Genomic DNA, 93,508 nt, shown 5'->3' on the forward strand with positions numbered 1-93,508 from the left:
GGGGCATATCCATTGCGACTCAGAGATTCTAGTTTTTGCCTCTGTTCGGTATTCAGTAACACTTTATCTCTACGACCTTTCCCCATTAGCTTACCCCATTTTGTACCAACTTTATTGCACTATTTTAGCCTTGCCATGCCACTACGATTCTAAAATCTCGCTACATATCAATCTCCGCGTTCCTGCGTCATCAGCAGCGATCTTTTCATCATCTGAATCATTGAATGGGAAAATAAGAGGAAGCAATGCTCACCTCGAACTTGCTGGACTATTTGCCCAAAACAGATAAACAGCGAATTTCCCACTCTCATATTTATGACTTCTACCGTTTCTTCTAAAACTCGGAAGTTACCAACCCAAGCGATAGGGGCGAAGATTTTTCACTCTTGTAATATCATCAGCCTATTTTTGATGCTTACCAGTGGGCTACAAATTTATAATGCCAACCCAGTTTTTGGTGGACGTGCAGGTTTACACATTCCTCCCATATTTACATTAGGAGGTTGGCTTGCAGGAGGAAGACACTGGCATTTTGCAGCAATGTGGCTATTCTCGCTGAATCTATTGTGGTATGGAATTTATATTTTAGTCACTCGACGTTGGCGACATCGGTTTGTAGGTGCTAATGACATTAAAGCATTGCAAAAAAGCCAAAATTCCAAGCGTTTAATTTATGCTTGGCATCGCATTCTCTATACATCCATTATTCCTATTTTGCTGCTGGCTTTGCTGACAGGCATAGGTATGTATAAACCTGCTCAATTTCCCTGGATTGTAGATATGTTTGGCAGTTGGCAAGCACTGCGAATTGTTCACTTTGCCTCAATACCAATGGTTATTGTATTTGTAATAATTCACTCTACTTTAGGGCGCAAAGCTGGAGGTTCTGAACTAACAGAATCAATGTTTTGGTAGATAAATATGGAAATTGGGGATAAAGAATTCAACATTACTAACTCCTGTACAGACGCGATTAATCGCGTCTCTAACTAAATATGGATTTCATCCACGTGCATCAACATAATAAATTACAACGTCGGCAATTTATCAAAGTTGCTGGCTTGTCTGGTATAAGTTTTCTTTTAGGTGGCTGTGGTACGCCAGCATTTGAAGATTTAGTAGGAAAACTTTCTGAACCACTAAATCAGAAGTTTGAGAACTTAATTTTTAATTCTCAAAAGCCTGTGTCAGAATTTTCACTCAGTGAAATTGAACCAAAAGCATTGATAGTTAATACCTTTAGAGATACTCCCATTATTGACACAGAAAAATATCGTTTAATTGTGGATGGTGAGGTTAACAATCCGTTGAGCTTGAGTATGGCAGAAATTCAAGCTTTGCCTCAAACTTCTATGATTATACGCCATGTTTGTGTGGAAGGTTGGGCTGCGATCGTGCAATGGGGTGGTATCCGTCTGCGAGAAATTGTTGCTCTTGCTCAACCTAAAGCTAATGTTCAGTATGCTTATTTTAAATCAGCAGATGGCTACTACGAAAGTTGGGATCTAGCTTCAGTTTTACATCCCCAAACTTTGTTAGCTTATCAGAAAAATGGTCAACCTTTGCCAGTTGATAATGGCGCACCTTTGCGTTTAGCTTCACCTATTAAACTTGGCTATAAGCAGAGTAAGTGGGTGACTAAAATTTCTCTTGTGAGTTATTTACCTCCTTTTAAAGGATATTGGGAAGATCGAGGCTATGAATGGTTTGCAGGACTTTAGAAAGTTAGAAATAGAGACACAACGCGCTGGCTCATTAATCGCGTCTGTCTAAGCTTTTAATACTTGTGTTAATCCTTTATTTAATTTAAAAAAGATGACTTTTTTTGATAAGTTACAGAATAATATATTGCAAAATGACACCTTACTTTTTGTAGGACTCGATCCGAATCAAGAGATGATGCCTGCTCGCTATGAATCTGAAGATGTCATTACTGGCTTATGGAATTGGTTGCAATTCATTATTACTGAAACAGCCGATTTTGTCTGTGCTTATAAACCAACACTGGGCTTTTATGAAGCATTGGGTGTTCCAGGGTTAGAACTACTGCACAAAACTTTAGCAGCTGTACCCAAACATATCCCAATTATTTTAGATGCTAAACACAGTGACTTAAACACAAGTACAATTTTTGCTCGTACTGTGTTTACGCAATGGCAAGTCGATGCAATTACTCTTAGTCCCTACACCGGACAAGACCATGTAGTACCGTTTTTAATTTATCCTGATAAAGCGGTGTTTATTTTGTGTTGTACTTCTAATCCAGGAGCAGAAACTTTACAGCGCTATCCTACAAATGAATCTCCTCTTTATTTGCAAGTAGTAAAGGAATCAAAAACCTGGGGAACTCCAGAACAATTGGGGTTAGAAGTTGGGACTACAAATCCTGAGCTTTTGGCTCTTATTCGGGCTGTCGCTCCTGAAAGAGTTATTATGGCACGTAGCATCTGGGCGCAGGACAGTAAATTGAATCAAATATTAGAAGCAGGTTTGAATACTAATGGTGATGGTTTGCTGATTCCAGTGCCGCTAGAGATGTTAACCACCTCAAAGTTATCTGAAGAAATTCAGTCTTTAAGGTCAGAAATTAATCAAGTAAGAACTGAAATTATTCGTGATGCTTCTACCTGTTCTGTGTGGTTGCCTGATGTTTGCTTTTTAAATCAGCACCCTCACCATGATTTAATTTTGCAACTTTATGATGTTGGTTGCATTATGTTTGGTGACTTTGTCCAAGCATCAGGAGCCGTTTTTCCCTATTACATCGACTTACGTAAAATTATTTCTAATCCCCAAGTTTTTAATCAAGTCCTCAGTGCTTATGAGGAAATTTTGAAAAACCTACATTTTGATAGATTAGCAGGTATTCCTTACGGTTCTTTACCAACTGCTACCGGTTTGGCTTTACGTCTTCAATGTCCGATGATTTTCCCTCGTAAAGAGGTAAAAGCACACGGAACTCGCAGGGTAATTGAGGGTAATTTCATTCCAGGTGAAACGGTGGCGGTAGTTGATGATATTCTAATTAGCGGTAAAAGTGTGATGGAAGGAGCGGAAAAAATAAAATCAGCGGGATTAAATGTTAACGATATTGTGGTATTGATTGACCACGAAGAAGGCGTACAAGATAGGTTAATAGAAAATGGCTATCGAGGTCACGCAGTTTTCACTATTTCGGAAATCACAAATACTCTGTATCAAGCAGGACGAATCAATGAAGAGCAATTTTTAGCTTTTGCAGAAGGTTAGAAGAGAATATTTAATTGGGTAGATTTACCTTAAAGGTAGCCTATAAGAACAAAATTTTTATGGGTAAGTTTTGTATATGTAATTCCTTTGTTTTTGAATTCAGCAATCTTAAAGATGGTTTTTTGTATTAATTATGAAGATTTCACTCGAACAATTACTGAAATGGTTAATTGTCACATTGATATTTCCTTTAGTTTTTCTCAATGGTTGGTTAGTATTTCGCTTTTTTCAATATTTTCAACCGTTAGTAACAATTTTTGTCTTAGCAACTTTGCTAGCATTTATATTAAACTATCCTGTTTCGCTTCTTGAAAAACGAGGAGTTCGACGGAAATATGGGGTAGCATTAGTTTTTATTTTGGCTTTAGTGATTTTCGTTATTTTAGGAATTACGTTATTTCCTATTGTTTTAGAACAATTTCATGAAGTGGCTAATTTACTTCCTCAATGGATTGATTCTAGCCAAGAAGAACTACAAAGTTTTAATAATTTAGTTATTCACCGAAATTTAAAAATTAATTTGGGTGAAATATTAACACGAATAACTGATAAATTACCCGAAGAATTAGAGTATTTATCAGATAAGCTTTTAAGTATTATTATAGATACAATTGATAGTATTTCAGAAGCAATAATTACAGTAGTGTTAACTTTTTACCTGTTGTTAGATGGGCCAAGGCTTTGGGAAGTTATATTTAAAAAATTGCCTTTAAGTTTTACTAAACAGGTAAGCCAGTCTATTCAGCAAAACTTTCAAAATTACTTGATTGGTCAGGGAACTTTGGCTTTGTTAATGGGAGTTTCACAAACATTACTATTTTTAATTTTTCAAGTTCAGTTTGGGTTACTTTTTGGTTTTAGTATTGGAATTTTGAGTTTAATTCCCTTTGGTGATGTTGCAGGTCTAATTTTAATAACTTTAATAATAGCGTCACATAATTTTTGGCTAGCTGTAAAAGTGTTGGCGGTAGCTGTGATTATAGACCAGTTAATCGATCAAGCGATCGCACCTCGTCTTTTGGGTAGTTTGACAGGACTTAGACCATTATGGGTAATAGTTTCTTTGCTGGTAGGAACCTATATCAGCGGGGTGTTAGGATTGGTGATTGCTGTACCTTTAGCTGGTTTTATCAAGGATGCAGTAACTGGTTTTTCTGCTTCCGATTATTCTGAGGATGCTGTTGAGGGTAAAGAAGTACCAGAGATGTTAACGAATGAGTCAACGTCTGGATAACGAACCGCCCTTCGCGCAGCGTCTTGCAGAGAAAACGCAGAGAACGTCAAGAAGAGAAAGAAAGAATTTTAGGAATTATCACGCAGTTTGTGAACATTTGCTTCCCAATTTGCCCCATCAAAGGGCACAATCTCAAAATTTGCGATCGCATCTCCATCTAAACACCGCACATTCACATCAATACAGTCGGGATGGCTGCGGGGAATATAAAAAGGATGCATCCCGCAAGTGCGACAAAATTTATGCTGGGCAATTCCTGTGTTAAATCTGTAGGTTGTTAAATCATCTTCACCTTGCAGCAAAGTGAATTGCGATCGCGACACAATTAAATGTAAAAAACCCTTTTTTCTACAAATTGAACAGTTGCAATCATCAGCTTTGTACTTGCTAACTGCCACTCGAAAGCGCACTGCACCACAATGACATTCGCCTTCGTAAGTGACTTGTTTATTAATATTTTCGGTCATATTAATTTACTAGAAAAAGGAAGTATGGAAGATAATTTTAGTATGAAATTTGTTTTCTAGTAAATATGTAAAATATCTATTTAAATAGAATCAACGTGGCTCAAGTTTAGATACGCGTTCTTCTAATTTGTTGACTTGTTGTTTCAATTCAACCACTAAGGTTGCTAGCCGATCAAACATTCTATCTCTCTCTGATGGCGATAAGTTCCGTCTGGAACTAGCTGATGGGGGGGTGAGTGTTGTTCTTGGAGATGGAGACTGACGATTACCAAGTTGAGACTCTATCTGGTTTAACCGCGACTCTACACGATTCAAGTCTGCTTCTAGATTATTGATGCGAGATTCTACTTGCTGTGATGAGGCTTTGTTTGATAATACTCCCATCCAAATAATCATTACTAAAATCCCAGCAAACAATATTCTCCGAAACATTTTTTTACTCCTTTAGGGAGATAAGAAGAATTTATTGTTTTCTTCATACTCCCTGTCTCCTTAGATACTGATACTACATTTATCGATCGGGTTTTAAGTTAGAAAATAGCTTCTGCCAATCGCTGGAGTTAATGCTATTTTCTCCCTCTTTCACCTCAAACGTGACGTTACACGCTATTTGTTGTTGTAGCGCTTGCACGCAAAGTTCTGCTACATCCTCACGGCTGATTTTTCCCCTAATATTATCACCTTGCTCAAATATTAATTCTTTGCGCCCTGGTTCTTCTGTTAAGGCACAAGGTCTAACAATTGTGTAGGGAATTCCGCTTTCTCTTAAACTATCTTCTCCCCTTAATTTCCAAGTTAAAATACCACCCAATTGGTCATTTAATCTAACTGCGGGTGGTTCTTCTTCTAAATTAATGCCTGGGCGACCAGGACGAGTTACTCCTGCAGAACTGACAAGGACAAACTGTGGAAAAGTTTTCCCACCATAAGCTTTGATTGATTCCACTTGTAAAGTAAAACCACCAGGAGAAAATTTCGGATTTAAATCGCCATCGTATTCAAACTTACTCAACATGAGTTGAAATGATGCAACTCTGCTAGAGTCAATTGGCGCGCCATCTTTAACAGTTTTCGCCCGAAATACAGGAGTTAAATCGGTAAAGGGGATGCAAACATCTATCCATGTATCGGCTATTGTGTCAAAAGAATAGCTGTAACCAACACCATCCCATGCTGTATCTGTCCGCAAGAAGAATTTGTAACGCTGACCGTCACCTTTGACGCGCAATTTTACACCTTCGTAACCAGATAAGTTGAAGGGTGGATTAAAATTTTTAGTTCTAACTGAAGCAAATCCGCCAGAGTTAGCAGTGGAAACATTACCAGCAAAAAAAGCTGCATTTTCTACTAACTGAATATTACTAGCACTCACGCCACCCATGACAACATCATCAACTGCACCCCAGATATGCTTTAATTCTGCTGATGGGTTTGTAAAGTCAAATATCAGTTTTTCATCTGCTTGGGGGAAATATTTGGCTACGGCTTGTACCAAGTTTTTGACACCTTGATATTCCACATTTTCTGGAGTGTCGCCGACAATTTCTGGTTGGTAAAATTTAACGCCTTGATAATATTTCGCTCTGTCTGCTGTGTCTCCTTCTACTGGTTGTACGCGCACTGCTGTGCAACAAACTACAGCTTGGATGTTAGCTAAAACTACAGAAGTTAAAGTTTCAGGTTTTGTGATATCAGCAACTACTAAGTCAACTTCATCACCGAGAATCGATCTGGCTTTGTCGATATCTCGTACAAGCGCCCGAACTTTGTAACCCCGTTCTAGCAGTCGCCGCACCACTCGTTTACCGACACCACCAGTCGCACCTGCTACTAGTATTACACCCACGTTTCTTCCTCCATTGGGTTGAGCTTGATTATCCTTGGGACTACCTTGGATTAACTGTTGTACCCAGTTAAGGAAAGGAATAACCTCGAAGTAGGTCAGAGTTTCGATAAATCTGCCCAAGTTCCATTGAGAACGATTTTTGTCAGTCACAATTGCGTCCCGATCGATCTGTTATACCTATCCCTATTGTATTGGGAATATAGGGTTTTTATCTTTGGTTATTTCTATTTCGCAAGGTTATATTTTCAAAGGTGTAAAAAACAGTAGGCAACGTTAGCAGAATTAAATTAAATTGTGTAAGTTCTTTATTATACCAACGCTTTTGAGACAATAAAATAGAACCGCAAATAAGAAAAACGGCAATTAATATAATATCTTGCCGACGGAAGCTTTGTGGACGTACCCAAGGTAAAGTACATAAAAGCAAAGCAATAACTATTAAAATAATACCTATCAAGTTGAGCGGATTATTAAACATATGATTTTGATTTTTAATTAAAAAGTTTTTAATTTTATTTATTTACTAATAGTTCGTAAACGAATAGTTTCAGCTAGCGAGAATATTCCTGCTCCTGCCAATAAAAATTGAGTTATTGGTATTTCTTGAGTTTGATAAGATTGAAATTCTTGAAATAACAGCAGAATACCACATAAACAAAAAATCACAGCAAAAATGGCATCGTAAGTTCGTCCTATATTGGGATACCAAGAACGTAGTAAAAATAAACCAGTGCCAAAAGCTGCTAGACCAACGCCCAGTAAAATAATCCAAGTTGCTGCTTTAAAGAAGAACAATCCTACCGCACCAATAAAAGGGATAAATCTCAGCACAGACAAAGTTTTGTTTAACAAAGCTGGTGATGGAATTGCAGATGATGTTCTGGGGTAGTCTGTAGCTTGAGAAGAGAATGTTGATGATAGCTGCTGGGATGTCACAGCAGGAACAAATGGCTGAGTTGGGGCGAAAGGACTTAGCAATTCTCTAAGATCCTGTAGTACTTCTGTGGCAGACTGATAGCGATCGCGATAGTGATAATGCACCATCTTTTGTATAACAGCCGCTAGTTTGGGGGAAACCTGCCCTTCGTTTTGCCAAATAATCTCGCCTGTTGCGGGATTTTCTGGTAATTGCGCTGGAAATAACCCCGTTAACGCTTGGATAGCAATTATTCCTACTGCATAAATATCGCTGTTATGACGTGGTTTACCTTGTGCCTGTTCTGCTGGCATGTAACCAGGAGTCCCAATAGCAACGGTAGCAGCTATTTCGCTGGCAGATGCAGCCATTGGCGTTTGTATTTGTTTAACTGCGCCAAAGTCAATTAAAACTAACTTGCCATCTTCTCGTCTAATTAAGTTGTCAGGTTTGATATCACGATGAATTACGCCGTAGCTATGAACAAATGTCAAAATTCCTAAAACATCTTGTAGCATCTGAATGACTTGGCTTTCATTCCAAAATTCATTAGGTCGCAATTCTCTACTGAGTGGATACCCGACAATCAACTCTTGCACCAAGTAAAATTCTTGATTTTGTTCAAAGTAAGCTAAAAGACGGGGAATTTGGTCATGGTTGCCCAACTGTTCGAGAATTTCTGCTTCACTATTAAATAAGCGTCTGGCAACTTGCAAGTAATAAGGGTCGGAATTCGCAGGTTTCAGCAGCTTGAGAACACACTGAGGATTACCCGGTCGGCGTGTGTCTTCTGCAATGTATGTTTCGCCAAATCCTCCAGCACTCAAAACTTGGATAACTTTATAACGCCCATCTAATAGCTTTCCTAGCATAGTGTAAGTGACGCAAGTGTTTTATACATACTTGTAAATTTTATCCCCTACTTACTGCCAAATTAAAATAATCGGCGATCGCACCGCCATTTTTCGCAAAAGCTAAATTCCCAATTTCCAAATGACTATGTCTGGCAACAAGAAGCAAAGCTTCTACGCACTTATGGTAATGGGTTTGATTTGGGCGATCGCTAGTTGAATATCAATCGAACTGAGAAATCTGGCAAAAAATTACAGTTCTCAAGGTAGACAAAGTTTATTTATAATTACGTTAACCTTGACCCACAGTTGTTTATCTCTTTAGCGACCCAAGAATGGATTTTACAATTTTGTTAGTATTATGGGTAGCTTTTACTTGTTGAGTTAAGAGTTGACCTCACTTACTATCCGCTATAATAATAAAACTCTAAAAATTTTAGAGATAAAACTTATCAGCAACTCTAGCCGTACAAAAGGAATACATCGGTGATGTAAAAGCTGTATAGCTTTTTGAGATGATATTACAAAAAGTATTAACTTATCTTTATCCCAGCAATTCTTTCATTTTTATTTTTTATTATAAATTTTGAACCATCAACTTCAATAACTTCATAATTTTCAGTTATAAATATAGAACGGATACTGACTATCATATCTGCAAGATATAGTTTAGATAATATGAGTAACTGGAAATTGAAAACTGATTTAGGAACATTTTTAAGAATTAAACATAATCTTCTGTCATTTACATGCCATACACCAGTAAATTTATTACCTACGATCAATTCGCTAGGTTTATATAAAAGGAATGTTTGAATTCTAGTTTGCTCATAAGTCATATCATCTTTAAATTCAATAGAATTTTTTTCCCAATTTGTATTAAAACGCCATTTTCCAAAAAGTAGAATTTCTATTTCTGTATCAGAAAGATTCATGTTATTCATTAATTTCTATTTTCCTGTTATCAGATAATATTTGATTAGCTCAGGGGAAAGTTTCATTACAAATTTTTGCACAAGTAAAAAATAAGTGCATCTGCCATACGAGCCAAGATCCGACCCGCCAAGCTCCCATTGATAAGGGTTCCGCAGATGAATTTGACGATATATCAAAAAAATCTTGGTCGTAGTGTAACCATTTGACTGGTAGGTGTCCCATTGGTGTTGTCGAAGATAATTTAAAAGTCAGTTGGTCGTAATTTAACCAGTTTCCCTCCTTACGCCAACCCAAGCGATCGCCAAGTCTTTTTTCTGTTTCATAATCTACTTGTCCACCTATTTCGTTCCAAATACTTTGCTGAACACTAAAGCCAAAATAACCATGACTGTATTGTTGCCAAAGTCGATCGATTTTATGAAAAGCTTGACAAGAAAAATTAAGAATATCTTCTTTGTAAACTTCATTCCAATAGCTCTTACCTATGACTTGTAGCATTAATTTAGCAGTTTCAATATCAGCTTCTTGCCACTTATACTGTGCAAGGAGATTTTGCAGTTTTCCATAATCAATAGTTATATCCCTTTCAAATTCTTGGGTAAATTCAATATGATTATTAAGTGCTTCTTCAAGCTCTGTTTTTTCACTAGAAATTTGAGCATGGCGAGGAATAACATCTAGTTCTACTATCCCTAGCACTTTTTTTTGAGCAACTAGTTGAGTAGACATATAATTAGATATTAAGCAAATCGCTTGATTTACAGTTATCTCATCTTTAGGTAAATTAAAATCATGAACTTGTCCGTCTAATAATTGTACTTGTAAAAAAGCATCTTGCAATCTATCTTTTTTTTCATAACTTGCAACTAATAAGTTGAGCAAATTCTGAGAAGCTGTATTGGTATCTTGTATAGTTAATAAATTTGATTGAGAATTTAAAGTACTACTTGCTAAATTTTGAATCTCTCCTACAGTTGCGTAAAAATCCGCATCTACTTTGACTACCTCATCTATTAAAGACTGAAACGGACTGAAGTAATCTTGCAGAGAGTTTTCCAGATTAATTGCTGTTTCAGCTATTTTTGCTATTTCTTGGCGAATTTTTGTAGCTCTGATTTGATATTCATAAATTTCTTGATACACCTCTATATCTTTAACTATTTGCTGAATAGCTTGCTTTTGATTTTTAGTATCTTCTGCTAAGTCTTTAATACCCTCACTCAGTAATTTTATCTTTTCTAATATTAAAAGATTGGTATTACTTAACAGTAAAATTGATTTTAAGTTTTCTTGTTTTTCCCATTTTAGTTTTTCAATGATTTGAGGATTATTGTAATTTTTTAACTCTAAGTTGTTTCTTTCTTCATTAATTTTTTTGATTTCAATATATTTTTGGTTAAACAGATTTTTCCAGTCATCTATAAATTTTAATAAAAAATCTTGATAACTATCTTTATAATTTTCTAAAAAGTCCAAAATTTGAGTATAATCTCTAATTAATAATTTTACCTCTACTAAAATTTCTCCTTGGCTAATTTCATGTTTTTGTTTGATGATGCCCCAAAAATAAGAATGATATTTAGTACCTTCTTTAATTAATTTTTGGCATTTTCTAATTTTTTTTTGAATTTTTTTTAATTTGGGATTTTTTAAAGTGGGAAATTTATAATTTTTTTCATAAATCTTAATAGATTCATAAGTAACTAGTTGTTTTTCCTTTCTAGCTAGCATCACTGATTCTAAAATATATAAGTAGCTGCTAAACTCTTACGCATTTCAACAGCTTGAGATTTTTATCATCGTATTAGGTGAAGTTATTCTTTTTGAAGCAGACAAAATTACCTTACCATAGCTGTTTTGCATAATTTCCATACCAACACTTTCTCTCTTGATTCAATAAGCTGCATTCCAATTTTTTCTAGCACCCGCTTTGAAGCTATATTGTCGGGATCGCATCCAGCAGTCACGCTTTGCACATTAGGTTGAGATAAAGCCCAATCTATCACAGCTTTCGTAGCTTCAGACGCATACCCCTGTTGTCGATATGAAGGAGCTACGTAATAGCCAATTTCCAAAGAACCAGTAGGTGAAAATGTACTATCTGGGATAACTTTAACCATAACGTAACCAATGAGTTTATTTTCGGCTTTATGAATAATTAAACTTCCCCATCCCCATTCACTTTGGAACGAATATTTGCACAGAATCTCTGCAATGGCTGGCAAGTTATGAATATACTCTTCTTCATACCAGTCGGGTAAAACTGTCACCCCTAAAAATGATGCTAATTCAGCATTTCCTATGATTGCTGCTTTTACAACTTCTAGCGTAAAAGGCACTAAGTATAATCGTGTAGTAACAAGATTTTCCATCCTATGGCATTCCTATTTGATTTACTAGATTGTTACTTAAGCTTTTTTGAAATTTTAAAAAGTACTAGCAGCCCTAATCTCTTATCCATTTCAAAACCTTCGGGTCTTTGTTGTAGCGGTAGGTCACATTATCCCTTGTAGTGATAGGTTTTTCTTGACTAGCCCTAGTTCTGATGGTGCTAAGAGAATAGTCTGTTAATGTTTTAAGTTCTTTATGAGAAAGTCCTACAATTGTGGCTGTAGCTGCTGATGTTTCTGAGTTTACTTGGAATTCATTTTTTGGGGAAATCTCTATTGTGATTTGCTCATTGTGTGATGGTTTATTGGTAATTCCTTTTTGCAATTGATAATCTTGTATAGAAACAAGTTGCCAACTAGATTCTTGTGAAAGTTCTAATACCCATTGATGATAATTAAATAAACTTTCTCTATGACCAACACTGATAAAAGTTGTTTTCGTTTCTTGTAACTGTTGATATAAATTACCTTCGTTGTTTAAATCTAAAGCACTCGTCGCTTCATCTAAAATAGTAAAACTAGGATGTGTAATTAATAGCCGTGCAAAAGCGAGGCGTTGTTGTTCTCCTAACGACAATATATTTTCCCAAGGAACTTCTTTATCAAAGCCATCTACACGGGTAAGCAAGTGTTGCAGCTTAACTTGTTGCAAAATGTGTTCGAGTTCGCGATCGCTCATTTTCCGGTTTGTATGCGGATAGAGTAACTGTTCGCGTAAAGTCCCTAAAATAATGTAAGGACGTTGGGGTAAGAATAAGACATTTTTTAGCGGAGGACGCACCAGACGACCAGTTCCCGCATTCCACAAACCTGCGATCGCTCTCAACAAAGAACTTTTACCCCTACCGCTAGGGCCAACAATCAATAACCCCTCGCCTGGCTGAACAGCAAGTGACAAATCTTCAACAATCACCTGCTCATAATCTGGCGTTTGTAAAGTGACATTCTCAAAGGCTAAACGTTTTTCTTCTAAGACTTTAATAGTATTTACATTTTCTGGCTGTTTACTAACAGATTCTAAAGCATCTGAAAACTGGGCTAAACGCTTCACATAACCAGAAAATCGCCCGGACAACCCAAATTGAGCTATTAACTCTCCCAGAGAATTAGAAAACATAAAGCAAGCAAAACTAACTTGGTTAATTTCGCCAAAATCAATTTTATCCTGAATAAATAAAGGAGTAAGGATGAACATTGAAAATACCCCAATCGCAGATTGATATGCTCTACCAAAAGCATCTTGTCCTCTCTCCCAATTTAGTCTGCGTTCAGCAGTTTTCAGAACATTATCAAATCGGCGATGAATGATATTTAATTCTTCCTTTTCTCCCTGAAAAAAAGCAATCGATTCAGCGTGATTGCGAACATGAGTTAAGCAATAAGTAAAGTCTGCTTTAAACGCTATTTCTTCTTGATTAATTTTAGTTAATGTTTGATTTAAGTAAACAGCTACTAAATTACCTATAATTAAATAAATAACTAAATATATTGCGATTTCTGCGGAAATTGTCGAGAGAATTATTATAGAACTTCCCATTTCCAGAACTTTTTCTAGGAAGGTAGTAGAAAAATTCAAAGCAGTGCTGGTAATAGGTTCTATTTCTTGAGCTAGGCGTTGGTCTGGATTATCTATATCATATTTAAAATTAACTCTATAATAGGCTTGATTACTCAAATATTTTTCTAAAATATGATTATTTAGCCATTTATACCAGTCAAGAGTAATTTTCTTTCTAATATATCTCAAAAAAGTTACTATCAGAACTGTAGCTACAACAATGAGACTAGAAAGCAATAAAGTACTCTGATATTTATCAAGGTCTCTTTCTTCAATAACAATATCGAGTACATAGCGATTCCAGTAGCTATTGGCAGCATTTATAACTACAAATCCAACTATTAATAATACTAAGAGAATAAGCATTCCCCATGAGCGAATCACATCTGAAAATGCTCTTCCTTCTGCTTTTGTTGGATACCAATAAGGTTGAGCAACTACTTTGACATCCTTCCAAAATTGAGTTAACGCTGAAAAAGGATTTGTTGTGGTTTGCTCGCGCACAGATGGAGTTTGCATATTCTAAAAATGTAGCCGTTATTACTTACACTAGAAATTTTGAAATGGCCTTTGAGAATTAAGTTAAACTCAGAGGCCATTTTTCCTTTTAAAGATTGAAGACTTTTAGCTCCTCATAAAAAAGGGGAGAATCAAATCGAATGCACTAGATCGATGGTTCCTCATCAACAATTTCGATTGTTTTCGGAGCAGGGCCTTCTTCAGGCTCAGTAATGACTACTGGGCTAATATGGTGTTTCAGTTTGAGTTTTAGGTCATCTGTAATGGGTAATTCTTTAATTTCTTTGAGAAGAAATCTCACAGATTCGGTTTTGCTACGTTCTGTATAGATGAGTTTGAGAACGTTTTCAATTCCATATCCCGTTATAGTTTCTCCTACAACGCCTACCAGTCCAAGCAGTCCTAAACCTCCTAAGAGACCCAAAGGCCCACCCAGCGATGAAAGCATAGTGACAACAGCCGCAACACTACCGCCTGATGTAGCCGTTGCAATCACGAAAAGTATGCCAGGAAGACCTAAACCAGCAATTTTTTTGACGAGTTCATCCATTGTACTTACCTAAAATCCTCATAAGGTGAAAACATGAGTAAGAAAGTGATTTTTAATTTCTTTTATAAAGAAAACAAAAATCTGATTTAGCCCAACAAAAGACTACACAATTCGTCTATTTGTTGGCTATTTTGAGCAATCATTCGATGGGCTACAGTTTGTAGCTGACGAGTATTTTGGAGTTTGATATTATCTATTGCTTCTAGTTCCTCATCTAAAAATATTTGAAACCGATAATAAGAACTTTTAGCTTCTTGATCGCTAGGTTCAAATAACCGTTCCAATTCTCCGGCTACAACTTCACTACCACCATCAAATACAATATTTAAAAGTGGTCTTCCCCATTGCAAGAGTCCCCAATTTTTAACTTCATTATAAGGATAGGCACTTGTTAACGAACCTGTACCTAAAGAAACTACTAAGATATCTTCTGTATTGAGGACTTTGTTTGCTGCTTTTTTATTACTAATTTGTGCTTCTATAATAGCTAAATGGGCTGGGTTATTAGCATAAACCCCACCATCAATTAAAGTATAGACCTTGGCGCTATTGTGAGAATCTACAACACGATGAGGAGCAAAATAAGTCGGAGTGGCGGTAGTTGCTAATGCTGCATCTAGTAGTGAAAAACCCCCACATAACTTGCGAAAATTCTTAGATTCTATCTGTTGTTTTTCTAGTTGGTTTGTAAAAAATATTGGAATTCGTTGCTCGATATCGTAACTAGTTACAAAAACTTCTTTGAGATTATTTTCTAGTGGAATGTTACCAAAATATTGCCTGAAAATTTCTTCTTTGCTTTCGGAAGGATATTTTGGTTGGAGAAATATGTCTTCTATTGGGCCAACTAGTCTTTCAAACAATGGCTCATAAAATATTTCTACCCCATACTCAAGAAATAGTTGTAGGAGATCCTCAGCAGTGTATTCAGCTAATGGCTCATTATCAGATAGCTCTGAACTTAATCGGGGTTTAGTGAGTCCAAGTGCCAAAATTCCGCCACTGGAAGTGCCGGCAATTAAATCAAACAAACTAAATATAGGCTTTTGTGTACGCCTTTCAATTTCTGCTAACAGAAGCGCTGGGATAATACCCCGAATACCGCCTCCATCAATGGCAAGTATTTTATATTTGGGTTTGGCTGTTGGCTCCATAGTTTTTTGTGATTTTTCCTGAGCTAATGTTTGTACTTCTGCTTGTTGAATATTGGTTGGAACTTCGTTTTGGCTAGTTTGGTCTATTTTGGGTTCTTCAACCTGTGGTAAGGGAACGATCGGGGATGAAATACTATCGGATTCTTCGCTGTTTGTTTCTATCTGTTGAACTTCCTTTAGTTGGCCTTCGTCGCCACTGACTACTGATACCGTTGCTGCTAATAAATTTGTGGTTAGTGTTGAGATATCCTCTTCGGGAGTAACTACTGTCTCAATTTGGATCTCGTCTTGAATATTTTCTTGATTGGATGATGGCTCTATAAACGGAACTATATTGGATGATTGTGTTGCAAATGGAATTTGTGCTAACTCCCAACTAGGATTACCACGGAAATTTCCTTGATAGGACTTTCCAGTTTTGTTTTTGACTGTTGTTCCTTGCCCGTCATCTAATTTCCAGTAAGCCACTAATCCTTCTTCATCCCCGACTATTAGCCCACAACGATGGGTCTGGATTTGTGTCTGAGTACAGGGATAATTCCAAATACTAATGTTAGCTAATTGTCCTTTGAAATAGACCTGTTTGTGTAAAGTTGCACCCAGAGTTATAGAACTTGTTGCTTTGTTTAAAGATAAACCTCTAAGAGAATCAGTGTATTTATTATCATCAAGATATACTGTTATTTGGCCACTATTAAAAACAATGGCAAAAAAGTGCCATTGTCCTATAGTTAATTCCCCTTGACCGAAGGTTTTGATACCCTTGCTAACACTTTCATCAATATAAACATCTAAGCTTCCTGTTTCACTGATACCGAATTCAAAATTATCGCTGTATCGTTCTGAAGAACGGGCGAAAAATACATTCCGCGTTCCGTAACTAGTGGCTTTATTTGTTAGTTGATAAGGATTTACCCATCCTGAAACTGTAAAAGCTGAACTCCCTTGAGCAAAAACACCGCCAATATCGTTTCTGCCAAAATCTATATAATCATCTACCCCATCAAATGTCAAAACTGTTTGTGTATCTGCTAGGTTTGTCACAAGGATTTAATCTCCAAAGTTAAATAATTTTTAATTTAAAATAAGCTATTAAAGATTAATAAAGTTAATATGACAATCCCACTACCTCTTTTCAAAGCGTAGGGGATATAGACGCGATCGCGGCTACTTTTCTCTACAGAATGCTATTGCAAAGGTGTTTTTCAACTGAGTACCTGTAGGGTGAACGATAAGAAAAATATACAATGCTCAATGCCCTAATTTTTATTATTCAGTAATACTTCCGCGATCGCCTGCGAAATAGGATAGTGTGGTGAATATATCTCCATCCAGAAAAACTCCCCGACTGGGTTAACTTCGAGGAATACGTGCTGACCATCGGGGGTGACAATAATATCAATCGCTCCGTAGTTTAAGCCAAACTCAGCCATGAGTTTGAGCAGCTTTTTCTCAATATCTTCTGGCAAGTTGTAGGGTTGCCAATTTTTAACTAAGGCTTTCCCTTCTTTGCGCCAGTCGTAAGTAGATCCTTCCAAGCTTTGGGAGTTTACTGCGGCAGTAAATACGCGGTGTCCGACAATCGTTGTCCGCAACTCCAGCGCCTTCGGCACGTTTTCTTGAAACGTCATCGGACAAAAACGCAGTCCTTCCATATTCTCCAGATCGTCAGCTGTAACTGGAGTGGTAAATACAACGTTTTCTCGCCCTTGGTCATCATAGATAGCAAAGGAAGAAAGCATCTTGGTGATTATCCCTTGCGGACAATCTTGAGCAAATTGCTTGACTGCTTCGGGATTGTTGGAAGTCAGAGTGCGTGGAGTTAAAAGTCCAACTTCTTTGGCAACTTTCAACTGTAGTTGCTTATTATTAGCCCGATCTACATTGGACATTTTATCGAAGTGGAATCCCTGGAGGCTGGCAATCATCCCCCTGACAGTGACGCGACATTCCTGAATTGACGCATCTCTGTATTGCTTGTCCATTGAGTCGGGGATTTTCTGCCCGTAGCGCATCCGCCGATACCAAACTGAAGACACCTCACTTAAATCGAGCTTTTGTTCGCCATCAGTAATAATTACTCGTTCAGTATCACCGCAGTAAATATCTAGTTTGACTTCGGTAGGATATCTGTCTGTGTCAAACCGAAATGCTTTTTCTCCTCTAGCCTCAATTTCTTTGATGACTAGAGGAATGCTTTCGTTATCGTTGCTAAAGGTAACTATTAATACGGTCATGATTAAATGTTGAGTGTTGAGTGAATTTAAGTAGCGACTGTCTTAAAAGTCAAGCGCTCGTTCACAAAAAACCGGGGCTGGGAGCATTGAAAGAACTAGAGAACACGGAAACGTTAAGGCGGAAGTTGCTACAGGCTACGCGAAACACGGAAACGTCAAGGCAGAAGCTGCTACAGGGAAGGCGGAAGTTGCTACAGGCTGCGCGAAACACGGAAACGTCAAGGCGGAAGCTGCTACAGGGAAAGCGGAAGTTGCTACAGGCTGCGCGAAACACGGAAACGTCAAGGCAGAAGCTGCTACAGGGAAGGCGGAAGTTGCTACAGGCTGCGCGAAACACGGAAACGTCAAGGCAGAAGCTGCTACAAGGAAGGCAGAAGTTGCTACAGCGAAATAAACAGTGTAAAGTACTATTTATTCTGGGAAAGAAGAGCATCTGCGATCGCATTTGCAATTGGCAAGTCTAAATCTTTCTCTAGCATTCCCCACTCTCCTGTGGGGTTGATTTCCAAAAAGACGTATTCGCCTGATGGTGTGAGGATAAAATCGAACGCTCCATAGGAAAGCCCAAATCTTCCAATAAAGGCTTGGAGACGACGAACTACTTCATCAGGAAGCTGGTGGTGTTGCCATGCACCAACATCAACACCGGGTTTACGCCAATCAACTTTGGCTGCTGCATACACATCTGCATTTAGCGCCCCTACAAAAACATTACCATTTACATACACCACCCGTAATTCCTGCTGCTTGGGAATTTGCTCTTGAAAAACCATTGGGCAATAGCGCAGTGACTCGGCATCTTGTAAATCTTCTTCCTTGACGGTGCTGGTATAAAGAAAGAATGAGGAGTTAGCTTCCATACTGCGGGAAAGAGTAGTTAAAAGCTTGCTCACCATTTTGCCGTTGACTTTCCTAAAAAACTCTCGTGCTGCTTCAGCTTTATTGGTGACAAGAGTCTGGGGAATAACAAAACCTACCTCAGACGCAATCCGCAGTTGACGCAGCTTGTTATTTGCATAATTTATCCGCTCTAAATCATCTATCCAACGAGCTTCCTTGAGGCTGTCCCAAAAACCATCTAAAGTTGCTTTTGATTCTCTAATGCAAGCTTCTCGGAACTTGGGAGCTAATTCTTGACTCAGTGTTGGTTCCCAAATGCGGCGCATCCACACAGCTTGCACTTGCTCTGTGCTGATAGAGTGGTTGTCATATTCTATAGTATGGTAGCTTTTAGTCTTGTCAAAATATGCTGTTAATTGTACTTCTAGGGGAAATTTGTCAGTATCTAGACGAAATGGTTGCGCCCCTTTTTTTGACAAGGCTTCTGCCACTCTATCTATTGTGAAGAAATCACCACTGTGGCTGATTAATAAAACAACATCACGAGACAGGTGCATAAAATATTTTCTTTTAGAATTTTAAGAGGTAGATTTTAAGGAATACCTCAAAAAGTTGTTCTCTTCTCTTCTCCAGATCCCCGACTTCTTTAAGAAGTCGGGGATCTTAGGGCGATCGCCTCCATGTTATGGGTGAGGTAATGTGAAAGCGATCGCGTTCCCAAGAGTAGCTAGCAGTTATCAAATAACTGCTAGCTACTCTCTTAATTTCCGATGAAGAACACTGTTACTTATTAATCTTCAAAATCGGAAGGATACTTGAGAGTGTAGACAGAAGGTTTATCTGACTGCTCAGCTACTTGCTCTTCCAAGAAACGAGCAAAGAATGGAACTGCTTCGACGTTTGCTGGTTTGACTGTGTTTGTAGACATGATATTATTCCTTGATATTGGTTGTTAACCAGGAATAGCAGTTATTAAATAACTGCTATTCCCTTACTTTCAGATGCAGAAGACCAGAATTACTTGTCTTCCAAATCTGAAGGATACTTGAAAGTCCAAGGAAAAGAAGGAGTTTCTGTTCCTTCAGTAGCTTGCTCTTCCAAGAAACGCGCAAAGAATGGTACCACTCCGACATCCACTTTTTTGATTGTGTTTGTAGACATGGTGTTTTTCTTGAAAAAAATTACTTTTGCATTTAAATATATATCAGTAATTAAATATGTATGCAAGGGAATTTAAGACAGTTAACAAGTAATTATTTGAAGAGATTTAAGACAGTTAAGACATTTAAGACAGTTAAGCGGACAGTTAAGACAGTTAAGCAAAAAATACTTAATAATTAGCAACATTTAGTAATTAATAGCAAACTATAGCAATCCTATTTGATTTGTGAAAATAAAGAATATCAAATCACCAATTTCTTGAAACTGTAAGTGTTTCCTTCCTACATAATTATGTTCGATAATTAAACTGGATTCCTTATATAGCAGTCTAAATCATGCTAAACAACAAAATGCCCAACTTTTTTAAAAAGTCGAGCATCTGAGAAAGCGCAATTTTTACAGTTATGTCTTGTACCGGACTTGGTTTGTATAGCTGTTATTTATAATCGCCAAGTCTAGGTGCAAAATGTAAGTACAAATTAAAACAAACAATTATTCTTTCACAGGCGATAGTTCAGCAGACTGAACAGACCGAAGCTGGTAGTTCTCAAAAGAAGCCTTTTGCTGGGAATCCTGCGCTTGAGATATGAGAGGCTGATAAACAACAAGTTCATAGTGGAGCCGATTACCTTCTAACTGATATTTTGTACTCAGTAGCCGATTTTCAACTCTAAATTGACTGTAGAGCTTGTCACCCAACCACCAAGCATCAATTAGAGTTCCATCCTTCTCATCAATCGCAAAGTGGTCAGCATTTTGATTTTTAGCAACTAACTCATAATTACGTACTCGCTTTTTTGCCCCTGTTCCGTAGGTGATTTGCCAAGCGTAGCGCATTGGATTTTGAGAGAGTGGTTTAATTCGGAGCGTCATTGGTACAGTTTGAGACTTGCCTTGTATAGTGCGATCGTACATGATGCCGCTCCACGTACCTTGCCAATTCTGAGGAAAGGAATTACTCGACAGCGCAGCAGTTGGTATGATACTGATGCTTACGAATATTAAAAAAGACATCAATATCCCAACGAGGAAACTGCGCTTTAGCATAAAAAACTATTCCATACTAATAAATACATCTTAGTATGCTCAAGATGTATTTATTAGTATAGAGTTATCTCTTAAGTTGGCGATCGCCGGGAGTATCCACTTTTAGAAGAAACACTGGGCGATTGGAAATCGCCGCTATATAAATTATGACTTTTCACGAGATTTGGATAGTCAAATAATCTTAGCCGTCATACGGTAAAACACAATTGTGAGACTAGACTTGACATTTAAACGTTTGGCAAAATTTGGTTTATATTAGTCTCTTACAAAGGGTGGCCGCTAAACTCTTACCCATTTCAACACCTTGGGAGCTTTATCATAGTGATAGGTAATGCCGTCCCTTGCTTAACCTTCGACTACAGCGCTGACGGCTGAAAGCGTTCCCGAAGGGTAGAGTAGCATTCCCAAAACCCTTGCGATTGCTTCACTTCACTTCATTGTGTACCCTGCGGGAAGGCCTTCCGCCAACGCAATGACATATTACAAGTAATTTAGCCGACATGATATCAGAGGTTTGGAGAGGGGTTTTCCAGATCCCGTGAAAAGTTGGGGGAGCGATCGCAGCAAAATAAATTATCCTGATAATTTATTTGTCAAAAAACCTAATTTTTACTCATATATCTCAGCATAGTTGCAAAACTCGGCAAATTGGCATTACAGCTTGCTCTGGTTTTAGTATCACATTAAAAGTAAAGTATTTTTAGTCGTTAGTACTTATATATGCAACTGAGGTTATTTGCTCACATATTAACAGGGGTCGCAACAGCTTCTGTGATTTCAGCTTTAGCTTTGGCAGTTGCCACTATTACAAGCAACCAGCCAAGTTATGCTCTAAGAAACAAATTTTTTTGCGACCAGGAAGGCGGTATACCTGTCACCAAGGTACGCACTTCAAGGGGAAATGAGACATTCATTCGTTGGATAGTTCAAGATTTTAAAAATTTTCCACCTGCAAAGCGCTGTCAGATTGTTTCTGCTAAGTTCCAACGCTATTACGATAACGGTTCGCTTTTAATCACTAGCAGAGATAATTTTAATAACTATCCAGTTTTGTGCATTGTCAATCGCAAAGGCGCACCTTGCACGTCACAAAATGTACTGGTCACCCTCAAACCAGGAACTGATACAGGAAGAGTTTTGCAGCAGATACTTGATTTTCGTCGTGGTGTTGGCAGTTCTGTTGTTAATTTGAGTGGATGTCAAACTTTCACCTACGACGAGCAAGGTGATTTATATCTTGACGTTAAGCAACTTGTAGACGCTACAGAGTGTGGTGAATCGACTTCTATTACTAACACTCCCAAAACAGAACCTGTAGAACCTAGCTTTTAGTTTGCAGTTCTTTGGGGAGTTTACTTGAAGATGAATCGGCAATGGCTAAGAAGCAAACTTGGATATACAGTGTGTTTGATGGTTTGTCTTGGTGGTATTTCGTTAGCGCTGCCGAGACAGCAAAGCAATTCTAGTGAATCTACCAAATTTTTGCGATCGTCAACTCCCCTTTCGGTCAAGCAATTGCAGCAATTGTCAAAGACAATTACTGTCAAAATATCTGTAAAAGAGTTACTAGGTTCAGGAACTTTGCTGCAACGAAAAGGACAAATTTATACAGTAATCACCAATGCTCATGTCCTGAGAGCAGCAAAACCTCCTTATCAAATTCAAACACCAGATGGGCGTGTCTATCAAGCTTCTGTATTGCAAGTTGCGGAATTTCAGAAGGACGATTTGGCTGTATTACAGTTTCGTAGCTCAGATGTAGTTTATTCAGTAGCTAATGTCAAAGATACATCTAGCTTGCAAGTTGGCGATGAGGTTTTTGTCGGTGGATTTACCTCTAATGTAACTGCTCAAAAACTGTCTGCCCAAACAGATAAAGACTTTATGTTTACCTCTGGTCGTATTTCCCTGCTGCTAGACAAAGCTTTAGACCAAGGCTACCAGATTGGATATACCAATGATGTCCGTAAAGGAATGAGTGGGGCACCATTGCTAAATAGACATGGTGAAGTGGTGGGTATAAATAGCTTACATAAAGACCCAATTTGGAATACACCAGAAGTTTATCAAGACGGTTCCCAGCCTGAGCAACGCTTACAGGAACTCATTACACGCTCTAGTATGGCTGTACCCATTAGGGAACTTCCAAATGAATAAATCATCACTGTTAAAGCAGAGGGGTAAAGGGGCGCAGGGGGCAGGGGAGCAGAGGGGCAGGGGGAGATTAAGGTGATATTAATGTTACAAAATCATTGGGAGAATCAATTATGAGGGTTGCTGATGGACTTGGGGCAGTATTATTTGGTGCAGCAATTGCGATTGTACAGCCGCAAGTCGCCACAGCGTTGACAGCTACACAAGTTAGTGCGATCGCTGAACAAATTACAGTCCGCATTGATGGAGCAAATACAGGTTCTGGAGTAATTATCGATCGCCAAGGCAATAATTACACTGTTATTACTTGCTGGCATGTAGTACAACTCCAAGGTAGCTACACAGTCTACACACCAGATGGTAAGCAATACACCATCAACCACAGCCAAGTGAAACGATTAGCAAATGTTGATTTAGCAGTATTTCAGTTTAGTAGTAACCAAAATTACCGTATTGCAGAAAAAGGAAACTCTGAACAAGTAAAATTGGGTACAACTGTTCATGTAGCAGGTTATCCTCAAGGAACATCAGACATAGATTTTCGTAGCGGCTCAATTTCTCGTCTGGTAACAAAACCAAAAGATGGTTATGCGTTTGTTTATGACGTGGGTGGTTTTCCAGGGATGAGTGGAGGAGCGATACTGGATGAACAAGGGAAATTAGTAGCAATTCATGGACGCGCTTCAACTTATCCAGACACGGGTGCTACTAATGTATTTGGAATTCCACTGAAAACTTATTTGAGTCTTGTGCCATCCATATTATCTACACAACCAATTGCCACCGCACCAACTCCCAAGCCACAAAATACGCCTATACAACCAATTGCCACTGCAACAACTCCCAAGCCACAGGATATCCCACTATCAGCACCACCTGTTAAAACTTCATTACCTGTAAATGTCAACAATGCCTCTGCTAAATTTGCTCTGCTACAAACGCTGACTGGGCATTCTGAAAAAGCCATAGGTTCTAACATCAAAGGACATGTGACATCAGTGGCATTTAGCCCAGATGGTAGAACTTTAGCTAGTGGTAGTTGGGACAAAACAATCAAAATATGGGATGTCGCCACAGGGGAAGAAATTCGTACTCTCCAAAGTAATTCTTATTGGGCTGAGTCAGTGGCATTTAGCCCAGATGGCAAAACCTTAGCTAGTGGCGGTGGTATCTTTGACAAAACTATCAAACTATGGAATTTAATCACAGGTCAAGAAATTCGTACCCTCAAAAGTAATCTTGATACTGTGACATCAGTAGCATTTAGCCCAGATGGCAAGAGTTTAGCCAGTCGTGGTGATTACTCAACAATCAAAATATGGGATGTCGCCACAGGCAAAGAAATTCGTACTCTCAAAGGTCATTCTGGTGTGCTTTGTTCAGTGGCTTTTAACCCAGACGGCAAAACATTAGCCAGTGGTAGCGGTGATGGCACTATCAAATTATGGAATGTCGCTACTGGAGAAGAAATTAGTACTCTCAAAAGTAATTCTTATGTTCAATCAATCGCCATTAGCTCAGATGGCAAAATTTTAGTTAGTGGTGGTGATTGGACTATCAAAATATGGGATCTTATTAATAAAGAGGAAATCCGTACTCTTAATAGTTATTATAAAGTTAATTCCGTTGCCATTAGTCCAGATGGGAAAATTTTAGCTAGTAGTAGCGGAGACAATACTATTAAAATATGGGATATTGCCACAGGACAAGAAATTAGTACCCTCAAAGGTCATTCTGATTTGGTTACGTCAGTGGTATTTAGCCCAGATGGCAAAACTTTAGCTAGTGGTAGTTGGGACGCGACTGTTAAAATTTGGCGGTTATCTGAGTAGTTATTTGATAGTGTGCAGTTCAAAGGTAATTTATATTAAGTGCAAGTTTAGAGAAAATTGGTATTAATTATTTCTCTATAATTTTAAATGACTGAATCATCGCTTCAGCAGTAGGTAAATACTGAGAATATTTTGCCGACTCTGCTGTAAACGTAATAAAGTAAGCTTTGCCATTTCTGACGGTTCCAACTTCTGTAACTTTGAGTTTGCATTCTCCTTCTTGGCGAGAATAAATTAATTTATAGGCATTAAAATCTGATAGTGTTGTTGATGGTTTAGAGTCATCAATAACTTGTTGATTTGGATTATTGTTTTTGATTTTTTGCACTACTAAATTTTTATATTCTTCTAAAGATAACATTTGCTGAGATAAGTCATTTACATTAATTGTTATTTCTAAGTTACAAGAATTCACTTGCTTTTGATTTTTCGGGATAAATTGAATGATCTCACCGCCAAAATCATCGCCTGGTTTTATTGATTGCCAGTTATCTGATGGATATTTGATTGTGATACCAGACTTAGGCTCTTCGTAATTTGAAAGAGTAGTTTTGGGATTAATAAATTGATATAAAATCCATAAAATTAGAAAAATTATAGGAATAATTACTACTACACCCATACCTAGCCACACTACACCCCCATCTAGCCACACTTTCCAAGGTGGAGATTTGGAGGATAGTGCTTTAACAGCCTGCAATGCTTTTGCTGCTGAAGGATAACGCTGGCGGTAGTCATAGCGCACCATTTTATCGATGATATTTGCTAGTTTAGGACTAACTTGAGTGCGATCGCGCCAAACAATTTCTCCTGTTTGAGGATTTGTCGGTAGTCCTCCGGGATAAGGATTGATTCCCGTTAATGCTTGAATAGCAATAATTCCGACTGCATAAATATCACTGTGGAAAGTAGGTTGACCTTTTGCTTGTTCGCCAGGTACATAACCAGGAGTACCAATACCAACAGTCAAAGCTGTCTTTCTAAGAGGATTTATCAGCTGAGTACTAACTTCTTTAACTGCACCAAAATCAATTAACACAATTTTGCCATCAGACCGACGGCGAATATTCGAGGGTTTAAGATCCCGATGGATTAAATTATCTTGATGAACAAAAGCTAAAACTTCTAAAATATCTTCTAAAAGTTTAATTACTGTACGTTCGCTCAGTTTTTCACCCGGAATTAATTCTTTAGTTAAGTCGTGACCTTCTATATATTCTTGTACGAGATAAAATTCTTTGTTTTCTTGAAAAAACGCCAGTAAGCGGGGTATTTGGTCATGATGTCCTAATCGTTCTAGATTTGCGGCTTCAGTGTCAAACAATCTTTTCCCAACTGCCAAAGTGTCTGGGTCGGTGGAAACTGATTTAAACTGTTTCACAATACATTGAGGATTCCCAGGTCGTCCGATGTCAATGGCTGTGGAAGTAATGCTAAATCCTCCTTTGCTAATGTGCGCCTGAATTTGGTAGCGTCCACCGAGAATTTGGCCTATCATCTCAGTCACCAATGTACCCTGCAATTTTTATATCATTTATCCTGGGGACTAAAGACTAAGCACTGGATACTCAGAAAGATATATAATTGCACTAACTACCTCTGCAAAAGTGCGATCGCTCTGACTATTATTCTTCACCCCAAGCACTCAAAAACTCTACCTGATTTTGCATATCCTCTGCTGACTTAGCTGCAATTAACCTTAAAAGACGGCGCATTTGTTCACCTATTGAATAATTCTGCTGTCCAAAAATCATACCAGCGTGGGACTCTCCCTCTTGCAGAAAAGTCGTGTGCAATCAATAAAAATCTCTAAGATTAAAGCTGTAGATTACACACTGATTTTCTCAGGCCCACTTCAATTGCTCTTCATCACTACGAGATAGCATTTTGGCTTATGCAACAGTTATCACATCTACACCACGGGCACGCAAAGCTTGTAATAGTCCATTACTCCTTGCATCCTCATCCAAATACAAACGAATAAGGCTCATTGTTGAATCTGAGTTTTGTTTGCATGTAATGCTGCTAACCGCTCATACTCAGCTTGTTCTTGTGCTAAATCAGCCTCAATTTCTTCTCGGTTTGCGTGATAGTAGGTCAGTGCTGCATAAACTTGTACTAGCGTTAGATGGGGTTTATCAACAGCAATCTCTTCTGCACTGTAACCTTGTTTGTACAAAGCTGCTATTCGGCGCACAGATGTAACTGTCCCTACAATAATTGGACGACCTCCATGCATAGGATCTCTTGTGATTAATGTACCGATATCAGTAATAGTTGGCAAAGCTTGTGCCCCACAATCTCTCGATCTTTATATAGTCTAGGCTAGCATTACTGTATGTAGCAGTACTCCCGTACTGTTTAGAAGTATAGCGATCGCCTACTTTCTCACCAATCAAGTAACATAGATTATGTCAGCGCTGGCTATCTAGCATTTAAAAAGCCATGTCAGAAACTATAGCTGCACCTGATGTAACCCTCCCCCCAACCCAAGCGGACGCTGGCAAGGTAGTTACAAAGGAGTTGACGCAACTTGGTTGCGTTGAGCAACTTTAACCGGAGAATTGTTACCAACCGCTGAGGAAAAAGAGCGACAAAAGGCAGATGAGGCTCAACAACAAGCACAGCAGGCTCAACAAAGGGCAGAACGTGCCGAGTCGCAGTTGCAGCAAACAGCAAAAAACTTACTTCAATCAGGGATGACAGTAGAACAGGTAGCTAATATAACAGGTTTGTCTAACTCGGAAATAGCGGCACTAGATATTTAGTATTAATACATAACGTTGTTAAAGATAGCGTTGCAATAAACCAATGACAATTTCTGGTATTTCTAGATGAGGTAACACTCCAGCATCTGCGATCGCATAAAATTTTTGAATCGCATCTATATTTAAGTTAGCCAAATGCCTCCCTAGTTTAATGCTAGTAAATTGTGCCTTCTCTCCCCAAAACACAACTGTGGGAATTGTCAGTTGTTGAATGTATAAACTTAAATCAAAGTAAAGGTCGCCTCGCAAAAACGCCAAGGCAGCAAACTTAGCATTCGGCTGTTGTGCAGAGGTTAAATAAGCCTCAACCATTTCTTCGGAAACTCGTTCTGGTTTGGCAAACAAAAAACTTTGCAAAAAGTTTCTCACTGCAAATTCATTTTCAGCACCTAGGGTATAAATTAAATTGTCCAACAAAGGTGTATTAATTACTGATAGTGGAAGTCTGCGTCCAGCACCTTGGCCAAAGTCATCAAACCCAGAGGGACAAACCAAAAATAGTTTTTGGAACAAGTCAGGTTGAGTAATAGCTAAGCGGATAGTAAAAGCAGCTGTTAAAGAAGAGGCGACTACCGTTACAGGTTGGCGACAAGTTTGGCTAATGAATTGGGCGATCGCGCTAAGATAATCACTAATTTGATAATCCCGCACTGGATGAGCTGACTCTCCCCAACCAATTAAATCCGGGGCTAAGATGCGGTGTGTAAAAGCAAAAGCCGAGTAAACTTTAGACCATTCATAAGCTGATGCTCCGCCACCAAAGTTGTGTAGGAACAGTAGCGGGGGTAAATCTTCAGTGTCAGTATCTAACCAAGGTGTAGTCGTCTGGGTATAGTAAACCATTTTCCCCAGAGATGTATTAATGACTTTATGCCCAAAGCCAGGAGGTTGAAACTGAAGCATAAATTTCACCCTTTTTTATCTCCTGTAATTTGAACGAGTCGATCGAGGTTATCGCCGCTAATGTGATAAGCTGCTCCAAAGCCAATAACAAAACGACCTTCACTAGGAGTTAGCTGAAAAATCCGAAAGTCAGCCAAGCCGTGTAAAACTCCAATAATTTCACCAAAACGTTCTTGAAATTGGTCAACAATTTGATTCCAAGTTGCAGTTTCACGCTCAATGAGAGTAGCTGTACAATCAAAACTCAAACGGCGACGAGCAAAGATTTGGTCAGCTTTAGCTTCATCCTCAATCAGTAAAACACTAACATGAGAATTGCTTTCAAGATTTTGGGTATGGGTGGAAAGACCACTGACATAAATGTAGATATTTTTGGAATCATCCATCACAAAAGGAGCGTAGCTAGCATTTGGTATTCCTTCCTGACTAATAGTGCTAATGATTACACTTTCTAATTCTTGAGGAAAACTTTCGTACTCAGTTTGAGCTTTTTCGAGTTGGCTCATAAATTTTTGTCTAATTAATAGTTTATTCCTAAGTATCCTAACGCTTGTCAGTTGTCAGTTGTCTCCTTTGTCCTCCTTGTCTCCCCATCCCCTTCTGCCTTCTTCCACTAGCAACTGTTCCGTTAAGTAGAAAGGTGCAAATAAACATAACTATGTAACGAAAAGTAAACTTAGCTCAAACCTTCTTTCCTTCTGCCTTGTCTCAACGATAAATATTCACACCGATCTACTTATCATGTAGCAATATGATGTTATTAGTTTTACTAATATTAAGATGGCTCGGTTTGGTCACGGATAAAATTTACGTTTACAGATACTTAGTTTTGCCTTATTATCAACAATAACTGGATAAAACCCTGATTTAGCGTTGAAATTGGCTGATTTTTACACAAAGCGATATCGCTTTAAAAGTCAGTTATACAGAGATATTGGCATTTTTTGGAGATGCCAATCGAGTTAAATAAAATATGTTGCGTCATTCCATATTTTATTTAATTAGTCAAGTTTGAAGTGCTGTTCCCCAACTATATCCTTCTACTCTCCTTTGAGAATTTACTCAATGGAGATGCATCTACTTTGTTTTAGGTGACGTTGATGAAACAACCAAGCAAACGCAGACGGGGTGTAATCCTTACCATAAAAGGCTGGGATAAATTTCAAGCCGCCAAAACTCAAGCAGAATTTGATGAGAATGCTGGAGATAGCTTTTCTTTAGAAGAACTGAGCGATAGCACCCGTTTAGCTCTCCACACTATATCGAGAATTTTGGCACGCTTGGAACCTGTAGATAAAAGTTCCTTGCAGTTTGCCTTCGCTGCCTTTGGGCTGGAGTTATCTCAAAGCGATTATACCAGGCCGACCTCGACCTTAGAGGAATTAAAAACTCGGCAAGCAAACCCACAGTATGATTGGGCAGAAGCACCGGATGTATCTGTGTTTTTTGGTCGCAGTGAAGAATTATTGCAGCTACAAGAGTGGATATTAGAAGAACGGTGTCGTTCAGTTGGACTCATAGGAATTGGTGGTATTGGCAAAAGCACTTTAGCGGTGAAGTTGGGACGGGAAATTCAAAGCGAATTTGAGGTCATAGTGTGGCGCAGCCTGCAAAATGCACCGCCAGTAGACGAGCAAATCACAAACATCCTGCAATCTTTGCTGTCGGGGTTACAAAAGGAGATAGCGATCCCCGAAAGCTTTGATGGCAAACTAGCAAAGCTAATGGAATGTTTGCAATTAAACCGATGTCTGCTGATTTTAGATAATGTTGAGACAATTCTCGCTGGTGGCCAAGCCGGGCAATGTCGTCCTGGTTACGAGGGGTATGGTCAATTACTCAAGCGCGTTGGCGAAGTACCCCATATTAGTTGCCTTTTGTTCACTTCTAGGGAAAAACCCAGAGAAATGATACCGTTAGAAGGAGACAGAACAGAAGTGCGATCGCTCCCATTAAAAGGATTAAATCCTACTGAGGGACAACAGCTATTTCAACAAAAAGGACAATTCACGGGTACAGAACAACAATGGCAAGTACTCATCGAGCATTATGCTGGAAATCCCTTAGCGCTCAAGATGGTAGCAGCTGGAACCCAAGAGCTTTTCGACGGTAGAATTGCCCCGGTTTTAGAGTATGTAGAACGCGGGATACTAATTTTTGAGGACATTGGCGACTTGTTAGAACGGCAGTTCTACCTTTTGTCACCAGTAGAAGCGGAAGTAATGTACTGGCTGGCAATTAATCGAGAGCCAGTATCCATCGCTGAGTTAGTTGGTGATATAGTGACATCTTATTCCCAGCGTCTCGTACCTTCAGCAATCAAATCTCTGTTGCAAAGGTCATTAATTGAAAAAAGCGGTGAGCATTTCTTTCTACAACCAGTGGTGATGGAATATACCACCCAGCGATTGCTTAAACAAGTGTGTCAACAATTAGTAGGGGAAAAGTCTGTCCGTTTAGGCTTATTCCAAACCCATGCTTTAATCAAAGCAACAAGCAAAGACTACATCAGGGAGACACAAAAGCAATTAATTGTCCAACCCTTGCTTGAGCAGTTGTTAATAGAGTTGGGCAGCCAACAAAAGCTGGTAATTTTGTTGCAGGATGTATTAGAGCAGCAAAGACATCAAGCTGCAATATTAACAGGGTATACCAGTGGCAATGTCATCAATTTGTTAAAGCATTTGCAAATAAATTTACAGGGATATGATTTCTCAAATTTGAGCATTAAGCAAGCGGATTTACAGGGTGTAAATTTAGCTAGAGTAAATTTTCAAAATACTACTTTTGATAAGTCTGTATTTGCTAAAAGCTTGAAGAATATTTATGCACTTGCCTTGAGTCCAGATGGAAAACTGTTGGCTACGGGCGGTCAGGATGGGCAAATTTATTTGTGGCAAATGGCGGATGGAAAAAACTTGTTGACATTTAAGGGACATGAGAATTGGGTTTGGACAGTTGCTTTTAGTCCAGATGGGCAAACCCTGGCAAGCGGTGGTCATGATAGGCTTGTCAAATTGTGGAATACACAAACGGGAGATTTCTTAAAAACTTTAGATCGACACACAGGTGTTGTTTACTCTGTCTGCTTTAGTCCGGATGGTCAAACTCTCGCAAGTTGTAGTCTAGACACTTCAATTCGGTTGTGGGATATCCGTCTAGGTAATTGCCTTAAAGTATTGCATGGTCATACTAGTGTGGTGTGGTCAGTCAGGTTTAATCCAGATGGTTCTATCCTGGCAAGTGGTAGTCAAGATTGCGATATTCGCTTGTGGGATGTCAGCGAAGGTAATTGTATAAAAAAATTGCCAGGTCATGATGGCAGGGTATTGTCGCTTTGCTTCAGTCCAGATGGTAAAACTCTTGCCAGTAGCAGTAGTGACCACTCTGTTCGGTTATGGGATGTGAGTAAAGGTACTTGCATCAAAACATTTCACGGTCATAAAAATTGGGTATGGTCAGTTTGCTTTAATTCTGTTGGTAATATCTTGGTTCATACCAGTCCAGATGGGGGAATTAAGCTTTGGGATGTGGAAACTCTTGAGTGCATTAAAACCCTGAAAGTAGATCGCCTTTATGAAGGGATGAACATCAGGGGTGTGACTGGGTTAACAGCAGCGCAGCGAGCTGCACTTTTGGCTTTGGGGGCGGTGGATGGTGTAAGGTAGGTTTTGTTGTGGGCGATCGCTTTTGGTAAAGTGTTAGATGCGATCGCTAATCAACTGTAAATCCCACATCTTCAAGCTCAAAAATTCTCGCAGCTTTTTTCTCGATTTTGCGTAGTTGACCTTAAATTATTTTCTGATTCCCAATCGTCTAATTGCTTGTTAAACTCTTTATCGTAACAGGCTTGTTGCCAGTTCTTAGCGGATGTGATTTGTTTTGGAGTGAGATTCTTAACTCCTTGGAAGTTAGCACCTTGGAGGTCAGCACCTTCAAGACTAGCGCCTTGAAGATTGGTAGCTATGTTTGTTGTTATGGTTCTCTCTGGCGTTATCTTGAATAGCGACAGTTTAGCTGGTTGGAGTTTAGCACTTTTAAGGTTAGCGTTTTGGAGTTTAGCACTTTTAAGGTTAGCTCCTTGAAGACCAGCGTTAGATAAGTCTGCTTTATTCAAGTAAGTTCCTTCTAATTCTATTAGTGGCAACGACGCATCTTTGAGTTTAACACCATTAATATTTGCACCCTTTAATGTTATGGTCGCTGGTTTCTTTACAACTCTATATTTAACTTTATCTTTAACATAAACTTTAATCTTACTTTTAATTAAATTAGACTCGTGCAAAAAACGTATAAGGTATCCCTTATATTCACTATCTAATCTACGTAAAGCTGTTTGTGTTTGACCTATTGCCATAGTTCTTGCATCTTCTGCTGTATCCGATAAATCTTTGGCAGTTTTAATACTTTGAAATACTTCCAATTGTTCTTTTGTCGATTTTGGTTTGCTCTTGAAAGTTTCTTTAATATTTTCTTGAATTTTTTCATTCCTTTTTTCTGCTTCCGTTTCATTCTCTGTTAAATCTTTTTCTAGACTGAGTGATGAAATACTATCTATATACTCTTTGAGTATAGTATGTTGATTATCTGTTTGTTGTGTCTTAAATTGAGAATCACTTATACGCCATCCAGCCCATGCAACGAGAATAGGAATAATGATTGCTCCTAGCGAAGCTGCACCTAACTCTATAGGTCTAAACCATTTTAATTCTTTTGATTCTAATGAATTCAATTCTGGATCTTTATTTTTAGGATTGGGTGTATCATTTGTCGGTTCTAGATTATTAAGTTGTGTTTTTTCTGCGGTATTTCCATCAATTTTTGTATTTAGAGTCTGAGATTGTGTCGCTTGTGCCTTGGTTCCGTTACTTGTTGTATTTCCGTTATTCACGCTCATGGCATTGTCTCCCTGATTTTTAGTCAACATTATTTTTAGGCTGGAAGCAAGTGTAAGTTTTAGAACAAACTTATTATTTTTATTTCAATTAATTTAGTCATAAAATAAAAATAATGAGATTATAAATGCACCAAGCCATACTAAAGTCGCATAACCTAAAAGTTTAGGAAGCAATATTGTTGCTTCTATATGTCTTTGGAAAAGAGAAGATGAATATGCAGAAAATGACTGATTATTCATCCTAGCAATTTGCGATCGCTCAATTCTTGGTTTACGATTCGCAGTGTGGTAGATGACTCGCATAAAGTTTGATTGGGAAAGTGCGATGTAGCTTTTACATATCCCAGTTTGCAGACTTTCACCTACTGACACCAGGCAACTTTAGCAAGTTATTTTCAACTTATTTTCAACTTAAGCGTTTCAGAGACAAACAAAAGCGATCGCCCACATTAACCTCATCACCAAAAGTGCGATCGCCCGTAGTAAAATAGCAGATGCGATCGTCTAGATCACCCTATTACCAGAAGTGCGATCGCCTTTACAAAAGTATGAACACCAAAGGTGCGTAGGCGTAGCCCATCGTAGACCTACATGTATGTACTTAAAAGCCTCGAAGCTTCTAACATCTGAAAATAGGCTTTTATACCACTGACAATATTCGTCCACAAATTTCACTGTTGGTGCGGCTGGACGAGGCTGTACCATGCTCTGTGTCTTAGTTCTAGCGTTTGTAAATTCTTATACTACCGCGAGAGTGACAAAACAAGGTTAATTGTCTTAAGTTTTACCAATTTTCTTGGTTTACTTACTGCTTTCTCTGTGTGCCAGTTTTGGGTGCGGAATGTGGGTTCTAATACAGCCCAAATACAATCGCTGTCCGCGATCGCTTTTTGAAAATAATTCATCCAATACAAATAACCGAATTCCTGAAACCTAACGCAAACGGTTCTTCGGATCTTGGGCAAGCATTTTATTTCATGAGAACAAAAAATCCTGAATTGCTGCTAAAACATCTGTTGGATATTCCTCATGCAGTCCTAAGGAACCAGGAATTATGACGCTTCTTATTCCTGGTAAAGCTGCTAAAGCGTCCATTTCTTCTCGTGATTTTAGTGGACTGGATTCCCCAATTACTATCATTAGGGGCACGGATAACGACTCCACAAGTGCTAGAAAATCAGATTGTTCGCGTACAGCATCGAGATTACCAGTCACAAAAGCAGCAGAAGCAAATCTCGCTCCTGGTTGTTGAGTTGTTTGCCACTTTTTCTCAATGAAACTGGGGGTAAGTTTAGCCACATCGGTAAAGACGTGACGACGGTACATAAAATCTAGGAAAGATGGCAGAGTGTTAAGTTTATAGAGGATTTGACCAACAATAGGCGATCGCACCAATCCTCTAACCATACCAGCTATCTGTTGATTTGCCCCCATTGTCGGCAAAGGGCCGCGCCAAGTAGGAGCTAATAGCACAATTCGAGAAAAAACAGCAGGCTGTTTCACCGCTAGTTGCAACACGTAACTAGCAGCATGACCAGCCGCAACCACAGTAATTGGCGTATTAAAGACAGCTTTGACAAAATCTTCTAAAAATCGCTGATATATTTCCGGTCGGTAATTTAAACTAGGGCGAGAAGATTCTCCAAATCCAGGCCAATCTACTGCTAAAACTTGAAAGTGGGGAGCTAATAATCTAGCAAGTTCGCCCATTTCCAAACGTGTCGAAACGCTACTGAAAGCTGGCAATAGCAATAGTGGTGAACCTTTGCCTAGGGTTTCATAGACGACGCGTAGGGCTTGGTTTTCCCAGTTCCAGAGATATTCTTGAACTACTCCGCCAAATCCCACAGCGTCATTAGTTGATAATAAATTGGTTGACATCACACTAAATTTTTAAAGTTAGCAGTTAGCAGTTATCAGCATCTCTGTTAAGGTGGTATCCTTGAACTTTGAATAAGAGTAAGAACTATTAAGATATTAATTTTTAAAGGGTTAGAGTTATGAATTCAAAACTTATAACTCACAACTCTTAACTTTTTAGTTTGGCAAGTCTAACTTACATTCCAACGCTTTTTTTTGCATGGTTTTAAAAATATTGTAAAATCCATTAGCGCGGGAAGGTGTTAGGCTGACATTTAAACCAGTGGCTTGAATAAAATCTGGGGTAAGTTGGACAATTTCTGTGGGAGTTAATCCATTCAACCCTTCAACCAAAAGTCCTACTAATCCTTTGGTTAATTGGGAATCAGAATCACCCTGAAACACAACCTTACCATCGTCCAGCACTGCTGTAACATAGACCTGAGAAACGCAGCCAGGAACTTTGTTTTCTGGTACTTTATCAGCTTCTGAGAAGTCATTGAGCTTCTGAGCATACCAGATCAGTTGTTCGTAGCGTCGCTTCGGATCGGCAGCGCGTTGAAAGCGCTGGACAATTTTAGCGAGAGCAGGTGGTAAAGAATCTAGAGTAGAAGACATAACAGAAGCTGCAAATAATCGGCATCACCTTGAGTGTAAATTATCTTTAGCGCGATCGCGCTTGCACTTCACCTTGATGTATGAGCTAGCCATAACAACTATTGTTAACTATATGCTGTTCTAGCTAGGGAATTTATGCGATCGCATAAATATGAGTCATGTTTTTTAATCAGTGCGATCGGAAAAACTCAATTATTCTGATTGCCAGGCTTGACAGCAACTATGGAGAAGATACCGCAGTATCTAGCAATACTAAATAGCTAAGACATGCGTTCGTCAAGAAAATTTTTTTGGTTTACTACTTACTATTTTAGCGATTTTAGCGATCGCAGCTTCCGGTGTCAGACATAAATCTCAACCCTTAATTTATGAAGCAACAGGACAATAGTTTTATTAAGTATTGAAAATAACTGTTAAATATTGATGCAAAAACAGGCTTTTTCTTGAATTGGCTTCAGGAATTCTCAGATTATGTTTTCAATCATTAATAAACTTCAGGAGCAAATCAGGTGTTGACTTCAACCTTACTCGCTGCTGCAACCACACCCCTGCAATGGAATCCCACAGTTGGGGTAATTATGATTCTCGCCAATATTATTGCCATTGCCTTTGGCAAATCTACGATTAAGTATCCCAACGCAGAACCAGCCCTACCATCACCGAATTTATTTGGTGGTTTTGGTCTGCCTGCACTATTGGCGACTACCGCCTTTGGTCACATCTTAGGAGTAGGTATTATCTTAGGGCTGCATAACTTGGGGAGAATTTAGGGCAAGAATGCTAAAGGCTAAAAGTTGAAGGTAAGAAAGCTTGTATAGTAAGCTTTTTAACTTTTTCGACTAGAGAGTTATTTCCGCGCCCGCTGTACTAGGTTGTTAGCGAAGTTAGCTGTTATTTGATTATTTTTTGTCTGATTTCATGAGCTAAAGAGTTAATTCTTTAGCTCTTTCATACTAAATATACAGTTGCAACAAATTCTGTCAACTATCTAAAGACTCAAGCATAGATAATAAAATCGGTGTAAAAAATAAAGGTTTGTGGTAAGCGCTTTAACGCTAAAGTGCTTACTAAGAGACAATTACAGGGTTTTACTTTTCTTTACATAGTTAGGTTTGTTCGCACCGACTTACTTATCAAAAATTAGTCTGTGGAAAAATTAGAGGGTATTAAGGTGTAGTGAGACTTTCAAAATACACTACTGCAACAAGGCAGTCCCAATGAAAAAATTTCACCCCTTTAGGGTTCGGCAGTCATGAAAATTGGTCTTTCCTTACACCCCTACATCCACTTTGGTAACGGCAATTCGGTCATTATTCAGTACTTTTCAAACATCCTCATTAATTAATTTCATTTGATATGCATAATCTCGCTTGTTTTTACTGTAATTAATACAGACACAGAACAGCACTAACTAATCTGAGCATGGAACTTCCTTGCTCAGATTTTCTTATGCATATAGATGACGCACAACAAAAGCATATCCCTCTTTTAAGGTCACCGCTCTTGCTAGGGGACATCCAATAATTAAATTACTCAATTCCTGTATCCAATACCAGTATTTAATTTCTTCTCTCCCTGCTCACCCAAGCGATTGATTATTTTTTATTTGGAAGTCCCTAGCTTGCTTCCCCGCAGAGGTACGAGACCGACTTTGCCGAACGAGTTCCCTCAAGGAGTACCCACAACGCCACTGGCTTGTACCGCTAAAGCGGAACCCGCAGGGTAGCAAGTGACATCCAAGACGGGGCGACCTCACCGCAGTGACTCCTCAGCAGTACGAGCGCTGCGGCTTTGCACTCGGCACTTTTCCCCTACCTCCTATATTCAACCCATGAGTTAAAATGGCTATATTTTAATTTGATGATATGAAAAGAATAGAAGTTGAACAAAGAACTATTTTAATTGGTTTAGCAGGTAGCCACGGCTATGGGTTAAATCGTCCTGAATCGGACTTTGATTTTCGGGGAGTGTTTATAGCACCCAAAAGATACTACTTGGGATTTGACCACATAGAACAAAAAGATACTGGTTGGGACGAACCTGGTATATTTCCTTTTCTCGATAGCAATAAAGACACGGTTATATACGAATTAAAAAAAATTTTACAATTATTGTCTGGTGCTAATCCCAATGTTTTAGAGTTGTTGTGGTTAAATAACTATCCTGTATTAACTTCACTAGGTCAACACTTAATTAGCCACAGAAAGTTATTCTTAAGTAAAAAAGTAAAGCATACTTACTCTGGTTATGCTTTTGCTCAAATTAAAAAAATGGAAACCCATCGCAAATGGTTGTTAAATCCGCCGCAAAAGAAGCCACTACCATCAGATTTTGGCATAGAAGATGAAGCCCCATTAATCAAAGATGAGCTAAACGCTTTTCTAGAGTATCTTTATAACTTAATTAGAGGACGAATTGAGTTTCTGGAAGAAGCTGAACAATTATATCAATTGCTGACGGCAGATATTGATTTTAAAGGAGTGCTGAAACAATATTCTTTGCCTGATGCAACTTTGGACTACACTCAAAAATTAACTAATAGCCGTAAGGATTTTATTCGACTGCTGCAAAAAAGTCAAAACTATCAAATAGCTTTGAGAGAATGGAAAGCTTATTTGTCATGGCAAGAGAATAGAAATCCGGTGAGGGCGGAAATGGAAAGAAAGTCTGGTTTTGACCTCAAGCATGGGATGCATTGCATTAGATTGCTACGCAGTGGACTAGAAATATTGCAAAAAGGGGAAGTAATTGTAGACAGGAGGATAGCTGGTGATGTCGAGGATTTAAGAGCTATCCTCAAAGGAGAGTATTCTTATGAACAGGTGATGAAGATGGCAGAAGATTTGGTTGCTCAAATGGAAATTTTTTATGAACAATCAAGCTTACCTTCTAAACCAGATTTAGAAGAAATTAATCGGTTGTGTATGGAACTGGTAGAAATGCAGGGGTGGTAAGTGAAAAAGTTAGGAGTAGAGACGCGATTAATCGCGTCTGTGCAAGGGTTAGGAGTTAATTAAAAACTCATAACTCCTAACTGTTAACTTTTTTAGAGAGTTTGAAGCAAATCAGCAAAGCCATAAAGGCTAATTAAAAGTAACAATAATGCTGTGAGTTGGGTGACTCGCGTTTGGGGTGAGGGTGCGATCGCTTCCCGTACTAAAATAGAAATGGATGCCCCGACGACAAGACTTAAGCCTAGTACTAAATAAGGTCTATCTGGTGAAATAGTCGCAATTGCCAACATTGCGATCGCTAGCATGAGCATTAGTAACTCTACAAACCGAGGTGGGTTGTATTGGCTAGCTAAAATAAAGCTGTTTAACCAAAAATTCCAAAATCTCATTGTCAATCATGAGTGCTGAGTGCTGAGTGCTGAGTTAGGAGGTAGCTTTTCATTCAAAACTCCTAACTCCTGTACAGACGCGTAGACGCTCGTAAGAGTATAATCGCGTCTTTTTGTAGAGACGCGATTAATCACGTCTCTACTCCTAACTCCTAACCCCTAACTTTTGACCTACACCGTTGTTCTGTGCAGCATCATCGTCTGATAATTCCACACCAAAGATACGGGCAAAAGCTTTTTCTACTTTGTAGCCGGAATCTATTGACTCTAAGGGGTCTTTCCGCAGTCTGTGACGCAGAGATAAAGTTATTACACGCCGAATATCATCAACTGTAACTTCAGTACGCCCTTCAAATGCTGTTAACGCTTTGGCGGCACGGTTAGTAACAATGTCACCCCGTAAACCATCTACATCTAGTTCTGAACAGACCTCAGAAATTTTTACTCGCAGATCGTAGTCACTTTTCACTTCGCTCAATAGCTGTTGAGCGCTAACTATTTTCTGTTGCAGCGCTTCTTGCTCTGATTTATATTTTTCCAGAAATACTGGGGGATTTTGGTCAAATTCTGCTCGTTGTTCGACGATTTGTACCCGCAAGGCTGGTTCTTTTACTGTGTGTATTTCTGCGTGCATCCCAAAGCGGTCTAATAGTTGAGGACGCAATTCGCCTTCTTCTGGGTTACCTGAACCGACAAGCACAAATCGGGCCGGGTGACGGATAGAAATACCTTCACGTTCTACAGTGTTCCATCCACTGGCTGCCGAGTCAAGTAACACGTCAACTAAGTGGTCATCCAGCAAGTTGACTTCATCCACGTAGAGAATGCCGCGGTTTGCCTTAGCCAGCAGTCCCGGTTCAAAAGCTTTTACACCCTCAGATAAAGCTTTTTCAATGTCAATAGTGCCGCAAACTCGGTCTTCTGTAGCTCCTAAGGGCAGGTCTACCATCTGGACTTTTTTATGATCTACAGGGATTTCTTCCCCTTGTTCCAACTTTTGGCGGACTTCATCGCTCATCAAATCGGGGTCGCTGGGGTCACTATTGAAAGGGTCATTGGCAACCACAGGGATTTCTGGCAATAGGTCAGCCAGTGCCCGAATAGTTGTGGATTTGCCGGTACCGCGATCGCCCATAATCATTACACCACCGATTTTGGGGTCAATCACGTTCAACAGCAGCGCCAGTTTCATTTCTTCCTGGCCCACAATTGCCGTAAATGGAAATACCACGCGACGCACACTTGACGTGGATTGAGCAGTTGGAGTCACTAAATTACCTTAATAATATTTTTCTTATTACAATTTTTTATTGTGCCACAGTTAGGGTGTGGGGGGATGAGGGGGGTGAGGGAGATGAGAGAGCAGCGGGAGCAGGGGAAGCAGGGGGGAGAGAAATTACAACTGACCACTGACAACTAACTCTTAACTCAGCACTGTCCTGGTGATAGCATATTGTAGTCGGCGCTCTGATCCCCGGTGTAGATGAACAAAGCATTGGATGAAACGCTTTCTATCAAAATTGCTGAAAGCATTAAAAGCAAGGCTAATCAGCCTTTTGAGAATGCTTACAGAGCAGCATTGGCGACTAAAGGGGCAATTTATGTCCAAGGGTTTTTAGCTGTTGCTGAGAAACCATACCAACCCATTGAACACGGTTGGATTGAACTAGGCAATGTCTCCGACAATGAACCGAATGTAAGCATTATCGATCCCACATTACCATACCTGCACAAAAGCCCCCAGGAACTTTGGTACTTTGCCGCACAAAGTTTAAATATTAAACAATTAAAAGCATTAATAGAAGAATCAAAAGAAGATTATCCAGAAGACGATCCCCTACCAATTTATGGTGATGCGCCCTATGAGTATTACGGTGATGTAATGTTAGGTGGTCAGGAATACTTAGCAGCATATCAAGCAGCAGAAGCAAAGTGCAGAGAACTTAAAGAATTCAACCCTGAAAATAACTAACAACAGTCATCAGTTATCTAAAGACGACTTTCCATCGCTACCAAAGTATTCTCGATAGCCACAAATTTTGTTTCCACACACATCAAAGGAAACCGCTACTCGATTTTTGTAAGGCAGTCCGAATAAAACTCCCTCATCATGAAATTCAAAAACAACCGTTGTCTCATTGCTAGTAAAGCGGTCTAAAGTCAGGATAATTCCACCCGGAAAAGATGCAGAAACGTATTGAAAAAATTCTCTAGCTCGCTCTTTTCCCACATTCAAACCTTGGAATTTTCCTGTTGGGAACCAAAAGGTAAAATCTTCTGTAAGCACATCCAGAAATGCTTGCCATTCACCTGTTGCTAAACCTTGGGTGAAATGCTCAAAACCCTGCCGAGCAACTTTTAAACTATTTTCGGAATTCTCTGTCATCTTCATTCCTTTACAATCTAACAACTACTTTGCCGCAATTTTTACCACTCAGCAGATATTCGACAGCATCAGGAATAGATTCTACACCGTTAAATTGAGTTGGATCGATAACAACTTTGAGTTTGCCAGAGTAGAAGAGGTGAATCAAGCGATCGCGTGCTTGTGCCATGTGTTCTTTATAATGAGGCATAAGAAAGCCGCGAACGGAAGCAGCTTTCCAAAATAGCTGGTGATAAATGCGGGGTTGGCTAATTTGTTCTGGGGTTTTTGCATATTCAGAAATAAAACCAACCACCACTAACCGTCCCCGCACCGCTAAGTTTTCCACGCAGGTATCAAAAACCTGTTTCCCCACACAGTCAAAAATCAAATCAATGCCATTGGGATATTCTTCCTTGAGGATTTGATTGAGGTTTTCTGTACGATAGTTGATAATGCGATCGCATCCTAATTCCCTGAGTAACTTTGCCTTCGCCTCAGAACTGCAAGTACCAATGACATGATTCCCTGCTAACTTTGCCAATTGCACCGCAATATGACCAGTTCCCCCAGCGGCAGCTGTCACTAAAACCACTTCATTAGTTTTCATTTCCCCTACTTGTTCCAATGCAACCAAAGCGGATACACCTGTAGGCATTAGTGTGAGCAATTCTGGTGTTGCTTGGCGCACCTTCACCACTGAGTTGGCATCAATAACTTGATATTCTCGATAACCACCACCACGCGCTGTAGTAATGACAGCATCACCAATTTGAACATCTTTCACATCTTCACCCATAGCAACAATCTCTCCCACTGCTTCCACACCCAAATCAAAGGGAGAAATTAAGTTTACATAGGGAACATCACCACGACAAAGTAAAGTATCAAATCCACCATTAATGCCAGCAAATTTATTTTTAATTAAAACTTGGCTTGCAGCAGGTTTGGCAATAGGAACTTCGACAACTTCAACAGCAGATCTAAAATCTTGCTTGAGTTGCTTTGCTATTAACTTTCTGTATGTTTCTGCGTTCATTTCCAAACTTTAGTTTTACCTTATTCTTGATTTATTAGTTTTAACGTATGTAGCAATCCTCAATCATTTATAAAAATTTCTTTGCGTTATATCATTATTTTCAATCCGCGTAGGCGGTGAGTCCAGTGCTGCAAAGAGAAGTTGCCATAGCGTAGCGAAGCGCGAGTCTTCTCCCAAGGGGAGACGCTACGCGAACGAGCGTCGGAGGGTTTCCCTCCAGAGCCACTTCTGTGCGGGGGTTCCCACGCCACTTGATCCACTTGGGGTTTCCCCAAGACCACAGTGGCTCCCCGTTGTAGGCGGAACGCCTTCCCGCAGGGCAGAAAGTGGCATCAGGCAACTGGCGAACCGTTAGCGTAGCGTTAGCGAGTCATCGAGCGTCAAGGGTTTTGATTATGTAGCCGCGACTGCTAGTCACTTCTCAGACATTCTCTTAGGTTTATAAAGCTTTATCCCACTCTAATTGATGAGCTAAACCATACTTGATAAAATCTTCTTCTTTAGCTTTATCGCTTTTACCAAAAACACCTAAGCTGTAAGGATTATCTTGCATCCGTTGTGTGACTTGCTCTTTTTCAAATCGTATTACTTCCTCTCTAGATTGATCCGGTTTAAAAAAGTCTACGACTAAAACAGTTCTGTCATAATTGGTATAATTATGGGGACAGTGTGGATAACTATGATCTAAAACCATAAATTTTCCTTCATACCAATAAAGCTGTTCGTGGCATATTTTCATAGCTATATCTCCCTCTGGCACAATTAATCCTAGATAGCCACGATTCATATGAGGGTTATAGTTCACATGCAGTTTGATATCTAAGCCTGGATGGAATGTACCAAAATACACATTTCTGACGATGCCATTATCATGAAAGTTTACTTTTTCTATGACTTTAGCCAAATTTGGAAAATATTTTTCTCTTAATGCAAGTGCTTTTTGTAATGCATCCTCTGACCGACAATCGGGATACTCTATTTGATGCAATTTAATATATTCTTCAATAAATAGACCTTGAAATAAGATACCAAAAGCACTATATTTCGCATTACCCTTAGTTTTAATCGTTTTACTTTTAGGCCCCAAAACATCGTAAGTGAATTTTAACTCCTCATCAGATGCCTGCTTGATAAAGCTTGTAAATTCATCTCGAATTACTTGCCAATTATCTTGAAAGCTTTCAAGAAAAGAAAATTGCTCTGGGTTGAGATGATACTCGTTAAAACTTTCCATTATTTTTTCTCCCGAAAATGATTGAATAAAAAATAGTTACATAGCGATCGCATCTGGTCTGTGTTCCGGTACGATGTTGAAATTCCTAACTAAATTAAGATATTCATCACCAGCTAAAACACCATGCCCAGCGTTCTGGCATTAAAACTTTGGGTTATGTACTCATTTTAGTGTGAGGTCTACTGTGTCTGAAGCTCCCGTATTAGATCGAATTATCAAAAATGTGCGGGTAGTTCGTCCCCATCAGGATGCGATCGAACTGCTAGATTTAGGAATTAAGGATGGAAAATTTACTGATATTGCTCCTAATATTAGCCCAGACACAGCTAAAGAGATATTTGATGGCAAAAACTTGCTGGGCTTTCCTGGGGTCGTGGATGCCCATATGCACGTCGGTATCTATCAACCCCTTGACAAAGATGCTGTGACTGAAACCAAAGCAGCCGCAATGGGAGGTGTGACTACCAGCCTAAATTACATCCGTACAGGACAGTATTATCTTAATAAAGGCGGCTCCTATAAAGACTTTTTCCCAGAAGTATTAGCCTTATCGGCAGGTAATTTTTTTGTCGATTATGGCTATCACGTCGCACCTATTGCGAGTCAGCATATCGACGAAATCCCTCTACTGTTCGAGGAACACGGTGTATCTTCGTTTAAAATCTTCATGTTTTATGGCGGTTATGGGTTGCATGGTTTGTCAGACCAGCAAAACCTCTTTTTGATGATTAATAAAGACGAACGCTACGACTTCGCCCATTTTGAATTTATAATGCGCGGTCTAACTCGCTTGATAAACGAACATCCAGAAGCGCGAGATACTATCAGCTTGAGTTTGCACTGCGAAGTTGCAGAAATTCTCAATGCCTATACCAAAATAGTAGAAAATGATTCTAGTCTTAGCGGACTGCAGGCCTATAGTGCAGCGCGTCCTCCGCATTCCGAAGGTTTAGCAATTTGCATTGCTTCTTATTTAGCGCATGAGACTAATTGTGCAAATATCAATTTATTGCACCTGAGTTCGCGTAAAGCAATGGAAGCAGCTTTGACTATGCAAACTGCTTTTCCCCATATCAATTTTCGGCGAGAAGTTACTGCTGGACATTTACTATTAGATGTCGATACTCCCAATGGTACTTGGGCAAAAGTAAATCCCCCTATTCGTCCCCGTGCCAATGTGGAATACTTATGGCAAGCAGTACTCAACCATCAAGTAGATTGGATAGTCAGCGACCATGCTTGCTGTTCTGCCGAACAAAAAAGAAGTGCTAAAGACCCGAATAATATTTGGTTAGCAAAGTCTGGTTTTGGCGGTACAGAATATTTACTTTCTGGTGTATTTAGTGAAGGTAGTAAGCGGGGAATGTCTTACAACCACATGGCTAAGTTACTATCTTGGAACCCATCCCGGCGCTTTGGTTTGTTAGAAAAAGGTGACATTGCCATTGGCTATGATGCTGACTTGGCGTTAGTAGACCCCAATGAAACCTTTATGGTGCGTGCTGCTGAGTCGGAGTCACAACAAGGTTATACACCCTTTGAAGGAGTAGAGTTAACGGGACGGGTGAAGAGTACATTTTTACGCGGAAATCCTATTTATAACAACGGAAAGGTTTTGGGTTCACCCACTGGACGTTATTTAAAAAGGAAATTTATCAGTTGAGGCAGGGGAAGGAGGGGAGAAGGGGGAGAAATTCTTCCCAGTTCCCAGTCTCTAGTCCCTAGTTCCCAGTCCTAAAATTATGCTTCAACACAAACTACTTGGTCGCAAAACATTACAACCACTACTCTTAACTATTAGCCTAGTGACAATTTCGCTGTTACCAATTCCACCCTCACTAGCAGAAACTTCCTCGATACCTCGGCCTTCAAATGCTCCTTTGGAACTAGACTTATTAACCAAACCAAAGGGTGCTGTGATTACAGCTAACACTATTGACCCAAAAGGATTGACCGTTCCCAGTTTATGGTGGGCACAAGAAAACTCAGAGAACAAGCTGTTGGATAATTGGATAGCATATCCACTTTCTGAGAAAGAAGCTAGGCGAGTAGACCTAGTAGTAAATCAGCAAATCTGGAGTTTACTAAGCTATCTAGAACGCTACAGCTTTGTGAATCGCTTGGGTAGCTTAGCACGTAAGGACGGTTATAACGTTCGGATTTTCAATTATCAACAGGAACTGTTAGCAACCTACACTTGTAACTTTCAGATAGACCCAGCATTATGTAATATCCGAATAAACGCTCAGAATAGGTTAGGGCTAAAGAAAGTGTAGCATTAGTATAGTAAGCCTTTTTGAGCTTCAGTAGTGTGGCAATACCAACAGTTAGAACCAATACTTGGGGTACGTTCTCTCGTGTGCCAGATTGTTGAATACCACAGCACACAGTACTAAAATTATTGAACCTTCTAAGGCAGGAGTTAAAAGAAATTGCCAGGATGCTTTGGTCATCATCACAACTAATGCAACTGCTCCTGAAGGAGGGTGTAAAGTTGCAGTCAGTTGCATCATACCAATGGCTGTAGCTACTGCTATTCCCATTGCCCAGGGTTCTGAACCGAAAAGATGTAGAATTATCAGACTAACTAATGCCGCCACAAGATTACCACCAATTACGTTCCGAGGTTGGGCTAAAGGACTGTCAGGTATACCAAAGATCAATACGCTAGTAGCGCCAAAGGGAGCCATTAGTAAAGGAGAATTAGTTTTTACAGAGAGGTAAGCCGTTGCTGCTATTCCAATAAAACTGCCGCACCAACTCCAAAAGATATGTCTGTGGTGAGGTCTATCTAAACAAGATGAACGTCTAGTTCCACGTATTTTAAAGCAGTAGTTTTTCCATTTCTCCTGAACATTTTGATAATTTAACTTGGCTAGATAGCTTGAATAAAACCACCCTTTAGGTGAATAACCTTTCATAATTCTCCAGAGCAACTACAACCAACAGTCCTCAACACCAGAAGATCGAGTGTATTTATTGCCTTAGCTAATCTTCATGGATCAATTAGTTAAAAAAATTTCTCAAGTCTGTCAATAGACGGAATTTTTAATCAAAGCTATCAGCTAAGATCGGCACTTGATGAACAAAACGTTTAATCGCTAAATCAGCATTTTTATTAGAAAAAAATTTAGGTTCATTGATTAAAAAACTTGGTTGCTACAAATGTCATGGATTCATGACATATAAGTTCTAAAGTATCGTTATAACCTGAGCAAAGGAATATAAAAATGATACAAATAAGTAATATTACTTATAAAATATACTTATAAATTTGCTTAGTAATGAATTGTCAGCATCCTGAAGTTTCTTTAAATGCTTTCCTGAACTGCTCAACCTAATATCGAAACTGGTACTTTGTGAGCTAGCTTATCAAATCGGTTGCAACAGCCTTTGCCTTAAGTGTGTAAGTAGAACGGCTGAAATAATTCACGCTATGTCATTGCGAATGGAACGCAGTGAAATGAAGCAATCGCAAAGGTTATATCGATTTTACATTCTGTTACATAGCTAGGTTTATTTTCACCGACTTACTTATATCGCTGATTATCATCCGTTGAACGCACAGCTAGAGATATTGCTTTCTTGAAACCAATGACAATTGCTAGTTTCCTTGCACGGGTTAAGCCCGTATAAAACAAATTCCGTGACAACATAACGTAGTGCTGCATATACAAAGGCAGTATCACCACAGGAAACTCGCAGCCCTGCGCTTTATGGAAAGAGATGCCAAACGCCAATCTAAAAGCTCACCAATCATCAGCGCACCCATTTTCTGAAGATGTTCTCCAGACTACTGGGAAATGGTGCAAAAGCGTGCCATTAGGTTTTTAAAATCGCCCTATTCTTTTCCCCTCATGACATTTATTCCCTTTTCTCCCTCAAAATGAACGAACCTACAGTTTATGCTCAAACCTTCATGCTTTTTTGATTTTGGCGAATAAAGATTCGTACTGTTTTGCTGTTGATGGAGTTAAGGGAAGCAAAAATTCACTTTTGGCGAAAACTTCACGATTACTCAGTAAGATATTACGTAAGGGTTGCTGGATATCGGCAGCGACAATATCTTTAGAAATTGGCGAATTACTTTTGGTCAGCAGAGAAATTTGCTTAGCGATGCTTGGTTGCCAACAAAAATCAATCCATTGGGATGATAAAGCACCCTTGGCAACACCCGTGGGGCGTACCCATAAATCTGCCCAGATTGCTGTTCCTGACTGAGGAATAACAGCAGTAAGTTGCGGATAACGCCCTAGAAGCGGCACTACATCGCTTGACCAACCAACTGCTAGCCAAGTGTCTCCAATAATTAAAGGTTCGAGGTAGGTATTGGAACTATAAAACTTTACCTGTTGGTTTAATGCTCGTAGTTCCCCCTCAAGTTCTGGGATTGTGTCCAGATTCTCTGTATTGTATGATTTTCCTAGTTTCTTTAAGATTAAACCAATTATTTCTCTGGGTTGATCTAGTAAGGAAATGCGATCGCGCAATCCATCTCGCCACAAATCACTCCAATCCTGCGGCTTCCATCCCAATTTTTGGAACTTGTCACGATTGTAAACAATCACCGTACTACCCCAACGGTAAGGAGCAGCCCAAATTTTTCCCTGAGTATCCAAGTTGCCTTGCTCGTTGCGCGTTACCAGTTTCTGCCACCTTTCATCCAAATTAGACCATTGCTTTAACTGTTTGACCTCTGCTTCTTCCAATGGTTGAATTAGTTTTTGCTCAATTGCCGCTTTGAGCCAGTAATCCCCCAATGTCACGAGGTCAGCTACTGCGGTTGTATGAGATTGCCCAAATGGTATGAAGCGAGTCCACATCTGCTTATTGTCGGCTTGCGGTTTTTTCTGCCAAACTTGCAATTGCTGAAATAATTCTCGTATCTGCTCGATAGGGGCAAACTTTAACCGCACCTTTTGTTGCAAACTTTGCTGAAATTGATTAACTACCTGACCTGGAATAGAACCTTTCAGTAACTGCACGTTTAGTTTCGCCTGGTTGTTACCACCACACCCGACCAGCAATTGTGAAAGTGCCAGTCCACCTGTACCTAGCAAAAAAGACCGTCGATCCATTGATTGTCGATCCATTGATTTTGGATTTGAAATTGTGGATTTTAGACTATACATATATAAGCAGAGGAATACCTAGGGTTGAGGCACTGAAAAAAGTGTGAGATTTAATATTTTCCCTATTTACCCTGTAAACCTGCAAATTTTCCCAAATATGCTTTTATACAACTTTAGGCAGATATAGCAGTCCTATTTGATTTAAATATACGGAATTTTTTTCAGCAGTCAAATAGAAATCCTATAGTAATCATATTTTCTGCTTTTGGGCTGTTGCCATTGGTTAACTAAGAAATTTTTGTCCAACTATCGCTGATGAATCCAATCAAGAAATAATATTGTCAGCCTACTGGGGTTTAGAAATATTTCCATATACGAAGGTGACAACTACACAAGGGTAGAAATTATTCTACTAGTCTTGGTCGTAAATTATTTAGAATTTCTTTAGATTTATGGTGTTTATCTCCCTGTAAAAGCAACTATAAAATCCAGTAATTATGTCTTATTTACTGTTAACGACCTTGTTTTTAGCATTTTAATGGAATTGAGCGACAAAGCTTTCTTAATTAAATTTTAAGGATTAAAAATAGATTTTATTTTTAATTTTTAATTTTGAACTACTGATTCATCGCTAGCCAGTTAGGTTAATTGTCAGAGTTTGCTCATAGCTAGACTTTTAGTTTCTTTTATTGATAACGTATTTTGTGCCTGTAAGTGCTTGTTGAGTCATATTTAGCTGTTAATTCCGAAAAAATCAAAATTAAATACTCAATTTATATGTTTTTCTGAAAATAACTGCTAATATCTTAATTTTTATCAATGATAAGGTTGAGTAATACTTAGTAAAAATATTGAGTTTTGTTTATAAGTAATTACTTAAGTATCGCAATCCAACAAATTTTTTGAAAAATTAAATAATTCATAAGTATGGTTAACATAGCTAGTAAATTGAATAACATAGAGAAAATATGCGGATGAGGGTATTAAATGGAGCCATTACAAAATCAGATTTTGACTTTGAGCCAGAAACTGGATGCCCTCTATCAAGTGATTGAGGAGCTTGACGGTAAAGTTGCTCAAGCTTTTTCAGAGTGTTCCATAGCAAATTCACAAGCAAAGGATAATTATCTGGAAAATAGCGATGGTGGTCGCTACCAGTTCAAAGGACATATGAGTTCTTATGCGGAATTAGAACATAAGGATGTATTAATAGATGGCATTTATCCAGATATGAATCGTCAAGGTGGAGATAATAATTTAACGCCAGAAATTCAGATACAACGACTTACAGCTCAATTAACAGCAGCATATAATCGCATTGCTGCTTTAGAAGAACAATTACTTAGAGAGAGAATTCACTAATTAGTCCATAGTTAATATTCCTAAGATTTACCGGAAGCTTGCTGAGTCCGGTAGTTTTGTTTTTGACCGAAAAAAGGATGTAAGGGTATGTGGATGTCGGGTGTAAGGGAAAATGTTGCATAACCTTACACCCACTGCATGTGCAAGCAGTTGAATTAATCTCAGGATTACCACAGGCGATGTCTACGACGGGCTACGCCTAAGCATTTTCTCATGGCAGAGCGATCGCCTTTTCAACTTGGGAACTTTCGTTATCAAGCGATCGCCTGGCACTCTACATTTAATCAAAGCGCATATTTTTGCACAAATTCAGATAATTATGCGCTATTACAAGAGCAAATCCTGTCAAACCCGAACAGCGTGGTAGGCTCAAGCAAATGGCTCAAGCCTGGATTGAATGGGCAAGAGCGAATGGGTACAGATGATAATCTGAAAAGTACATAACAGTTGAATCAGTGATGTCCCATGAATGTTGTCACACCAAAGCGATTCACCATTGACGAATATCATCGGCTGATTGAACTGGGATTTCTACAGGAGGGCGATCGCATTGAATTGATTCGCGGAGAACTAATTCAGATGGTAGCCAAAGGCACACCTCATACAGTCTGCGGATCTATTTTATGCCGCCAATTGGATCGATTGCTGGGCGATCGCGCCGTGATTCGTGGACAAGATCCGATTACCTTGCCAAATCAAAGTGAACCTGAACCAGATGTGGCGATCGCACGCGGCAAAGATGAAGATTATCTCGCCCATCATCCCTATCCTGAAGATATTTTTTTAGTGGTTGAAATTTCGGACTCAACTTTAGATTACGACCAAACAACAAAGTTAGAAATCTACGCAGAAGCCGGAATTTCTGATTATTGGATTGTCAACTTAAATGTTCGCCAACTTGAGCGTTACAGCCAACCGTATCAAAATGCTCGAGGTGAATTCAATTATCTCAGCAAGCAGATATCTTTGCCTCATCAGTCAGTGGCGATTCCTAGATTTGAAGATATCTTATTAGACTTGAGTCGGATTTTCCCCACGATTGTAGATGCTTAGAAATATGCAGAACTGCGATCGCGTCTTTTCTTTGGCAAGCGATCGCCTTTCACTTTACATTTAAGCTTAGTTTTGCGGCAGGCGATGTCTACAAGGGGCTACGCCTACGCATTTGCAACTAAAGAAAGTAGTAACAAATATCTTTGGAGTAGCAAAACTCAACATCAGAACTCGGAACTTTGACCTTTTTACTCGACCATTCGTGTTCAGAACTCCAAACTTCGTGCTTGAAACTTGATTATTTGTGTTCGGAACTCGGAACTTTAAGCTTTTTACTCGACCATTCGTGTTCGGAACTCGAAACTTCAAGCTTTTTACTCAACTATTTGTGTTCAGAACTCGAAACGCCGAGATCAGAGCTTGGATCGCATCTTTAATTTACCAGGCGATCGCTCTTTTTGAATATTAACTCGCCATAACTCCCTCATCCCCCTCATTTCATACCAATTCTTTAAAATTCGACAACAGATTCAAACCCTGAAACCCCAGCTAAATCTGACTTTCTTAATTACGAATTACGAATTACGAATTACGAATTAGTATTACTGCCTTGGACACACCTTAACCGCATCAGGATGGCTAGCTAAATAACCCTTAAGCCACCTGCAACCCTGCGTTAATAAATCATCAAGATTCAGATTCCACAATTTGATGGTTTTGTCATCACTAGCGGAAGCTAAAGTTTTGCCATCTGGGCTGAAGGCGACGCTGTTGACCCAATTGTTATGTCCAGTCAGAGTGGTAATTTCTTTGCCCGTGTCCCGATTCCACAGTTTGATAGTCTTGTCAGAACTGGCAGAAGCTAAAGTTTTGCCATCGGGGCTGAAGGCGACGCTGTTGACCGAATCGCTATGCCCAGTCAGAGTGGTAATTTCTTTGCCCGTGTCCCGATTCCACAGTTTGATGGTGCCATCAGCACTGCTAGAAGCTAAGGTTTTGCCATCGGGGCTGAACACGACGCTTGTGAACGAACCACTCTGGCTGAGCATAGTGGTAATTTCTTTACCCGTGTCCCGATTCCACAATTTGATAGTCTTGTCCCAACTGGCGGAAGCTAAAGTTTTGCCATCGGGGCTGAACATGACGCTGATGACCGAATCGCTATGTCCAGTCAGGGTAGTAATTTCTTTGCCTGTCTGTTGATTCCACAATTTGATGGTATTGTCAGTACTAGCAGAAGCTAAGATTTTGCCATCCAGGCTAAAGGCAATGCTGTTGACCGAATTGTTATGCCCAGTCAGGGTAGTAATTTCTTTGCCTGTCTGTTGATTCCACAATTTGATGGTGTTGTCAGTACTAGCAGAAGCTAAAGTTTTGCCATCTAGGCTGAAGGCAACGCTGTTGACCAAACTGCGATGCCCAGTCAGAGTGGTAATTTCTTTGCCTGTGTCCTGATTCCATAATTTGATGGTTTTGTCAGCACTAGCAGAAGCTAAAGTTTTGCCGTCTGAGCTGAATATGATTCTTCTGACCCAATCGCTATGCCCAGTAAGAGTGGTAATTTCTTTGCTTGTCTCTTGATCCCACAATTTGATAGTCTTGTCATCACTAGCAGAAGCTAAAGTTTTGCCATCTGGTCTGAACACGACGCTGATGACCGAACTACTATGCCCAGTCAGAGTTGTAATTTCTTTGCCTGTCTGTTGATTCCACAATTTGATGGTGCCATCAGCACTAGCGGAAGCTAAAGTTTTGCCATCTGGGCTGAAAGCGATGCTGTAGACCTCAGCGCTATGCCCAGTCAGGGTGTTAATTTTCTTGCCTGTATCTCGATTCCATAATTTGATGGTGTTATCAGTACTAGCAGAAGCTAAAGTTTTGCCATCGGGGCTGAAGGCAACGCTGTTGACCAAACTGTTATGCCCAGTCAGAGTGGTAATTTCTTTGCCCGTCTCTCGATTCCACAATTTGATGGTGTTGTCAAAACTGGCGGAAGCTAAAGTTTTGCCATCGGGGCTGAAGGCGACGCTGTTGACCGAATTGTTATGTCCAGTCAGGGTAGTAATTTCTTTGCCTGTCTGTTGATTCCACAATTTGATAGTGTTATCAGAACTTGCAGAAGCTAAAGTTTTACCATCTGGGCTGAAGATAACGCTGTTGACCCAATTGCTATGGCCAGTTAGAGTGGTAATTTCTTTGCCCGTCTCTCGATTCCACAATTTGATGATATTGTCTCTACTTGCGGAAGCTAAAGTTTGGCTATCGGGACTGAACACAACGCTGCTGACCAGATCGCTATGTCCTTCCAAGCGATTTTGTTCACGAATATTAGATAAAATTTTTTGTAAACTAAACAAAGGACTGTATGCTGGATAGTCTGCTAAAGATTGTTTATCCTTAACTAGACTTTTCAATGTTCCTGCCGTCTCCATTGCTAATAACAGAGCATCTATTTCGTTTGAATCAAACAATCGCAATGCATTGGTTCCGTCTTGTTCCAATCGCGTAGCCGTTAAAGCAACTTTTCTGGCATTAACTGCCGCATTCAGAGCAATTTGTGCTTGCTTTTGTTCTTGCCTTGCCCGATTTAAATCTGCAACAGCTTTTTCACGCTGCTGTTGTGCTTCTTGGCGTTGTTGAATTGCTTGGTTTGCCTGTACTTCAGCTTGACTAGCCTTCGCGCTAGCTGCTGCCACTTTGTTTTGGGCTAGTTTCAGGTTTCGCTGTGCCTGATTCACTTGGATATTTGCAGCATTCAGTTTTGAAGTTGCGTTACTAAGATTCCGTTTTGCCTGTGCTGCTTGTTCCGATATCCTTTGATTGTCGCGTGATATTTTTTCATTGTCTGCCGATATCCGCTGATTATCTTGCTTGGTTGTTGCGGTTTCTGTTTTTGCTTTTTGTAATTCGGTTTGGGCATTATCTGTTTCTGCCCTTGCTGTTCGTGCTTGTCCCAATTGATATTGAGCCAATATTAATGATGCTATTGCCCCCAGCACAGTCAGTCCTAACACCAAAGAACCAATACGAATCCGTTGATTAGCTTTGTGGTTCGCCTCTGCTAAAACTTGTTTTGCCTGTTCCTCTGCCTCCAGCCTTTTCTGCACATCGCGCTTTTCCAACTCTTGGCTAGCAGCTAAAAATTGATAGTCTAAGTCACTTAAACTTTTACCGACTGCCCATTCTTGAGCATCCTGCAAAGTCTTTCCCCGCAACAAGCGCGACTCATCTTGACGTTCAGATTCAACCCAAGCGTTCAATGCACCGGAGTAAGGACGCAATTTTGCCAGAATTTTTTCAGCCCACTCCTGCTTAAATACCTCTGCGTAAATCCGGTTATAAATTCGCAGCTTCCCATCCCGCTTTACCACCAACCCCGTCAACCGCAGTTCCGTTTGTTCAGGACTATCATCAGATGCTATCTCTCCCTGCTGCGAAATCTGCTGACACAACCCCAACAATCGCCCAGTCCGCTGTTCCCCACTCCGCATGATTCTGTCACGAATCGTCTTCAAATGCTCCGGCTCGTCCTGCGCTTCCCAATTCTCAATAATCCGCTTTCTTACCAACTCTTCTACCCAATCCCCAGCCGCTAGTCCCCAGTCCCTAGTCTCCAGTCCTCCCTGCACCAGCAATTTACAGACTTTTTGTGTCAAAAACGGTTGTCCCCCCGTCCAGTCCAGCACCACCCGCATCAATTCTTGAGAATCACCCACCTCTGCCAATCCTTGTGCCAAGGGTTGCGCCTCTTGGAGTTGAAAGCCAGTTAAATCAATTGCCTGTCCAATATTAAAAGGTGTGCGGCGTTTGTCTTGAATCAAATCTGAAGGCGTAGATACCCCAATCAAAGCAAAGGTGAGACGGTCATAATCAGGATGGTCAGCGCGTCGGTTGTAGCAATCCCGGATGACTGCAAAAAAGTCATCCAAGTTAAAGGAAAGGCTGAGAATACTATCAATTTCGTCAATAAAAATAACAATCTTTTCAGTAATTTTTATAAGTAAAACCGTTTCAATAAACTTGCTCAACCGCTGCACTGGTGACAGCAAACCGTTATCAGTCCACCAAGTATCTAAATCAAACTCATCGTAAATATTAAAACTACCAACCAGCGTATCAATTACCCCCGCATACCATTGTTCTGGGGTAATATCTGCCGTCCCAATTGCCGTAATATCAATAGCAGCGCAGGCAAATCCCTCTGTTTGCAACTGCTGCATCACCTGCACCCGCAAGCTAGATTTGCCCATCTGCCGGGAGTTGAGAACATAACAGAACTCCCCAGCTTTCAAGCTTTCATAAAAATCATAGTCAGCTTGCCTTTTAACATAAGTTGGCGCATCTTGGGGGAGACTACCCCCGACTTGATACTGATACTGCGTCATAGACTGTTTGCTGTGAATGATATGGCTTAAGATTGCTGACCAAACAATTACGAATAGGACTTACGCAAAAACCTCTCAAACCTCTTGTACAGACGCGATTAATCGCGTCTGTACTTCTGCCTCCTGCCTTCTAATTAATTCCCAGGCGATCGCAAAAATATTGTCTGTATAAATCACACAAAGGTATCACATCATTACCCTGAAACTTCACTAACCCCATACTGCGGAGTTTAAAAGCTTCTTCTGCTCCCACATCTACAGCACAATCTGCTGTCACCACTTGTTTGATTGCATCCAGTAATTCTGCGTCTGTTTGCAAATTTAGCCAATGGCGGCGCAGATGATCGCTGTAAGGGCCTTCCTCAGTTGCAGCGATTTGCTGTAGTTTCGGGAGCGTTATTCTACCACGAGCAATTTCATAAAGCGCCACCCGCACTAAATAAGGATGGCCATCCACTAACTTTCTCAACTCCTGCACTTGTGAATCAGACCAATTAATTCCGTGACGCTTTACCAAATCAAGCACCTGTATTTGATTCAAGTCTGGTAATTCAATTGGTAAACCCACATTAAAAGGTGACTGATTGATGTTAAGTGGAATGTAAACTTCTTTAGAATGTACAATTAACAACCGAAGATTTTTCCAGACTGCCTCATTTTTCGACCTCTCATGCCAAGCTCGCAAAAGTCCAAAAAATTGTTGAGCAAGTTGGATATGCTTAAAGACCTCATCCACTTCATCTAAACCCAACACAATAGGGGCGTTAATCGTTGGTAACAAATATCGCTGAAAGTAATTTGTACACTTGTTATTGCTACCCAGAACGCCCTTCCAATAATCACCTAGCTTATCTGGTAGATTCAATTCATTAGTGATACTGGCGCAAAACCACTGCAAAAACTGCTCCAAGCTGTCAAGAAATTCTGCATCTGCTAACTGAAAATTCAAAGATGCAGTTTGATAGCCTTTTTGACTAGCATGGCTAAGAATCCGCGACATTAACGAGGTTTTGCCCATCTGCCGAGGAGCTTTAATCCGAATTAAGGCACCAGGTTGGAGAATAGTCTCATAACAGTCTGCTTCAATCGGCGGACGCTCAACATAGAATTGAGAATCTAGAGGTACTTGTCCTTCTGGATTCTCTAAGAATACTGGTACAGCTTGTATTCTTTGCCTATCCTCAACTGCATTCCTAATTTTCAAAACTGGTGTCGAATATTCTGGAATGCTTTCTATGTCAATGGCACTACAGCCAAACTCGTATGCATCTTCATAGGATCTACCAGCTCCGAGTGCGTCATAAAAACCAACGGCAAACTTAATAGCTGCCCTATCTCCCAGCGCCTGATTCATCCCAATTACACAGTTAATATGTTGGTAAATTGCCTCAGCCTGTACTTCGCTATAGCAAGCGTTCAATAGAACACACTCAATCTTGTCCTTAAATAACTTAAATAATCTTGCCAGCGATTCTGTGTTTACCAGCTGCATTTGCCCTGCATTATCTTCCAAGGCTAAACCTTCATCCCCTGCACCATGTCCGCAAAAATGGACAATCTGAGGTTCGCGATCTAAAAGTGCCCGACGCAAATCATCAGTACGTACTGCCAATTTAGCGATAATTTCAAACTCGTCTCTGCTTTTAGAACGTTCCAACCCAGCCTGAATTTCTCTTACTTCCTCATTCAAGCGCAACTGGTTTGTATTCGTAGGATTAGCTGACAAAATTAGGATTTTTTTCACAACGATATCAACTATTAAACGCAGGCTTATTACCTAGACGTAGTTTACTACAGTAAATATCTGGTAAATTACTGTTAAACCACTACTTTTATCAGACAAATAAATAATTTTGACTTCATTATGAATGTAAATATATCGTTCCAGGACTTTTTGGCTTATGAACTGTGGTTATTGATTAACAAAATTTTGTTCTCTATAGAAAGTAATTAAACTACTGAAAAAGTTTATTATTCAGCACTATTTTTAGGAAAAAGTTATGGCTAAACTTGTTGCGATCGGCGATAGTTTGACACAAGGTTTTCAAAGTGGAGCAATTTATAGAACTGATTGGTCTTTTCCAGCGATAATTGCTCGTTCGATGGGCTTAGAACTGCCTAATGATTTCCGCATACCCCGATTTCCTGGAAGTGGACTACCTCTTAATATCGAAGAGGCTTTGCGGTGGATGAAAACTCAATTGGGTGCAGACATTGACCTTAGTGAGTGGATAGTTCGATTTCCTGTGCTATTGGGACGATTCCTTGATGAGGTAGAAGACCTGTACGAAAGAGGAACAGGGTCTCGTCCAGCTGCCTTTGGGGGTGTTTATCACAACTTGGGAGTTTGGGGATTTCGAGTCGCTGATAGCTTCACCATTACTCCTAATTATTGTCAAAAGGCAATTGAGAATGAAGAGGGATGGATACAAGATGATTTTTTAGGGCTGCCGACGGCATCAATGTACCGTACTGCATTGAGAGTTCTCAATCCCAAACTACGTCGAGAGCGAATGGACTGGACACAGCTAGATAATCTCAAACAGATTGTCAATGAAGAAGGGGTAGAAAACCTAATTCTCTGGTTTGGCGCTAACGATTGCTTAGGAACAGTCCTCGACTTAGAGCTGAAAGATATGGAAGATACTAACGTTACTACCGATGCGATCGCCAGAAGAAAATGGAATTTAACTAATTCCCAAGTCTTTCATCATGATTTCACTCAACTTGTTGAAAAGGTGAAGGGAATAATTCCCAGCGATACAAAAGTTTTCGTCGGTACAGTACCCCATGTCACAATCCCACCTGTGACTCAAGGAATACCACCGTTTGATGGCAAGTACTTTCAGTATTATGGTCGTTTCTTTGCCAAAAAAGAAAATTTTTCCCCTCTTCTACAAAAACATCTAGAACGCCAGAAAATCCAGCAAATCGATGCAAGGGTTGACAGTTTTAACCAATCAATCCGGGATATTATCAGACTTCAGAGTAATAATTGGCACGTTATAGATACTTGTACCATTCTAGATGCACTAGCCGTCAAGAGAAACGAGATGCTTGACGCACCCGCCCGCCCTCTCATAGACTACTACGCAGCTCGAGGACTTAGCGATCACCCGCTATTGCGACTTTCTCCAATACCAAGTATTCTCCGCTTAGATGTACGTGATGGCAACAGATATGCTGGAGGTTTATTCAGCTTGGATTGTGTCCATCCCAGCACAATAGGTTATGGAATAGTTGCTGAAGCATTTTTATCTGTTATGAAGCAAGCTGGAGTCTCTGATACTGACCCAGTTCGTATCAACTGGAATGAAATTATTGCCCATGATTCACTGCTTCAAGTTCCTCCACTACTGTGGGAGAACATCATCTCCGCTGCCGAGAAGAATTCTATCCTGTGGGATATTATTTTCAGAGTTATTTACTAAATAGTAAAGTGATGGATTAAGTTTACAACCTAAGCTTGACTAAATTCAAGGTGATTTTATATTACCTCTATCACAAGAAGCATTTATAAATTTCAAATTGTTGATTTTCTAAATAGATTGCAAGATTATTCTCTATCGCAATTTGCATAATAAAAATAATCTAAAAAATTGCTCAGAGTCATACTAAGTCTGTAATCCTCTCTTAGTGTTAATTATGGGTCTATAATTAGGTTTTTTAAATTCAAGTAAACCTAATCAATAGTTAATGATGGTTATTTTTCCAATTTACTGAAAAAATTTGTCATGAGTAAGATGCACCATTACCCATAGACAACTAAACTGTCATACTAATTGATGAATTCGTGAAAATAATTTTGTAATGGAGTTTGATATGACTTTAGCAAGTCCTCCACAAACAAAGCCTTTATCAGATGAAGAATTGCAAAAGATGAACGCCTACTGGCGTGCAGCTAATTATCTTTCTGTAGGGCAAATATATCTTCTCGACAATCCACTTTTAAGAGAACCACTGAAACTAGAACATGTCAAACCCAGATTATTAGGTCACTGGGGAACAACACCAGGGCTGAACTTCATCTATGTTCATCTCAACAGGGTAATCAAAAAGTATGACCTGAACACCATATATATTGCTGGGCCAGGCCATGGGGGCCCTGGACTGGTAGCCAATACTTACTTGGAAGGCACTTACAGCGAGTACTACCCTAACATTTCCCAAGATGCTGAGGGCATAAAGAAACTTTTCAAACAATTCTCATTCCCAGGTGGTATCCCCAGCCACGCTGCACCGGAAACCCCCGGTTCTATTCATGAAGGTGGTGAACTTGGTTATGCCCTTGTCCACGCCTACGGTGCTGCTTTCGATAATCCTGACTTAATAGTTGCCGCTGTTATCGGTGATGGCGAAGCTGAAACAGGTGCTTTAGCCACTAGCTGGCACTCCAATAAATTTCTTAATCCTGTCCATGATGGTGCCGTACTTCCTATTTTGCACCTGAATGGGTATAAAATTGCCAACCCAACGTTACTTTCACGGTTAAGCCATGAGGAGCTAGAGAGCCTATTTATCGGCTATGGTTACAAACCTTATTTTGTCGAAGGCTCCGAACCCGCAGATGTCCATCAGCAAATGGCAGCAACTTTAGATACAGTAATTACAGAAATTCAAAGCATTCAGAGAGAAGCCCGCATACATGGTTTCAGCGAACGTCCGCAGTGGCCAATGATTGTGATGCGAACCCCCAAAGGTTGGACAGGCCCCAAGGATGTCGATGGGAAAAAGACTGAGGGGTACTGGCGATCGCACCAAGTTCCTTTCGGCGATCTAACCCACAAGCCAGAACACCTAAAACTCTTAGAAGAGTGGATGAAGAGTTACAAACCAGAAGAACTCTTCGATGCTAACGGCAAGCTGATTCCCGAATTAGCAGAACTGGCTCCCAAAGGACATCGACGCATGGGTGACAATCCCCATACCAATGGCGGTATTTTATTGCGCGACCTGAAGATGCCAGACTTCCAGGACTACGCCGTAGATGTTCCCCATCCGGGCAAGGTTGAAGCTGAAGCAACCAAAGTAACAGCTAAACTCCTGCGAGATGTCTTTAAACTCAATAAAGAAAGTCGCAACTTCCGCATATTCGGCCCCGACGAGACTCAATCCAATCGTCTAGATGCTGTGTTTGAAGCCACAGATCGCACCTGGGTTGCTCAAATCCTCCCAGAAGACGAACACCTATCGCCCAATGGTCGGGTGATGGAAATTCTCAGCGAAACTAGTTGTCAAGGATGGTTAGAAGGCTACCTACTTACAGGTCGTCACGGATTCTTCTCCTGTTATGAAGCCTTTATCCACATAGTGGACTCTATGTTCAACCAGCACGCCAAGTGGCTCAAAACTACCCTTGATATACCTTGGCGCAGACCAATTGCTTCCCTCAACTACCTCCTGACCTCGCACGTTTGGCGGCAAGACCACAACGGCTTCTCTCACCAAGATCCCGGTTTTATTGACCATGTGGTTAACAAGAAAGGAGAGATTGTTCGGGTGTATCTTCCCCCCGATGCCAACACTCTATTGTCAGTAACTGACCATTGTCTAAGAAGTCGTCACTATGTCAATGTCATCGTTGCGGGTAAGCAACCTGCACTGCAATACCTCGACATAGATGCTGCCATTAAACACTGCACCAAAGGCCTCGGCATTTGGGAATGGGCAAGCAATGACCAAGGTAGCGAACCAGATGTAGTAATGGCTTGTGCTGGGGATGTTCCCACCTTAGAAACCTTAGCTGCTGTGGACATCTTGCGCCAGAACTTCCCTGAGTTGAAGGTGCGGGTGGTGAACGTAGTAGATTTGATGACACTACAGCCAAAAACCGAACATCCTCATGGTTTAAGCAGCAAAGACTTCGACACAATTTTTACCACCGATAAACCGATCATTTTCGCCTTTCATGGCTATCCCTGGTTGATTCATCGCTTGACTTACCGCCACACCAACCACAAAAACCTGCATGTGCGCGGCTACAAAGAGGAGGGAACCACTACCACACCCTTTGATATGGTCGTTCTTAACGACCTCGATCGCTTCCACCTCGTCATGGATGTAATCGATCGCGTACCCAAACTAGGTTATAAAGCAGCTTATGTTAAGCAGCATCTACAAGATAAGCTGATCGAACATAGGCACTACATTTCGGAACACGGCGAGGATATGCCGGAAATTCGTGAATGGAAGTGGCCGTACTGAGGAAGTAGGACAGAAAAAGACACGGAGAAGGAGAGACGCGGTGAACCAGCGCTGCGGAGGGAGACCCTCCCGCAGGCGACTGGTGAACTCGAAGGGGGACGCGGAGAAAGAACTATCCGTGTCTTTGCATCCTCATCTCCTCGCGTCCCTATGTCCCCGCGTCCCCCTGTCCTCTTCTCCTGCCTCCCGCCTCCCAGATAGGCTTAAGCTGGTATTTGAGATTTCAATGCTTCTTAAAATGCCTAATCAAGTTTGGTTATCACAGTTGCAAAAACACCAAGCGATCGCAGTCATCCGCGCCCCAACATTTGAATTGGGACAGCAAATGGCAATGGCTGTAGCATCTGGAGGAATGCAGCTAATTGAGATTACCTGGAATAGCAATCGCGCCGCCGAATTAATTAGTCAACTACGTTTCAAGTTACCTGAGTGTACTATCGGCACTGGTACGCTGTTTAATGTCCAACAACTGCAAGCAGCGATCGCTTCTGGGGCACAGTTCCTCTTCACACCCCATGTCGATCCGGCAATGATTCAAGCCGCAGTCGAAAAAGATATAGCTATTATCCCCGGAGCGCTCACTCCCACGGAAATTATCACTGCTTGGACTCAAGGCGCTAGCTGTGTGAAGGTATTCCCCGTACAAGCGGTGGGAGGGGCTAGCTATATCAAAAGTTTACAAGGCCCTCTAGGTCACATTCCCTTGATTCCGACTGGCGGTGTCACCCTGGAAAATGCCAAAGAATTTTTACAAGCAGGGGCGATCGCTGTGGGTTTGAGTAGTGAATTATTTCCTAAACATCTGGTAGAGGATGGAAATTGGGAAGCGATCGCTCAACAGGCAAGCAACCTCATTCAACAATTAGCATAGATTAGAATGAAATTATACAAAACCCATACTTATAGAAGTCATTGGCTGCAAAGTAGTTTGAAAGCTGAAAAACTTCTTTAAGCTTCGTCATGTGAGGAGATCGACGATGAGAAGTATGACTAATACTAACTGGACGCGTCACTTAAAACTATTCCTGGCTGCTACAGCACTGTCCTTGAGTGCGATCGGTGCTGGAACTGGTCAAGCTTGGGCAGTTTCAGGCAAACAGACGATTGCACAATCCATTCAAACTTTACAAAAATCAGATCGACGCTGGATTCAAATCAATCTTTCAAAGCAGCGACTAATAGCTTGGGAAGGTAGGAAACCTGTTTATGCAGTCTTAATTTCCTCAGGCAAAAAATCTACCCCGACTCGCGTTGGCACTTTTAAAATTCAATCCAAGTACAAGTCTACCCGGATGCGGGGAGAAGACTACAATGTTCCCAACGTCCCTTTTGCTATGTTTTACCAAGGAAACTACGGTATTCATGGTGCATACTGGCATCGGAGATTTGGCACTCCAGTCAGCCACGGTTGCGTAAATATGGCACCAAATCATGCTAAGTGGCTATTTGAATGGGCATCGCTGGGGACACCAGTAGTCATCCAAAAGTAGTGAGTGGGAAGCAGGGGGAGAAAATAATTTTAAAGGTTTCTTTCCCTACACCCTTTTCAATTCAAACCTAATAAAAAGCTATTTTAAGCAAAATTATAAATAACTAGAAATCAAGACAATTGAGCGATTTATGAGGAAAATTCTACAAGTAATCTCCGGACTGAGAATAATTGAAATTGAAATAAATAATAGAAGAGAAGACTCATATTATCTGCGCTAGAAAATAAGCGTAAATCCTGATAAATCCTGTTTGAAATTACCAGAGCAAGTTATTGAGTTCGGGAAGTTTGCATCTACTCAAGTGGCAAGTGCGATCTCAAGGAGCTAATGCAGACCATAGTCCAATCTGCAAATGAGCGATCGTATGAGACTTGTAGAAGCATCGGTGTAGAAATATTAGGAGCCGTTCCAGGAACCTTGTACTACTCAAGTAAGTGGCTCCCGATCAACAAACTGATGTGCATTTTGAACAGACACGACGAAAGTTGTCTGATTGGCAAAAAATGTGTCAATTCCAGGGACTGGGTAAGAACTTTGTGGGGAAATATTGCGCCGCTGAATTCCTAGATTTGCATGAGAGCCTCAGTTTACCTACAGGAAGCCTCTTTGCGTTTTAGGACTTCTTTCAATGTGCTGAAACAAGCAAGCTTAATATAAAGGGTGATGCAACATGCAAAGTTGGATACGTTGCTCAAGAATCTGTACAGGTGCGGTATTGATCGTGGCAGCTTTGGTTTCTTGGTTGCCACCAACGACAGCCGATCCCACTTCAGCTACAGCCAGTGCTGCGTCAGCAAATAATAACAGCATCACTATCGCTCAACAAACATCCCAACCTCGTAGGATTGAAATTGACTTATCCGAGCAACGCTTACGAGCATGGGAAGGTGAAGAAATAGTGTATTCATTCCGAATTTCGACAGGAAAGCGCTTAACTCCCACACCCACAGGAAAGTTTCGGATTAACTCTAAGTATCGTACTGACCGGATGCGAGGCAGGGGCTACGATATTCCAGATGTCCCTTACACAATGTATTTTCATCGTGGCTATGCCATTCACGGTGCTTACTGGCATAACCGTTTTGGCACTCCAGTTAGCCATGGTTGCGTGAATTTGCCAGTCAAACAGGCTCGCAAGCTTTATAACTGGTCTTCTGTAGGGACTTTAGTAGTAGTGCGTAGGTAGCATTCGTATTGCATATTTGAATAAAAGATCTTGCACCAAGCGAATGAAGTCGCGGCTACACAGGCAACCCTGATTTTCCGTTAGACTAACCTGCGGGAAGCCGCAAAGCGTCTACGTTTGTATAGCCGCGAATTCCATTCGTCGGGGCTAGGTGGAAGATATGAGTTATACCAATTCGCCAAAATAGGGCAACAGATAATGACGCGGGGAGGTGGAGATTGATCTGTTGCGAGATTATAGAGAATTGGTATTACGGGGTCAAGAAATCTAAATGATCTCCGTGTTGGGAGCGAAGTTCTTCTAAGGAACCTTCAAGCTTCAACTTACCCTGCTCCAGTAACACAATCCAATCAGCTTTATTGATTACTCTGGGACGGTGACTGATCAAAATTGTGGTTTTTCCTTGACGATGGGATAAAAGCTGATGCAAAACTTTCGCTTCACTTACAGGGTCAAGTCCAGAGGTTGATTCATCTAAAATCAGGATGGGTGGATCGTTGACAATCGCTCGTGCAAGTGCTAATCGTTGTCTTTGTCCTCCAGAAATGTTTGTGCCAAACTCACCTAAGACAGTTTGATATTTGTCGGGTAGTTTACTGATGAACTCATCAGCGGCAGCAATCTGGCAAGCTTTGACAATTTGCTCAAACGTCGCGTAGGGAGAACCCAAGCGAAAGTTTTCTACGATTGAGCGACTCCAAAAATGAGCTTCTTGAGGAACAAGTACTACCTGCTGCCGCAAACAATCAAGGGATATATCTTGCAGGTTATAAATTCCAATACGGATATTACCAGACTGAAGTGAATATAAACCTGCAATTAATTTAGACAAGGTACTCTTACCGCAACCTGATTCACCAATTAAGGCAGTTACTTTACCAGCAGGAATTGTGATGGAGAAATTTTCTAATAATTCCGGTCTACCAGGGTAATGAAAGGTCACTTGAGTGCAAACAATTTCAGCCTTGCCAGGAATTTCAAGCCAGTGTTTCTTAGCGTCATCTAGAGTCTCAGGTGTAGAAGTAATGACTTCCTGCAATCTTGAAGTAGCTGTCTTCACCCGTGTAAATTCATCGACAAAATCAACTAATGAGCCGATTAAAGACCCAACATTTCGATTTAGGCTAGTAAAAGCTAGTAATTGACCAATGCTTAATTCTTTACTAATTGTTAAATTACTACCATACCAAAGTAAAGCAACACTACCAATATCGGAAACTATACTAGAGAATATGTTGTTGACAATACTAATTTGCACAGTCCGGAGTGTAAGGTTGGTCAAGCGATTAAATCTGCTTTGAAATTCTTCCCAAAACTGGGGAGCAGCAGTAGTTGTTTTGATCGTCAATGCCCCTTTAAAAGTTTCTACTAGAATACCTTGATTTTCTGCTTCCAAAACTAACACATTGCGGTTTTTCCGCTGAAGTGCTGGTAAGAAAATCACAGTAGATAAAGTCATTGTTAGGGCAATGAAGATACCGACTAAAGTCAGTTTCAGGCTATAAAACAGCATGAAACTCAAAGAAACTACGGCAATAAAAAATTCACTAGGTAAACTAATAACCGTTCTTGAAATTAATCGGTTAATTTCGTGAATATCTCTGAGTCGGCTGACGATTTCACCACTACGACGAGTTTCGTAATAAGTCAGAGGTAATTGCAAAATTTGTTGCCCAAACTCTAGAATCAGTCCTAACTCGAAACGTTGAGCAAAGTGAGCGATCAAGTTCTTTTGCACTAATGTTAGACTTCTTCTGACCAAGGCAATTACCATTACTGCTAGGGCGACACCAGCAAGTAACTGCGTATCACCCCGAATTAAAACATCATCCGTCAAGATTTGGATCAAAAAAGGCGAGGCTAAAGAAAGTAAACCAATTACAAAAGCGCACAGTAAAGCCTCAGCAAGAATGGCTCGGTACAGCCATAGGCGCATCAGCCATTTTCCAAAGCTGTCAACTTGCTCATTAGATTGGTTAAAAAAGCGGCTAGGGTCTGGTTCTTGTAAAAGTATTACCCAATCTTTCCAACCCTCCATTAACTGCTGTTTGGACAGATAACGCATACCCACCGCAGGATCGGCAATGACATACTTACTGCCACGCTGCCCATATAAAACAACCCAGTGATAACCCTTCCAGTGAATAACTGCTGGCAAGGGTATTTGATTTATCTTAGGTAGAATTTCTGAGGATGCTCTGACCGAGCGAGCATTGAAACCTAGTGACTCTGCGCCTCGCCTTAAACCTAATAATGTAGTTCCCAGTTGCCCAGTGCCTACTGCTTCACGGACGCGGTTGAGGCTCAAAGCCAGCCCGTAATATCTTGAAATAGAAGCCAAACAAGCAGCGCCGCAGTCGGCTTCACTGTGTTGTAAAACAATCTGGTATTTCATTGGCAATCACTACAACATCACTGTTCGCATAAATCCAACGTAGTATAAATGTCTTCCGAGTTAGCATTTAAATAAGGATGTTGTAATTCAATTCCCAGCATGGAGAAGCGTTGGTAGATTGACATCATCCGACCCTCTATCGAGTTATCGCCTTTATGCCAAGCATCTAGCAAACCATCAGCAACGATTTGGCAACGATGCGTACCAAATCTTTCTTTGATGGAAGCATTGCTATCTGGCTCCTCTGCCAAACCTAACCCTGGTGCTAGAAACTTTGTGAATAGAGGTAGCTCTGGTTGAAAATGCGTAGGCAAAGTCCACCGCAGGCATCGCTGTTCCTGATAAATCTTTTGGAGAATTGGTCGGACTATGTGGTAATCACTTCGGTCAAAGCAAAGAATTCCTGAGTCGTAGCATTTGTAACTAGCAGCTTCAGATACAACCTTGAAGGTAAAAGGAATTCTCACTTCGTTCAGTTGCTGCGTTAAACTTTTCATCATCGCCAGCGCACCTTCGGGGCTGAAATTGAAATAGATGCACGTAGTCTCAAGCTGACCACGCTTGGCTGGCCCAGCATTACCTACTGCTAGATAATACCCAGTTTCAAGCAAGTTCTGAGGCATTCGGATTGCAACTATGTCACCTGTAGTAGCAAGTTTCTTTCCTAGTTGTAGTTCATGGTCGGGCTGAATGTGCAGAGTCAAATTATTCTTTTTCACTGCAAGGCTACCATCATTCTCCTGCTTCAGCACCAACCATCCTGGGTCAAAGTAGCCTTCTCCACTATTATTGGTATGTAGTTGCCAGTAAAATGCTGAGTTTTGCCCACTCGCTGTATTTTTCTCAGAATTTAGCGACAACTTAGCCGAACTGGTATCAGATGTAGAAGCAATGTCTGCGTCGCCTTTGAAATAGATGTCATAAAGATAGCTTCGCAGTTGCAGGCTGAGATACTGACGCTGAAGTTCTAGAGGTAGTTGTTGAAAACGAGTTACTACACCTGGCGGAAGTTCCATAGGTGCGTATTTTGGATGACTAACACAGAAGTTAGATTGAATCTGAACGTGAACAGCGATATCTTGAAGAGCATTAAGCGATCGCTCAAAAGTAGAATCTGGTGGCTGATTTGGTAGAGAATCCAGCAATTGCATAAATTTTAGAGTTACGACTAAAAACACTCAGGCGGGAACACGACTAAGAGAAGTTAGTTCAGACACAGTACTGCCAAAAACAATCTGATTTGATTGCTCCGGCTCGCACAACAATGTCTTGGCAACTTGAAGCATACAAATAGCGATGTTGTCAAAAGGCTCTTGATGATGCAGCTTTAGCTGAATTTTTTTAATCAAAGCAAAACCAGTAAATTGTACGACTCGTCTGTAAAAATCGGGGCGGCGCTCTACAATTTCTGGAAAACGAGCGAGATAAGCTTTAGTTAGAGCAACAATAGATGGATGAATTACATCGAACGGAGTTGTAGCTAGATGCAAAGCTGTTTCAACATCAAGGTCTGTAGTAATCACCAAGCTACTTAGCCAAATTTTTAAGTAGTTGGCAACGATTGTTCCTAAATCATATGCAGGGTCTCCCCAACTACACCTCTCCCAGTCAATCAGGCGAACGATGCTGTTAGTTAATGGCTCTGCTGTTGAGGAGGCTTGCTGCCAGTGAGCGTATAGCAAGATGTTGTCCAACTTCAAGTCATCGTGTGTCAAACAACATGCTTGGAAAGCAGTGCTGAGTTCTGCAATTGTCTGTCCTAGGCTTTCATAACGTTGATAAAGCTCAAAAAACTTTAGTCCATCTATACAAACTCGACCAAACACTTTGGGTGTAAGCCGTTCTAATCCGCGAAGCAAGTTAGGAGGTTTGTCAAAATCTTGGCAACTTTGGCAAAAGAAGTCTTTGTACTGCTGACAATCTATGGTGCTGCGATGAACTACGGCTAGACTCGCTCCAATTGAGGCAGCAATTTCAGTTGGGAAAATATGCTCTTGAGTATAAAAATCTCTCAGGTCACAGTAGTCGTTGTAGTAGTTGAAAACAATAATTGAACAAATCGGGTCAAAATGGATTGCCTCTGCTACTAGGGGACGAATATGAATCAGTTCTGGAAATGTTTGTAATAACTGTTGAAATCGCCATTCGTGCAAAAATTCACCATTAGTCTTGCCTTCTTTGTCATGACACTCTTGCTTAACTAAAAAATGGCGATCGCCCGAAAAACTTACTAGCAAATTAAAGTTTTTACAGCTCTTTGATTTTATCTCGTGTGAATATTGCTCTTCTAACTGCCACAGTTTCTGTATAACTAAATAATCTACAACATTTTTAAAACTTAATAAAAATGGTTTCTCCATGATTAATTTTATTTTTGATTAAAAAATTAATAATTACATTTATTTTTAGTAATTTAAAATAGGGTTTTTATCATCGATTTGGTAGCGATGTTAAAAACCCTATTCACAATTAATCAAATCAAAATTAGTGCCTTAACTTTCAAAAAACACAAGACAGGAAGAAAGACAAAAGAAGTGTTTCTTTCATTTGTTAATTGTGCTTTTTGTGCTAGTTCAAGGCTCACATCTTGCACCTGATGATGACAATTTCAGCTACTTTTAGAGAACGCCCAAAGGTGAACTCGAAAGGTACAAAGACCGCCTCCGTAGGCTCTGAAAGTCTTGATTTTCGATAGTCTTCAGGTAGAAATAGTTTATTTCCCTGCGACTTTTAATCGTTCAAGCAAGGTGCAAGATATGAGTTACAGAAGCACTAATTTTTCTGAGCCGCAGCTGTATACTAACCGAAAAAATTGGCGTAAACAGGAAGTCTTAATGGTAGCAAGGGTTATAGCAGCCACTAGATTTTTTTGACTTTTTGGATTTTTTGGATTTTTTAGATTTACTAGACTTACTACTTCCATAACAGCCAGTTCCGCCTGTAATTACAGACTCATCTTCTGGCGATAAATCAGTCAGTAAACTTTCAGAACCAAAAAAGAGATTAGAGATTAAATTGTTAGCCATTTCCACTTTCCTATTCAAAAAATTTGTTGAGGCTAGATTTTTATCTAACCTTAACTTTTAGATTACCAGCTCTTAATTGAAATAGAGTACCCGTGTCTATAATATTTTGTTATTAAAAAATAAATTTATTTACGCTTTTAAAACTTGTTAGTTAAAATTTATATGCTAAGAAAAAAGTAGGAAAAGTAGGAAAAGTAGGGGAGTATTAAATTTAGTTAATTGTGAGTAATTATGAACTAAGTCTCTAGAATACTTGCCATTCAGAACTTTAATGCTAGTAGATAAAGTAGGAATGATAATCAATAATAAATATTGTTAAGATGAGTAAGTGGGTTAAGTGACTAACTATATCCACTGATAGATATAAACCAAACTAATACTACGTCTAAGTGTTATTTACAAATAAATTATTTATTATACTAATGCTCTTAAGCGGGTATAGACTATTTTGTTTTCTTATTAAGTGTTTTCACGATTTTATTATCTGTAGATTTAAACAAAACAAGTACTAATTATTACTTCAACTAAAATTCAGTATTTTAATAGTTTTTTATAAAAAATAATTTCATAAATTAATTTTTAATTTTTGAAATAAAAAAGTAAGAAAAGTAGGAACTAGTGCTTCACCGCAGTGGCTCCTCTTGACTAGACTTCTTGCATAAGTCGGGAAAAGGGTAAGGGGAAAAGGGGAAAAGTTTTTGTATTTTCCCCTTCCCCTTTAACATGCATCCCTTTTCCCACCTCTTGCAAAAAGCACTTTTGCAAGAGGTCTACTGTGGACAGCTTTAGCTGAAAAATGGGGCATGATAAAATTTACGGGAGCGAAAAACGCCCCCGCAATATATACAGCAGAATTAAATTAAGTAGGTCGGTGTAAATATTTATCGTCAAGGTAAGGCAGAGGAGCCACTGCGTTGCGGAGGTTCCCTCCGTTGTAGCAAGTGGCGTGGCAGAGGGCAGAAGGTGAGGCAGCCCCCGTCTTGGCGCTTTGCGTCGATGGGGGACTGCCATTAGCGCAGCGTTAGCGAGGAACGAGCGTCACCCGAAGGGCAGAAGTAGAGAGGGTTTTAGCTAACTTTACTTTCCGTTACATAGTTCTGTTTATTTGCAGCGTTCTACTTATTTCTTAATAATTTACGTTTAATGTGGATTAGATGCTAAAATCCTATATTTTTCGTAGAGACGTAGCATTGCTACGTCTCTACAGTACGCAGAATTGTTGATATATCGTTGATTTTCATAATTCACATCAGGCGTAATTTATAAATCTGTTAACAGTCTTGCTTTTCTAAGAATAAATGTAAGTATTGTCTCTTGATTGGAGATGATATTTGCTGTGACTTCCATTCCGGGTTGGATGGGATAAGAGCGATCGCCCCTCAGCAAATAAGGTCTTTCTGGCTGTATTGTTACTTCATAGTAAGGTGCGGCTACGCTAGTTGCACCAATTGGAGGTGTAATCACATCGGGAGAAATTGCTGTTACAGTACCTTGAAGTACGCCGTAATCAGGATAAGGATAGGCAGAAAACCGTAGTTGAGCTTTGCCATATTTACAGTCTGAAATTTTTTCTTCTTTGCAGTCTCTAACTTTGCTAATATCTTGAGCCGCTACGCGAGCCATAACTACTAGTGAGGTATTACTGGGAGCAATTTGGGTAATTGTTTCTCCAGATTTCACTACCTGGCTAGGGTTGCGTAAATTCAATTTGAGGATTGTGCCAGAGGCCGGAGCAAGAATCAGCGTCTTGTGAACTTCAATTCCAATCTGTTGCAATTCTTGAATATTACGATGGAGTTCGTTCCGAATTTCAACTTGACGCTGAAGCAGTTCTTCTCGTTCTTTGTCTAAGGTGGCTAGGCTGGCCAAACCTTTAGCCCTTTCTTGGGCAATTTGCTCAGTCGCTATTGCCACTAATGCATTACTAGGATTGAGGGTAGTTTTAGCTCGTGTCATTCGAGCTTGAGCAGCTTGGAAAGCTTGTTCTTTCTCTTTGATTTGCAGAGTCGTAATCGCCCCTGTGTTTCCCAGTTGCTGATATCGTTTCATCTCCTCCTTAGCTAATTCCAAGCTGGCTTCGGCTTCTTGCACTTCTGTCTGAGTGACGATTTGCCGATCTCGATAGTCCCGTTGGCTATGACTGAGGTTAGCTTGAGCAGCGGCAATACTGCGGTTCATTAAGCTCGATTCAGCTAAGCGCCTACTGTCAAGAGCTTTTAACTGAGCAGTGATTTGAATCAATTGACTTTGGTTGTACTGTATGTTCCCTTGTAATTGATTCTTTTGAATTTTGAGGCGGGAATTATCTAAGTAAGCGATCGCATCTCCTTGTTTTACCACCTGATTTTCTTTTACTAAGATTCTTGTAACCATTCCTTCTGTTGCTGCCTGAACGATTCGCAGTTCTCCAGCGGGACGGACTGTAGCAGTAGCTTTGACGATGGTATTGTATTTAACGACAGCAGCGAGCATGACAGCTACGCCAACTGTCCCAACTAAAAATAGTCCGCCTAAAGTTGTCCAAAGGCTGATAGGGGGAACAAACTCATCATTTTGGATGGGACGAAGAAGAGTTGGATTAGGTTCAGTCAGCATCAGCAATAAACCTAGTGTGGTTAAATCTTAAGTATTCTATTTGTGTATTTGATTAATTGTTACTAATTAAGATTATTAATATTTGCTACTACGTTATTTTCTCGTCATTGCGAAAAAAAGGCAATAGTATAAAAGAATATTTCAGCTTATTGATGAGCCTGGTCTAACTTGAGGTCTTAAAACAGTTTGTCCTAATGCCATCAAATCAACACTAGAATTCAAACAGAAATTTCGCAAATTAAAAATCGGGATAATTCTGAGGATGTTTGAGAATTATCCCGACTTTTTTAAATGCAAAAGATATAGACGCACTCTTTGGCGCACTCCATTCGCAATCAACTATGTTCTACCTTAATAGCTTTTCTCAATCTTGACAAAACTAGCGCCAACTAAGATGGATGTCCTGATATGAAACTGTTATCCAATGCCCAGAAAACTAATGGCATCGGAATTACTTAAGCATTTGTAGGCTTCAAAAATAGCCACCCTACAAAGAATGTGGCCGCTGTAAAGAGTTGCGTCAGATCCAAAGCAGATAGATAGCCATCTGCGAATGAAGCAATACTGCGATCGGTAATGCCAAATACCCAAGATGAGAGGCCAAACAGCCAAATCCCATTTTTGAGATATCCAACGAAGTCCTTAGAGTCTGATTGTTGCTGGTCTTTCATGATCCTCTGTTTTTTGGTGAAGAATCTGCTGATTTATGATAAATTCTGCAAATCAAAAGTTCTTTTGATTCCTGGGATTGTATTTACACCTATATTAATAAATATTTCAGAAACTTGACTTCACTACCCAAAGGTACATCTGTCTACCTTGACATTCCTCCTTTGGATTTGTCATAGCCACAAGACCGTAATGCTTGAATTTGCAAACTTTTCGGTATTGATGTTGTATACTTTGTTTACATAAACATCACATAACTATATAAAAATTTATTTATAAAAATATAAAATACCTCCAAAGATAGATGTATTTCCAAATCAGTATCCAGAAAGTAATCTGCTTGGCAGGAAGATGTACTCACTAGGAAATTGTGTAACTCCAAAGCGCATCTCCATTAACTAAAAAAGTTAAAGAAGTGCGAAATATATTTATCTTCAGACTTCTTCCTTTAGATACTGCTCACTCAGGGGCAGAACTTAGTTCAATCAAAGAATGATAAAAACCAATTAATTTAGTTAATGACCGTCATCCAGTTCCAAAATTCATCTGATACACAGCAATGGCAAAAAAGCACTTTGCCGCAGTTAGGGCTAGTTTGTATTACTTTTTCCAAACAAGTACGCTTTCGGACAATGACGCGCACGCGTTACTTGAAACTATCTGATGTCGAACGTGAAAACGCCCTGAGAGAACTGTATCAGCATAATTTCCAACGCTTGCATGATGCTCTTTCATTTTGTCAGGATAATAAAATTCGGCTGTATCGTATCACCTGTGCTTTATTTCCCCTGAGTGACATGGAAGACGAAATCGGCGCGAACATATTAGAGGAAATGAGCGCTGATTTGAGCAAAATCGGTGAAAGATCGCAAGCATTGGGTATCAGAATGGTACTGCACCCAGACCAATTTGTAGTCCTGAGTTCCGATTCTCCGGAGGTAGTGCAAAATAGTATTAAAATTCTGGAAGGGCACGCCCGTACACTTGATTTGCTAAGTTTACCGCGATCGCCTTGGTCATTGATGAATATTCATGGTGGTAAATCTCAACGCACTGCACAACTGGTAAAGGTGATTTCGGAACTACCAGAAACAATTAAAAGCCGTTTGACCTTTGAGAACGACGAATACGCCTACAGTAGTGAGGAAATTTTAGCAGTGTGTCAGCAGGCTGGGGTACCAATGGTGTTTGATGCTCACCATCATATTTGCCATGAAAATTTAGATAACTATAATCATCCCAGTGTAGCGTCGATGTTTTACGCAGCGCGCGAAACTTGGGCAAACCCAGACTGGCAGTTAGTGCATATTTCCAACGGCGAACAAGCTTTTAACGATCGAAAACACAGCGACTTGATTACCGCTATGCCTGATGTCTACCACCAAGCACCGTGGATAGAAGTCGAAGCCAAACAAAAAGAAGAAGCGATCGCCCATTTGCGTTCTTGGTGGTTAATAGAGAATAATCACAAATGAAGCAGCTTATTGGCATGACAAGTGTCTTGGTGTGAAATCATCAATTAAGATATGGCGATCGCAATCGATTTTGGAACTAGTAACACAGTTATTGCTCGCTGGAATCCTGTGACCCAGCAGCCGGAAACCCTGAGTCTACCTGGGTTATCAATTCAGCAGAGTCTGAATCCACCATTGATTCCTAGTTTGGTTTATGTCGAAGAAGCCACACAAGGTAAAGTTTTAGTAGGGCAACAAGTACGCGATCGCGGTCTTGACCTCAAGGGCGAAGCGCGATTTTTTCGCAGCTTTAAACGGGGTATTGGTGCAGATATCCAAGGTTTCTTACCAGAACTAGATGGGCAAATTGTCACATTTGAACGAGTAGGGCAATGGTTCCTCACCCAAGTGATTGAACAACTAGCACCCCAAGAAGGCGGGTTAGATTCCCTAGTACTAACTGTACCCGTAGATAGCTTTGAAACTTATCGCCACTGGTTGGGTCAAGTTTGCCAAGGACTCAACGTCGAACAGGTGCGGATGCTAGATGAACCCACAGCCGCAGCTTTGGGTTATGGCTTGGCAGATCGAGAAAATATCTTAGTAATTGACTTTGGCGGTGGTACCTTGGATTTGTCCCTTGTGCAATTGAATAAAGGCGCGCAAGGAAGTACAAAGCCTGTGGGTTTTCTACTGAAGTGGGGTAATAAATCCTTGGCAGAAAACTCCAAACAAAAGGCAAAAACCGCCCGCGTCCTGGCGAAAGCTGGGCAAAATTTGGGCGGGACTGATATTGATAATTGGTTAGTAGATTACTTTGTCAAAACTCAAGGGTTAGCAGTAAGTCCTTTGACAACGCGACTAGCAGAACGCTTGAAAATTCAGCTATCAACCCAAAATCAAGCTAGTGAAGTTTATTTTGATGATGAAACATTTGAAAGCTATGAACTGGAATTAAACCGTGACAGCTTGGAAAATATCCTCAAAGAACATGCGTTTTTTGAGCTACTTGATGAGTCGATGACAACATTGTTGCAGCAAGCGCGACGACAGGGGATAGAACTTGCAGATATCAACGCAGTTTTGTTAGTCGGTGGTACCGTGCAATTGCCAGCAGTGCAAACATGGGTAAAGCAGTATTTTGAGCCAGAAAAAATCCGGTGCGAACGTCCCTTTGAAGCGATCGCCCAAGGTGCATTACAGCTAGCCCAAGGCGTAGAAATCAAAGACTTTCTCTACCATAGTTATGGTATCCGCTATTGGAACCGCCGCATTCAGCGCCACAACTGGCATCCGATAATTAAAGCTGGACAGCCATACCCCATGAGTCAGCCAGTGGAATTACTCTTAGGTGCTTCCTTAGAGAATCAACCCAGTGTTGAATTAATTATGGGAGAATTGGGAGTAGATACAGGCGGTGTTGAAGTATACTTTGATGGCGATCGCTTAATTACTCGCCGTCTAGACAGTGGTGAAATCAGTGTCAAACCCCTCAACGATAAAGAAGGTGCTAGAAGCATTGCCCAACTCACACCTCCAGGATATCCGGGAAGCGATCGGATTAAAGTTTTGTTTCAAGTTGATGAGCAACGCTTTTTACGAATCACTGTTGAGGACTTATTGACCAATGACACGCTATTAGAAAATCAACTCGTAGCACAGTTGAGTTAGATGTAAACACAAGCACAACAAATCAAAAGTCAAAAGCAAAATAAAAAATCATTAAATATTAAGCTTTTGAGTATTTCACAATCAAATAATTACTCTTATGGAGTAGGGCATCTTGCCCACTCCAAAAAATAAGAGATGGGCGAGATTGCAACCGTTGCATAGTTTTCACCCGCAGGCTTGACTTACCCATCTGCCGCGAGTTCAGCACATAACAGAAATCTCCCGCCTTTAACCCCGCGTACAAATCTCCGTCTGCCTGCCGCGTCACATAGGGAACTTCCAAATAAAAAAATAATCAATCGCTTGGGTGAGCAGGGTGAGCAGGGGGAGCAGGGGGAGAAGAAGTTGGATACTGGTATTGGATGCAGGAATTGAGTAATTTAATTATTAAATGTCCCTAGGTAGGGGAATCAGGAGGTAGACTGCCCCCAACTTGGTATGCGTAAGTCGGGCCTGATGCTGCGTTCATAGGAGAATTTATTGGCGATTGCAAAAATACTGACAATACAAGTTACACAAAGGCATAATATCATTGCCCCTCTGCAAGTCAATTTAAAAATAAATTGTGCCTCATGCTGACAGAAAGTTATTCTAAGTATTTAAGCAAAATTAATTACACAACGTCATTGCAAATGGAGCGTAGCGAAATGTTCGCCCTTGGCGTTCCCGTTCGCGTTAGCGTCTCCCAAGGAGAAGAGTAGCAGTCGCAAGGGTTGGGATTGCTACTCTGCGAGAACGCTTTCAGCGAACGCTTCGCTCGCAATGACTGTAGATATTTTTGTTCATTTACTTACATCTACGAGATAGCCTACTTTCGCTCAAGTGAAAGCTGCGTAAAAAAATTGATACAAATATAGTCAGACTTACCAACATCTACTTTACCTGATACCTTGCAACTACATGAGTTCCCAATCTGCTCGCTCTGACAAAATTCTGGTTGTCGATGACTCTCCTGATAACGTGTTTTTGATCAAAACGATTTTGGAGGAAGAAGGCTACACCATTAGCACAGCAGAAAATGGTATTTCAGCATTGACACAACTACAAGCATCGCCTTGCGACTTGGTACTGCTAGATTTGATGATGCCAGGGATGGATGGATACGAAGTCACCAGGCGCATTCGTGGGGATATAAAGATGCAGCAGCAATATATCCCGATTCTGCTGATTACGGCCCATGATGCGCCCAATGTGGCACATGGATTAGACTTAGGTGCTGATGATTTTATCCGCAAACCTGTGACTGTGGACGAGTTGCTAGCACGGGTGCGATCGCTCCTGCGGCTGAAGCACAGTATCGATGAACGTGATGAAATTGCCCGTCAGCGAGAAGATTTTGTCTCCCGTCTCACCCATGACTTACGCACTCCTCTAGTGGCGGCCGATCGCATGTTAATGCTGTTTGGGCAGGGTGCTTTGGGCACTTTATCACCGCAAATGCAGGAAGTGATTACCATCATGGCTCGCAGCAATCTCAATTTGCTGACTATGGTCAATACTTTACTAGAAGTTTACCGCTTTGAAGCAGGCCGTAAAACCCTTGCATTTCAACCAGTTCATCTGGCCAAGTTGCTAGAAGAGGTGGCTGGAGAACTAGCACCCCTAGCACAAGCCAAAGCACTGTCCATGAATCTAGATTTTTCGAAGGAATCAACCACAACCACAGTTATGGGCGATCGCTTAGAATTACATCGTCTATTCACTAATCTGGTAGGTAATGCTATCAAATTTACTGAATCTGGTTCAGTGACTATTCGCCTCACCGCTGTATTTTTGAGTAGCAAAATTAGGAATCCTGAATTGTCTTTGCCCTCTACAATCAGTGACTACATTACGATTGAAGTTGCGGATACAGGCCCGGGTATTCTTCCTGAAGAACAAGCCATCTTGTTTGAACGATTTCGTCAAGGCAGCCATAAGAGTTCTGGCAGTGGCTTAGGATTGTACCTTTCTCGCCGCATCGTAGAGGCACATCACGGTACTATTATTGTAAATTCCGAGTTAGGTAAAGGTAGTATATTCATTGTTAGCCTACCAATCAAACAATGAGGAACTTCTAAATGATGATTTCTGCAACTTATTGGTTACATAAATCATCATTTAGAAATCCAACCTAATAATTAAATTTTAAGCTATTAAATTTCTATATTTTCAGTAAATTAATATAGTAAAAACATTACAATTTAATTAAATGATAAAAGTTTTTGTATTGTAGGCTTAAAGTTTTTACTATTGATTTAATATCTACTTTACTAATCAAGTTTGAAGTGTGTTTTCTTAATGCTCGGCGTTAATTTTTGCTAAAGATTAGCTATAACCTTTACATTGAATCTAGCCGCCGACGTAATTGGCTGCTGAAGGCATCAATGACTGTAACTACTACTAGCAGCACCAACATCATGGTTGTGGCTTTGGTGTACTCGAAACCGTCAATGTAACTTTTCAACTGAAAGCCAATACCACCCGCACCGACTACACCCAACACAGAAGCAGCACGGATATTGTACTCAAACATCCAAAAGGTATAACCTAGTCCTAGTGGCAACACTTGAGGAAGAATGCCATATTGGGCAATTTGTAGCTTAGAGGCTCCCGTAACTTTCAAAGATTCTAGAGAACGAGGATCGACTGCTTCAATTGCTTGCTGATAGAACTTGGCAAGGTAGCCAATGGTGTAGATTCCCAAAGCTAAAGTACCAGCGGGCGCGCCTAATCCGGTGGCGGCAACAAAAATTAGCCCAAGAATAATCGAGGGGACGGAACGCACAGCATTTTGCAGTAAATTAGCTAGCGATCGCAACCAACCGGGAGCAACGTTGCTGGCACTAGCTACAGCAATGGGTAGAGAAAGAATTGCCCCAATGGTGGTTCCCCAAAGAGACATTTGTACAGTTTCTATTAGTGCCTTAACTGCAACATCTAAAACAGTGAAATCGGGAGGGAATAACCTAGAAATAAAATCGGTGATATAAGGAAAGCTAGATTGCAGCAACACAAAATCGACTTTCAGACCTCGCAAAGCCCAACCATAAACCAAAACAATAATTAATAGGATGAATAGAGGACTAACCCAAAAGTAGCGGCGTAATAATTTGGAATTAAACAAATAATTCATGATTTGTATATGCTCTCAACAATTGGCATCCACCAATAGGCAAAATGTTTACCAAGATTAATTTCTTCATTTTTAATTATTAATTGCTTACTCAACTGTAAACTTTAGCAAATTGAGTTTGCAAATTATCACAAAGTCCTTCGTAAACAACCCGTCCGGCATCTAAAACGATCGCTCGTTGGGCATACTTTGCTGCTATTCCCAAATCGTGTAAAACTGCCACAATCGTCATGCCTTGCTGGGTGTGCAACTCAGATAAAGTCTCCATTACCTGTTGAGATGCTACAACATCCAATCCTGTGATGGGTTCATCGGCTAAGAGAATTTGCGGCGATTGAATTAAAGCACGGGCGATCGCTACTCGTTGTTGCTGTCCTCCACTGAGTTGACTGGTTTTTTGATCGGCTAGCTGTCTTAAGCCCAACTGTTCTAGCAAATCTAATGCCAACAGGCGATCGCTTTTGGGAAATCCTAATAGTGTTTGCCAAGTTGTTCTCATTCCCAAGCGTCCGCACAATACATTTTCCAACGCCGATAATTGCCGAATCAAACCACCACCCTGAAACAACATACCAACATCGCGCCGAATTTTTGGCAGTGTTCGGGGAGTGATGGGCACACCATTAATCTGAATTTCACCTCGCACTGTTGGCACTAATCCAACCAGCGATCGCAATAGTGTTGACTTCCCCGCACCATTCAGTCCCAGCAAAACGACAAACTCACCTCGTTTGATCTGGCAATTAATGCCATTAAGTATAGGACGATTCAAAGATGCAGCGTAAGCTGTCTCTAAGTTGTGACATTCAATAACAAAATCACTCATCCTACAACCTCAATAATTGATAAAAGTTAGGAGGCAGGAGTTAAAAAGAGGATAGGAGGATAGGGAGTGGAGGAGATAGGGAGAATCAAGAGTAATTTTTGTATAATCTTTTCTTCTCCACCCCTCTGCCCCTCTGCCCCTCTGCCCCCCTGCTCCCCCTGCCTCCCCTGCTTTCCTATGGTGTTATGCCAACACGCTGGAGGGCTTCACGGATTGGTGCTAAGTGACGATTATGATCGACTCTTACCAATTCAGTAGAGTTGTACAAGTTGCTGAGTAGTTGGTTATTTTGTAACTGATTTAACTTGAGGAAGGCGTTGATGATTTTTTCTCTGTCGGTAGCAGGAACATCATCATCAATGGCGATGCCGTGAGCTGGTACACCGGAGATTTTGTGCAGTACGCGCAATTGATTCTTTTCTGCTGCGGTAATATACGGAGGGTTAAGAGCATATTCAGATACAACTGCTACATCAGCCTGACCCCGTACCACTGCTTGCAATGCTTTGCTGTAATTGCCACCGTAGGCAACTTGTCCAAAGAACCCATCCAAGCGATCGCGATCGGGCACGAATCCCTGTTTTACCAACTCGCTGACGGGAAAAATAAAGCCTGAGCCAGAAGTGGGGGAAGTAAAGGCCATTCTTTTGCCCCGCAGTTGTTCTAGGGTTGCTTTAGGAGTATTTTTGGTTGTGAGGTTACTCTTGTTGGGAACAACAAATATTGAGTTGTAAGTGTATCTTCCCGAATAAGTAGGGCGGACTTCGGCTAAGTACAGCTTTGCATTTGCCAATTGTTCGGCTTTCAAAGCCGGACGGCTGCTTAAGAAAGCTGCATCAGCCCGATTCGCTCTCAAAGCTTCTACAGCAGCTGTATCATCACCAATCTGTGCTTTGACTAGAATTCCTAACTCTCTTGATAAAAAAGCTCCTACGGCATTTGCTTTATTTTGCAAGTCTGCGGTATCAGAACGACCGGGAAATACAACTGTCAAAGTCTTCAGCTTTTGGGCAAGTAAGCGTGATGCCTGTTGATTAGCGGTGGGGTTAGCGCTCCTCGCCTGTACACCCCCAACTGTGCTGACCGCTAAACTTGTAAGCGCTATCAATGCCCCGCCAGCACCCAACAAGCCCTTTTTACTCACACTCATTTCCAACTCTCCATTAGGAACAATTCGCAGTATTTTTGCAAATTAATTTCAACTATTATCTAAAAAAGATTTATAGCTTTTAAGTGCAAAAGTCAATATAAATTGTGTGAAAGCTCGTTGAGAGTGCTGACTATTCGCAGTTAACAGTCAAAAACTTCAAATCTTCCCAATCCCCAATTTATTTCTTGGAGTTTCCTTAATTGTTTGAGGTCAGAGAATATTACTATATAAAACAATACTTTATGAATCTTAATAATGACTGGAACTACACAGCCGCTTGCAACTATAGCTACTTTTGAAAAACTTGTGTGGACTTGGCAGGGTCAAACCCTCTTACCTTCTGCCCTACCCTTTGAGAATGCTTTCAGCAAACGGGTTCGGTAGTCGCCCAGACGCTCGGTCACGTAGCGTCTTTGACAGGAGAAGACTCGCGCAATGCTTGCGCTAACGACGGCAACCCTTACGGGTGACGCTCGTGATGCTTGATGACTCGCTAACGCTGCGCTAACGGCAGTTTCTCTACTTGGGGAGACCCCAAGACCGGACTGCCTCACCGCCAAGACAGTAGCTGTCTCACCTCCTGCCTTGTCATAACGATAAATATTTACGCCGACCTACTTAATGCAAAACAATACAGTAAGCGATCGCCAAATTTTACTAAAGAGTTCTAAAATCAACATAAGTTTGATTAGTAATAACGCTTTTTAGTGAAGCGTGATAAAGTTTTTATTAATCACAACCACACAAACAAAGCATGAAGCGTAACCTAGTTTTTATTAGTTACGGCGAGAGAGACAAAGGATGGTTGGAAAAACTCCAGGACATGCTCAAACCAACCTTGCGGGGAGAGAAAATTTTAGTTTGGGATAACACACAAATCCCACCAGGTTCTCTAAGGGACGATGAAATTAATAATGCCTTAGCAACTGCAAAAGTAGCTGTGTTAATGGTGAGCGCGAATTTTTTAGCATCTGACTCTATTGCAGAGTATGAACTACCATCACTACTAGCTGCTGCTGCTCAGAAACACTTGAGACTTATTTGGATATATTTGAGTGCTTGTGAAGTGCCAAAAGAGATTAAAGCTTATGAGGCAGCGCATGATACTTCAAAGCCACTAAATCGCTTAGAACCAGCAGAGCAAGACCAAGTATTGCTAAGTATTTGTAAGAAAATTAAAAAAGCAGCAATTGCCCCAATTTACTCTACTTCATCTAGACAATATCAAGAAGTTATTAATAAATCAGAACCATTAAATAAGCAGTCTAATCCAAAGGTTTCTCGCCAGCAACTGCGACCAACTTCTTCCCAACGACCAATTCAGACACCAGCAATCAACACACAAAAAACAATAGCAAGACCACCTATAACTCGACTATCTATTTCAACAGTCGATAATGCCGTTGCTGTTGGTAAAAAGATATGGTTTATCCTATTACCTCTTGTAATTATCTGGTTTTTTGTAGGAGCAATTAATCAGTCATTTATTTCAAATATTAATAGTACTCAGGTTCTCATTGTCCTGATTATCTCGGGTTCCTTAGGAGGTTTCTTCAGCGGCTTAGCTGCATGGATAGCATGGTGGCGGATAGTAGTAGCCCGTCGTTCAGTTCAATGGGAACAGGCCCTGTTGTGTTCAATTATCGGACTTATTGGTGGGGCTATTGGTTGGGCTATCATAGGAAATACTTTAAATAATCAAGGTGGCAATCTCCGAGAGTATGGACACGTTTTCGGGTTGTTCTTTGGCTTAATTGTGGTAGTTGCAATCCTTGGGTGGCTTAGTCTCAGACCCCCTAGAACCTAGACTAAAAACAGTGTGTACAAAAATTTGATTAGTATAGAAAAACTTTATTTTCATAAATTTTATCTAGTGCTTTGGCTACGCTCATCGTATGGGTACAAACTCGTAGCCAGTAGCAGGGTTTTTACTAGGGCGAACTTCTACTAGTTGAATTGAACTATTGCGATCGCCAGAAGACAAAAATTTAATAACTCCAGAAGCACCATTTGCAGAAAAGTTTGATGCAGAAAGCGCCTGTTGAACACCAGAACGAGTTGGATCGCGCTTAAGTGCAGCTATTAGAGCCTGTGTGGCATCATAGGAAGTGGCGGTGCGCCAATTGACTTTACCTTGCCAAAGCTTTTGAGAACTGGCAGAAAAATCTGATGCGGGATTGCCGTCAATGTGCCAAGCTACTGCTACCACCAAACCAACTCCTGCTTCACCACCATCTGCCAAAATTTTTGGTGCATAAACATCATCTCCCCCTAAGAGGCCTAACCGTTTTTGATTAGCCTGAATAACCAGCAGCACTTTGTCGAGCATCCCAGTGTTTGCTGCTAACATTAGTACCTCTGTTTTCCTTGCCAGGGCCTGTTCTATGCTCTTACGAGCACTAAAACTAGGAGCAGATAAGTCAAACTCTAACTCTTTGTCAACTTGTCCTCTATTGGCTAATACTTCCTCAATAAACTTAGACTTGAGAGACATGCTGTATTTACTTTGGGAATTGAAGAAAACTGCTGCTTTCTGCTTTTTCAGCTTAGTAACCATGTGCTTGGCTAATTCCTTTGCAGCAATGGCATCATTAGGAACAGTGCGAAAAACATAGTGACTGAAGTCTGAAAGTGTAACAGCGGTACTCACAGGAGAAATTGTCACCAGCTTTCCAGCATCGTACTCTTTACCTGCTTCCAAGGTAGAACCGCTAGAAAAGTGACCTATAACACCTAGCACTTCAGGATTGTTGACTAACTCTGAGGCAATTTGCCGAGCTATTTTTGGCTCATCATCATCGTTGGCAACGATCACTTTGAGTCGTGTTCCATTAATACCGCCAGCTTGATTAACTTCATTTTGAGCTTGAGCTACCCCACGTAAGATTTCTAAAGCACCGTTTGCATCGCTACCAATGGGTACTGTTACTGCGATCGTATATACGTTTTGATCGCTCATTATTCGAGCGTTATTCAGATAAATTAAAGTTTCAGGCGCATTTCTATATTCCTGGATTGCTGCCTCGAATTCAATAGCAGCTTCTGCGTATTTACCTGCTGCCATTTCCTCGATTCCTTTCTTTTTTGTAGCCTGGAAATCTTGGTTTTGAATACCTGTTTCCTCTTTTGGTACCAAAATTTTATTCCCAAAACTCAGCCGCTCTTCCACAAAGGTTGAGTTAGGAGTTATTTCAGGCGTTGCTATGGAAGTTGTTTCTGGTGTTGCTATAGGAGTTGTTTCTGGTGTTGTTGTAGGAGTTATTTCAGGTGTTAAAGAAGAATTTTGTAAATTATTTGAATTTGATAAGCTTGTGTTTTCAATTACCTTTACAGATATAGCACTAATGACCATAACTGTTGAAGCAATTACTATCGGATAAAAATGGTTACTAAGTTTTTGCATAATCTATTTCCCAACAAAGTGATTTTAAATTTTCACTTTTCAATAATTTCAAATAAATGAAACAAAATTACCAAGATAAATGCTAATGCTCCAGAAAAAATTGCTAACATAACTATCACTAATAACCCTGCTTGTCCTGCTTGTAAGACCCTCTCAAATGGAATACTACGCGGCAAAAATAAGAAGGTAAGAACTGATGAACCTAGAGCAATTCCCAAAAAAGAATATTTTTCCAATGATGGGCTATTTTTAGCAAAATATCCAAATATGAAACCTGTTGAAATAACCAGCCAGAATGTAGTACCAAGCCACACTGTTCCTAAAATACTGATTAGGAAGATAGCCAACAACCAATTGCCAGTCCCTAGAATTGCTGCCTGACGCAGTAATTGCATATAGTTTAACTGTGAGTCTTTCTCTGGTACCGATGACCCTAGAAATGAACGTTCTTCAAAATGTGGAGTTTCTAAGAACTTCTCGGAAATGCCAGTTGGTTGGGGTTCGTGAATTGGGACTACCCTCACCTGTAACGAGTCTTGCGCTAGTTCGGGTTCTTGAATTGGGACTGCGTTTGGCTGTGAAGAAACTTGCGTCGGCAGAGGTTCGTGAATTGGCACTGCGCCTGGCTGTGAAGAAACTTGCGTTGGCAGAGGTTCTTGAATTGGCACTGCGCTTGGCTGTGAAGAAACTTGCGTTGGCAGAGGTTCGTGAACTGGCACTGCGCCTAGCTGTGAAGAAACTTGCGTTGGTTGGGATGTAATGACTACTTGCCCTGACGGAGTTGCTACCGAGTTAAGTGATGCTAGCGAAAATCTAGCTAGTAGTGGTTCAAGAGCTTGTAAAGCTTCGGTAGCAGACTGATAACGGTCTTTGAAATGGTAGCGAACCATTTTACCAAGGATAGCTGCTAGCTCCTCGCTAACTTGGGCCCAGGGTTGCCAGATTATCTCTCCTGTTTGAGAGTCTTCCTGAAACTGACTTGGATTTAAACCTGTTACTGCTTGGATGCCAATGATCCCTAAAGCATAGATATCGCTGTTGGGGCGAGGGTTGCCTCGCCCTTGTTCCGTTGGCATATAACCTGGTGTACCAACAGCAATAGTGACATTGCTGTTGATCTGACCTGGTGTCAATATCTGAGTCCTAATTTGTTTGACAATGCCAAAGTCAACCAGTACGAGTTTATTGTCTTGGCGTCGTTTAATGATATTGTCAGGCTTGATATCTCGATGGATGACTCCAAAGCTATGAACAAATTGCAGAATGCTTAAGACTTCTTGAAGCATCTGACAAACTTTACTTTCAGACCAACGTTGACCTGGCTGAAGTTCATCGATCAGCGGATAGCCATCAATCCAATCTTGAACTAAGTAAAATTCCTGTTCTTCTTCAAAGTAAGCTAAAAGCCTGGGAATTTGGTCATGTATGCCTAGTCTTTCCAGGGTTTGAGCTTCGGTAAGAAACAGACGGGTAGCATTCGCCATAAAGTGGGAATCACTACTGGCAGGTGTCAGATGTTTGACAACACATACAGGATTGCCAGGTCGGCGTGTATCTTCAGCAATATAAGTCTGACCAAATCCGCCTGTTGCTAAGGTGCGAACTATCAGGTAACGATTATCTAGTAAATCGCCAGGTTTAGGTGCATTCATAATCATTTTGGCAACGTAAACAATTTATCATCAATTGATAGCTACAACTGTTTTGTTCGGCTAGGCAACAGACTCTTTGTTAGCGGGATTGGAGTAAGTTAAAATAACCTGATTTTCAGGGTCTAGACCTATCTTGAGTTGATCCCCATCTTTGAGAAGATGTCCCTCTCGCGAGTCAATTGGTCTATCGTTGATCCAAATACGATTGGTGCTAAGTTTTGTACCGTCACCGTCGTAGATGCGATAGTTTTCTCCTTCCTTGTTTAAAACGGCATGATGCCAGGAAATCACATTCCATCCTGAGCCAGTCAAATCTATATCTGACCAGTCGCGATCGCGCCCTATTCGGTAACTGTCCCCTTGGAGATTCAATTTCAGCACCACACCTTGTGGATTTTTCAGTTCTACATAGGTGGTTTGCAGACTACTCATCAGTGTTGCTGGGCGGTATATGTGGCTGACGCGAGATGGTGTAATAACCTGTAAGGGTGGGCTTTCTACCTCTTGTTCAATTCGAGGTTCTTCTACTGTGTCAGGTGTTGGATATTCTGCGTATTCTGTAGATGCAGCTGCCTTAGAACGACTTTGTTTTCGTAAATTGACAAATAATAGTACTGCCGTAGTACCCGCTAGAAAGCCACCAATAGCTATTAGCCAAGGGGTATAGTCAGTTTTATCCCAGTTGTCTGCAATCTTTTGCTCGCTGTCACGAATCAGCTGATCTATTTCCGAGTGTTGCGGAAAAAGTCCCTTAACCGCTTCAAACTTTGTTTTTGCTCCCTTGTAATCTTGCTTCCAGTATAATTCCAAACCCTCACGGTAAAGGCGATCAATCACGCCTTGTTCGTTTACAGTGCCAGATCGTCTAATGGATTCCTGAATTGCACCTGTAGGTATAGCAAAAGGAACGAAAGCGCCTTTGTCTTTATCTGTACCAGCAAGTGTAATCATGCCAACCACTTCACCTTGATTGTTCAGTACAGGACTACCTGAACTTCCTCCAGCAGCTTGTGCATCAAGTTGGAGAACTGAGGCGTTATTTTGTAGCTTTTTATTTTTATTTGATATTTTACCCTCATTCACCGAAGCTTCAAATATTGACTGCGTTTTTAGCTCAAAACCAAGATCCGCAGCAGTTGGATATCCAATCACTAATACATCATCCAATAACTGAACTTTATCAGAATCTCCTAACTTGAGAACTGGCGCATTTTTGGTTTCAATCTTAATAATTGTAACGTCCTGATTTCCTCCAGCTATACCTAGCTGCTTGGTTTCAAAAGGAAAAGGTTCTTCGCTGTTTGCCAGAAGTACATAGTTATAAAACTGAAAATCCCCATCATTTTCCACCTTCTTGTATATTTGTCTCTGTATGTTTTTCTCATCTACTTTTGGATAATCAGCCTTTATCTTTTCAGCTAATTTATTTGAAATGCCTTCTTTACATTTGTCTTTCCCATCTTTAACCGCTTCTACTACATGTGCGTTAGTTACTATGTAACCATTAGGGTTAACAAAATAGCCCGAACCCACAGCACCATCTGTAAAGGAATAATATTTATTATTGTAATTATATTTACCAAAACAACCAGCGCCAATACGTACGACAGATGGCTTGGAGAACATTCCTAATTTCTGGTTCCAGCTTGGCTGGGAGTTTTGAGCAAAGGCCATTTGAGCTTGAATCAGAGCAGGAGCAATGAAAAAGGCGGCAAGCTTTATACGCATTATGTCTATCCTCTGGATGTGATGGCGAAAAACGCTATGATGCAATCTCAACAGCCGAGTCTAGCTTTACGGGAACAAACACTTTAGTTCTTTGTACTTGTGTAATACAACTGAAATCATCTCAGCTTTATTACATTAAATACTATGAACTTATCCCACTATTCTAAAAATCCCTACTTCTTTGTAAGAAAATGTGCTTGAAAAACTTGATTTTTCGTTTTTATTTATCAATAAGGTTAAGCTTTTTAGCAGAAATTTTATTAGTGGGATAGGTTCATGTAGAAAAAAAGCTAAAATCCTTTAGTAATTACATACACTTAAACTCGGCAACAAGAAACTATAGCTGACACAGACTTTACAGCACCAAAGGATATAAGTTTTGACTATTATGGCTACAGCAGCTTACTTCTCAACTAAAAAGGTAAATAATGGTTTATTTACCTGTAATTTCTCTATTAATTAGCAGCACGATTATACCATGTTCTTTACTTCGCGTTCCAGCCTATCTTGACAAGACCGTATATTTACATAAATTTAGATTTATTCTAACTTGCTTTACTCAACTCGAAAGTGCAGAGTAAGTAGTTCGGCGTAAATAGCCTAAATATTTGTTGTAGTTAGGATAAGTCAGGAGGCAGTAAGAAAAAGAATTTTAGCATATTTTATCTTTGTTTATATAGTTTGATTTTTTTTACCGACTTACTTAGTTTCAAAATCGCATTTTGTCCTTAATCATTTGAGGTCAGAGAATATTACTATATAAAACAATACTTTATGAATCTTAATAATGACTGGAACTACACAGCCGCTTGCAACTATAGCTACTTTTGAAAAACTTGTGTGGGCTTGGCAGGGTTATAAAATTCAGTATACCGTCATGGGTACGGGACGACCTCTGGTATTAGTTCACGGTTTTGGTGCTTCCATTGGACATTGGCGCAAAAATATCCCAGTTTTAGCAAACGCTGGCTACAAAGTTTTTGCCTTGGATCTTTTGGGCTTTGGCGGTTCTGATAAAGCGCCAATTGATTACAGTGTAGAAGTGTGGGTAGAACTGCTGAAAGATTTTTGGGCAACACACATCCAAGAACCTGCCGTGTTTATTGGCAATTCCATCGGCGCATTGTTAAGCTTGATAGTACTAGCAGAACATCCAGAAATTGCTGCTGGTGGTGTTTTAATTAACTCGGCTGGTGGGTTGAGTCATCGTCCCCACGAGCTAAACCCGCCTCTACGCATTGTAATGGCAGCTTTTAACAGAGTAGTGCGATCGCCAATTACAGGTAAATTAGTCTTTAACCGCATCCGCCAAAAAGCCCAAATTCGCCGTACTCTCTACCAAATTTACCGCGATCGCACAGCTGTAACTGATGAATTAGTCGATTTACTTTACAGTCCCGCTTGCGACCCCGGAGCGCAGCAAGTCTTTGCATCTATCCTCACAGCACCCCCTGGCCCGACTCCAGCGGAACTATTGCCCAAAGTCGAACGTCCATTGTTAATCATTTGGGGTGCTGCCGATCCCTGGACACCAATTGCGGGGGCTAAGATTTACGAGGAGGCAAGTCAGAATGGCAAAGAAATCAAAATTGTTCCCATTCCTAACGCTGGTCATTGTCCCCACGATGAAGTTCCAGACATTGTTAACGCCCAGATTATCGATTGGCTAGACCAACTTTGACTAGGATTTGGAGGTGTATGGGGGGGATTATATAGAAGCAAATTTCTCCCTCACACCCTTCTGGATTCAAAGGAGTAGAAATATAGCTAAACAATCTGGGTAAGTAATTCTGAATTTTTTTATTGCACCTTGACAAAATCAAACTCAGGTGGTGTGTAATGGAGCTTGATATGTGTAAGAAAGGGGCAATTCCCTTAAGTGAGCATCCAGATTTTTCTGAGCTAGGCTATGAAGTTATCCGAGAACTAGGACGCAACCATGAAGGAGGACGTGTTACTTACTTGGCTAATGTCTGCAACTCCACTCAGCAGGTAGTGATTAAAGAGTTCAGTTTTGCTAATGCAGGTGTTGACTGGTCAGGTTTGAAAGCCTATGAACGCGAAATTGAAATTTTGCAACGACTTAATCATCCGCGCATTCCGCGCTATGTAGGTTCTTTTGAAACGTCAATAAGTTTTTATCTAGTGCAGGAGTATAAAAACGCTCTATCTTTAGGGTTACGACGCAGTTTTAACCCTAAAGAAATCAAGCAAATAGCTCTATCAATCTTAGAAATTTTGGTTTATCTGCAACAGCTAGTCGATCCAATTATCCATGGCGATATTAAACCAGAAAATATTTTGGTTGATGAGCAACTGAATGCTTACCTGGTTGATTTTGGTTTGGCTCAGATACAGGATACAAAAATGGCTTTCAGTAGCTTGGCAGCAGGCACCCCAGGTTTCATGCCGCCAGAGGAACAGTTGGGGCATTGCATCACCCTGGCTTCAGACTTGTATAGTTTAGGGGCAACACTGATTTGCTTACTCACTGATATCCGTTCTGTTGATATTGGTAAATTAGTGGATGATAATTACCGATTTAACTTCCAGAAATTAGTTCCGCAAATTAATCCGCGTTTTAAGTCATGGTTGATGACAATGGTGGAACCCAACCAGAAATATCGCTATACCAATGCAATTATAGCTTTAGAAGTAGTTAAGCCTATTGAGGTTACGGGTACTGCCACAGCGATAGAAACTTTCATGACTGCCATAAAATTTAGAAAGCAAACTACTATGTTGGTACTAGCCATTATTGGTATGTTTGCAGTGGCGGCAACAACTTTGATACTCTCCCAGCAAGGTGGTGTAGCGCAGCAGTTACAGGAAAGCCAATGTCAAGGTTGTAATCTGTAACCTAATTGTTGACTTCCAGCAACCCAGACGGTGGAGTGATTTCAATCCGACGAGTTTGTAAGTCTACCACGGGTGCGATCGCTTTCACAAAAGGAATCAAAACAGTTTTTTGTCTTTTGTCCTTTGCCATTTGTCCTTGTTCACTAGCCAATGACTGGTGTAACTCCACTTCCAACAAATCATTACCAGCGGGAATCACATCTACCACCACACCTACCAGTTCCCCAGAGGCTTGCATGAAGACTTCCAAACCAATCAAATCGCGGACGTGATATTCATCTTCACCCAACTGTGGGCGATCGCTTTCTGGTACCATCAACTTACAACCGCGCAACTCTTCTGCTTGGTTGCGAGTTTCCACACCAGCTAATTTGATGACATATAGGTTTTTGCCGTCCTGGTAACGTCCTGCCAACAATTCTATGGGTTGCGGTTCTGTCTTACCCGGACACAATAACCAACGTTTTCCCGGCACCTCAAATCTTTCAGGGAAGTCTGATTCAGGATAAACCCGTAATTCCCCAGACAAGCCTTGAGGTGCAACAATTTTACCTATTTCTAGCCATTCATCGGAATTGGTCATTAGTTATTAGTTATTAGTCATTAGTTATTCTCCACGTCTGTTTATCTCCCCCTGCTACCCCTGCTTCCCCTGCTACCCTACTCCGTCACTCAGCACTCACTATGCACTCACTACCGCCCGTTGATAAACTTGTTCAGCCACTTTTGCTAAACGTTGCATCCCAGTAACTATCTCCTCATCGCTACCGGTGAGACTAATGCGTACACATTGGTGCTTGTGCTGCCACTCTTCCTGCAAACCGGGGAAGAAGGTACTACCAGGCACAACAATTACACCAACTTGCTTAAGTTCCTGGTACAACTCCCAATCAGTAATTGGTAGATCCTGTAGCCACAACCAAGCAAAAATTGCGCCTTCACCACGATGGAGAAACCAAGGTAAATTCTTGGGCATTGCCTCATCTAAAGTATTTTCTAGAACAGTGAACTTATTCTGGTAAAAGGGACGAATCACTTGTTCGGCAATTTGTACAAGCGCCCCAGAATTTATAGCACGAGCTGCGATCGCTTGCCCATAGCGTGATGAATGGAGACTAGCATTTGTCTGAAATGACTCTAAAATTTGAATCAGCCTTTCATGCCCAATAGCAATACCAATTCTTTCTCCTGGTAAGCCTGCTTTGGATAAACTCGTACAATGGATGATATTTTCCCCAAATATCAGTGACATATCAGTGAAATTCAAAGCGGGGAAAGGAGGGGCATAAGCTGAATCAATTAAAACTGGCACATCGTAAGGCGCAGCTAGGGCAGCAATTTTTCTCACTTCTTCATCGGTGAGGACATTGCCTGTAGGGTTACAGGGACGAGAGAAGATGACGCAGCCAGTGTCATCTGTAATTGATAGTTGGCTGAAGTCGGGGCGATACTTAAATCGATGGGCAGAGGAATCGATATCTAGAGATGGTTTGTAGGCAATTAAAGCTTCTGGAACCAAACAGATACCACCATAACCGGTGTAGTCAGGACTCAGAGGCAACACAATTTGCTTGAGTTGGCCGCTGCTGGTGTAGCCACCAAAGCAATTGGCAGCGTAAAAATACAGGGTTTGACTGCCGGGAGTGATTAAGATGTTACGCTCAGTTAAGTTTAAACCATAGCGTTTGTTAAAGTCGTTGGCGATCGCTTCAATTAATGGCGCATAACCCTGACTTGAACCGTAACGACAAACTACCTCACCATATTCTGAGCTAGCCAGCAAATCTGCCGTGCAATCTCGCCATAACTGCTCTACTTCTGGCAAAATCAATGGGTTGCCCGCACTCAAATTAATTAATTCCTGCCCCCCATTAGATTGCAACGTTTCGATAATGTCCTTCATAATTGCTCGCACACCAGTTAGGTTGGACATTTGAGCGGCAATTTTTGTCAGGGCAGGGTTCATAAGCAGTGCCAAAGTAGAGGTAACAGAGAGGTTGATACAATTATGAGTTGATTGCAGCAGATTGATATCATTTTCAAGGTCTGCCGCCTGTAACTAATGTACCAATCTCACAATAAAATGCAATTTTATAATTAATTTGCAAAAAATTTCCACAACTACTGTTCGATATAAACTCATTGAGGGTAGGGAGTGGGGAGATGCTCACAAGTGTAGGTTTTTAATCAAGCAATGAGTAATGACTATAAAACTAACGCTCTAATCATCATTTCTTCTACCCCTACACCCTTACACCCCCACACCCTTACACCCTAAAACCAGGGTTTTAGGAACAAAACGTAA

The 93,508-nt window shown here is 40.5% G+C and carries 81 protein-coding genes and 2 pseudogenes; 32 read left to right on the plus strand and 51 right to left on the minus strand.

Annotation, left to right across the window (positions count from 1 at the left end; translation table 11 throughout):
* The 5 genes from RMY31_RS08770 to RMY31_RS08790 all read left to right on the plus strand — a co-directional run.
* Positions 1 to 289 (plus strand): hypothetical protein (locus tag RMY31_RS08770; RefSeq protein WP_409877800.1); only part of this gene is annotated, 289 nt, incomplete at its 5' end.
* Positions 290 to 315: 26 nt separating this feature from the next.
* Entirely contained in the window at positions 316 to 915 is a 600-nt protein-coding gene (locus RMY31_RS08775; RefSeq protein WP_322663257.1) for a cytochrome b/b6 domain-containing protein, read from the plus strand.
* 80 nt (positions 916 to 995) lie between these two features.
* Complete coding sequence (locus RMY31_RS08780) at positions 996 to 1,721, plus strand: molybdopterin-dependent oxidoreductase (protein ID WP_322663255.1); 726 nt, start codon at positions 996 to 998, stop codon at positions 1,719 to 1,721.
* Between the two features lie 94 nt (positions 1,722 to 1,815).
* On the plus strand, positions 1,816 to 3,249 hold the full coding sequence (locus RMY31_RS08785; RefSeq protein ID WP_322663253.1) for a bifunctional orotidine-5'-phosphate decarboxylase/orotate phosphoribosyltransferase: 1,434 nt from the start codon (positions 1,816 to 1,818) through the stop codon (positions 3,247 to 3,249).
* 133 nt (positions 3,250 to 3,382) lie between these two features.
* A complete protein-coding gene (locus RMY31_RS08790) occupies positions 3,383 to 4,483 on the plus strand; it encodes an AI-2E family transporter (protein ID WP_322663251.1) in 1,101 nt (366 codons plus the stop codon).
* Positions 4,484 to 4,551: 68 nt separating this feature from the next.
* Here RMY31_RS08790 and RMY31_RS08795 read toward each other — a convergent pair whose 3' ends face one another.
* From RMY31_RS08795 to RMY31_RS08870, 16 genes are all read right to left on the minus strand, one after another.
* Positions 4,552 to 4,950 carry a GFA family protein gene (locus RMY31_RS08795; RefSeq protein WP_322663249.1) on the minus strand — a complete coding sequence of 133 codons (399 nt, stop codon included), beginning with the start codon at positions 4,948 to 4,950 and terminating at the stop codon, positions 4,552 to 4,554.
* A gap of 90 nt (positions 4,951 to 5,040) precedes the next feature.
* On the minus strand, positions 5,041 to 5,382 hold the full coding sequence (locus RMY31_RS08800; RefSeq protein WP_322663247.1) for a hypothetical protein: 342 nt from the start codon (positions 5,380 to 5,382) through the stop codon (positions 5,041 to 5,043).
* Between the two features lie 79 nt (positions 5,383 to 5,461).
* The gene (locus tag RMY31_RS08805; protein ID WP_322663245.1) at positions 5,462 to 6,946 is read right to left on the minus strand and encodes a CIA30 family protein; all 1,485 of its coding nucleotides are present in this window, start codon (positions 6,944 to 6,946) and stop codon (positions 5,462 to 5,464) included.
* 58 nt (positions 6,947 to 7,004) lie between these two features.
* Positions 7,005 to 7,274: a Ycf66 family protein gene (locus RMY31_RS08810; protein ID WP_322663243.1), complete on the minus strand. Its 270-nt coding sequence runs from the start codon at positions 7,272 to 7,274 to the stop codon at positions 7,005 to 7,007.
* Positions 7,275 to 7,312: 38 nt separating this feature from the next.
* Positions 7,313 to 8,584 (minus strand): protein kinase domain-containing protein, encoded by a 1,272-nt coding sequence (locus tag RMY31_RS08815; protein ID WP_322663242.1) that lies wholly within the window; start codon positions 8,582 to 8,584, stop codon positions 7,313 to 7,315.
* A 512-nt stretch (positions 8,585 to 9,096) separates the two neighbouring features.
* Positions 9,097 to 9,498 carry a hypothetical protein gene (locus RMY31_RS08820; RefSeq protein WP_409877801.1) on the minus strand — a complete coding sequence of 134 codons (402 nt, stop codon included), beginning with the start codon at positions 9,496 to 9,498 and terminating at the stop codon, positions 9,097 to 9,099.
* A 49-nt stretch (positions 9,499 to 9,547) separates the two neighbouring features.
* Positions 9,548 to 11,230, minus strand: coding sequence for a GUN4 domain-containing protein (locus tag RMY31_RS08825; protein WP_322663238.1), 1,683 nt, complete (start codon positions 11,228 to 11,230; stop codon positions 9,548 to 9,550).
* Between the two features lie 107 nt (positions 11,231 to 11,337).
* Positions 11,338 to 11,871: a GNAT family N-acetyltransferase gene (locus RMY31_RS08830; protein WP_322663236.1), complete on the minus strand. Its 534-nt coding sequence runs from the start codon at positions 11,869 to 11,871 to the stop codon at positions 11,338 to 11,340.
* Positions 11,872 to 11,944: 73 nt separating this feature from the next.
* A complete protein-coding gene (locus RMY31_RS08835) occupies positions 11,945 to 13,966 on the minus strand; it encodes an ABC transporter ATP-binding protein/permease (RefSeq protein WP_322663233.1) in 2,022 nt (673 codons plus the stop codon).
* Positions 13,967 to 14,111: 145 nt separating this feature from the next.
* Complete coding sequence (locus RMY31_RS08840) at positions 14,112 to 14,516, minus strand: hypothetical protein (RefSeq protein WP_322663231.1); 405 nt, start codon at positions 14,514 to 14,516, stop codon at positions 14,112 to 14,114.
* Positions 14,517 to 14,602: 86 nt separating this feature from the next.
* The gene (locus RMY31_RS08845) at positions 14,603 to 16,714 is read right to left on the minus strand and encodes a patatin-like phospholipase family protein (protein ID WP_322663229.1); all 2,112 of its coding nucleotides are present in this window, start codon (positions 16,712 to 16,714) and stop codon (positions 14,603 to 14,605) included.
* 215 nt (positions 16,715 to 16,929) lie between these two features.
* Positions 16,930 to 17,907, minus strand: coding sequence for an MvdD family ATP-grasp ribosomal peptide maturase (locus tag RMY31_RS08850; protein WP_322663227.1), 978 nt, complete (start codon positions 17,905 to 17,907; stop codon positions 16,930 to 16,932).
* A 407-nt stretch (positions 17,908 to 18,314) separates the two neighbouring features.
* A complete protein-coding gene (locus RMY31_RS08855; protein ID WP_322663225.1) occupies positions 18,315 to 19,304 on the minus strand; it encodes an MvdC family ATP-grasp ribosomal peptide maturase in 990 nt (329 codons plus the stop codon).
* Positions 19,305 to 19,537: 233 nt separating this feature from the next.
* The gene (locus RMY31_RS08860; RefSeq protein ID WP_322663223.1) at positions 19,538 to 19,675 is read right to left on the minus strand and encodes a microviridin/marinostatin family tricyclic proteinase inhibitor; all 138 of its coding nucleotides are present in this window, start codon (positions 19,673 to 19,675) and stop codon (positions 19,538 to 19,540) included.
* 89 nt (positions 19,676 to 19,764) lie between these two features.
* Complete coding sequence (locus tag RMY31_RS08865; RefSeq protein ID WP_322663221.1) at positions 19,765 to 19,908, minus strand: microviridin/marinostatin family tricyclic proteinase inhibitor; 144 nt, start codon at positions 19,906 to 19,908, stop codon at positions 19,765 to 19,767.
* 492 nt (positions 19,909 to 20,400) lie between these two features.
* Positions 20,401 to 20,922, minus strand: a complete 522-nt coding sequence (locus RMY31_RS08870) for a hypothetical protein (RefSeq protein WP_322663219.1) — start codon at positions 20,920 to 20,922, stop codon at positions 20,401 to 20,403.
* A 753-nt stretch (positions 20,923 to 21,675) separates the two neighbouring features.
* On the opposite strand from RMY31_RS08870, the gene RMY31_RS08875 reads away from it, so the two are divergent.
* The 3 genes from RMY31_RS08875 (at position 21,676) to RMY31_RS08885 (ending at position 24,941) form a co-directional block, all read left to right on the plus strand.
* Positions 21,676 to 22,287, plus strand: a complete 612-nt coding sequence (locus tag RMY31_RS08875; RefSeq protein ID WP_322663217.1) for a COP23 domain-containing protein — start codon at positions 21,676 to 21,678, stop codon at positions 22,285 to 22,287.
* 30 nt (positions 22,288 to 22,317) lie between these two features.
* On the plus strand, positions 22,318 to 23,112 hold the full coding sequence (locus RMY31_RS08880) for a serine protease (RefSeq protein ID WP_322663215.1): 795 nt from the start codon (positions 22,318 to 22,320) through the stop codon (positions 23,110 to 23,112).
* 110 nt (positions 23,113 to 23,222) lie between these two features.
* Positions 23,223 to 24,941: a trypsin-like peptidase domain-containing protein gene (locus RMY31_RS08885; RefSeq protein WP_322663212.1), complete on the plus strand. Its 1,719-nt coding sequence runs from the start codon at positions 23,223 to 23,225 to the stop codon at positions 24,939 to 24,941.
* A 67-nt stretch (positions 24,942 to 25,008) separates the two neighbouring features.
* On the opposite strand, the gene RMY31_RS08890 is transcribed toward RMY31_RS08885, so the two are convergent.
* Together RMY31_RS08890 and RMY31_RS08895 are read right to left on the minus strand one after the other, a co-directional pair.
* A complete protein-coding gene (locus tag RMY31_RS08890; RefSeq protein ID WP_322663262.1) occupies positions 25,009 to 26,439 on the minus strand; it encodes a protein kinase domain-containing protein in 1,431 nt (476 codons plus the stop codon).
* Positions 26,440 to 26,928: 489 nt separating this feature from the next.
* A complete protein-coding gene (locus RMY31_RS08895) occupies positions 26,929 to 27,225 on the minus strand; it encodes a DUF433 domain-containing protein (RefSeq protein WP_322663208.1) in 297 nt (98 codons plus the stop codon).
* A gap of 280 nt (positions 27,226 to 27,505) precedes the next feature.
* Between RMY31_RS08895 and RMY31_RS08900 the strand changes: the two genes are divergently transcribed.
* A complete protein-coding gene (locus RMY31_RS08900; RefSeq protein ID WP_322663206.1) occupies positions 27,506 to 27,709 on the plus strand; it encodes a hypothetical protein in 204 nt (67 codons plus the stop codon).
* An 18-nt stretch (positions 27,710 to 27,727) separates the two neighbouring features.
* On the opposite strand, the gene RMY31_RS08905 is transcribed toward RMY31_RS08900, so the two are convergent.
* Positions 27,728 to 28,612: an alpha/beta hydrolase gene (locus tag RMY31_RS08905; protein ID WP_322663204.1), complete on the minus strand. Its 885-nt coding sequence runs from the start codon at positions 28,610 to 28,612 to the stop codon at positions 27,728 to 27,730.
* 5 nt (positions 28,613 to 28,617) lie between these two features.
* The gene (locus RMY31_RS08910; protein ID WP_322663202.1) at positions 28,618 to 29,118 is read right to left on the minus strand and encodes a HugZ family protein; all 501 of its coding nucleotides are present in this window, start codon (positions 29,116 to 29,118) and stop codon (positions 28,618 to 28,620) included.
* A 594-nt stretch (positions 29,119 to 29,712) separates the two neighbouring features.
* On the opposite strand from RMY31_RS08910, the gene RMY31_RS08915 reads away from it, so the two are divergent.
* Positions 29,713 to 32,280, plus strand: coding sequence for a WD40 repeat domain-containing protein (locus RMY31_RS08915; RefSeq protein ID WP_322663200.1), 2,568 nt, complete (start codon positions 29,713 to 29,715; stop codon positions 32,278 to 32,280).
* A gap of 77 nt (positions 32,281 to 32,357) precedes the next feature.
* On the opposite strand, the gene RMY31_RS08920 is transcribed toward RMY31_RS08915, so the two are convergent.
* From RMY31_RS08920 to RMY31_RS08945, 6 genes and pseudogenes are all read right to left on the minus strand, one after another.
* Positions 32,358 to 33,539: a pentapeptide repeat-containing protein gene (locus RMY31_RS08920; RefSeq protein WP_409877802.1), complete on the minus strand. Its 1,182-nt coding sequence runs from the start codon at positions 33,537 to 33,539 to the stop codon at positions 32,358 to 32,360.
* Positions 33,540 to 33,602: 63 nt separating this feature from the next.
* Positions 33,603 to 33,881, minus strand: coding sequence for a hypothetical protein (locus RMY31_RS08925; protein ID WP_409877803.1), 279 nt, complete (start codon positions 33,879 to 33,881; stop codon positions 33,603 to 33,605).
* Between the two features lie 213 nt (positions 33,882 to 34,094).
* A pseudogene (locus tag RMY31_RS08930) lies at positions 34,095 to 34,214 on the minus strand (IS701 family transposase); the annotation flags it as partial.
* A 38-nt stretch (positions 34,215 to 34,252) separates the two neighbouring features.
* Positions 34,253 to 34,414, minus strand: a complete 162-nt coding sequence (locus RMY31_RS08935) for a hypothetical protein (protein ID WP_409877804.1) — start codon at positions 34,412 to 34,414, stop codon at positions 34,253 to 34,255.
* 70 nt (positions 34,415 to 34,484) lie between these two features.
* The gene (locus tag RMY31_RS08940) at positions 34,485 to 35,390 is read right to left on the minus strand and encodes an alpha/beta hydrolase (RefSeq protein ID WP_322663196.1); all 906 of its coding nucleotides are present in this window, start codon (positions 35,388 to 35,390) and stop codon (positions 34,485 to 34,487) included.
* A gap of 156 nt (positions 35,391 to 35,546) precedes the next feature.
* Positions 35,547 to 35,987, minus strand: a complete 441-nt coding sequence (locus tag RMY31_RS08945) for a SufE family protein (RefSeq protein ID WP_322663195.1) — start codon at positions 35,985 to 35,987, stop codon at positions 35,547 to 35,549.
* A gap of 509 nt (positions 35,988 to 36,496) precedes the next feature.
* Here RMY31_RS08945 and psaK point away from each other — a divergent pair.
* Together psaK and RMY31_RS08955 are read left to right on the plus strand one after the other, a co-directional pair.
* Positions 36,497 to 36,757 (plus strand): photosystem I reaction center subunit PsaK, encoded by a 261-nt coding sequence (gene psaK, locus RMY31_RS08950; protein WP_322663192.1) that lies wholly within the window; start codon positions 36,497 to 36,499, stop codon positions 36,755 to 36,757.
* A 1,095-nt stretch (positions 36,758 to 37,852) separates the two neighbouring features.
* Positions 37,853 to 38,941 (plus strand): DNA polymerase beta superfamily protein, encoded by a 1,089-nt coding sequence (locus RMY31_RS08955; protein WP_322663189.1) that lies wholly within the window; start codon positions 37,853 to 37,855, stop codon positions 38,939 to 38,941.
* A 92-nt stretch (positions 38,942 to 39,033) separates the two neighbouring features.
* Here the strand turns inward: RMY31_RS08955 and RMY31_RS08960 are convergent, their stop codons facing one another.
* Together RMY31_RS08960 and bchI are read right to left on the minus strand one after the other, a co-directional pair.
* The gene (locus RMY31_RS08960; RefSeq protein WP_322663188.1) at positions 39,034 to 39,330 is read right to left on the minus strand and encodes a hypothetical protein; all 297 of its coding nucleotides are present in this window, start codon (positions 39,328 to 39,330) and stop codon (positions 39,034 to 39,036) included.
* A 145-nt stretch (positions 39,331 to 39,475) separates the two neighbouring features.
* On the minus strand, positions 39,476 to 40,600 hold the full coding sequence (bchI, locus tag RMY31_RS08965) for a magnesium chelatase ATPase subunit I (RefSeq protein ID WP_322663186.1): 1,125 nt from the start codon (positions 40,598 to 40,600) through the stop codon (positions 39,476 to 39,478).
* A 213-nt stretch (positions 40,601 to 40,813) separates the two neighbouring features.
* On the opposite strand from bchI, the gene RMY31_RS08970 reads away from it, so the two are divergent.
* Positions 40,814 to 41,302, plus strand: coding sequence for a hypothetical protein (locus RMY31_RS08970; RefSeq protein WP_322663184.1), 489 nt, complete (start codon positions 40,814 to 40,816; stop codon positions 41,300 to 41,302).
* 9 nt (positions 41,303 to 41,311) lie between these two features.
* Here RMY31_RS08970 and RMY31_RS08975 read toward each other — a convergent pair whose 3' ends face one another.
* The 3 genes from RMY31_RS08975 to RMY31_RS08985 all read right to left on the minus strand — a co-directional run bounded on the left by RMY31_RS08975 (position 41,312) and on the right by RMY31_RS08985 (position 43,968).
* The gene (locus RMY31_RS08975; protein ID WP_322663182.1) at positions 41,312 to 41,716 is read right to left on the minus strand and encodes a nuclear transport factor 2 family protein; all 405 of its coding nucleotides are present in this window, start codon (positions 41,714 to 41,716) and stop codon (positions 41,312 to 41,314) included.
* A 10-nt stretch (positions 41,717 to 41,726) separates the two neighbouring features.
* Complete coding sequence (locus RMY31_RS08980; RefSeq protein ID WP_322663180.1) at positions 41,727 to 42,734, minus strand: zinc-binding dehydrogenase; 1,008 nt, start codon at positions 42,732 to 42,734, stop codon at positions 41,727 to 41,729.
* 439 nt (positions 42,735 to 43,173) lie between these two features.
* The gene (locus RMY31_RS08985; protein WP_322663178.1) at positions 43,174 to 43,968 is read right to left on the minus strand and encodes an aspartyl/asparaginyl beta-hydroxylase domain-containing protein; all 795 of its coding nucleotides are present in this window, start codon (positions 43,966 to 43,968) and stop codon (positions 43,174 to 43,176) included.
* A 184-nt stretch (positions 43,969 to 44,152) separates the two neighbouring features.
* Here RMY31_RS08985 and RMY31_RS08990 point away from each other — a divergent pair, with 184 nt between their 5' ends.
* Both RMY31_RS08990 and RMY31_RS08995 read left to right on the plus strand, forming a co-directional pair.
* Positions 44,153 to 45,631 (plus strand): amidohydrolase family protein, encoded by a 1,479-nt coding sequence (locus RMY31_RS08990; RefSeq protein ID WP_322663177.1) that lies wholly within the window; start codon positions 44,153 to 44,155, stop codon positions 45,629 to 45,631.
* Positions 45,632 to 45,710: 79 nt separating this feature from the next.
* On the plus strand, positions 45,711 to 46,244 hold the full coding sequence (locus RMY31_RS08995; RefSeq protein WP_322663175.1) for a hypothetical protein: 534 nt from the start codon (positions 45,711 to 45,713) through the stop codon (positions 46,242 to 46,244).
* A 51-nt stretch (positions 46,245 to 46,295) separates the two neighbouring features.
* Here the strand turns inward: RMY31_RS08995 and RMY31_RS09000 are convergent, their stop codons facing one another.
* The 3 genes and pseudogenes from RMY31_RS09000 to RMY31_RS09010 all read right to left on the minus strand — a co-directional run bounded on the left by RMY31_RS09000 (position 46,296) and on the right by RMY31_RS09010 (position 49,046).
* Entirely contained in the window at positions 46,296 to 46,889 is a 594-nt protein-coding gene (locus RMY31_RS09000; RefSeq protein WP_322663173.1) for an HPP family protein, read from the minus strand.
* 609 nt (positions 46,890 to 47,498) lie between these two features.
* Positions 47,499 to 47,708, minus strand: a pseudogene (locus tag RMY31_RS09005) (ATP-binding domain-containing protein); the annotation flags it as partial.
* Between the two features lie 177 nt (positions 47,709 to 47,885).
* Positions 47,886 to 49,046, minus strand: a complete 1,161-nt coding sequence (locus RMY31_RS09010) for an extracellular solute-binding protein (RefSeq protein WP_322663260.1) — start codon at positions 49,044 to 49,046, stop codon at positions 47,886 to 47,888.
* 981 nt (positions 49,047 to 50,027) lie between these two features.
* On the opposite strand from RMY31_RS09010, the gene RMY31_RS09015 reads away from it, so the two are divergent.
* The 3 genes from RMY31_RS09015 (at position 50,028) to RMY31_RS09025 (ending at position 51,455) form a co-directional block, all read left to right on the plus strand.
* Positions 50,028 to 50,402: a hypothetical protein gene (locus RMY31_RS09015; protein ID WP_322663171.1), complete on the plus strand. Its 375-nt coding sequence runs from the start codon at positions 50,028 to 50,030 to the stop codon at positions 50,400 to 50,402.
* Between the two features lie 213 nt (positions 50,403 to 50,615).
* The gene (locus RMY31_RS09020) at positions 50,616 to 50,846 is read left to right on the plus strand and encodes a hypothetical protein (RefSeq protein ID WP_409877805.1); all 231 of its coding nucleotides are present in this window, start codon (positions 50,616 to 50,618) and stop codon (positions 50,844 to 50,846) included.
* Between the two features lie 21 nt (positions 50,847 to 50,867).
* Positions 50,868 to 51,455 carry a Uma2 family endonuclease gene (locus RMY31_RS09025; protein WP_322663167.1) on the plus strand — a complete coding sequence of 196 codons (588 nt, stop codon included), beginning with the start codon at positions 50,868 to 50,870 and terminating at the stop codon, positions 51,453 to 51,455.
* Between the two features lie 542 nt (positions 51,456 to 51,997).
* On the opposite strand, the gene RMY31_RS09030 is transcribed toward RMY31_RS09025, so the two are convergent.
* Together RMY31_RS09030 and RMY31_RS09035 are read right to left on the minus strand one after the other, a co-directional pair.
* Positions 51,998 to 55,780 carry an AAA-like domain-containing protein gene (locus tag RMY31_RS09030; RefSeq protein ID WP_409877806.1) on the minus strand — a complete coding sequence of 1,261 codons (3,783 nt, stop codon included), beginning with the start codon at positions 55,778 to 55,780 and terminating at the stop codon, positions 51,998 to 52,000.
* Between the two features lie 130 nt (positions 55,781 to 55,910).
* Entirely contained in the window at positions 55,911 to 57,524 is a 1,614-nt protein-coding gene (locus RMY31_RS09035) for an AAA-like domain-containing protein (protein WP_322659489.1), read from the minus strand.
* A gap of 256 nt (positions 57,525 to 57,780) precedes the next feature.
* On the opposite strand from RMY31_RS09035, the gene RMY31_RS09040 reads away from it, so the two are divergent.
* From RMY31_RS09040 to RMY31_RS09060, 5 genes are all read left to right on the plus strand, one after another.
* Entirely contained in the window at positions 57,781 to 59,211 is a 1,431-nt protein-coding gene (locus RMY31_RS09040) for a hypothetical protein (protein WP_322659490.1), read from the plus strand.
* Between the two features lie 391 nt (positions 59,212 to 59,602).
* Positions 59,603 to 61,984 (plus strand): phosphoketolase family protein, encoded by a 2,382-nt coding sequence (locus RMY31_RS09045; protein ID WP_322659492.1) that lies wholly within the window; start codon positions 59,603 to 59,605, stop codon positions 61,982 to 61,984.
* A gap of 238 nt (positions 61,985 to 62,222) precedes the next feature.
* Positions 62,223 to 62,855 (plus strand): bifunctional 4-hydroxy-2-oxoglutarate aldolase/2-dehydro-3-deoxy-phosphogluconate aldolase, encoded by a 633-nt coding sequence (locus tag RMY31_RS09050; protein ID WP_322659493.1) that lies wholly within the window; start codon positions 62,223 to 62,225, stop codon positions 62,853 to 62,855.
* Between the two features lie 106 nt (positions 62,856 to 62,961).
* On the plus strand, positions 62,962 to 63,474 hold the full coding sequence (locus RMY31_RS09055) for a L,D-transpeptidase (protein ID WP_322659495.1): 513 nt from the start codon (positions 62,962 to 62,964) through the stop codon (positions 63,472 to 63,474).
* Positions 63,475 to 64,144: 670 nt separating this feature from the next.
* Positions 64,145 to 64,660 carry a L,D-transpeptidase gene (locus tag RMY31_RS09060; protein ID WP_322659497.1) on the plus strand — a complete coding sequence of 172 codons (516 nt, stop codon included), beginning with the start codon at positions 64,145 to 64,147 and terminating at the stop codon, positions 64,658 to 64,660.
* 250 nt (positions 64,661 to 64,910) lie between these two features.
* Here RMY31_RS09060 and RMY31_RS09065 read toward each other — a convergent pair whose 3' ends face one another.
* From RMY31_RS09065 to RMY31_RS09090, 6 genes are all read right to left on the minus strand, one after another.
* Positions 64,911 to 67,055: a peptidase domain-containing ABC transporter gene (locus RMY31_RS09065; RefSeq protein ID WP_322659499.1), complete on the minus strand. Its 2,145-nt coding sequence runs from the start codon at positions 67,053 to 67,055 to the stop codon at positions 64,911 to 64,913.
* 17 nt (positions 67,056 to 67,072) lie between these two features.
* Entirely contained in the window at positions 67,073 to 68,206 is a 1,134-nt protein-coding gene (locus tag RMY31_RS09070) for a T3SS effector HopA1 family protein (RefSeq protein WP_322659501.1), read from the minus strand.
* A gap of 27 nt (positions 68,207 to 68,233) precedes the next feature.
* Positions 68,234 to 69,415: a phosphotransferase family protein gene (locus RMY31_RS09075; RefSeq protein WP_322659503.1), complete on the minus strand. Its 1,182-nt coding sequence runs from the start codon at positions 69,413 to 69,415 to the stop codon at positions 68,234 to 68,236.
* Between the two features lie 471 nt (positions 69,416 to 69,886).
* Positions 69,887 to 70,081 (minus strand): hypothetical protein, encoded by a 195-nt coding sequence (locus RMY31_RS09080; protein ID WP_322659505.1) that lies wholly within the window; start codon positions 70,079 to 70,081, stop codon positions 69,887 to 69,889.
* A 1,260-nt stretch (positions 70,082 to 71,341) separates the two neighbouring features.
* The gene (locus RMY31_RS09085; RefSeq protein ID WP_322659507.1) at positions 71,342 to 72,676 is read right to left on the minus strand and encodes an HlyD family secretion protein; all 1,335 of its coding nucleotides are present in this window, start codon (positions 72,674 to 72,676) and stop codon (positions 71,342 to 71,344) included.
* A gap of 455 nt (positions 72,677 to 73,131) precedes the next feature.
* The gene (locus RMY31_RS09090) at positions 73,132 to 73,347 is read right to left on the minus strand and encodes a hypothetical protein (protein ID WP_322659509.1); all 216 of its coding nucleotides are present in this window, start codon (positions 73,345 to 73,347) and stop codon (positions 73,132 to 73,134) included.
* Positions 73,348 to 73,863: 516 nt separating this feature from the next.
* Here RMY31_RS09090 and uvsE point away from each other — a divergent pair.
* Positions 73,864 to 74,820 carry a UV DNA damage repair endonuclease UvsE gene (gene uvsE, locus RMY31_RS09095; protein WP_322659511.1) on the plus strand — a complete coding sequence of 319 codons (957 nt, stop codon included), beginning with the start codon at positions 73,864 to 73,866 and terminating at the stop codon, positions 74,818 to 74,820.
* Between the two features lie 51 nt (positions 74,821 to 74,871).
* A complete protein-coding gene (locus RMY31_RS09100) occupies positions 74,872 to 76,470 on the plus strand; it encodes an Hsp70 family protein (RefSeq protein WP_322659513.1) in 1,599 nt (532 codons plus the stop codon).
* Positions 76,471 to 76,528: 58 nt separating this feature from the next.
* On the opposite strand, the gene RMY31_RS09105 is transcribed toward RMY31_RS09100, so the two are convergent.
* On the minus strand, positions 76,529 to 76,738 hold the full coding sequence (locus RMY31_RS09105; RefSeq protein ID WP_322659515.1) for a hypothetical protein: 210 nt from the start codon (positions 76,736 to 76,738) through the stop codon (positions 76,529 to 76,531).
* A 304-nt stretch (positions 76,739 to 77,042) separates the two neighbouring features.
* On the opposite strand from RMY31_RS09105, the gene RMY31_RS09110 reads away from it, so the two are divergent.
* Complete coding sequence (locus RMY31_RS09110; protein ID WP_409877807.1) at positions 77,043 to 77,171, plus strand: hypothetical protein; 129 nt, start codon at positions 77,043 to 77,045, stop codon at positions 77,169 to 77,171.
* A 199-nt stretch (positions 77,172 to 77,370) separates the two neighbouring features.
* Positions 77,371 to 78,519 carry a hybrid sensor histidine kinase/response regulator gene (locus RMY31_RS09115; protein WP_322659517.1) on the plus strand — a complete coding sequence of 383 codons (1,149 nt, stop codon included), beginning with the start codon at positions 77,371 to 77,373 and terminating at the stop codon, positions 78,517 to 78,519.
* A gap of 271 nt (positions 78,520 to 78,790) precedes the next feature.
* On the opposite strand, the gene phnE is transcribed toward RMY31_RS09115, so the two are convergent.
* The 3 genes from phnE to RMY31_RS09130 form a co-directional block, all read right to left on the minus strand.
* Positions 78,791 to 79,585 carry a phosphonate ABC transporter, permease protein PhnE gene (phnE, locus tag RMY31_RS09120; protein WP_322659519.1) on the minus strand — a complete coding sequence of 265 codons (795 nt, stop codon included), beginning with the start codon at positions 79,583 to 79,585 and terminating at the stop codon, positions 78,791 to 78,793.
* 91 nt (positions 79,586 to 79,676) lie between these two features.
* A complete protein-coding gene (locus tag RMY31_RS09125) occupies positions 79,677 to 80,411 on the minus strand; it encodes a phosphonate ABC transporter ATP-binding protein (protein ID WP_322659521.1) in 735 nt (244 codons plus the stop codon).
* 175 nt (positions 80,412 to 80,586) lie between these two features.
* Positions 80,587 to 81,561 (minus strand): phosphate/phosphite/phosphonate ABC transporter substrate-binding protein, encoded by a 975-nt coding sequence (locus RMY31_RS09130; protein ID WP_322659523.1) that lies wholly within the window; start codon positions 81,559 to 81,561, stop codon positions 80,587 to 80,589.
* Positions 81,562 to 81,816: 255 nt separating this feature from the next.
* Between RMY31_RS09130 and RMY31_RS09135 the strand changes: the two genes are divergently transcribed.
* Together RMY31_RS09135 and RMY31_RS09140 are read left to right on the plus strand one after the other, a co-directional pair.
* The gene (locus RMY31_RS09135) at positions 81,817 to 81,945 is read left to right on the plus strand and encodes a hypothetical protein (protein ID WP_409877808.1); all 129 of its coding nucleotides are present in this window, start codon (positions 81,817 to 81,819) and stop codon (positions 81,943 to 81,945) included.
* Between the two features lie 370 nt (positions 81,946 to 82,315).
* Positions 82,316 to 83,368, plus strand: coding sequence for a toll/interleukin-1 receptor domain-containing protein (locus RMY31_RS09140; RefSeq protein WP_322659525.1), 1,053 nt, complete (start codon positions 82,316 to 82,318; stop codon positions 83,366 to 83,368).
* Positions 83,369 to 83,449: 81 nt separating this feature from the next.
* Here the strand turns inward: RMY31_RS09140 and RMY31_RS09145 are convergent, their stop codons facing one another.
* Positions 83,450 to 84,697 (minus strand): ABC transporter substrate-binding protein, encoded by a 1,248-nt coding sequence (locus tag RMY31_RS09145; RefSeq protein WP_409877809.1) that lies wholly within the window; start codon positions 84,695 to 84,697, stop codon positions 83,450 to 83,452.
* A 67-nt stretch (positions 84,698 to 84,764) separates the two neighbouring features.
* Here RMY31_RS09145 and RMY31_RS09150 point away from each other — a divergent pair, with 67 nt between their 5' ends.
* The gene (locus RMY31_RS09150; RefSeq protein WP_409877810.1) at positions 84,765 to 84,941 is read left to right on the plus strand and encodes a hypothetical protein; all 177 of its coding nucleotides are present in this window, start codon (positions 84,765 to 84,767) and stop codon (positions 84,939 to 84,941) included.
* Positions 84,942 to 84,996: 55 nt separating this feature from the next.
* On the opposite strand, the gene RMY31_RS09155 is transcribed toward RMY31_RS09150, so the two are convergent.
* Both RMY31_RS09155 and RMY31_RS09160 read right to left on the minus strand, forming a co-directional pair.
* The gene (locus RMY31_RS09155; protein ID WP_322659529.1) at positions 84,997 to 86,616 is read right to left on the minus strand and encodes a protein kinase domain-containing protein; all 1,620 of its coding nucleotides are present in this window, start codon (positions 86,614 to 86,616) and stop codon (positions 84,997 to 84,999) included.
* 60 nt (positions 86,617 to 86,676) lie between these two features.
* A complete protein-coding gene (locus tag RMY31_RS09160) occupies positions 86,677 to 88,344 on the minus strand; it encodes a trypsin-like peptidase domain-containing protein (protein WP_322659531.1) in 1,668 nt (555 codons plus the stop codon).
* A gap of 787 nt (positions 88,345 to 89,131) precedes the next feature.
* Between RMY31_RS09160 and RMY31_RS09165 the strand changes: the two genes are divergently transcribed.
* The gene (locus RMY31_RS09165) at positions 89,132 to 90,025 is read left to right on the plus strand and encodes an alpha/beta fold hydrolase (RefSeq protein ID WP_322659533.1); all 894 of its coding nucleotides are present in this window, start codon (positions 89,132 to 89,134) and stop codon (positions 90,023 to 90,025) included.
* Positions 90,026 to 90,183: 158 nt separating this feature from the next.
* Positions 90,184 to 91,203 (plus strand): serine/threonine-protein kinase, encoded by a 1,020-nt coding sequence (locus RMY31_RS09170; protein ID WP_322659535.1) that lies wholly within the window; start codon positions 90,184 to 90,186, stop codon positions 91,201 to 91,203.
* 1 nt (position 91,204) lies between these two features.
* On the opposite strand, the gene rimM is transcribed toward RMY31_RS09170, so the two are convergent.
* Both rimM and RMY31_RS09180 read right to left on the minus strand, forming a co-directional pair.
* On the minus strand, positions 91,205 to 91,786 hold the full coding sequence (rimM, locus tag RMY31_RS09175) for a ribosome maturation factor RimM (RefSeq protein WP_322659537.1): 582 nt from the start codon (positions 91,784 to 91,786) through the stop codon (positions 91,205 to 91,207).
* Between the two features lie 99 nt (positions 91,787 to 91,885).
* Positions 91,886 to 93,169, minus strand: a complete 1,284-nt coding sequence (locus tag RMY31_RS09180; RefSeq protein ID WP_322659538.1) for a valine--pyruvate transaminase — start codon at positions 93,167 to 93,169, stop codon at positions 91,886 to 91,888.
* Between the last annotated feature and the right edge of the window lie 339 nt (positions 93,170 to 93,508).

The sequence above is a fragment of the Dendronalium sp. ChiSLP03b genome, assembly GCF_034531165.2.
GTDB lineage: Bacteria > Cyanobacteriota > Cyanobacteriia > Cyanobacteriales > Nostocaceae > Dendronalium > Dendronalium minutum.

Bases quoted from the DNA above. Each gene is read 5' to 3' on its own strand.
- RMY31_RS08980 (WP_322663180.1), bottom strand. From the start codon at position 42,734: ATGAACGCAGAAACATACAGAAAGTTAATAGCAAAGCAACTCAAGCAA.
- RMY31_RS08830 (WP_322663236.1), bottom strand. From the start codon at position 11,871: ATGGAAAATCTTGTTACTACACGATTATACTTAGTGCCTTTTACGCTA.
- RMY31_RS08860 (WP_322663223.1), bottom strand. From the start codon at position 19,675: ATGTCTACAAACACAGTCAAACCAGCAAACGTCGAAGCAGTTCCATTC.
- RMY31_RS09015 (WP_322663171.1), top strand. From the start codon at position 50,028: ATGGAGCCATTACAAAATCAGATTTTGACTTTGAGCCAGAAACTGGAT.
- RMY31_RS08905 (WP_322663204.1), bottom strand. From the start codon at position 28,612: ATGCTTCAGTTTCAACCTCCTGGCTTTGGGCATAAAGTCATTAATACA.
- RMY31_RS09070 (WP_322659501.1), bottom strand. From the start codon at position 68,206: ATGCAATTGCTGGATTCTCTACCAAATCAGCCACCAGATTCTACTTTT.
- RMY31_RS09180 (WP_322659538.1), bottom strand. From the start codon at position 93,169: ATGAACCCTGCCCTGACAAAAATTGCCGCTCAAATGTCCAACCTAACT.
- RMY31_RS09150 (WP_409877810.1), top strand. From the start codon at position 84,765: ATGGAAGTTGTTTCTGGTGTTGCTATAGGAGTTGTTTCTGGTGTTGTT.
- RMY31_RS08910 (WP_322663202.1), bottom strand. From the start codon at position 29,118: ATGAGCCAACTCGAAAAAGCTCAAACTGAGTACGAAAGTTTTCCTCAA.
- uvsE (WP_322659511.1), top strand. From the start codon at position 73,864: ATGACCGTCATCCAGTTCCAAAATTCATCTGATACACAGCAATGGCAA.
- RMY31_RS08885 (WP_322663212.1), top strand. From the start codon at position 23,223: ATGAGGGTTGCTGATGGACTTGGGGCAGTATTATTTGGTGCAGCAATT.
- RMY31_RS09060 (WP_322659497.1), top strand. From the start codon at position 64,145: ATGCAAAGTTGGATACGTTGCTCAAGAATCTGTACAGGTGCGGTATTG.
- RMY31_RS08870 (WP_322663219.1), bottom strand. From the start codon at position 20,922: ATGTCTTTTTTAATATTCGTAAGCATCAGTATCATACCAACTGCTGCG.
- RMY31_RS09130 (WP_322659523.1), bottom strand. From the start codon at position 81,561: ATGAGTGTGAGTAAAAAGGGCTTGTTGGGTGCTGGCGGGGCATTGATA.
- RMY31_RS08915 (WP_322663200.1), top strand. From the start codon at position 29,713: ATGAAACAACCAAGCAAACGCAGACGGGGTGTAATCCTTACCATAAAA.
- RMY31_RS08815 (WP_322663242.1), bottom strand. From the start codon at position 8,584: ATGCTAGGAAAGCTATTAGATGGGCGTTATAAAGTTATCCAAGTTTTG.
- RMY31_RS09010 (WP_322663260.1), bottom strand. From the start codon at position 49,046: ATGGATCGACGGTCTTTTTTGCTAGGTACAGGTGGACTGGCACTTTCA.
- RMY31_RS09165 (WP_322659533.1), top strand. From the start codon at position 89,132: ATGACTGGAACTACACAGCCGCTTGCAACTATAGCTACTTTTGAAAAA.
- RMY31_RS08875 (WP_322663217.1), top strand. From the start codon at position 21,676: ATGCAACTGAGGTTATTTGCTCACATATTAACAGGGGTCGCAACAGCT.
- RMY31_RS08945 (WP_322663195.1), bottom strand. From the start codon at position 35,987: ATGTCTTCTACTCTAGATTCTTTACCACCTGCTCTCGCTAAAATTGTC.
- RMY31_RS08840 (WP_322663231.1), bottom strand. From the start codon at position 14,516: ATGGATGAACTCGTCAAAAAAATTGCTGGTTTAGGTCTTCCTGGCATA.
- RMY31_RS09125 (WP_322659521.1), bottom strand. From the start codon at position 80,411: ATGAGTGATTTTGTTATTGAATGTCACAACTTAGAGACAGCTTACGCT.
- RMY31_RS09075 (WP_322659503.1), bottom strand. From the start codon at position 69,415: ATGGAGAAACCATTTTTATTAAGTTTTAAAAATGTTGTAGATTATTTA.
- RMY31_RS08970 (WP_322663184.1), top strand. From the start codon at position 40,814: ATGAACAAAGCATTGGATGAAACGCTTTCTATCAAAATTGCTGAAAGC.
- RMY31_RS09040 (WP_322659490.1), top strand. From the start codon at position 57,781: ATGGCTAAACTTGTTGCGATCGGCGATAGTTTGACACAAGGTTTTCAA.
- RMY31_RS09170 (WP_322659535.1), top strand. From the start codon at position 90,184: ATGGAGCTTGATATGTGTAAGAAAGGGGCAATTCCCTTAAGTGAGCAT.
- RMY31_RS09050 (WP_322659493.1), top strand. From the start codon at position 62,223: ATGCCTAATCAAGTTTGGTTATCACAGTTGCAAAAACACCAAGCGATC.
- RMY31_RS09085 (WP_322659507.1), bottom strand. From the start codon at position 72,676: ATGCTGACTGAACCTAATCCAACTCTTCTTCGTCCCATCCAAAATGAT.
- RMY31_RS09055 (WP_322659495.1), top strand. From the start codon at position 62,962: ATGAGAAGTATGACTAATACTAACTGGACGCGTCACTTAAAACTATTC.
- RMY31_RS08785 (WP_322663253.1), top strand. From the start codon at position 1,816: ATGACTTTTTTTGATAAGTTACAGAATAATATATTGCAAAATGACACC.
- RMY31_RS09135 (WP_409877808.1), top strand. From the start codon at position 81,817: ATGACTGGAACTACACAGCCGCTTGCAACTATAGCTACTTTTGAAAAA.
- RMY31_RS09090 (WP_322659509.1), bottom strand. From the start codon at position 73,347: ATGAAAGACCAGCAACAATCAGACTCTAAGGACTTCGTTGGATATCTC.
- RMY31_RS09100 (WP_322659513.1), top strand. From the start codon at position 74,872: ATGGCGATCGCAATCGATTTTGGAACTAGTAACACAGTTATTGCTCGC.
- RMY31_RS09020 (WP_409877805.1), top strand. From the start codon at position 50,616: ATGGCAGAGCGATCGCCTTTTCAACTTGGGAACTTTCGTTATCAAGCG.
- RMY31_RS09160 (WP_322659531.1), bottom strand. From the start codon at position 88,344: ATGCGTATAAAGCTTGCCGCCTTTTTCATTGCTCCTGCTCTGATTCAA.
- RMY31_RS08775 (WP_322663257.1), top strand. From the start codon at position 316: ATGACTTCTACCGTTTCTTCTAAAACTCGGAAGTTACCAACCCAAGCG.
- RMY31_RS08835 (WP_322663233.1), bottom strand. From the start codon at position 13,966: ATGCAAACTCCATCTGTGCGCGAGCAAACCACAACAAATCCTTTTTCA.
- RMY31_RS08790 (WP_322663251.1), top strand. From the start codon at position 3,383: ATGAAGATTTCACTCGAACAATTACTGAAATGGTTAATTGTCACATTG.
- RMY31_RS09140 (WP_322659525.1), top strand. From the start codon at position 82,316: ATGAAGCGTAACCTAGTTTTTATTAGTTACGGCGAGAGAGACAAAGGA.
- RMY31_RS08865 (WP_322663221.1), bottom strand. From the start codon at position 19,908: ATGTCTACAAACACAATCAAAAAAGTGGATGTCGGAGTGGTACCATTC.
- RMY31_RS09025 (WP_322663167.1), top strand. From the start codon at position 50,868: ATGAATGTTGTCACACCAAAGCGATTCACCATTGACGAATATCATCGG.
- phnE (WP_322659519.1), bottom strand. From the start codon at position 79,585: ATGAATTATTTGTTTAATTCCAAATTATTACGCCGCTACTTTTGGGTT.
- RMY31_RS09115 (WP_322659517.1), top strand. From the start codon at position 77,371: ATGAGTTCCCAATCTGCTCGCTCTGACAAAATTCTGGTTGTCGATGAC.
- RMY31_RS09000 (WP_322663173.1), bottom strand. From the start codon at position 46,889: ATGAAAGGTTATTCACCTAAAGGGTGGTTTTATTCAAGCTATCTAGCC.
- RMY31_RS08955 (WP_322663189.1), top strand. From the start codon at position 37,853: ATGAAAAGAATAGAAGTTGAACAAAGAACTATTTTAATTGGTTTAGCA.
- RMY31_RS08850 (WP_322663227.1), bottom strand. From the start codon at position 17,907: ATGACCGTATTAATAGTTACCTTTAGCAACGATAACGAAAGCATTCCT.
- RMY31_RS08985 (WP_322663178.1), bottom strand. From the start codon at position 43,968: ATGGAAAGTTTTAACGAGTATCATCTCAACCCAGAGCAATTTTCTTTT.
- RMY31_RS08880 (WP_322663215.1), top strand. From the start codon at position 22,318: ATGAATCGGCAATGGCTAAGAAGCAAACTTGGATATACAGTGTGTTTG.
- RMY31_RS09080 (WP_322659505.1), bottom strand. From the start codon at position 70,081: ATGGCTAACAATTTAATCTCTAATCTCTTTTTTGGTTCTGAAAGTTTA.
- RMY31_RS08975 (WP_322663182.1), bottom strand. From the start codon at position 41,716: ATGACAGAGAATTCCGAAAATAGTTTAAAAGTTGCTCGGCAGGGTTTT.
- RMY31_RS08855 (WP_322663225.1), bottom strand. From the start codon at position 19,304: ATGCACCTGTCTCGTGATGTTGTTTTATTAATCAGCCACAGTGGTGAT.
- RMY31_RS09110 (WP_409877807.1), top strand. From the start codon at position 77,043: ATGCTGACAGAAAGTTATTCTAAGTATTTAAGCAAAATTAATTACACA.
- RMY31_RS08795 (WP_322663249.1), bottom strand. From the start codon at position 4,950: ATGACCGAAAATATTAATAAACAAGTCACTTACGAAGGCGAATGTCAT.
- RMY31_RS08800 (WP_322663247.1), bottom strand. From the start codon at position 5,382: ATGTTTCGGAGAATATTGTTTGCTGGGATTTTAGTAATGATTATTTGG.
- RMY31_RS08920 (WP_409877802.1), bottom strand. From the start codon at position 33,539: ATGTTGACTAAAAATCAGGGAGACAATGCCATGAGCGTGAATAACGGA.
- RMY31_RS09155 (WP_322659529.1), bottom strand. From the start codon at position 86,616: ATGAATGCACCTAAACCTGGCGATTTACTAGATAATCGTTACCTGATA.
- RMY31_RS08935 (WP_409877804.1), bottom strand. From the start codon at position 34,414: ATGAATTATTTTCAAAAAGCGATCGCGGACAGCGATTGTATTTGGGCT.
- rimM (WP_322659537.1), bottom strand. From the start codon at position 91,786: ATGACCAATTCCGATGAATGGCTAGAAATAGGTAAAATTGTTGCACCT.
- RMY31_RS08810 (WP_322663243.1), bottom strand. From the start codon at position 7,274: ATGTTTAATAATCCGCTCAACTTGATAGGTATTATTTTAATAGTTATT.
- RMY31_RS09045 (WP_322659492.1), top strand. From the start codon at position 59,603: ATGACTTTAGCAAGTCCTCCACAAACAAAGCCTTTATCAGATGAAGAA.
- RMY31_RS09030 (WP_409877806.1), bottom strand. From the start codon at position 55,780: ATGACGCAGTATCAGTATCAAGTCGGGGGTAGTCTCCCCCAAGATGCG.
- RMY31_RS09065 (WP_322659499.1), bottom strand. From the start codon at position 67,055: ATGAAATACCAGATTGTTTTACAACACAGTGAAGCCGACTGCGGCGCT.
- RMY31_RS08890 (WP_322663262.1), bottom strand. From the start codon at position 26,439: ATGATAGGCCAAATTCTCGGTGGACGCTACCAAATTCAGGCGCACATT.
- RMY31_RS08940 (WP_322663196.1), bottom strand. From the start codon at position 35,390: ATGTCAACCAATTTATTATCAACTAATGACGCTGTGGGATTTGGCGGA.
- RMY31_RS08995 (WP_322663175.1), top strand. From the start codon at position 45,711: ATGCTTCAACACAAACTACTTGGTCGCAAAACATTACAACCACTACTC.
- RMY31_RS08780 (WP_322663255.1), top strand. From the start codon at position 996: ATGGATTTCATCCACGTGCATCAACATAATAAATTACAACGTCGGCAA.
- RMY31_RS08825 (WP_322663238.1), bottom strand. From the start codon at position 11,230: ATGCTAGCTAGAAAGGAAAAACAACTAGTTACTTATGAATCTATTAAG.
- RMY31_RS08960 (WP_322663188.1), bottom strand. From the start codon at position 39,330: ATGAGATTTTGGAATTTTTGGTTAAACAGCTTTATTTTAGCTAGCCAA.
- RMY31_RS08820 (WP_409877801.1), bottom strand. From the start codon at position 9,498: ATGAATCTTTCTGATACAGAAATAGAAATTCTACTTTTTGGAAAATGG.